Genomic DNA, 92,809 nt, shown 5'->3' on the forward strand with positions numbered 1-92,809 from the left:
CCCGACGATCAACCAGGTCTGGATGTGGGCAGCGGTCCTCGCCGGCTGGATCTCCGCGCTGCTGCAGGCGATCAGCGGCTACGACCAGCACGCCGGCCGCGCGCACGCCGCCCGGTTCCGACACGACCTACTCCTGGTCCCCGGCCGGCTCGTCCGCCACGCCGGCCAGCTGACCCTTCGCCTGCCACCCGGCCGCGGCGACCTGCTCACCGACGCCCTCGCCGTACTGCGCGCCCCGCGCCCCGTCACCAGCTGACGGTCACCCCAGCCCGACCCGCGCACCCGTCGCACCATCCCACCCGACCGCACCGCCACTCTCCCAGCACCCAAGGACCCGGAACCGCTACCCCGGAGCGCATCCGGACCTCCCGCATCCCCGAAACAAGGAAAACCGCCCCCCAACCCGATGCCGATCAATCAGGGAGCCCGTCGACGATCTCCAGCAGCGCTACTGGCGGATTTAGGTCAGATGGAGGTGCATCAGGCTGGGTTCCGGCTGGAGGCGTGTGGGGTTCGCGTCCACCCGCCGTACCCGATAGGTGAGGAGCGGGTCGAGGCCGGTGACGTCCGGCCGTTGCTCGTGGCTGCGGCGGCGCGGTTGGCGGCCGGGATCGATGCGGCCGTGGACCCGGTACCGGTCGCCCACGCTGCGATTTACACCCGATACGCGCTGCGGGCGCTCGGTGATGGCTGACCCGGCCGGAGGTTCTGGCCGGCTGACCTACGGCGCGTTGGTCGAGCAGGCCCGCCGGGCCGCGGCGTCCGCCGCCGGCACGCCACCCTCTCCGTCGCCGGGCCGGGAGTATGCCGCTGGCGAAGCGGCAGGGCTGGCCCTGCTGGCGGTGACTGCTGGTCGCCACGTCCGCTTCCTCGCCCGGCCCGTCAAGCCCACCCATCCGGCCCGGCTGCTGGCCGGCCACGCCCAGGTCGTCAGCCGGGCGCTGGTCGGCATGGGCCAACCCGACCGGCCCGCGGCGACCGCGAGTCGATGGCACGGGGTCGCGGAACGGCTCGCGATCGCGCATGACCTGCTGCTGGCCCGGATCGGCCCGGATCGGGAACCGCTCGGCCCGGACGCCCGGCTGCTCACCGACCCGGACGTCATCGCCGCGGCCGCCCGCCAGGTCGCGGACATCCTCTTGCTGGCTGCCAAGGCCGCCGACGACGTTGTTGCCCGCTCGTCGACCCCAGCTCCAGGCGGACGGATCCGGGCCGCGCTGCTCGCGCCGTCGACGCTGTGGCCGCTTCGGCTGGTGGCGGGCCTCGGCGACCCGGCCGCCGCCGTGGCCGACCTGCGCGGCGGGATGTCCCGGCCGTATGTGTTGGACGATGTCGGCCCGTTGCTGGGCGATGATCATGCCCCGGTGCTGGACCGGCGGCTCGCGCAGTTGCGGCTGGCGGTGCACGCTCTTGGCCAGCCCGACCGCGGACCTGGGCGTGATCTTTTGGTCGCGCTCGCGGACTTCGGACTGGCCACCTCGGTGCAGGCGGGCCAGGCGGTCGGCCGAGCCGCCGCGTACGCCCGTATCCAACGAGGTCACCCGTTCGCTGCCGCCCGCGGTCAGGCCTCCGCCTCAGCCGACGCCTGGCGAGCGGTCCTGGGCTCGATGCGCGACCTGCGATCCCTGGGCAGCGACGGCGCCCGGGTGATCGATCTGACGGTCAGCCTGCGGCGTCATCTCGGCGACCTGGTCGAGGCCCCCGACCAGCCCGGAGCACCCGCAGGACCGGCCGCCCTGACCGCTGTCCGCAGCGCCGTGCTGGTCCTCCCTGACCTCGCGGCCGGCAGCGCGATGATCGCCAGCCGGCTACGGGGCCACGACCTGCTTTCTCGGGCCGTTGGAACCGGGCACTACGCCCTGGCGCCGTCGGCCACCGTCGACGGCCTGCTGGCCGCCTACGCGGGCGCCGCCGAAGCATCCCGACGCCTGCTCGGCGCCTGCAACGCGCTACCCGGCGAGATACCGTCCCCGCGCTTGGCCTCCTATCTCGCGGCAAACGCGCCACGCGCCGTGGATCAAGCCCCGGCCGTTCGGCCCAGGCGGGAAGGCCCGTCCGAGCCAGGGCACAGCTGGGCTGAGATCCGTGACGAGGCGCGGGGGGTGATCCGCTGCCCGACCGATCATCTCGTCGCGGCGCTACGGCACAGCGACGACGCCCTGCGCGGCATGCTGCACGTGGCCGCGCCAGGTGTGACGCTCACCGGCGAGGAGCGCCGTCTCACGCTGGCGGCCCTGGTCGCCACCCACCTGCCCTTCGGCGGCTACGCCACGCTGCCCCCCGGCCAGCCGCCCGCCCTGCCCGAGCCGGGGCCGCCCTTGGACGCCGACGGTCCGGGGCTCTAGAACCGCGACCACCCCACTCGGGCGGGCCAGGGTTGGGCTGTTCTTCACTCGCGGGGGTCGTGGCGTGGACGAAGGTCAGCGCGCTGGTCGCGCCGGGGGCGGTCACAGTGCCAGATCGTCGGGCGGGTCTGTCGGGCCGGAAGGGCCGTCTGTGGACGGCGTGGCTGTGGTCGGTGGGACGTCTACTGCCTCGGGGGTGATGTCTGTTGGTGGTGGGGTGAGGTGGAGTTCGTCGGCGGCGTGGAGGGTGGCGAGGGCGGCGGTCACGAACAGGGGTTGGGTGGGGTGGGGTGGTGGGAGCCAGGGGCGGCGGGTGAGCATCGCGGCGAGCTGGTCAGGGCGGTGGCGTAGTGCCTGGTTGAACAGGTCTTCGTCGATGAGGAGCTGTCCGTGGACGGGGTCGTCGATGCGCAGGGTGCCCTGGCCGTCCTGGCGCAGGGTCGCGGCCTCGCGACCCGGCCCGGCGGTGGCGGGGTGTGTGGGGGCGGGGTTGGGGTGGATGTTCGCCGGGTCGAGTGCTGGGCTGGGTGGGTTCGTGCTGGGGAGGGTGGTGACGCCGGGGCCGGCGGGGGTGGCGGTGACGATCGCGGTTTCGCGCAGGGTGACGAGTAGTTCGCCGGGCTGCGGGGGCAGGCCCGCGGTGGCCCGGGCGGCCAGTAGGGCGGTGACGGTGGGCCAGGCGGTGCCGCGGACCGGGACGAGGTCGTCGGCGGGCAGGACGAGTCGTGGCAGCGGGGCGTGGGGTTGGACTTCGTAGCGGCGGCCGTGGTCGTCGTCGAAGGCGCGCAGGATGGTGCATTCGGTGAAGCGGGGGTCCTCGACGGCGGTGGCGACGGCGCCGGTCGCGAGGATGTCGGGCCCGTCGGGGGCGTGTCGGGTGAAGGTGGCCTGGACGTGCCAGGGGCCGGCGCGCAGGGTCCAGGTGGGGTGGCCACGCCAGGGATGACCGGGCAGCGATGCCGCGCGGGGGCGGATGAGGTAGCTCTGGCCGGCGGTGTCGTCGACGGCGGCGAGCACGGTGCCGGTGGCGCGGCGGGCGGGGTCCGCGGCGTGCAGGAGAACAGGGGTGCCGGGCGGGTAGGGCTCGTCGGGTGGTCCGGCGGCGACCGTGAGGATCAGGTCGTGGTGGCGGCGGAGGAAGTCGTGCTGGCGGCGGGTGATGTCGCCGGCACGGGCACGCTGCAGCGCGCTGACGAGTACGGCGAACAGCGCGGAGTCGGCGTCGGCGTCCTCCCAGCCGGGCACATCGTCACGGCTGCCGGAGAACACGACCACGGGCGGCTGCCCGGGGACGGTCTCGCTGATGCGGTAGCCGAGAGTGTCCCCGCCGGGGCCGGTGGCTGGGTGCAGGTCGATGCGCATGGTGTCCTGCTCGAAACGGCAGGCCGGTCGGTCGCGGTGCAGGAGCCGTCCGTAGCTGACCGGCGGCTGCTGCCCGGCGCGCACGATGCTGGTCCTGGTCGGCCGGCGGCCGCGGGCGGCGGTGGCGGACACCAGGTGGTCAGAGAGGTCGGTCCGGAGCGGGCGGTCGGGCTGCCGTGGGCGCAGAACCTGCTGGATCGGCTGCGGGATCACCCAGCCGAGAGCCTCCTCGAGCTCGGCCAGAGTGGGGCTGCCGGTTGCCCAGGCCTGTTCGCGGATGCCGCCGCCGTGTAGATCCACGACCAGTTCGGCGACAAACAGCGCCGGGCCGGCGCCGGCGCTGAGCCGGTGATGCAGCCGCCAACAACCGGCCTGCACCGTGATCTCGACGGGTGCCCGCTCGTCGCCACCTGCCCCGGCCGGGTGGTGGGGTGGGACCGGTCCACCGGCGCCAGGGCCGGGCTGCGATGGGATCACCTCTGCCTCCTGCGCTGGTGGCCGGACGTTCGATGCTGACCCACCGGGACACCCCGGCACGCACCGCCGCGGCCCTCGCCAGACGTCGGCCGTCGGCACGTGTCTGCCGTCGTCCTTGGCACCTCCGGGCCACGGCTGGGCCTGGGCTGGTTCCCTTGCGTGGACGGGCGGGTCATGGCCCGTCGAAGGCCGGTGGCTCCGGCGGCGCGGGCGGGTAGGCGTTCGGGGGGCGGTCGGGCTCGGCTCCTGGCGGCGACGCCGGCCTGGCAGCGGCGGACCGGCCGGCCGGGTGGTTCACCATGCCCGGCTCGCGCGGGGGCGCGCCGGCGGTGGCGTCGTGGTCTGTGCTCGGCGGGGTGTCCGGCGCTGTGGGGTGAGAGGGCGGGAGGTCGTCTCGGGCGTGCAGGACGGCGAGGGCGGCGGCGACGTCGACGGGCAGATCGGCGGCGGGTAGCCAGGGGCGGTAGGACAGGAGGTCGGCGAGCCTGTCGGGGCCGAGGCTGCGGGCGGCCTGGAAGTCGGATTCGCGCACGACGAGGCGGCCGCACAGCGGGTCGTCGATCTCGCGCAGCTCACCGACGCGGCGGCTGGAATGGACGCGCCGCGGCCGGGTGGGGCGGTCGTCGGTGAGGTCCAGCGGCTGCGCGCCGTCGGTCAGGTCGGATGGGGGGTTCGGCCCCGGCGCGTACTGGTCGACGGTGAGGCCGTGCGGGCCGGCGACGGCGAGGCCGAGTTCGGCGGCGGTCGGGAGAACCTCACCGGGCTGCACGTCGAGGCCGGCGAGGCGCCGGGCGTTGAGAAGGTCGTCGACGGTGCACCAGCCCGCGGGGCGCACGACCGTGACGGCGGAGTCGGGGAGGACGACTGGGCCGATGGGCGCGTCGTGGGGCTGGACCTCGTAGGACAGGCGGTGACCGCGGCCAGTCAAGGCACGCAGGACGGTACCGACCGTGAACCGCGGGTCGTCGAGGGCCCGGACCAGCGCGCCAGTGGCGGCGGGCGGTTCCCGGCCCGCCAAGCCGCGGGGTGGCGGCTCGGTTCCCAGGGTGGCGGACAGCTCGTCGGTGGCTGTTTGCAGGGTCCAGCCGGGGTAGATGGACCAGGGGTGGCCGGGCCGGTCGGCGAGGTCGGGTCGCCACAGGTAGGCCACCGGGCGGGTGTGGCCGTCGGGGCCGGGCACGACGCCGCGGACCGTCCCCTCCGGCTCGCCGGTGTGGGTGACGGCGCGGACCCGGGTACCGGCCCGGTAGGGATGCGCCGGTGGCTGTGCCGCGGCGGCGAGGGTCGCGGCGTGGCGGGTGATGAAGGTGCGCTGGCGGCTGGTCAGCGCCGGGGTGTGGCGCAGCACGTCGGGCAGCGCGAGCACGCCGCGCAGCGCGTCCTCGACCGTCGGGCGGGCGGTGAGCTGGCCGCGGGCGTCCTCGCCGGCGAAGACGACCGCCTCGCCGTCGAGGATCCGGTAGGCCGTCAGCCCGGGCGACGCCGCGCCGCTTCCCGGGCCGGTGAGCAGCTCGACCCGTAGGTCGCCGTGGGTCCAGGTACGGATGGGGTGCTCGTCGTGCACCAACCGGCCGTAGCTGACCGTGCCACCGCCGCCCAGGCCGACCCGACTCGCCCGCCACGGCCGGAAGGCGCTGCTCCCGGCGGTCCGGTCGATCAGGCCGGCGCCGCCTGGAAGGCCGGTGGAGGGGTCCAGGTCCGGTCCGGCGCCGGGAGGGTGCTCGACGGGCGGCGGGGGGAACGTCGTCAGGAGCCGTTGGACCCGCAGCGGCACCGCCCAGCCGAGCATCTCCTCCAACCGCCAGAAGGTCGGCTGCCTCGTCGACCAAACCACCGACCGATCCCCGCCCGCCCCACCCGCTGTGGTCAGCTCGGCGGCGAAGCGGCGGCCGAGGGCGTCGGCGACCTTGGACAGCCGCCACCAACCCACCGGCACCTCGACCCACACCGAACCGTCCAGCGGCGATCTCCCACCCGGCGGGGCGGGCGGGTCGGCGGCGCCGCGCCGAGGTGGGGTCAGCCAGGCCGGGCCGCGGCCGGCCCGTTCCGACCGGCCGGCATCGGGCGCGCCGCCCGGCGCCGGGTCGGCCGGTCGGCCGTCGTGGGCCAGGTGGGCCAGGTGCCGTGGCGGTTCTGTCGAGGACGCCATGCCCACCGACACTGGCCAGGCCGGTCATCGGACAGGGCACCGCGCGAGCCCTCGCCACAGCCACCGTGCGGGTTCGGGCTTCCTACGGCCAGGTGTCGACCGCCTGCACCCGGGCAGTCGGCGGATTGGCGTGGAAGACGCACGCGATGACGTCGGCGATGCCTGCGCGGGTGCGCTGACCTGCGGGGATGCCGTGCGCGATGTCCTTCGCGGTGACATTCGCGGTGACGGTGGCGATGTCGGATCTGGCACCGTCGGTGATGTCAGCGCGGCCGGCTCCCTGAGCGCCGGCCGGGTGGTCAGGTTGGTGTGCCGCGGCTCGGGTGGCTGGGCTTCGCGGGCCTGAGCCGGTGGCGGCGGTGGGCGGGTGGCTCACCGCCGGACGTGATCTAAAGTCCGAGGTCCCAGGGCGTGTCGCGGCCGGGTGGGTCAGGTGACGTGGCCGGCAGGTCGTGGGATGGCCCGGTGACCGCAGGACCCACCACGTCCGCGGGGGCCCGTCGAGGGTGGGAGCGACGTCGTCGCGGGCGTGGATGACGGCGAGGGCGGCGGCGACCTCGAGGGGTCGTTCGGCGGGTGAGAGCCAGGCGCGGCGGTTGAGGATCTCGGCGAGGCGGTCGGCTCCGAGGTGTAGCGCCTGGTGGTAGGTGGCGGTGTCGACGGCGAGGTGGCCTTGGGCCGGGTCGTGGACGTGGACGGTGTCGCCGACGACGTGCGCGGTGTGACCCTGTCTGAAGCGGACGGGTCGCAGCGGGCGGATCCTGTTCGTGGCGATCTCGACGGGCTGGTCGCCGAGGGTTGCGTCGTCGCGATAGTCGTACGGGAGGATCGGGCGGTCGGGTGGGTCGACGCGTGGGGCGGGTGAGGTGTCGAGGACGGTGGCGGTCCACTCCCAGGTGACCAGTCGTTCGCCCGGGCGTAGGGGCAGGCCGGCGCGGTGGCGGGCGTGGAGGAGGTCGTGGACGGTGCGCCAGGCGGTGGTGCGGACCGGGACGAGCTGATGGGCCGGCAGGACCAGGGGGCGCAGCGGGGCGTCATGGGGCTGGATCTCGTAGGACCAGGCGCCCCTCGACCGGGTGAACGCGCGTAGCACGGTGCCGACCTCGAACCGCGGGTCGTCGATGGTGCGCACCACGGCTCCGGTCGCCAGCCAGCCGGCGTCCGGCAGGACGGCGCGGCCGCCGGGCGGGGTCAGCGTGTCGGTGATCTGGTGCCAGGGCGCTCGCAGTGCCCAGTCCGGGTGGGCGTGCCAGGGGTGGCCGGGCAGGTCGGCGATGTCGGGGCGCCACAGATAGGTCAGTTCACCGCCCCTGCTGACCGTCGCGGCGCGCACGGTGCCGGTCGGGCCTTCCTCGTCGATCCACAGCAGGCAGACCCGGGTGCCGGGCGGGTAGGGCTGCTCGGGGCTCACCGCCGCGTCGAGTTGGGCGCCGTGGTCGTCGAGGAAGTCCACCTGCCGGTCGGTGAGCCCGGCATCGCCCCGTACCCGTGCGGCCGGCGAGCGCAGCGCGACGCGCAGCGCGGTCTCGATCTCGGCCCTGACCTCGACGTTGTCACGGACGCCGACGCCATCGCCGGGTGGCCGGTACAGGCCGGCGAACATCACCCGGTCGTGCTGGTAGATCCGGTAACGGTATGTGGCCACGTCCGGGTCGGTGTCGGGCTCGTCGAGCAGGACCTCGGCGCGCAGGTCGCCTGAGCGCCATTCCCGCAGCGGATGTTCGTCATGCAGGAGGCGTCCGTAGCTGACCGCCCCGGTGGTGCTGTGGCGTACCTGGCTTGCCCGCCACGGGCGGTAGATCGCTGTCTGGATGGCCTCGTCGGGTAGCCAGCCGGACACGGCCTGGCGGTTGCGCAGGGAGGGGCGGGGCGGCTCGGTGGTCAGGATGCGGCGCACCGCGGACGGCACTGCCCAGCCAAGGGTTTCCTCCAGCTGCCACAGGTTCGGCGCCTGCGTCGTCCACACGACCGCCTCGGGCTGGCTGGCGGTCGGGGTGGTGGAGAGTGTGGCGGCGAACTGGCGGCCCAGGCCGGTGGGGTCGGTCATGGGGAACAGCCGCCACCAGCCCGCCGGGGTCTCGATCCGTACTGGTGCCCAACCTCGGGCGGCGGCGAGGTCGGTCACGGGCGGCGACGGCCGGCCGGTGTCGGCCGGGCTGTGCGACTGCCTGCTGGGACGGTGCCGAGGGGCCATGGCCCGGCCCTGTGCCGCATTGTCATCGCCACCGACCGCCCGGCGGCCCTCGCCGAAGCCCTCGCCCGGAGCCGTCACCGGTCTGGTCGATGCCTGGCCGGGTGTGTGCCAGGCCCCTTCCGGTTTCGATCCCCATCCAGTTCCGGTGGTCCGGTCGGCTTCGGATGGCGCCGCCGTCTGATCCGGCGTCTCCGCGAGGCGGCGCCCTGCTCGCGTGATCGGGGGCGGGACTCCGGGGTTCATGGGCCTGGTTCGAGCGGCGGGGCGGTGGTGGGGGGTTCTGGTGGGGTGGTGGGTTCGGGGGTGGGGTGTGGCCGGTGGGATGCGTCGGGTGGGCGGACGAGGCGGAGAGGCGGGCCGTCGGCGGAGGGGGCGGATGGCTGGTGGTCGGTGGGTGGGGTGAGGTCGGTGGCGGCGTGTTGGGCGGCGAGGGCGGCTTTGACGAGCAGGGGTCGGTTGGTGGTTAGGAGCCAGGGGCGGCGGGTGAGGAGCGCGTCGAGGTCGGTGGGGTGGTGGCGTAGCGCGGTGTGGAAGAGGTCGGCGGGGACTTCGAGGTGGCCGTGGACGGGGTCGTCGAGGGCGATGGTGTCGCCGATCTGGCGCAGGGTCGGGGCCTGTCCGGTCTTGTGTCCTTGATGCGGGTGGCTGGCCGGGTGCAGGGGGGTGGTGTCGACGGCGATCGGTGTCTGGCCGGTGGGGTTGAGGGCGGGGCTGGCGGGGTGCGCGACCGGGAACGGTCGGCCAAGGCGCGGCCCGTCGGGGCTGTCGAGGATGCTTGCTGCCTCGCGGACGGCGGTGAGTAGTTCGCCGGGTTGGAGTGGCAGGCCGGCGGTGGCGCGGGCGTCGAGGAGGTGTTGCAGGGTCGGCCAGGCGGTGGAGCGCACGGGGACGACGTCGCCGACGTGCAGGAGGACCGGGGGTAGTGGTGCGTCGTGGGGTTGGATCTCGTAGTGGATGCCGGAGTTGGGCCTGTCGAAGGCGCGTAGGACGGTGCCGGTCGCGAAGCGCGGGTCGTCGATGGTGCGTACGACGGCGCCGGTGGTCAGGATCATGAGGCCCTGGGGTTTGGCGAGGATGGTGTCGGGGCTGGTCGGGGTGTGGGTGGCGTCGGCGCGGGGGGTGCGCAGGGTCCAGGTGGGGTGGTCGCGCCAGGGGTGGCCGGGCAGGGCGGCGGCGTCGGGTCGGAACAGGTAGCCGGGGCCGTCGGCGTCGTTGACGGCGGCCAGGACGGTGCCGGTGGCCCGGTGGTCGCGGTGGGCGGGGCGGACGGTGATGCGGGTGCCGGGTGGGTAGGGGTGGTCGGGCGAGGCGGCGGCGGTGGCGGCGAGCAGTTCGGCGTGTGCTGGTAGAGGAAGTGGTGTTGGCGGGCGGTGAGGGTGTCGGGGAGCAGGAGGGCGTGGCCGAGCACGTGTTTGAGTGCCTCGCGGACGGCGTCGTCGGAGTCGGCCAGCACCGTGGTGGGTGCGTCGGTCACGACGCCGGAGAACAGGACGGTCGGATCCGTTCCGGGAGCGGTCTCGTGGAGCCGGTAGACGATGGTGGGCCGGCGGTCGAGGGCGCCACGGAACAGGTCGAGGCGGACGGATTGGTGGGTCCAGCGACGGGTGAGCTCCTCGGCGCGCAGCAACCAGCCGTAGCTGACCGGTGCGGGGTCCCCGCCAGGCAGCCAGAGCACGCCGGTGAAGTCGCCGGCGACTTCGCTTGCCCGGGTGGGCCGGTGCGCAGTGCGGGCGTCGTCGTCGGGCAGCGGCATCGGGACCGGGTGTCGTTCGGCGGCCAGCCGCAGGGGCGGGGCGTGGGCGACGCGTAGGACGTCCTGTGCCGCATGGGTAATCGCCCAGCCGAGGCTGTTGGGCGGCACTCACGATGCCCAGGTCGCGGGCACGAGTCGAGCGTTGAGCATGCCGACGGTCGGGGGCCGCGTTCCTCGTTCGTCGGCGGCGGCACCTCGCCGATGAAACGTCTCCGTGCGGCGGGAGCTGTGGCTCGCCGGGAACGACGGCGCGACTGTGTCGGCGCGGTGTCGGGGTCGGTATCGAGCGTCGGCGGCTTGCCGGCACGGGTGATCGAGGGCCAGAGTGCAACACCGGCCGCCCCTTTCGGGCGGTGACAGCCAGGCCGGAGCCTGACGGGATGGACGATGATCGAGGTCTTCGACACGGCGGCGGCTCGTCGGGCGCTGGCGCGGCGGCGGCTGCGCTGTCCGGACTGCTCCGCGCCGCTGGCGCCGTGGGGCCGGGCCAGGACCCGTACGGTCCGCGACCGCGACGGCGTCCAGGTCACGGTCCGCCCGGACCGGGCGCGCTGCACCGGCTGCCACGCCACGCATGTCGTACTCGACGCCGGCCTGCTGGCGCACCGTGGCTACACCGTCGGCGTCGTCGGCCGGGCGCTGCTCGCCGCGGCCAGCGGGCTGGGCCACCGGCCCATCGCCGCACGGCTGGCAGTCCCCGAGGGCACCGTGCGCGGCTGGCTGCGCCGCGCCCGGGGCTCGGCCGGGCGGCTGCGCGAGATCGGCGTACAGACGACCGTCCTGCTCGACCCGGACATGCTGCCGGTCCGCAGGCGCACCGACCCGCTCACGCTCGCCCTGGACGCACTCGGCGCCGCCGCGCTGGCCCTCGGCCGCCGCTTCGCCCGCGAGGACACCGACCCGTGGGCACGGATCAACATCCTGACCCGAGGCCGCCTGCTCGCGCTGTTCCCGACCGGCTGATCCGGCGGCATCGTTCCCGGTCCCCGCCTGCCCGAAAACAGGCCCGGACACCCTGGCTCCGCCGACCATCGCGTCGCACGGAATCTCCGCGCCCTTCACCGCGACACCTTGCCGATGTAGCCGACAGCGTGCCGATGAGAGTGCCCGATTCGCCGGCCTACTCGTCGGCATCGTGAACGCCGCCTTCATCGGCATTCTGAACGCCGGGCAAACAGCCGAGGCCTCCTCGAGCAGGAAAAGCGCGGGCCGCACGGTCTTCCACACCGGCTGCGGCTGGCTGGCGCCGGCGAGGTGGGCGCTCAGGTAGGCGCCGTAGCCGGCCAGGTCGCCGTTGTCGTCGTACATCCGGTGCAGGTCCCAGCGGCCGGCCGGGGTGGTGATCGTGACGAGGGGCCGGCCGGGTCTCGGCCTGGTCTCGCCGCCCCGGCCGGGTGGGGGCGGGGTGGGTCCTGTGGTCGTTGGCATCGTGAGCGCCGGGTGGCGGTGCTGGCGGGCTACTGCTCGGCCGGCGCGGGAGTGGTGGGTGGGTCGGGTTCGGTGAGGGCGTTGAGGATGTCGGTGGTGTGGACGCGGTAGGTGCGGCCGTGGCGGTGGACGGGGACGGGGAAGCGGCCTTGGCGGGCCAAGGTGTAGGCGAGGGTGCGGCCGAGGTTGAACGCGCGGCCGGCGGTCACGAGGTCGACCGCGGCGGGGAGCTCGCGTACTTCGGCGAGGGTGAGCGGGGTGTGCATGGAAGGGGTCCTTGTCCGGTGGGCCCTTGTCCGGTGCCACGGGCGGGGCGAGGCGGGGCTGGGCGGTGGCGATGTTCTTCGTGGGTTCGTTCTGGCGTGCGGATCCTGGGTGTCTGTCGGCGGCGCTCGTCGTTTAGAGGCCGAGGCCGAGGTCGAGGGCGTCGGGTGGCGCCCTGTGGGCGAGGGGCGTGTTCGCCGGGTTGCCGTCGAGGCGCGTGTCGGCACCCGACGCCAGGGTGAGCGTGCCGTGCTGCCCGGCCGGTTTCTGGATCTGGAACTCGGTGGCGGGGTGCACTGTGGCGTCGGGGTGCGGGTGTTCAGGGGCGGTCCGGAGCTGGCCGGGGGTGAGGCGCAGGGCGGCGTGGGTGAGGCGGTCGGGGTAGCGGGCGAGAAGAGCGGTGGCGAGGGTCCGATGGGGCGTGACGGTGTGGCCGGCGAAACGGGCCAGGGCCTCATGGGAGGCCTCGGCGAGGAGCTGAGCTGTCTGCCGGGCTTGGAGACCGGCCTGGTCTGATGGCCTGGCGACGCCGGGGTGGGCCGGCTGTCGGTCCGCGAGGTGGGTGAGCTGGCCGTGGGCGAGGCGGGCACGGACCGCGTCGGCCGGTAGGCGGGCCATGCGCTGTTCGAGGCGGTGCAGTGCCGTCTGTTCGTGGGAGGTGCCCAGGAGCCAGCCCGCGCGGGTGCAGATGGCGCGCAGGGCACCCCGGGTGAGGTCGGTGGGGGTGGTCGCGGGGCGGGTGTGGTCGAGCAGGGCGCGGATGGTCTCGAGGTCGGTGCTGGCAAGGCTGTGGCTGGCGAGGGTTGGGTGGGTCAGGTGCAGGACGCCAAGGGCGAGCAGGGTGTCATCGACGCCGCGGGGCTTGGCGCGGGTAAGCCAGGCGCGGCCTGCGGTGGCGGCGTGGAGGGTGGCGTCGAGGGTGTCGAGGGCGCGGGCGGCGCCGTGCCAGTCGACGAGGTCGTCGCGCAACGCGCCGCCGGCGGCAGCGGCCGGGGTCGGCGGGTGGGGTGGGCCTGGGGTGGCTGGGATGGTCAGCAGGGTGTTCGCCGGGATGCCGTGGTGTAGGGCGGTGGTGAGCAGGAGCAGGCGGGGCAGGTCGGGGTCGGAGTGGCGGGTGGCGTGCGCGATGCGGGTGTGGGCGGCGTAGGCGTCAAGGGCGCGGGACAGGTCGTGGCCGGCGAGCGCGTCGAGTTCGGGCAGGCCGGGGCCGGTGGGTGCGGGCTGGCCGGAGTGGAGGATCAGCTCGCCGATGGTGTGGGCGGTGGTGGCGAGGATGGCCGGGTCGAGACGGTGGTGTGCGGCGACCGCGTCTAGGGCGTCGATCTGGGTTGTTGTGGGCTGGCCGTGGGCGGTGGTGGCGAGGTCGTGCAGGGCGGTGAGCAGGTTGTCTCGGGGTGCGGGCAGGGGTGGTGGCGGGCGGGTGGGTAGGGCGCGCAGGGCTGTGGCGGTGTCGGCGGCGCGGGCGCGGCGGGCGGTGGTTGAGGCGGTGGCGGGCAGGCCGTGGCTGGGCCAGGGATTGCGTGTACGGGACCAGGGGCCGTCGGCGCGGCCGACGGCGCGGCTCACCGGGTGGTCTCGCGCGAGATGTGGTCCGGCTGCGCGCGAGGGTCCCCCGGAGCCGCCGAGCCTTCCGGGTCCGCCGGGTCCGGGGGTGGCCTGGTAGGGCTGCCGACGCGCGGGTTTGCTTCGTCCGCCGCGGTGCTGAGGTACGGGGTGGCGCTTGGCGGGTTATCGAGCGTGGTGCTCGTCGGTGCTGTCGTCGTTCCCGCCTCGCCGGTCGAGGCGTCCGGGTTGGCGGTTGTCGCCCCGCGGCCCGCTACCGCGTCCGGCATCGCGGTCTCTGGGTCTGGGCCGGTACCGGGTGGGGTGTGGGTGGTGCGGCGGCGAAGCGCGGCGAGGTGGTGGGCGCGGGTGGCGGCGGCTTTGGCGAGGGTGCGGGCGGTGGCGCGGCGGCGGGTGGGCAGCAGGACCCAGCTGGTGACGGTTTCGCGACACAGGTAGGTGGTGCGTCCGACGCGGATGGCGACGACGCCGGCATGAGCGAGGCGGTGGATGAGGTCGGGGGCGACCGGGTCGCCGGCTGCCTGGGCGGCGAGGGCGGCGGTGGCGCGGGTGACGGTCTCCTCGGTCGTGCCGCCACCCCGACGAGGCACTTTGATGATCTTTGGTCGGCGCAGGGCGGTGAGGTCCCAGGCGGGTTCGGGCCCGCTGTCGGGCTGGCCAGGGTTGCGGCCGGCGCCGCCGGTCGGGTTGGTGTCGCAGATGCCAGGGGGTTCGGTGGGCGGGTTGGCCGGCGGCAGGGGGTGGGGCATGGCGGTCCTACCAGAGGTCTGGTTCGTCGAGGTCGAGGGCAGGCGGGTCGGGGTTCTCGGCGGGTGTGGACGGGTCGGGAGGCTGGGAGGCGTCCGAGCCGGGGGCGGGTGGTTCGGGTCGCAGGTAGTCCGACAGGTCGGGTAGGAAGGGGGCGCTCGCGGCCTTGGGTGGGCCGGTCGGGCCGGTGGGTGCCGGCGGCTTTTCGGGGACGACATCCCGCGGGTGGGGAGCCGCGGGGTGGGCGTCGGGCGGGGTGTCGCTGGTCGGGCCTGAAGGATCGGGTCGGGTGGAAGGGTCGGACGGCGTCGTCGGGTGGGGTGTGGTGGCGGGGTCGGTGCTGTGTCGGTGGGTGGCCGTGTGCGGGGTCGGGTTCGGGCGGTAGGGGTCGGGGCGGCCGGTGACGTCGGCGAGGCGGGTGGTGCTGGTCAGGGGGGCCGGGTCGGTGGTGGCCGTGGTGGGCAGGCAGATGTCGGGGAGCTGGTCGGGGGTGTGGCGGGCGGCGAGGGCGGCCAGGGTGGCGTGCGCGGTGGTGGGGTGCAGCTCGCCGTAGTGCGGGTGCAGCAGGGCGCGCAGCTGGTCGCCGGGGACGGCGAGGGCGTTGTGGAACCGGTCGGAGGCGGCGGTGAGCCAGCCATAGGTGGGGTCGCCGACGACGGTGTTCGGGCCGTCGTAGGTCACGGACACGGTGGCCGGGGGTGTGGCGGGGTAGATCGGGACACGGCCGGCCGGCTGGGCGTGGCCGGCCCGGGTGGGCTGGGTCGCCCCGGTGGGCTGGTGGAGTTTGCGGAGGTAGGCCTGTTGGGCGACGCCGTGAGCGGCGACGGGGTCGGGGAAGGGGCCGTGCAGGATCAGCGCGTCGGTCTCGATCGCGTGCAGGTAGCCCCACCAGGTCGCGTGGGCCACTGGCAGCCGTTTGGCGGGGTCGCGGCGGAGTAGGCCGCGGCGCGCGCCCGGCAGAGCGCGGGTCGGGGCGGTGTTGGTGTGCCATTCGGTGATGGCGATGACGTCGCCGAGGTCGGTGAGGCGAGGGATCTCGTAACCGCGCCCGACCTGGGTGGGACGCCAGTTCTGGTGGGTCCAGCCGGCCCGGGTGTTGGGGTCGGGCCAGGCGGTGGAGACGACGATCTGGCTGCCGTTCGCGCCGCTGACCGGGACGTCGAGCAGGACGCCGGTCGGGTGCAGCCGGCAGGAGACCAGCCGCGGCGGCAGGTTCCACCGGGCCGGCGCGTGCCGGGGCGCCGCGCCGGCCGGCGGTTCCGGCTCGCGTGCAGGGAACGTGGCATCGTCATCGGGCTGCGGTGCTGCGTGCGGGCTCGGCCGCGGAGGCGGAGGCGTGGTCACAGGCCCCCACAGCCAGGCGGCTCGATCCCATCCGCCGGTGATGCCTGTTCTGGCCCCCGGATCTGTGGTGTGTATCCCGCGGACGTGTCGGTGGGGGTGGCGCCGCCGGGCAGGGCGGTGAGTGTCCTGCCCGGGGTGTCCGGCGGTCCGGTCGCGGGGCTATCCGGGCCTGGTCCGGTCGGATGTGGCGGATGGGTCAGGGCGTCGAGGGCGGCGGGGGCGTGTTTGGCGGCGAGGTAGGCGGCGACCAGGGGCGGGTGGGGGCCGGCGGGTAGCCAGGGATGGCGCTCGAGGATGGCGGCGAGCTGGTCCGGGCGGGCGGCCAACGCCGCGGCGAGCGCGTGCTCATCGACAGTGATGAGGCCGTGGGTCGGGTGGGCGAGCCGGCAGACGCCGCCCGACGCGCTGATCGGGATGACGCCAGGCGTCGGGGCGGCGGGCTGGCCGGGTAGGGGTGGGACGTCGACGGGGTCGACGCGGCCGGTGGGGTCCAGGGCGGTGTCGACGGTGTCGAGCTCGCTGACGACGGCGAGGTGCGGGCCGTGGGGGCCCTCGGCGGCCAGGGCGTAGTCCCGCACCGCGATGATCAGCTCGAAGGGGCGCAGGTCGAGGTCGGCGACGGCGCGGGCGAGCAGCAGATCGGTGGTGGTACGCCAGGCGGTGCCGGCAAGCGGGGTGACGTCGGTGGCGCCCAGCAGGACGGGACGGGTCGGCGCGTCGTGAGGCTGGATTTCGTAGCGGGGGGTGGGGCCGTCGCCGGCGTAGGTGCGTAGCACGGTGCCGACGGCGAAGCGGGGGTCGTCGAGGGTGGCGACGACGGCGCCGGTGGCCATCACGGCGTCCTCGCCGTCGGGGGTGTCGGTGTTGGCATCGGCGGTGTCGAGGGTGGCGGTGACCTCGCGGACGCTCGCGCGCAGCGCGAGACGGGGGTGGTGGCGCCAGGGATGGCCGGGCAGGTCGGCGACATCGGGCCGCCACAGGTAGTCGAGCCGATCGCCGTCGCGGTCGGCGGCGGCCGTGGCCAGGACGGTGCCGGTGGTGTAGGCGCCGTCGGCGTCGACAACGGCGGCGATGCGGGTGCCTGGCGGGTAGGGATGACTCATTGGGCGGGCAGCGGCGGCAAGTGCCGGCCCATGGGCGGTGAGGAACTGTCTCTGCCGGTCGGACGGGCGGCCGCTCGGGTGGCCGGTGGTGACGGTGGTGACGGTGGTGACGACGGCGCGGATGACCTCGGTGGAGTAGGGCTGCCAGCCGGGAGCGAGGGGGGCGTCGTCGCCGGCGAACACGACCTCGCCGCGGTGGGACACCCGGTAGGACAGCAGATACCCGCCGCCGCCCACCGTGGTCGGTACCGGTCCGGCCCTGACGATCTCGACGCTGGTCGGGCCGTGGTCCCAGCGGCGGGTGGGACCCTCGCCGTGGCGTAGCCGGCCGTAGGTCGCGGGCGCATGGTGGGCACGCAGCACCAGGCTCGCCCGCCACGGCCGGCAGTCGGACCGGCTACCCGCCTCGGGCAGCGACACCGACGCCGCGGGCGGGAGCACGGTGGAGCTGGCGGCTGCGGGAGGGCGCGCACGCTGGCGGCCGGTCGTCGCCCACGGGGCTGCGGCCTGCAGGGTGACGTGGCCGGCCAGCGGAAGTGCCCAGCCCAGGGCTTCTTCCAGCCGCCACAGCGTCGGCTGGCGGGTCATGAACGCCGGCCGGCCGCCCCAGCGCGGGCCGACCGGGTCTGTGACCAGCTGCGCGACGTACTCCCGGGTCGCCTCCCCACCGCTGACGAGCGGGAAGATCCGCCACCAGCCGGCCGGGACCTGGATGCACAGCGGATAGGCGTTCGGGTCGACCCGCAGCTGGTCCCCGGCCAGTCCCGGCCCGGCCGATTCGGCCGGCGGGACGGGCTCGTCGGCGAACGCGCCGCCGGGCATGGCCGTCATCGCCTCCTCCGCGGGAATCGGCGCGCTGACCGCGACGGGCCTGCAGGCGTGTCCTGGCCGGGCGCGCCGCTACCGGCGCGAAGGCTGGCGCCGTTCGAGGCGCGTGGGGAGGCACGCCATGGCGCGCGCCCGGCGCGCGAGGGGTCAAGGGCCGGGTCGGCGCGCCAGGGCGCGTCGTCGTCCTGGCCGCGTCCCGCTGGCAGTCCCCAATCCGCGCCGGCGGCGCGGCCCGCACCGTCAACGCGCCCAGCCATCCCTGTCGCGGCGCGCGTCGCGGGGCTTCGCGCGCCGCCCGCGGCGCGGTTCCTGCCACCAGCCGCGCCACGGCGGGCGCTGCCGGTCGCGACGGGCGGCGCGTCGCGTGCAGGGCTGACGGCAGCGTCCGGGCGGCCGTGGGCCAGGCGGCGCAGGGCTGGGTCCTTGAACCAGTAACGGCCACGCAGGTGGATGGGCGGCAGGGTGCGGTGGATCAGCAGCGCCTCACCCGGGGCGACCTGGCGCAGCAACGCCGCCGGCAGCAGCTCCAGCCGGGTCGGGGCTTCGGACAGGCCGGTGCGCCCGCCGCCGGGGCTGGAGTCGGTGGAGACGGTGCGCGCGGCGATGTGTTCCTGGCCGAGCAGACTGGCGGCGTAGTCGAGGCTGGACCGGTCCGACAGCCCGGAGAAGAAGACCTTCGTGGGCGCGTTCGAGACGACGATGTCGGCCTTGGGACCGTAGGCCGCGTCGATCTGGGCCTTCGACTGGTAGAGCAGCATCAGCACGACGCCCATGCCGGCGCAGGTCGAGATCCGCGCGGGCAGGGAACGCATCGGCCAGTTCCCGGCCTCGTCGATCACCACCAGCAGCGGCGGGTCCAGGGGCCTGCCGGTGCGGCCGACGCGGGCGTAGACATCGCGCAGCAGCTCGTCGACCAGCCCACCCAGCACCGGTGCGAGCCGTTCGGCGTCGTCGAGGTCCGCGCAGACGTAGAGGGTGTTCGCCCGCCGCCCCGCCGCTGTAGACCCCGGCCGTGCAGGCAAGTCGGGCTCGGACCATCCCGTCCACCAAGGCTCGTCCTGGTCGGCGGGCCAGGAACCGGCGGACGAGCCGGCGGCTCGGGCGGAAGTGGCGGTGGGGGTGGTGCCGAGGAGCCAGTCGAGGTCGAGCGGGGCGCCGCCGGTGGGGACGGCGCTCTGCTGGACGGAGGTCTCCTGCCAGGGACGGACCATCTGCCGGGCGACCAGATACACCGACGAGCGCTGCCGCGCATCCGACGCCCAGACCGCGCCGAGAGCCGCGTTGACCTGCCGCCCCTCGCCCGCGACCTCGGGATCCAGGTGGTCGGCGAACGCACCCGCCAGGCTCAGCACCGTGGTCTTTTCCTGGGTGGTGACCCAGGTGACGACGCTGTCCATACCCAGCCCGGCCTGGGCCGCCAGCCAGAACAGCAGCCCGACGAGGTCCTCCCCCGCCGACGCCCAGAACGACATGTCCCCCGAGCCGCCCGCGTTCCAGTCCGTACTCGCGGCCACCGACCGCGCCGCGCGCCGCGCCCCCGACAGCCGGCGCGAGACCAACAACGGCGACCAGCCCGCGCCGACCCGGCCAGTTGCGCCGGCCGGGTCGAACACCCGAACCTCGCCCACCGCACGGCGGCGCGCCTCGGTCGCGCCCAGCAGGTCCGTCTTCACGCTCAACGCGAGCACCGGGCCGTCCCACTCGAGAATCGCCGGGACCGCCAGCGCCGCGGTCTTCCCACAGCGCGTCGGGCCCAACGCCAGCACCGCGCCGCGATCCGACCGGCGGCGTTCGGCGCCGCGGCGCAACCGGCGCGGCACAGCGACATCCAGCGGCCTGGCCGCGTCTTCGGTCGCGACCAGCCGGCTACGGCCGCCGGCACGCACCCGACCCAGCACCAGCCGGCCCGCCGCCGGCCCGGACACCAACAACGGTGCGAGGTCGGACAGCCGGGCGAAGCGGGCCTCCGGATCCAGCCCCATCCGCCGCCGCCGCGCCACCCCGACCCGACGGCTCGTCACCGCGAGCAACACCGCGACCAGCACCGCCGCGAGCATCAACAATGGGACGGTGACCGCCCAGTAGCCCGTCGGACCCGGCAGCTGCGCGGCCACCGGCGCCGGCCAGGCCCGCGCCGGCTGGCCGGGATGCGCGGCCAGGGTCGGGATCGCCCACGCGGTGTCGTGCAGGCCGACAGGCAGCGGGTGGTGCGCGCCGAACAGCAGCGCGGACAGCTGCGCGCCCGTCCACACCGCGACCGCGGACGCACCGAACGCCGCCGCACCGGCCACCAGCAGCGCCTCGGTCGACAGCGCCGCCCCGCCGGTCGCCGGGCCGGTCACGACGCCACCGCCCCGGCCGGCACGAGCTCGGCACGCAACGCCTCGACGGCCACGTCCCGGCGCGCCCGCACCGCACGCTCCGACACCCCGGCCCGCGCGGCGGTCTCCTGCTGTGACAGGCCAAGGACGCCGAGATCGGCCAACACTCGGAGCCGCTGCGCGGGGATCCCCGCCGCCCGCCCGTCCAGCAGCACGGCGAACAACTCCCCCGCCGCGGTCGGGCCTCCGGCCCCGCTGGCCGTGGCCGAGGTGTCTCCCGCGTCCGGAGCTGACGTGCCGGGGCGCGGGGTAAGACCCGCGGGGTCGGTCAGCCGGTCGACCAGCGGCACATAGCCCACGGCCAGGCCGACCGCGTCACCTACCAGGTTCGCCGCGACCTTGACCGGCCGCCGCTCGACCGGGTAGCAGCGGATCACGATCCACGCCGACCCGACCAGCTCAACCAGCAACTGGTCAAAGGAAACGCCACGGCGGTGACAGCGCCGGCGCGCCTGGCCGGTCAGCGCCGGCATCAGCCGCTCCAGCACCACCCGCGCCGCAGCCAGATCCCCCGCCCGCGCCCGGCGAACCAGCGCGGCCAACACCGCGTCCGCCTCACCCAACGGCACCGTGAGGTCCCGGCCGCAGGCGGCGAGCACCGCCACGACCGACGCGGTATGCGGCGCGAGCAGCGGGTCGCAAGACCAGCGAGCCAACCCCACTGCTGCCTCAGTCCCGCCGGCCCATCGTTCCCACTCCGCCTGCCAGCGCCGCAGGACCACCGACCGCGGCGTGAAGATCACAGGGCCGGCTGGCGGCCCGCTCCGATGCGACATGACACCGCACGGTCCGAACCGGTACCACCGCCACCACCACCGCGAACGACATCGTCCCTGTCACTCCGGCCAGGCCGTCGTCCCCACAGACATCGCCGCGGACATCGCCGCAGCTCGTCACCGGTATCGACATCCTCGCGGGAACGGCGTCACAGGCCTGGCTGTGCCGCCCCCGACCAACCCGTGCCCCGCCGCGAGGACTCGAGGCAGCGGCGATGTCCGACGTGAGGGCCGCCGGGATGGCCGGTGCGCGCAGCGTCGCAGGTCATGTCGTTCCGATGGATCGACGCAACGATGCTCAGTGGGGCCTCCAACTCTGGCAAACGACGTCTGAAGGACACACCCCGGATGGCACGCACCCCCGGGTTTTGCACAGGTGCCGGACGGAGTGTTCTTGGCGGTGTTGGGCGGGGTGTTGTGGATACCGAGGTTTGTCCACAGGCCATGGCGCGCGGCGACACGCGGCGGCGAGCGGTGGTGCACTGCGCCCGTCGGATCGTCTGGCTGAGGAGGAGCTTGGTGATGGTCAGGGATGGTCGGGAGGCCGGTTCGCCGGCGGGGCCGGAGCCGGCGGATCCGATGGACCCGCGGTACGGGGTGGACCCGGTGCGGTGGCGCGGAGTGGCGATGGCGTTGCTGGCGGCACCGCCGTCGCTGGAGGCTTCGGCGGGGCTGTTGGAGCACGCGGGCGCGGGGCTGCTCTTCCCGTCGCTCACCGACCGGCGTCGCGCGATGCGGGCACGCACGGACGTGTCGTCGGCGGCGGCCCAGCTGGAGTGGGCCGGCCTGGTGGACGGCCCGCCCCCGCCCCCGCCCGCGGTGTCCGCATCGTCGGGGCCGGTTGGTTGGGCCGAGGTCCGCGAGGTCCTGGACGCGGCGGTCACGATGCTGGGCCGCTGCGCGCAGACGGCGCCAGACCCGATGGCGACGGCCCGGGCGGTGCTGTACGCACGGGACGCGCTGAGCGCGATCGACGATGGCTGAGCCGCTCACCTACGGCGGCCTGGTCGAGGCGGCCTGCCGCGACCTCGCCACCGCGGTCGTCCAACAGCCGCCCGGGATCGCCGACGGTGCCGCCGAGGATGCCGCCGCGTTGGTCGACCTGCTCGCGCTCGCCGGCCGGCACGCCCAGTTCCTCGGCCAGGCGGCCGGGGCGCGCAACCCCGCCCTGACGCTGGCCCGCCATCTGTCCGAGGCCGTCACGGCCACCCGCCCGATCCTGCCCACAGCGTCCGCGGCGCGCGGGGACCGGTGGCGCCCCGCGGCCCTTCGGCTGGGCGTCGCCCACGATCTGCTCGCCGCGCAGATCGGCCCGGCCGGTGAGCGACGCGGCCCGGACGCGGCGATGCTGCGTGACCGTGCCATGATCGCCACGGCCGCGGGCCGGCTCGCCGGCCTGGTGGTACTCGCCGCCGACAGCGCGATGACAAGCGCCGACCATCTACGCCGCCACATCCTCGACGCCGCGACCCCAGCACACCCCACGTCGAGTAACGACCCTCCAGGACTGGACGGGCAGGGTGCCCACGCGGCGCTGACGGTCGCCCAGGCGCTCGACCGCGTCGGACAGGTCCGCGATGCCGCGGCCAGACTGGAGCACGCCCCCGCCCGAACCCCCGGGCCGACGGCGCTCGACGAGATCACCCCGCTGCTCGGCGACGAGACCGGCCACCCGTTCGAGCAGGCAGTCGAGAGGATGCGCTACGCCGCACACACCATGACCTGGCCGCAGCTGCGCATGCACGGCGCCGCGCTACGCACCGTCGCGGAACTCGCCGTGACGGTCACCTCCTGGACGACGAAACTGGCCGGCTGGGCCCAGCGGCACAGCCGCCAGCCCGCGCAGGACGCCTACGCACGCGCGACGACCCAAGCCAGACGCGCCACGCTGCAATGGCAGAACATCCAGGAGATCCTTGGCCCGCTGCGCACGCTCGGCCTCGACGGGCGCCATGTCGACGAGCAGGTCCGCAGGCTCGCCCGCCAGATCGATACCGGTCCGCGGGCCGCCGCGACCCCGGCTGCCCTGCTCGCCGCCCGACGGGCGGTCCTGCTCCTGCCCGAACTCGCCGCCGCGAGCAGCATCGCGACCCACCACCTCGCGGGCGACGGACTCCTCAGAGTCGCCACCGTCACCGGTATCTGGGTCGAGCCCCCAGCGCGGGTCGGGGAACTGACTGGCGCGTATCGCGCCGCGGCCAGCGCCTCACGCAACCTGGTCGACGCCTGCGCGGCGCTCCCCGGCCCGCAGCCAACACCGGGGCGGGCGCGCTACCAGCCTGACCTCGACACGCCCGTCCTCACCGGGCAACGACGAGCGCCACGACCACGACGTCCGGCGCCACCGCCCAGGGATCAGCTGATCTCGATCCAGGACCCCCACCACGGCCAGCTGACCTGCGACACCGACCTGTTCGAACGCGCACTGCGATTCCCCGACCCCAACCTGTGGGACATGCTGCGACCACACACCACCCGGCTGCAGCTCACCGGCACCGAATCCCGCACAACACTCGCAGCCCTCGCCGCCATCCACGCCCCGCAGTTCTTCGCCCCATCACCACGAGCCACAACCGAACCAGCCGCCACCGAAAATCAGCCCGACGGACCCAGCCAAGACCCCGGCGACACCCCACCGCCGCAGGCCGACAGCCTCGACCTCTGACGCACACCGCACATCGGCCAGAGGAACGATTCGCCGACAGCCTCGATCCGGCCGGGGTGATCGTGGTCTGCTGGCCGCGATCGCCGAACTGGAGGTCGCGCCACAGCCATGACTGCGATCACGCCGCGAGGCCGGATCAGCAGGACGGTGGTAACTCGACCACAGGGATCAGCACCAGATCCCTGGCCACAGGTTCAGAGGCCGGCGAGACGCGTGCGCGCACCACTGTGACGACCGGGGCCGTCGACAGCTACGCGGCGTCGTCAGAAGCCGGCGGCGTCGAGAATGCGCAGGAACGCGGGACGGCGCCGGTTGTCGGCGCGCAGCTCCTTCAGGTAGCTGGCGAAGCCGTCGGGGTCGCCGTGCTGTTCGTGGGCGGCGCGCAGGGGCGGCAGCAGCGCCTGGGCCTTCTGGTCACGGTGCCTGTCGTAGGAATCGGCGTGCAGGTGGGTCTCGATGAGACGCTCGTAATGGCCGATGACGTCGCCTGGATGGCCTTCGGCCTGCCAGATTTCCAGCAGCTCGGTCAGCAGGCTGGGCGTCAGCGTGTCGACGTGTGCGCTCCCGACCTGCCATGCCTCGCCGGGCCGCCCTTCAGCCAGCAGCACGCGGACGAGGTTGGCCGCCGCGGCCGGCTGGCGGATAGCCCTGGCCCGTAGCGTGTCGACGGCCCAGTCCGCGAGACCCGCCCGGCCCGCCCGGGCGCCGGTCTCGACCAGCGCACGGAAAACCTCCGGTGTCGGACCGCGCTCGAAATCGGCCTGCCGTTCCGCGACCGCTGCCTGCCCGTCGTCGAACCGCAGAAGCAGGTCGACGTAGGCGTCGCGCAGCGGCTCGGCGGCCGGCCGCGTCGCATGCTCAGCCAGACCGCTACGAGCCCAGCCCAGCGCCTCACCCGCCCGGCCTGTGTCCCGCAACACAATGACGATCTTCAAATACTGGTCCGGGCCGCTCAAGTCCTCGGCGAGCACATCGACGTACCAGCCGACATCACCGGACACCTGAGCGAGCTGTTCGCGCAGCAGCCGGGTCGCGACCCACGTCCACCAGTCCGCCTCCGGATCCGCCCCCGCACCGCGCTGCTCCACCAACCGGCCGATCTCGCCAAGCCCACGCTCGCCCAGAGCCGAGGCAAAATCCGCGAGGACGATGTCCGGCCAGCCAGGGCCGTCGTAGGCCAGCTTCACCAGCCAGCCCGCCAACGACCGCGCGGGCGGCGGCGCGGACGCACACGCCCGCGCGTACAACGCCATCACCGCACCCAGGTCGTCACCGATCACACCGGAGGAGTCGTCGAGGTACTGCAACCCGGCCGTCATCCGGCCCACCGCCCTGCGCAGGACCGGAACCGCCACCGCTGCCTGCCCCGAGTCAACCAGCCGCGCGCACCGATCCACCAGCTCCCGCGCGTCGCGCGAGTACTCTCGCCGGCCCGCATACGGCGACCTGCGCCGGTCCCGCCGCAGCCGGTCGACCACGACAGTCAGATCCTCCGACGACACCACCCACCCATCTTCAGCAGAAGTCCGCAACGAACTCTGTGGCCCATCGGTGTTCCACGGCTGCCCGGCGATGTAGCGACGCGAGCCTCGTCACCGACCCTCCGTCTGCCACCGCCGACCGCACCCTTCGAAAACGAGGCATCCGAGAGAACATCGCCAAGACCATCGCGGGGAGCAGCGCCGGGACGGGACTGGCGCCGCAGGCCGATCGCGTCGTCGCGGAGATGTCCGACGGGCCGCTGTGTCTGGACTCCCCCGGGCCGCGCCCGCCTCGTCGCTGCGCTGGGAGTGCCCCCGACGCTGGGCGCCTGCCGGCGACCTTGAGGAAGGCCTCGGTGGAGACAGGACGGGGCGACGTCCAGTGCGCGCAGCCCAGTTGTCGGCTGCGAGAGCACGAGGGCCGCGGCGATGTCAGGCGAGATGGCTGCCCGGAGGGCCGTGGCCCGGATCGTCACAGGTCATGTCGTCACCGAGGGATCGCCCTGACGGATACGCGCTGCGGGTCGCCGTGCCGACAGGCTGGTGGGAGCTGCAGCGGCTGCCCGGGGACTACATACCGAACAGTTTCGCCGCCACCCTGGTCATCGACCACGACGGCAACCCGACCCGGGTATGGACGACCAGCGCGGCGAGCGTCTCCAGCCTGGAGGAAACCCTCGGCTGGATCTGTCCAGCCGACACCCGGAATGTGCTGCTGGCCGCGCCGGCGACGCTGCCACCGCGCATCACGGAGAGCCTCGACGGCGACGTGCCGATGACAGCGTCGCACCGGCCGACACGGACGAGCATCGTCGAACCCACCGGGAAGCCGCCGACCACCTACGGCCGGCTCCTGAACACCGAGACACCGGACCGCGTCTACCGGGACGGCCCACTCCACATCCTGCTGCACACCGGGCGGTCCCACGACGGACCGGTGATCGCGTATCGGATCAGCGAGACCCTGCCCGACCAGTTGCCAACCCTGATGTTCTGCTCCGCCCGTCACCTCGCGCCGGGCGAGGAGGTCGACGCGGACGAGGAGATCCGCACCGTGGTCCGCCACGTACTCGAGGCGCCATCCACCGGCGAGGCCACCCCCCGACAGGTCGCCTTCCTCGCCCGGCACACCGCGCGGCTGGCCGGCCTGGCCGCCGGCCCACCCGAACACCCCTACCCACCGGGCACCCGCGTCGTCGTCCACCCCGACATCCCACCGCTGCGCGCCACCGGCACCATCCTGGCCACCCTCGACGACAACACCGGCTACCTGTGGCGCCCCGACGCCGCGGACCTACCCGGCCATCCCTGGGCAGCACACCCGACCTGGGCGCTGCCAGTACGCCGTGAGGCCACCCACGCAACCCTGGACCCGCCCGACACCGACCTGTCCGTCCCCCAACCCGGCGACGGCACCAACCCCTACCAGCCCGACATCCTCGCGACCGGCTCCCTCGTCACCACCATCGACGACCCGCGGTTCACCACCGCCACCGTCCTACGCGCCCTCGACGACGACACACACGGCCTGCGATACCAGGTCCAACCCCACGACGCCCCGCTCCCCCCGCAGCTACTGCCCGCCGACGACCTCATCCCGCTTCGCCCAGCCGCCTGGCCGACCGTCGAAGCCCTCGTCCGCGCCCGGCTCGCCGGCCAACTCCCACCCATGCTCGACGAAGCTCTCGTCACCCTCCAGGAAACCGGCCTCGTCGTCGACCGCGCCCCGGATGGCCCCGGGATCATCGTCGCCGCACCAACGCCGTGGGCCACCTGCCCGTTACTGGCGCCCGACGACCGCCTCACCGCCATCGCCGCGTCCGCCGACCTTGCACCGCCCCGACACCCCACACCCATGAACTCCCCCGGCACCGCGGCGACGATCCACCACGCCGGCGATACCGTCCACATCCGCGACCCGATCCACGGCCACCTCGCCGTCCCCACCGACCTCCACACCCGTGCGCTCCGCCAACCCGCCACAGTCCTCGCCGACCTGCTTGCCCGCCGACCCTGGATCCCCACCTACCCCGACCAGCCCCACGCCGTCGCCGCCGCCCTCATCGCCCAATACGCCCCCGCCGAACTCCCGACCACCGTCATCGCTCATAACGCGGCGCCCGTCGAACCTGACGCGGCAATCCCCGACCAGGCGACCCCGGCCACCACGACTCCCCCCGACGTCACCATCACACCCGAGACTCCCGGGCCCGACCTGTCCACCGGCCCCGAATGGTGACACCGCCGACAGACAAAGCGCCACCGGGCGGAGCTTCGCGAGCAGCTCGGTCTCCGCGACTGGTCGGTCGGTGACAGGGCCAAGTGGGCGACGTGGATAGCAGCCGAGGTCTGTTCGGTCGAGCTGTCCGAGAAGCGCGGTCAGTTCACTGGTCCTGGTCGTGACTCTGCCGGGATCTCCGCGCTGGCGCTGCACCTGCTGCAGGCCGCCGCCACCTGTCTCAAGACCGTCCTCATCCAACGCGTCCTCGCCAACCCGGCCTGGGCGGCGAGGCTCACCCAGCCGATCAGCCCGGCCTGTTGGCCCCGTTCTCGACTTATGTCAACCTCGACGGCCGGACGATCGCTCGAGGCTCGACAGGAGCCGAACTGGCCGCCCGGCGACAGCGATCCCCGCTGGGGCAGAGTTCACCAGTGGCCTCGGCGACGCAGCCGTTGTGCTCGCCTTCGGACCAGCGGGCGGTCACGCGTCGGACCTGGACGTACTTGCTACGGTAGTCGCCGGCTCGCTCCAGACGACCGGAACGGCTGGTACGAGCCGCGTGGCCGTGGGGCCGTGTGCGGCTCCGGCGGAGCATCTCGGCGGCGCTACTGGCTCCGCGACACCGCACACCGGCTGGCGTACCGCACCGTCGCGTCCGGTTGTAGCGTCTCGACCAGACGGCCTCCAGATCCAGGGCCCCGAAATGTTGGACTCGAGACGTCCGTGCATGATGTCTGGCATGGGGGAACGTCAAGATCGTCTTACCTGGGATTTCTTCATCTCGTACACGCAGGCGGACCGGGTTTGGGCAGAGTGGATTGCCTGGCAGCTCGAAGATGCCGGCTACCGGGTCCTGTTCCAGGGCTGGGACTTCGTCCCCGGGGCGCATTGGATGGCCCGGATGTCCGATGGCGTACGAGGCAGCGAACGGGTACTGGTGGTGCTGTCTCATGCCTACTTGACGTCTGTGTACGGGCGACACGAATGGGAGGCCGCTTTCCGGCAGGATCCGAGCGGTCTCGAACGCAAGGTGGTCCCGGTGCGGGTTGAGGACTGCACCCGTCCCCTCCCGCTGGACGGGGTAGTCTCGTTCGACCTGTTTGGCATCCCGGCCGAAGGTGCCCGACAGCGCCTGCTCGACAACATCCGTTCCGTCCGTGAGGGACGCGCAAAGCCAACGGCCGAGCCGTTGTTTCCCGGTGAGGTATTTCCACCCTACCCCGCTCTACGCAGTAGGGCTGAACTGGTTCTCGCATTCCCTGGTGGATCTGGAGCCGACGGGGGTCGCGCGGAGGGTCTAGCTCATATGACGATGCCTTCTGCCGCGGTCCCGGCGGGAGTATCCATTGAGTCCTTCTATCGATTTCAGGTCCAGGAGCCAAGCCCTGCGGCTTCGCAGCAGGGCGCACCGAGAGCGAGTTCGACCGGGGGCTATAAAAGAGCGTTGCGACACTGGCCCAAGGCGCTTGCAGTGGTCATGTCGGTCGCACTGGTCGTCGTGCTCGTAAAGTTCTGGCCGACGTCCGACGGCGGAATCGCCGACATCCCGCACACGCAGGTACCTGACACGCAGGTAACTGGTCCTGACCTGGCTGCGGTGTCACGCAGACTCGCCAACGCGGCGTTCGATAGCGCGGATCGACCAGATCGTGCCCGCAAGCTAGCCATCGCCGCTTATCGGACCTCACCCACTACTGAAGCCCGTGGCAGTGTGCTCACTTTCCTCGGTTCCCGGGCCACATTCACTGGGCCGGCCGGCGCGGTCAACGGGATTGCATTGAGTGGAGACGGTAAGTTGCTTGCTGCGAGCAGCGAGGACTCGACTGTCCGAGTGTGGGAGGTCGTGACTAGCGGTGGAGAGGTCGCACCGGTGGCTACGCTTGTCGGTCACACCGGCGCGGTCGCCGGTCCAGCGTTCAACGGCAACGAAAATCTCCTCGCTGCTGGCGGCGACGACGACACCGTGCTCGTGTGGAATACCGCCAACCGGGGCGACAACGTTAAAAGGATAACCGGCTTCGCCTCGGACGCGGTGAAGTTCGACCCCTCCACAATCTACAACCGGGACGGGCGCATGTTCATCGTGAGTCTGGGTACTCAAGATGATGGTTCCAGCACCTTTGGCGAAGTTGTCGCCGATACGTGGGATCTTGATCCCAATTCGCTCCACGCCGATCCCGTGTCCACGTTCCGCATTCCACAGATATCAGACGAATTCGGTACCAGGCGCAGGCTGGTATCAGCCATCAGTCCGAGTCCCGACGGAAGGCTAGTGGCCACTGGCACTTTTGATGAAGTACATCTATGGAACGCTACCATCCCCGGAGAAACCTCCCAACCCCTCGCGACTCTGACCTACGACCGCGCCTCAATAACAAAGAGTCTCTCCGCCCTGGACTTCAGCAAGGACGGGCGGCTATTGGCCGGCCGCTACACAAGCGGAGCCGTGCGCATATGGAAGACCACGACACCCGGCCAGCACGTCGAGCCGATGGCCACCTTGATCGGCCATAACGAAGAGATCACAGATGTGGCGTTCAGCGACGACAATCGGATGCTATTCACCAGCAGCGCCGACGACACCGCGCGAGCATGGAATATAGCGGTCCCTGGCGAGGATATCCAGCCGCTCGCGACCTTCAAGGGGGCGACCAGCGACCTCACCGGAGTAGCGTTCAGTGATGGCGAACGACTGTTGATCGCAAGCAGCCGCGATAACACCGTACGAGTGTGGAACGCCGAGGATCACGGCGAGAACGTTCAGCCACTGGCTACCCTGAGAGGTCACAGTGACGATGTCACCGCCGTGGCGCTCAGCAACGACGATCTGCTTTTCACCGCCGGCGACGACGGTTCGGTGCGGGCGTGGAGTCTCGATGCCAAACAGCTCGTCACCGCATCCTGTCAGGCCAATCGCCTCTCCGAGGGGGAGTGGAGGGAACTGGTACCTGAAACAGAGATGCCGAACGAACCACCTTGCTCCTGAACCGCCATCCGAGTCGCGTGCTTCAGGCTGGTGATAGATGCTCCTGCCCAGCGTGGATTCGACGACGACCTGCGGACGGAATACGCGACGCGGCGGCCATGCAGGGTGCCGTGACCAGCAGCCTACGCCCATTTTGGGGGCGCTCATTGCTGGCTGGTCATGGCGGTGTCGGTGTCGGCGAAGGTCCATTCGTCGGGGGCGATGGAGTGGTCGACGAGGGCGGTGTGGGGGCCGATTTGCCAGATGGCGGTGAAGGGTGGGAGGTGGTCGAGAAGGTTGCTTTGGGGGGTGGTGAGGCCCATGTGGGCGAGGAGGCGGGTGATGTGTTCGGGGTTCTGGTGGAGGTAGACACGGACGGAGGTGGTGTTGAGGAGGCCTTCGGCGGTGCCGGCACCGCCGCGCCCGGTGCCGGTGTTGGTGTTGAGGTCGGCGATGGCGTGGGTGATGAGGATGTTGACCTGGCCGAACTGGCGGCCGAGGCGCCATTGGTTGTGGAGGTGGCGGGCGATGGCGGGGTCGTCGAGGGCGATCCAGGCTTCGTCGACGATGGTGAGTTTGTGGGTTGCGGGTTGGCCGTGCATGACGGCGGCGAGCCAGCCGGTGGCGGCGGTCAGGACGAGTTTGAGGGCGCGCGGGCTGGTGAGCAGGGCGGAGAGATCGAGGATGAGACCGGGGGCGGTGCGCCAGTCAAGGCCGGGGGTGGTGGGGCCGTCGGCGATGCCGCGTAGGTCGTGGTCGAGGAGGGTGACGGTCGCGTCGAGGAGGGGGCGGCGGCGGTCGAGGAGTTCGTCGAGGGTGGTGTCGAGGTCGGCGGCGAGGGTGTGATCGGGGTGGGCGAGTAGCTGACGGACGTGGTGCAGGGTCGGCGCGTTCGGCCCAGCGGGGATGGCGCCTGTGTGGGTGGTGAGGCGGCGGGCGGTTTCGACGAGGAGGCGGTGCTGGCTGGGGTCGAGGGTGGGGCGGTCGAGGGCGACGGCGAGCAGCGCCTCCAGGACGGCGGCGCGCTGCGCGGCGAGACCGGCGACCAGGTCGTCGACGCCCTCGGGCTCGGGCCCTGTCGGGCTATCGGCCGCGTGCGCGCCGGTGACGTCGCGCGGGGCGCGGGCGCGCCGATGGCCGCCTGAGGGCGGGGCGGTGGCGGTGGTGTCGAGGGGGTTGACGCGTAGGGTGCCGCCGGGTTGGAGGCGTAGGACGGCGTAGCCGAGGTGGTGGCCGAGGGTGGTCCATTCGCCTTTGGGGTCGAGGACGGCGGTCCAGCGGCGACGGCCGGCCTGGGTGGTGAGGGCGGTGGTGCGGTGGAGGTAGGTCTTGGCGAGGGCGCTTTTGCCGTGGGCGCCGGCGCCGGAGATGACCATGTTGGGGCCTTGGATGAGTCCGTGTTCGTAGGCGGTGACGAGGTCGAAGTGGAAGGCGCCGCCGGCGAGGCGGTCGGTGCCGAGCAGAGGTCCCGGCTGGCCGAGGCCGGTTTCGATGGAGAACGGGTGTAGGGCGCAGAGGTGGGCAGTGGTGGCGATGTCCCAGGGCAGGGTGAGTGGCACCGTCGGGCCCGGCCGGCCGCGGCGGTAGCGGTGTGGTCGGCGGCGTGGGGTGGGCGCGGCGGGCATCAGGTGGCTCCGGGGTGGGGGCGGCGGGGGGTGAGGCCGAGCGGGAGGGTGGCGGCCAGGGCGTGGTGGTGGCGGCCGTGTAGGGGGCGTAGGTCGGTGATGCCGGCACGGGCGGCGAGGTCGACGAGTTCGGCGGTGGCGGTGTCGAGGGCGGGGCGGCTGGGGGCGGCGAGGTCGATCAGGGTGAGGTAGGCGAGTTCGGGGTGGCCGGCGGAGAGTTCGGCGTCGCGCCTGTCGATGTCGTCGCGGGCGCGGGTGAGGTGGACGGGGATGCGGACGGCGTGGCGGTCGCGGATCTGGATGGCCAGGTCGAGGGCGGCGGTGTCGTGGTTGAGGCGGCGGCGGGATGCGGCGGGCGGTATTGGGGTGAGGGCGGTGGTCAGGGTGCGGCCGGGTGGGGACTCGTGCAGGAGGGGGTCGAGCCAGCCGGGGTGTAGCGGGCCGGCGGGCCAGGTGGCGATGCGGAAGACCCGGTGCCAGGTCGCGCCGACGCGGACCGCGTCCCAGTAGGCCGCGAGTTCTGCCGCCGGCCGCGCTGGATCGTTGGCCGGCGGGTGGCCGCGGCGCGGTGGTGCGAGCGGGGACAGGCGGTGGCGGTCGCGCGTAGCGCGACGACGGCGCGGGTCTGATCCGGGTTCCGGGTTCGCGGGGTCATCCGACGTCTGCTCGGGCTGCGGCGAGGGAGCCATCGCGAGCCTGGCTTCCGCCGCGGCGCCGGTCGTCGAGCGCCGCGGGCGGGCGGTGGCGCCGGCGGTCGCCGGTCCGGAGGCCGGTGCGGGGGCGCTCGCCGGCGTGCGGGGGCGGGGTGGGACGGGGCGGGCGCCGGGTAGACCGGCGCGGGCCGCCAGCCCGACAGACGGTGCTGTCCCGGTCGCGGCAAGCGTCGGTAGCGGGGCCGCTGCTCGCGGTGCCTCGTTGTCGGTGACGACGGTGAGGTGGCGGCGCGCCGCGGCGGTGAGTGGTTCCGGATCGTCGCCGGGATCCGCGGTGGCGTCGGGGTTGGGGGTGTGGGGGTCGAGCTGGGTGAGGATGTCGGCGATGAGGCGGGCCTGGGACAGGGCGCCGTGGACGGTGAGGCCGGCGGCGCGGGCGCGCGCGGCGAGCGCCGCAGCGGCGGCGACGGCGACGAGTTCGGGGTACGCGCCGCGCCGGCGGGTTCGGTCGGCGCGGTGCGTGTCGTGGGTGTGGTGGGGGTCGATGGTCAGCCAGAGGCGTAGGTCGTGCTGCTGCAGCAGGGTGTCGGCGAGCAGGCGGCGGTAGGACGCCGCCGCCGCCGCCGCGCCCGCCTCGCCGGTACGGCCGCTGCTGGCGAGGTCCACCACGGCGGCCGTCCCCGTCCCGGTGGGGTGGTCGGCGCGGCGAGGCGCGGGGTGGGCGGGGGGGCCGGGGGGGGCGGGCGGGGGGGGGGGGGTGGGGGGGGGGGGGGGGGGGGGGGGGGGGGTGTGGACGGTGAAGCCGAGGGTGCGGACCGCGGGGTCGCGGGCGGTCTGGGCCAGGACGCCTGCCCAGGCAGCGAGGCGACGATGCTGGTCGGCTGGTTCGGCGAGGGTGAACGGGCCGCCGCGGATGTCGAGGACGACGGTGAACGCGCCCGACCGGCGGTGGCGCAGGACCACGGCCGGGGCGCCGTCGACGGTGGCCGCCGCAGTGGGGTCGACGGTGAGCAGGTCGAGGCCAGGTAGCCAGCCCGGCAGGCCAGCCCCGGCCGCCGCGGTCCGACGGGCGGCCACGCGGCGGCGGGGGCCGGCGAGGGCGAACCGGAGGAGCAGAGGTAGCAGGTCGTGCAGCGTTTCGCCGCCAAGGCGGACGGTGGCCAGCAGCACAGCGACGACCAGGGCGGCGGTGCCGGTGAGCACACCGGCCCGGCCGCCGACGAGGACCGTGGCCAGGATCAGGGACGTCACGCCGGTGGCGGTCAGGGTGAGCTGGGAGACGGTCAGGCCGTAGAGCGCGGTGCCGGCTCGGCGGGGTGGCAGCCGGTAGACCGGTGGGCTGCTCACCGGCCGGGGTCCGGGGTGGCCGCGCCGCCCGGATGAGCGGGCGGCGGCGGAGTCGGACGTGGCTGGGGACGGGCCGGCCGGCGCGGTGGCGTCGCCTCCGGCCTGGGCTGGCTGGCCGGCGGCCGTGGCTCGTCGGGGCGCGGGGTGGTCTGCGGCCGGCCAGTCGGACCCGGGCCGGACGTCGGGCCGGTGGCCGACCCGGTGGTGGCGTCGTTGGTCGGCGGGTCGGGAAGGCTGCGGGGCCTGATCGGGTCACGGCCGGCCGTCGACGTGGGTGCGTCTCCCCCGGGCAGGCCGGCGGCTGCGCCCCGGCCGCCTCCGGTGCCGCGGCCGCCGCCGAGGCGGGTGGCACCGCCCAGGGCGCGGCCCCAGTAGGCGAGCTGCGCGGTCTGCTGCGCCGCGTGGAACGGGGCGCGCGACAGGCCTTGGGCCAGGGCGTACGCCTCGACGATCGGGATGAGACGCCAGACCACCGCAGGCATGAACACGGCGACCACGACGGTGGTCAGGCCGAGCAGGTACTGCCCCCAGCTGGTTCCGCCGTCGCTGTTCGCGCCCTCGTTGAGCTGGTCGATCCCGATCCGCAACGCCAGGAAGATCGCCGGTTTGGCGAGCACCGCCGCGGCCACCATGCGGGCGAGCTGCCCGGCCGCGGCGCGGGCCGCGGGCAGCACGGAGGCGGCGAGGCTCAGCGGAGCGAGCGCGACCACGATCAACACCAGGGTGTCGCGCACGATGAGCTCCATGTAGAGCAGCACCCCGCCGACGAACACCACCAACGTCAACAGCAGCCCCGGGGCATCCTGCGACGGCGGCAACGCCATCCGGTCGGTCAACGTCGCCGCCGTGTCCGCAGGAAGGACCGCGCCGGCAAGCGCGTCCGCGATCGTCAGCAGCCGGTCGACCAGCCACGGAAGACCCGCGATCGCGAGCACCGCGACCGGCAGCTGCCGACCCATCCGTGCGAACGCCTGCCCCGGCTCCCCCGACAACAGCCCCTGGATCACGCCGACAAGCAGCGCGCCGACCAGTAACGCCCCGCTGAACGTCGCCACCGTGTGATACGGCCCGTTCCCGGCCAGGTAGCTCGACGCGGTCAGATGCGGCCGCGTCGACGCGGCGAACAACTCGCTCAACAGATCGCTGGTCCGGTCACGGAACGCCCCGACCAGGACCTCGATCAGAGCCTTCAGGACGTCCTGAATCCCCGATCCGACCAGGTTCCCGAACCAGCCCATCGTCAACCCACCCGGGTCGTCGGCGCCAGTGCCTGACGCGGCGGCGCCGACCCGGGCGAAGCACGGCGAAAACCGGAACACGCGGATGCCGAGGCGGTAAGCGGCCCGGCGGGGGGCGTCGCGCTGCTCCACAGGCCGTCGCCGCCCGTCGCCCCGCACTCATACACGGCGGCCGGCTGCGGAAGACAGACGCGCACCGGGGGCGGGTTCAGCAGCCGCCAGATCACGACCGCGCACAGCAGACTCGCCGCCAGCAGCGTCACGACCAGCATCGCCGCGACCAGCCGCTCCAGCCACCACCGCTCGACCCGCGGCGGCGTCCACACCTCCTCGACCGGCGGCCCGGCCAAGGCACCGCCGGTCAAGGTCGGCTGGTGACCCGGCGGGTCCAACGCGGCCCACCCCGCCGGCTCCTGCCCACCCGACTCGGCCGGCCCGGTCGTCGTGACGGGCTGCTGGGGCCAGCCCGTCCGGGTCGATGCACCGGACCACCATGAGTGCGCCCGTCCGCTTCCACGGTCGGCGGTATCGGCGTCCAGGCCGTCCGCCACGCCCGGATCCGCGGCGACGAGCTCGGCAGGCCAGGACGGTGCGTCGGGCTCGGGCACCCACCCGGCCTCCGCGAGCCGATCGGCAGGGACCTCGGGCGTCCAAGAGCTTCGGGGTGGCGTCCAACCGGTCGACTCGTCGCCGGGGCGGACGGGGCCGGGCTCGGCGCTCACCGGGAAAGCCATCCGATCAGCGCCGGCGCCAAAAGGATCAGCACCGCCCCGCCACCACCACCCAGCACCATCGTCAAACCCCGACCAGACGCCTGCCCGGCACCCGTGGCCCGGCCGATCCCCATCGCCGCCCCGCCGATGATCACCGAGCCGATGCAACACGCCAACCCGACCTGCGACGTCACCCCCAACAACGACTGGATCTTGTCCCGGCCGGGCATGTCCTCCCACCCCGGCTTCACATCAATCCCCGGCACCCCAGCACCCGGCGCAGTCGTCGCGGGCGCAGTTGTCGCCGCAGGCGCAGTCGTCGCCGCCATCGCCGGCGTCCCCGCCGACGACACCGCCAGCAATGCCACCGCACCGACCACTGTCGCCAGCCGCCGTACCCGGCGCCACCGCGCCGACGACACGCGTCGGCGCACAGAACGGGAAACCATCGCCACCTCCGGTCCACAAGAAACGGGCTCCTATAGAGGCAGTGCGAATGGGAACCCCAGAACCGGAAGCTGCTTACAAGCAAAATTTTCGTCGATCTTCGCGATTAACGCGTCGGTGCAGGTCGCGTCAGGTGACGGGCGATGGTGGCGAGGTTCTGGTCGATGCGACGCAGGACGCGCAGAACCTCGGCCAACGCCTCCGGCGACGCCGAGGCCGCCGATGGCACCCCTCCCGCCGGCGGGCCCGCGGAGTCCCCCGGGGTGTCGGCCGGTTCGGCGAGCAGGGCCATCAGGTGATCGTCGGGCCAGCCGAGCGCGCGAGACACCGCGGCCAGCGTGCTGTTGTACGCACGGCGGCTCCCCGTGCCACGCTGCAGGATCCGCAACGTCGCCACCGAGATTCCCGAACGCTCCGCGAGCTCACGCTGACTGACCCGGCAGACCGCCATCCGCACGTTCAACGCCGCCGCGACCGCCACCCAGTTCTCCGGGACCTCGCCGGACAGTGCCCTCCCGAACAGCGGTCGGACGTTGGTGTGCGGCCTCATGCCACCGCCACCCGAACGACCGGCCGCCCCCGCGCAGCCTCGCCGGCCACCCGCCTTGGAAGGGGCACCTCCCAGACCGTCAGCCGCGCCTGGTCGCCGTCAAGATCGGTAGTGACGCGGTGGCGGATCACCGGCCGGGTCCGGCGCATCGGCGGACGCACAGCGCACATCACCGGCGCAGGCCCGCCAGCCGGCCGGAAGGCCCGCAGAAGACAACCCACCGCCAACGCCACCGCGGTCAGCTGCGAGGGAACTCCCTCGGGCCAGACCGAGATCGGCCCGGCGGCGGGATGATGTTCGGCGAGGCTGAGCGCGACGGGCACCAGACTCCGCCTGTGCAACAACAGCCCGACCGGACCGTCCTCGCCCCTCGTCGACGCGCACCACGGCGCCCCGGACAGGACGAGACCATCGCCGTCCAGCGCCACCAATGTCGGCACCTCGGCGGAGACAGGCCCGACGTCGGGAAGGTCGATCGTGACCGTCGGCGTGACGTGTCGTTCCGGCGGGAACGCGGGCCGCCGGGCCGCCGGGCTGGCGGCTGCAGGGCTGGCGGCTGCAGGGCTGGCGACCGCGCGGGGCGTGTCGTGATCCGACGCCGACAAGCCGCCCGGATCGGTAGCCGTGTCGAAGACCAACGGGCCGACGAGATACCGCGTCAGACCCGCCCGACGGGCATGGGCACGCGCCGCGGCCGGCGACTCAAACGGCACGATCACCGCCGGCGTCGCCTGCTCATCGGAATCGGGAAGGCGAACCAGGCCATAGACTTGGACCTCCGGATCGGGTGGATCATCCTGCTTCGGGAGGACGGGCACGGGAGGCCTCCTGAGGGTCGCCGGCCAGTCCCGCGGCTCCCCGCGGGCCCGACCGGGTCGGGCACCTAGAGCTTCTGGAGTCGGTCGTGGACCCGGCGCAGGACCGCCGGATCCGGCCCCGCCACACCGCCCCGGCCTCGACCAGGCACCGCCAGCGGGTCGACGGAGCGAAGGGGCAGTCCCCCGGGCGTCGTCGGCGCGCACAGCCCGAGCCCACACGACCTTCCCGACGGCCGTATCAGCGCAGGTCAGAACCAGGTGACCCCACCGGTCGGCAAGCGCCTCGACGAGCAGAAGACCCCGGCCGTTCTCGTCGTCCGGCCCGGCGTCACGCGGCACTGGCGGGCTGGGGTCGGGATCGGTGACCTCAATCAGCAGCCGGTCGTCCGTCACGGTCAGGCGCAGCTCAACGCCAACACGCCAGCCCGACGTCCTGACCGACGACATGCTCGCGGAGACGGCGTTCGCGACGAGCTCCGCGCAGAGCAGTTCAGCGACGTCGAGGGCGTGGTCCAGCCGCCACCAGGTGAGCATCCAGCGCACGACGTGCCGGGCCAACGGACACGCGACTGGCTCGGCAGGGAGCTGGGTCATCGCGGCCTGGCTTAGGGCCGGCGTGGTTGTCGGTAGGGCAGGCGGCATGGCGGCGGGCCTTCCCGGGCGTCATGAGGCGGTCGCGCACCCCGGCCTTCCAACCTGGTTGAGGTTGTGCCAGAGTGACGTAGGCAATCATGCACATATCTACCTCGAAGATGCAAGGTTGGCATCTACTGGGCAGGCAGAGAACCGGAAGGACGTACGCCATGGCGCCACGCAGGACCGCGCCGACCATCCGACTGCGCCGCCTGGCCGCCGAGCTACGACGGCTACGCGCTGCGTCCGGCCTCAGCCGGGAGGACGTCGCGGCCCGGACCAACATCGACCCGGCCACGATCTACCGGATCGAGACCGCCCGCGCCCGCCGTCCGCAGAAACGCACGCTGCTGGCGATCCTCGCCCTCTACGGCGTCGACGAGCAGACCCAGTCCGAGCTGATCGCACTGTCCCGCGAGGCCGACCGTCCTGGCCTGCTGCAGCCCTACACCGACGAGCTGCCCGGGGAGTACGCCACCTACATCGGCTTCGAGGCCGAGGCTCGCGCGATCGTCAACTACGAGTCGCTGTTCATTCCCGGCCTACTGCAGACCGAGGACTACGCCCGCGCCGTCGTCGTCGGAACCCTGCCGACCGCCACGAGCGAGGAGGTCGAGCATCGGGTTCGCGCACGGATGGAACGCCAGGCCCTGCTCGACCAACCCGACCCGCCGCGGTTCTGGGCCATCGTCGACGAGGCCGCCCTGCACCGCCGCGTCGGCGGGTCCGACGTGATGCAGGCCCAGCTCGCCCGGCTGGCCGAGGCCGCGGTCAGACCGAACATCACCCTGCAGGTGATCGGGTTCGGGGCGGGCGCCCACCCCGGCATGCCGGGCTCGTACATCCTGCTGGACTTCCCCGACCCCGCAGATCCTGCCATCGTCTACATCGACTCCATGGCCGGCGACCTGTTCCTTGAAGCCGAGGCCGACATCCGCCGCTACCGCGCCATCACCGACAGCCTGCGCGCGGTCGCCCTCGGACCCACCGCGACGCTCCGGCTGATCAACGAGCTTGCTGCTAGCCTGTAGACACGGCAGGACAAGGAAGGAGGACCATGGACATGCTCCAGGCCGCGTGGCGCAAGAGCAGCCACAGCAGCGGCAACGGCGCATGTGTCGAAGTCCTCCGCCTCGCCGACGGCGGTCGCGCCGTCCGCGACTCCAAAGACCCCGACGGCGCCGTCCTCCGCTTCACTGCCGCCGAATGGGCCGCTTTCCTGGCTGGCGCCCGCGACGGCGAATTCGACCGCTAAGGATCACCTACCTGCCATCGGCTCCCCGGGCGGAGTCGGCTGGTTCGCCCTCGATGATCCGGGCGAGTGGTTCGTCAGCCGGTTCGACCCGTAAATGGCCCGCTTTCGCGACAAGCTCTTCGGCCGCGTGGGCATCCCAACCTTGGCGGGCTGGTTCTCCGGGGATCCCCGTCTATCGACGCCCTTCGTCGGCACAGTCCGGCTGTTTCCCAGCCTGACAGTAACGCGGCGTGATCGCCGAGGTCCCATGCCGGATGGTGCGGTCATAGGGACAAGCCCGGACCTCCCTCATCGCTGGCCGACAGTGCTGCGATCCAGGCCCTGACCACCGAAACGGGCGCCCACGACGAGGCGTTCGACGGGTTGTCTGCAATGGAGGGAAACTCGGGCAATGGACGAGATCTGCCTGACCGCGACCGATGGTGTTCGTCTGCGGCTCGCACTGCACGTGTCGTCGTCGGTGGAGCGCGGGACCGTGGTGCAGGCACATGGCATCACGGCCGACATGGACGAGGGCGGGATGTTCGTCCGGCTGGCCGAACAGCTCGCCGCCGAGGGTTTCAACGTCGTGCGGTTCGACTACCGCGGTCACGGCCGTAGCGGCGGCGCCTCCCGGGGGGTCACGGTGGCGGGCGAGATGATCGACCTGGACGCGATTGTCGAAGATTCGGTCACACGGTTTGGCGAGCCGCTGGCGGTGGTGGCAGCGAGTTTCGGCGCGGTCTCGACGCTGCTGTCGCTGAGCCGGCTGCCGGTGCGTGGGCTGGTGCTGTGGAACCCGGTGCTGGACCTGACCCGGACGTTCGTCGAGCCCGAACTTCCTTGGGGGATCGAGAACTTCGCGGACCCTCGCCAGCGTGGCCTCCTGCGGGAACGCGGCTACCTGCCGGTGGACGGCGGGTTCGAGCTGGGCTGGGTGGCATTCGAGGAGTTCCACCGCTACGGGGCGGCGCCGCTGGAGTCCTTCCTGGCCAGCTCGGTCCCGGCTCTGGTCGTGCACGGCGACCAAGACCAGGCCGTGTCGTACGACATCGCCCGTGACGCGGCCGAAGCACGGCCGTCCTGTGACTTTCACACTGTCGCCGGATCGGATCACGGGTTTGACTCGCGCGAGCGGGAGGACGAGGCGATCGCCGTGACCGTGCGCTGGCTCGGCCACCAGTTCGGCGGCGCCCGGTGACCGGTTCGCTTCCCCGGGCTTCCGTCGTTCTCGCGCCGACCGCTCTCGTCGGGGAGCAGTGCTGTCTTGGCTGCCTGAAGGAGGAGCGGCTGCGCGCGGACCGGCTGACGCCGTCAGCGCCGGAGATGGCTGCGCCGGTCGTCATCAGTGAGCGCTGCCTGATCTTCAACCAGGTCGTGCTCTATGAGGGCGTGCGGCTGGGCGAGGACTGTGTGGTTGAGGATCGGGTGCGGGTCGGCTACGACAGTTCGGTCGGCGCCCGGACGCGGCTGGCTTACGGGGCGTACATCTGCGACCGGGTGACGATCGGTGCCGATGCCCGGGTTGCTGGGTTTGTCTGCGACGGCGTGTCGATCGGGGACCGGTCGACGGTGATGGGCGAGCTGGTGCACGAGTACACGCAGCCGCATCGGGACTGGTGGGATGTCGACGAGGCGCCGCCGGTCGTCGCGGCGGACACGGTGGTCGCCTACGGCGCGCGGGTCGTCGGTGGCGTGCGCATCGGCCCGCGCGCCTACGTAGCCGCGGGTGCTGTGGTGACCAGGGATGTCCCTCCTGATCACGTGGTGGTCGGCGTGAACGTCCAGGTACCCGCGGACGAATGGCGCGGTGATCGGCTGCAGGGACTGCTGCGGCACTGGGTGCGGCTGCGGACCGCCGACGTGGCTACCAGGTGACGGACCTGGACAGTTCGGTGTCGCTTCCCGCTTCCTCCTTGGGGCGCTGATGGACCAGGGGTGGTTCAAGCGCCACTGCCCGCAGTCGCCTTGAGAACCGCGCGCGTACGTCGACCCGGGGATGGTCGAGATACATCGCCGGCAGGAATTCGTCGATTGGTATGACGGCCTGTTCCAGCCGGCTGTCGAGAAGGGCTGGGATCGCTCCTCGGGTCAGCAGGTAGGCAAAGGTGCAGTGGCTGTAGCCGGGCGAGACGATTCCAGGCAGGACGCGCCGGCTGGATTCAAGGGGAAACCTACCGAGGTAGAGCAGGTCGAAGCTGTGGGGGGCGGCGAGCAGCTCCAGCGCGGCGGCGAGCTCGTCGAGGAAGTCGGGTGGGAGCACCGCGTCGTCTTCCAGGACGAGGACGTAGGGTTCGGCCCCCGTGGCATGTGCGTGCCGCCAGCAGGCGAGGTGCGCGAGGGTGCAGCCGATCTCACCGGTTTTCAGTGGCCGGTTCCACCAGGGGTTGTCCGACGGGACTGGCCAGGGGAACAGTCCGACCCCAGCCTGTTCCAAGGCTTCGCGGGTGATCTGCTGGCCATCGAACAGGCCGTCCCAGTCCGACGTGAAGGTGACCGAGAGCCCGCGCGGCAGCCGCCCGCTGAACCACAGGCGCCGGTCGGGACGCCTCCGGAGGCTGACAACGTAGGTGCGCAGGACCGCGGCAGGCATCAGCTCACCATGCCCACCGCTGGAGGGCGGTTCTGGCGGTAACGCTTGGTGTTGTCGACGGTGGCTTCGAACGCGCCATCGGCCTGGCGCGCGAGCAGGAGGAGCGGCCCGACAGCGGCCACGTCGGCCACCTCGGTGATCCCGCCGACTCGGCGGGTCTCGGCGACAAGGACGAAGTCGGCGTCGCCGAGCAGGTCATCAACGTAGCGGGCGCTGCGCGCGCCCTGTCGCCCGTCCAGGAAACAGTGCGCGGCGCCGAGGACGCCAAGGGTGAGGCAGCCGCCCAGCAAAAAGACGGTGGTGCCCTGGGCGAGCGTCATCCGGGTGAACACGGCGATGTCCTCGATGAGCTCGTGCCGTGCCGTCCAGCGTGGTCCGAGGCTGGCCTCGCCCAGCTGCGGGACGACGAGCGGGTCGTCCTCGCCGAGCGGGCGGGGCTCGAAGGAGAAGGGCAGATGCGGGAGGAACTCGCGGTATTTCGCGTTCCACGGCGGGCCGCCCACCACGACGAGGACGTCGGCGTGGGTGTCGTAGTGCTCGGACGGGGAGAAGTCGCGCAGAGTCGCGGTGGGCGACAGCTGCGCTAGCCGGGTCCGCAGGTAGATCAGGCTGTCGAGATCGGCGAACTTCGCGTACCGCAGGTAGTTACGGTCGGCCGGGTCGGCGAAGTAGGGACGTTCGGACGGTGGGATCTCCGAGCAGACGATGTCCACGCGGCAGGGCTGTTCCAGCCGCCAGAAGGCTCGAAGGTCGCGGTCGCCCGGTACCTCCCTGCCCGGCCGGGCCTGGCTGGGGACGGGTACGGGTGCGCGGTCGCGGGGGGCGGCGAGCAGGTAGGCCAGGCTGTCCAGAGCCAGGTCGGCGTGGCGCCGGACGGTCTTCGCCGCGCACCTGAGCTGGTGCGCCAGCGACTCCTGGCGTTCAGTGAGGGTGGGGAACCGGTGCTCGTCGGCCAGGTTGAGGTCGACCCTGACGTAGATCCGTTCGGGGTCGCGGAGCTGGTCGATCGCCTCGGTCAACACGGCGGTCAGCGCGCTGGCCACGCGATACCTGTCGGCCTCCTGCCCGAGACCACCGAGAAGGTGCCCACGCACCTCGGCGCTGAGCTCGAGGACTGCCATCGGACGGCCCAGCGCCTGACCGCGACGCAACCCCACCAGGTCACGCCTGATCACCTCGAGGAGATGTGAGCCGACAGTCACTCCTCGCATCATATGTCCAGTAGATGTCCGATCGACATCACGGCTGGCCACCAACACGGGATGCAGAGGGGATGGCGCACGCGACGACGATCGCGCGATGCTCAGAGCCACAAGCTCATCAACAGCCGCGGGGTTCGGCCGGCCTAACGTCAGCGGTCACAAGCCCACAGGCATCAGCTGATGATCAGGCAACACGCAAGCCCCGAGTCATATCACGATGTCGCTTGCCGCCGGCATGTGACGTCATTTCTGCTCCAGCCCGGGGAATGACGTCACGCCTGTTGGCCGGCGACGGATCGTACGAGTTTCGCGTCCATCACCTTTCGAAAGGGGCGGCCGCCCGTGTCTCCAGCGCCGCCTGCCGGGTCCGTCGACACGCCGGTGTGGCGGCGGCCTTCCTCGGTAGATCCGAAGGTGGTTGACACCGTCGAGGTGGCCTGGCACCTGCCGGGCGTCGCCGTCGTGCTACGAGGCACGCTCAGCCAGACGACAGTCGTCTCCTCGGGGGCATGGGAGGACTTCGTGGCCGCGGTGAAAAGGGGCGAGTTCGACCGGCTTCCGCCGGCCGCGTGACCATGCTGGCGCGGATGCGGCGCAGGGACGTTCTTCGACGACCTCACGTTAGAAAAGGGGAATTCATTGAATGATATCCGGCTGGCCCAGGAAGAAAATATCTCTGGTGCGGACCGGGCCGCGCGGCTGCGGGCCGAGATGGTCGACGCCCTGGTCGCCGAGGAGACGGTCGTCTCAGCGTCGGTGGAGGCGGCGATGCGGACCGTGCCGCGCGAGCTGTTTCTGCCGGGGGTCGATCTGGAGGAGGCGTTCCAGCTCGACAACGGGGTGGTCACCAAACGGGACGCGGACGGCACGGCGGTCAGCTCAGTGTCGGCGCCTCGCCTGCAGGCGCACATGCTGGAGCAGGCCGAGATCGCCGAGGGCATGCGGACCCTCGAAGTCGGGTCTGGTGGATATCACGCGGCCTTGCTGGCGGAGCTGGTCGGGCCGTGGGGGCAGGTGACGACGGTCGACATCGACAGCGAGGTGACCGACCGGGCCGGCCAGCTGCTGGAGCCAACCGGCTATGCACAGGTGCGGGTGGTGTGTGCGGACGCCGAGTTCGGTGTGTCCGAACACGCCCCCTATGACCGAATCCTGATCACCGTTGGGTGTTGGGATGTAGCTCCGGCTCTCGTAGAGCAGCTGGCAGCCGGCGGCCGGCTGTTGGTCCCGCTACGGATCCGCGGCCTCTCACGCACGATCGCATTCGACCTGGTGGACGGGCACCTGGCGAGCCGATCGGCCAGGCTGTTCGGTTTTGTGCCGTTGCGCGGGGCGGGCGCGCACGAGGACACGTCGCTGGTGCTGCGTGACGGCGAGGTCGCGCTCCGCTTCGACGAGGAGATCCCCGCCGACCCGAGCCGTTTCAACGGCCTGTTCGACCGTCCACGGGTGGAGGTGTGGACCGGGGTGACGATCGGCCGGTACGAGCCGTGGGCGGACACGCAGATGTGGCTGGCGACGATGTTCCCTGGGTTCTGCCGGGTCGTGCTCGACCGGTCCTTGGACACTGGGCTGATCTCGCCGCCGGGTAAGCACTCGTTCGCGGTCGGCGCCGTGTCCGGCGGGACGCTGGCCTACATGACCGTCCGGGGTGCCGACAGCCCGGACGACATCGAGCTGGGCGTGCAGGCCTACGGTCCCGACGCCGCCGCGTTCGCCAAGGAGATGGCCGAGCAGCTGCGGGTCTGGGGACGTGACCACCGCGGCGGCCCCGGTCCCCAGTTCCGCCTCTACCCGGCCGGCACCCCCGACGACGCGCTGCCCGCCGGGCCGGTCGTGGACAAAAAGCACAGCCGGATCGTGATCTCCTGGCCGGCTTCGGCGCGCGCCGAGGCTGGCCAGGTTGCCAGGCAGGACCCCATCACACAGGGAAGGTGACGCACATGTCGCAGGTCCACGGGTCGGGAACGGGCATGGCGCTGGCTGAGCGGCCGGCTGCGGAGGAGGACGAGTTCGCGCTGGACGTGCGTGTCGTCGTGGCCTATGGGCGGCTGAAAGGCGACTGCCCGACCGATGACGGGTGCGGCAACACCTGCGCGGGCGCCGACAGCTCCTGCAACTCGGCGGCGGACAACCCCTTCTGACAGGCCTCGCGGCCCGTCGTCGGCGCGGCAAGCGCCGTGCCGACGGCGGGCCGGATGGCTGTAAAGCTTCTCGGGAGGCGGGTAGTGGCGAGCAGAACGCCGGTGCGGTACCGGTCGTGCGGGGCGGCGTTGCTGCGGGCCAGTACCTGGCCCGACGGCCTGGACTTCCCGGCCGGGCTGCGCCTGCCGCGCGACGCTGACGGCTGTGACGGAGTCGAGCCTGGGTGGGCGTGGCTGACGACGACGTGGCGGCGGGAAGACGTGCGGGCCGCGGTGGGCTATGCCAGTCCCGCACTCGCCGGGCGACTGGACGAGCTGGCAGCCGCCGGCGGCGGCGACGAGCGGACGGCGCGGCAGGCCGCGTTGTCGTTGGTGTCATACCTCCTGCGCTGGCAGCGGCGGGCCACACCGTTCGGCCTGTTCGCCGGCGTCGCCCCAGCCCGGCTCAGCCCACGGGGCACGGTGCGCTGGGGCGATGCGCACCGGGTCGCTGCCCGCGCGGACGCGGCGTGGCTGGCCGGTGTGCTGACACGCTTGCGTGCCTATCCGCGGCTGGTGGAGCGGCTGCCAGTCGTCCTGACCGACGTCGGCCAGGTGCGCGGGAACCGGTTCGCTGCCCTCGGGGTGTCACCGGACGGGGCGACGGACGAGCTGGCGCCGGTCGAGGTGTCGGTGCGGCTTTCCGGACCGGTCCGCACGGTGCTGCGGGCCGCCCGTAAGCCAGTGCCCTTCGCCGCGCTGCGCGACCAGGTGCATTCCGAGTTTCCCGCCGCGTCGGCCGCTCAAGTCGACGGGCTGCTCCTCGCGCTGCGTGACCAAGGGATCCTCATCGACAGCCTGTCGGCGCCGATGACCTGCCCGGACGCGTTGGGCCATGCCTGCGCGGCGCTGGCCGCCGTCGACGCGCGCGACCTCGACGAGGTCGCCGAGCTGGTGGACGAGCTGACCGACGTCCACGCCGAGCTGTCCGCCAGCGGCTCCGGCGGCGGCCCGGAGCCGGCGACGGTCAGCCGGATGCGGGCGTTGAGCACGGCCGAGGCAGGGCCGTTGCTCGTCGACGTAGCCCTGGATTGTGACGTCCAGATCCCGCGACAGGTCGTAGACGAGGCGGCCGAGGCCGTACGGGTCCTGCTTCGGCTGTCGCCCTATCCGTATGGACAGCTGGCTTGGCGTGACCTCCATGGCCGGTTCCGGGCCCGATATGGAACCGGCGCGCTGGTGCCGGTGCTGGAGCTGGTCGCTGACAGCGGGCTTGGACTGCCGGGTGACTATCTCGGGTCCGCCCGCGGCCGGCCCGTCCGCCAGCTGAGTGAACGCGACGAGAAGCTCCTGGAGCTCGTGCAGCGCGCGGCGGTTGACGGTGCCGGCGAGATCGTCCTGACCCGGCAGCTGGTCGACGAGCTTGCGGGCAGTGACCCGGCCGACGGCGACCTGCCCGACCGGCTCGAGGTCGCCGTCGAGATCCGCGCCGGCAGCGTCGAGGCGCTGACGCGTGGCCGGTTCGAGCTGGCGGTGACCGGGACACCCAGGCCCGGCAGCAGCATGGCCGGCCGCCATGCCCACCTGTTACCGACCGCCGACTGCGCCCTGCTCGCGGCTACCTTCACCGCCACCGAGCCGGGGACCGTCGCCACGCAGCTCTCATTCGCGCCGCGCAAACAGCGCAACGACAACCTCGCCCGAACCGTCCAGCTGCTCCCCGACACCATCGGGCTGGGTGAACACCGTACGTCGGGTAGTGGCCAGATCGGGGTGGCCGATCTCGCGGTGACTGCAGACGAGCGGCGGTTCTACCTGGTCGAGCGCTCGACCGGCCGGCGGGTCGAGCCGCGCGTCACCCACGCGCTGGAAGCCACGGTCCACACTCCGCCGCTGGCCCGGTTCCTCTCCGAGATCGCCACCGCCCGGACGCCGGTCTACCAGTCGTTCCACTTCGGCGCCGCGGCTCGGCTGCCTTACCTTCCCCGGGTCCGCTACCGACGCACCGTCCTGGCCCCGGCCCGCTGGCTGCTCGCCACCGGCGACCTGCCCAGCCGGGCGTCCTCGACAGACGACTGGGAGGCAGCGCTGGACGTCTGGCGGGCCCGGTGGCGGGTCCCGGCGCACGTGGCGATCGTCGAACTCGACCGGCGCCAGCCCGTGGACCTCGACCAGCCTGTACATCGGCTACTGCTGCGTACCCGGCTTGAGCGCGCCGGCCAGGTCGAGCTCCGCGAGACCTCCAGCCTTGACGACGTTGCCTGGCTCGGTCGCGCCCACGAGCTCCTCCTGCCCCTCGTCCTGGACAGCCCGCAGGCGGCGGGCCACGCCCGGCAAGCCACGGACCCGTCGACAGCCGTCGCCGGAGCGGTCGCCTACCTGCCGGGCAGCTCGGACATCCTGTGTGCCCAGTTGTATGGCCATCCGGCACGGACCGACGAGCTGCTGACCGAGCATCTGACCGGCCTGCTCAACCTGCTCGGCGATGACGTGTCCGGCTGGTGGTTTCGCCGCCACCGCCCGCTGCGTCACCCCGCCGCGGACCAGTACCTCGCCGTCTACCTGCGTCTGCCGGCACCGTCCGCCTACGGTGCCGCCGCTGAGCAGGTCGCCGCCTGGGTGGACGGGCTACGCAACGTCCGGCTGGTCTCGCACCACGAACTGGTCACCTACCAGGCCCAGCACGGCCGGTACGGCTTCGGCACGGCAATGGACCGCGCCCATGACGTCTTCGCCGCGGACTCGGCCGCCGTCCTCGCCCAGATCGGCCTGGCCTCCCGGGTCGGGCTGCCCGCCCAGGCCGTCACCGCCGCCAGCCTCGTCGACCTGATCGCCGGTTTCACCGGCACGGCGGGCGACGGCCTGGACTGGCTCGTCCATGCACACCGCCAGGAACACGGCCCGTTGTCGCCCGATCTGCGCGACCACACGTTCCGGCTCGCTGACCCGCACCGCACCGGGGAGGCGCTGCGCGCGCTGCCCGGCGGTGTACAGGTCCTGGCGGCCTGGCAGGCCCGCGCCGACACGCTGGCCGCCTACCGACATGCCCTCGCCGGGCAGCACGACCCGTTGACCGTCCTGCCCTGCCTGCTCCGCCAGCACCACAACCGCGCCCTCGGCGTCGACCCGGCCGCCGAACGTGTCACCGTCCGCCTCGCCCGCGCCGCCGCCCTACGCCACCTCACTACCACCCACCGACTCGGCTGACAGCCATGCCAACACCGACGACCACCGCCCCAGACCTGGCCAGCCACGCCGAGCAGCTCGCCGCGCAGCTGTCCATCCCCGAGCCGCCCCCAGCCGACGCGCCCTGGACACCGCAGTCACTCACCAACGGCGACGCCGGGATCGCTCTGCTCCATATCGAACGCGCCCACACCGGGCACGGCACCTGGCAACAGGCCCACCAATGGGTCAGCGCCGCGACCGCCGGCGCGGTCAGCGCAGCCGACACCGCCGGCCTCTACCTCGGCGCCCCGGCGATCGCCTTCCTGCTCGACGCCGCCGCGGCCGGCACCGGCCGCTACCGCGACGCCCTCGCCGACGTCGACCGGCCCGTCGCCGCGCTCGCCCACCGCCGCGTCGACGCCGCGACTGCCCGCCTGCGCGCCGGCCAGCTCCCCACGTTCCGTGAGTACGACGTGTTCTTCGGCCTGGCCGGCCTCGGCGCCCTCCTGCTGCGCCGCGACCCCGGCGGCAGCACGCTCGAACGCGTCCTGACCCACCTCGTCGCCCTGACCAGGCCCCTTCGGAACGGCGACCAGCGGCTTCCCGGTTGGTGGGTCGGCCACGACCCCCACCGCCGTCACTCCCCCACCTACCCGGGCGGGCACGCGAACCTCGGGCTCGCCCACGGCATCAGTCCGCTGGCCCTGCTCGCCCAGGCGATGCGCCGCGGCATTGTCGTCGACGGCCACCACGACGCGATCATCACCATCTGTCAATGGCTCGACACCTGGCAGCAGGACAGCGACACCGGCCCCTGGTGGCCCGAATGGATCAGCCGGGCCGACCTGCGCCAAGGCCGGCCCGGTCAACGCGGCCCGGCCCGGCCGAGCTGGTGTTACGGCACGGTCGGCATCGCCCGCGCCGGCCAGCTCGCCGCCCTCGCCATCGCCGACACCGCCCGCCAGCGGCTGTACGAAGATGCGCTGGCCCGCTGCCTCGACGACCCCGCCCAGCAGAACCAGATCGTCGACGCCGGGCTGTGTCACGGTGCCGCCGGCGTCTACCAGACCGTGTGGCGCGCTGCCCGCGACGCCAAGACCCCGGCATTAGCCGGGCATCTCCCACGGCTCGCGCACCGACTCACCACGCTCGCCTGCCGGCAGCCGGCCTCCAGGCCCGGACTCCTTACCGGCGCCGCCGGGACCGCGCTCGCCCTGCACACCGCCGCCCACGACACCCCGCCGATCTCCGGATGGGACACATGCCTACTGATCAACTAGCGGCTGGTCGCGCACAGGAACGAAGCGGCCCTACTGAGGCGGGCGCCCGCACGCGGATCGAACGTGCCATCGTGCGGGTGCTGGCCGGGACGCCGCCGCGCGACCTCGCCCAGGACGCGCTGCTCGACACGCAGGACCTCGCCGAGGCCGCCGCGATCTACCAGCAGGCCGGCCAGCACGCCCTCAACCAGCACACCGGTTCGGGCTGGTGGCAGGTCTACGTCCAATTCCCCGACTGGAACACCGCCGAACAGACCGCCATCGACCACCTCGCACCCCTGCTGGACCGGGCTGTACGCGACGGCACGGTCACCCGCTTCTGGTTCATGCGCAAACACCCCTACTGGCGGCTCCGCCTCCAGCCAGGACCAGCCGCACACGACACGCGCCGCGCCCTCAGCGCAGCGTTCGACCAGCTCACCGCCGCCGGCCAGCTCGCCGGCTGGCGGACCGGCATCTACGAAGCCGAAACCGCCGCCTTCGGCGGCGACACCGGCGTTGACATCGCCCACGACCTGTTCTGCCACGATAGCCACGCCATCCTGCGACTCCTGGCCGACGGGCCCCGCCTTGGCCGCCGCGAACTGTCACTGCTGCTGTGCGCCACGCTGCTGCGCGCCGCCGGCCTTGAACACTACGAACAGGGCGACGCCTGGCACCGCGTCGCGCGCGAACGCCCGCTACCTGCTGACGTTCCCGCCACGAAGCTGGCCGCCCTGGCCGACGACCTCCACCAGTTGCTCCTCGCCGACACCACACCCGGTGGACCGCTCCTCGTCGCGGACGGCCCGCTGGCGACCGTCCCAGGCTGGGCCTACGCCTTCCACCAGGCCGGTCAGAAACTGGGAGCCGCCAACCGCGCGGGAACACTGCACCGCGGCCTACGCGAGACCCTCAGCTACCTGGTGATCTTCCACTGGAACAGGCTCGGCCTGCCCACCCGCACCCAGAGCATCCTCGCCAGCGCCGCGCGCATCGCCATCCTGGGCGCGCCAGGGCCGACCACCGCCCGTCCCGACCAGCGCCCGGCCGTCCGCGCGACACCCCTCCGCCTGACCACCGGAGACGATCCCGCGACCAGCCAGGCGTTCGCCCGGTTCCCCCTGGTACTCCGCCGCGGCGTGCACTGCGCCGACCTGGAAACCCGCGTCCGCGACGTCCACGACTGCGCCCACACCGCCCACCAAGCCGCCAGCCCGACCGACCGCCTCAACCGCGCCTGCACCGCCTACAACCTCGCAGCCCTGATCGCCACCGACTGCGGCCTGCCCACTCTCGCCGCCGACCTCTGCCACCAACAGTTCCAGATCTTCCACGCCGCCCGACCCCTGACCGGCCCCGCCGCCCTCGCCGCCCTCCAACCGCTCGTGAACCTCACCCGGCTCGCCCGCCGATCCGGCGACCTCGCCGCCGCCTACCAGGCCCTCAATGACCTCCACCGCGCTCTCGAGACCGGCGGCGACGCCGAGATCGACGGCATGCGCATCCCGCTCGACGGGCTTATCGCCACCGACGACGACCGGATCGAGACCACCCGGTGGCTGCACACCGTGCTACGCGACGACGGAACCCGTGCCCTTGCTGCCGGCGGCCGATGGCAGGAGGCCGCGGACCACGCCGCGCGCTACGACGACGTGGGCCATCAACTACGCCAGGCCCGCCAGACCCGGATCATCGCCCACACGCTCGCCGGACGCCCCGACGTCGCGCTCGCGCTCCTCGACACCAGCGCCCTCCACCAGCCCTGGGAACACGCCGTCGCTTCCTGCCTGCGCGGCCATCTACTCCGCACCGCCAGCCCGCCCGGCGATGCCGACCTGGCCGCCGTCGAGCACGCCCTCGAAACCTCGGACCAAACAACGACGCTCTTCCACCTCCGGGTGGGCCTCACCGCGATCGACCTGTTCATGCAGACCTGCCCGGACGACGCCGACCGCCTGCTCACCAGGCTCGTCGACAAAACCAGCCAGGCGGCGGACGCCTACGCCGCCCGCGAGCTCCTCGACCACCCGGCATCCCAGCACCGACTCACCCCGAACCAGACCGCGACGCTCACGACGCTCGTCCACCGCGCGCACCTCAACGCGGGAGCCATCCCAGACCCACTCCGTGAGGACCTAACGGCCTCGCTGGCAACGACTAGATCCGCGCTGCGACAGGTCCTCGTCGTCACATAGCCGGGAGTGTCAAGCTGGAGGGATCCGCAGCTCGTAGAAGATCACGCAGCGTCCCCATATTCGGAAGGCAACAAAGGGCTTCGGGGGCCGTGCCAGGTGACGGCTAGGGTGTCGCGCGCTCGGGTAGCGGCTACGAAGAGCAGGGAACGGGACCTGCGAAGTTCCTGGATGTAGCGGTCGGGGTCGGCGGCGGCGTAATGGTGGATGGCGGCCCGGGGGATGATGCCGGCGGTCGCGGCGATGATGGCCAGGCTCTGGTATTCGAGGCCTTTGAAACGGTGCATGGTGCCGACGTGGATCTCGCCGTCGCCCCGGGGGCCGTCCTTGGTGAGTTCGGCACAGCTGAGGCCGGCCGCCGTCAGGTAGTCAATGGTGCGGGTGACGAGGTCGCGGTCGGCGACACAGACGGCGATCCGGCCGGTCGGGTCGACGGTGACGCGGCGGGCGGCCTGCTCGCTGGCCGTCCCCCCGGTTGTGGTTGGGCCAGCGTCTGGAGCGCCATCCCCGCTCGCGGCCAGGCGACCGGGCGAGGTGCCCTGCGCGTCGGTGGTCGGGCCGCTGGTCAACGGTGCGGGGACTTTGGCCGACGGGCGGCCGTTGCTCGGGTTCGCTATGGCGGCCCGCCAGGTCTTGAGGCGGTCGGCGAGGTGTTTGAGCTCTGTCTCGAAGGTCGGGTAGCCCTCGACGTCGGGATTGCGGCCGCGCAGGACGGAGCGGTAGCCGCTGAGGGTGTCGGCGCCGTCGTCGAGGTCGTCGTAGGTGGTGTGGGAGGTGTCGATGATGCCGAGGGCCCAGTCGAGGATTTGGTGGGTGGTGCGGTAGCTGAGGGTGAGGCGGGCGGAGCGGCCGCGGATGTTGATGCCAAGCGGGCCGAGCGTGACCTGATGGTCGTAGATGCGCTGGTGGGTGTCGCCGGCGATGAAGACGTCGTTGGGTGCGGTGGGGTCGACCATCGCGCGCAGCATTTTCCAGTGGGCGGCACGCAGGTCCTGGGCCTCGTCGACGACGACGTGCCGGTAGCGGTAGGTGAGGGTGTGCCGGCCGGAGCTGTCGTCGAGGCCGCCGGGGTCGGTGTCGCGGTTGGCGATGCGGCGGGCGCGGTCGGTCTCGTAGCGGGCGGCGCGTTCGGCGGCCTGGCCCCAGGTCTCCACGCCGAGCTTGTCAAGGCGGGCAGTGAGCTGCTCGATGAGTTTCCAGGCCCGACTGCGATCGGCGCGGGTGAGGGCCTTGCCCCGGCCGGCACGGCGGGCCCGGAAGTACTCGGCGCGGGTGGTGAGGGACTGGCCGAGGATGACCTGTTCCCATTCGTCGAACAGGAACTGGGCGTCCCAGTGGGTTTCGCCCTGCTCGGCGAGGAGCTGGCGAAGCTCGGTGCGCGCGGTCTGGTCGCTGGTGCGCTGCTTGCGGTGCTGGCCGGAGGTGTTCTCGCCGAGGACGCGGGCGGCGAGCTGGTCGATGTGAGTGACATCGACGCGGACGACGTCGGACGGCCGGTCCAGGAGCGAGGCCAGGCGCAGGCGCAGGTCGGTGGCCAGGTTCGTCGTGTAGGTGGTCAGCAGGATCGGCTTGTCGGTGCCTGGTGGTAGCTGCTCGACGAGGTGCTTGACCCGGTGGAGGGCGACGATGGTCTTGCCGGTGCCGGGGCCGCCGGAGACCCGGGCGGGGCCGCGGTAGTTGGCGTAGGCGATGCGTCTCTGCGTGGGGTGGAGGAAGACCTTCCAGGCGCGGAAGTCGCCTTCGTCGAGGGCGAGCTGGACGGCGTCGTCGACGGCGGTGGGCTTGGTACGTTCCGCCGCGGTGACAAGGTCGTCGAGGTCGGGCTGCTCGTCGAGTTGGACCGGGGCGGTGATCTCGGCGCGGACCTCGTCGAGGGTCATGCCGGCGGCCAGCGCGTAGAGGACGTCCTTGGACAGCAGAGGCGCGCCGGCGACCAGCGAGTCGAGCTCGGCGTCGGTGGTGACGGCGAGCGCGACCTGGATGAGTGGCTCGGCGACGCCGAGGTCGAGCAGTTGTGCCGCGTTGTAGGCGGCGAGCAGCGGTTCGGCCGTCACATTGGGTGAGGGCGGGCTGGGGTCGCGCGCCGGCGCGGGTGTGTGCGGAGTTGTGGCCTGTGCGGCCGGCTGGTTGGCGGGGCTGTCGGGCTCGTTGACCGGGGTGAGGGTGATGCCGGCGCGGCGCAGGGCGCTGTCGCCGACGATGGACAGGTCGACGAACTCGATCTCGCCGGTGATGCGGTTGACCGCGACCTGGAGCTGCTCGTAGACGTCCTTACGATCGCGGATGGCGATCAGGAGCCAACTCTGGGTGCCGTCCGGTGCGACACCGGTGGGGGTGAGCAGCGCGCGGAAGTCGGCGTTGACCTTGGCGCGGTAGATCCGCCGGTCGCCCTTGAGGGGTTTCAGGTCGAGGCCGGGCAGGCTGGGGTCGCGCCGGAAGTCGTGGCAGAAGTCGAGGAACCGGGCCTTGATCCTGCTGTCGAGCTTGTACAGCTCCTCTTCGGCCTTGCGGTAGAGGCTGAGCCGGGCCTTCATCGGGCGGCGCCTTCCGGGTCGGGGCTGAGGAGCGTTCGCAGCTCGTCGAGGTGCCTGAGCCAGTCCGCGGCGGTGCGGATGGTCCATCCGGCGGCGAGGTAGGCGGCGTCGCGTCGCTCGCCCTCGTCGTCGCCCGGCTCGTGGGGGGCGACGACGGCGACCCGGTTCAGGCCGTCCCAGCCGAAGTCGGCCTGCCAGCGGCTGGTGCCCAGTTCGAAGGGAAACTCCGGGACGGGCAGGTCGTCGCGGGCCAGGACGTGCGCGAGCTGAACGAGCGCCGGGTCATCGTCCTCGGTCAGCTGGTCCAGGATCTGCTCGGTCCAGGCCTCGCCCAGTGGTCCCTCCGCGGCGTCCCCTGAGGTGGCCTGCGCGGGGACCGCGGGGGTCGGGGGCGCGGGCGATGTGGGCGCGCCGGCCAGTGAGTCGAGCTCACCAGAGCCGCCGCAGACGGCTAGGACGTCGACCGGGTAGTCGGCGGCGCGGCTGGTGGCGAGCTGAACGGCATCGCCACCGCCCACGGGGAGGAACTGGGTGAGGTTGGTCCAGTACAGCCAGGCACGCCAGCGCCGCCGATGGCCGTCCTCGGCCAGGGCGGCCTCGCTGTCGTCGAGGACCACGAGCGCGGACCAGCGCGGCGCCTCCGGTTCCGAGGCGTCGAGCGTGACAATGATCGGCAGTGCGTTGTCGTCCCGGGCCCGGAAGACGAGCAGGTGCCCGGGCGGTCCGGGGCGCTCGACCGCCGGCGTCTCACCGGCGCCGGCGAGCCTGGCCAGCTCGCCGCGCAGCGCCGCCGCGACGGCACGGGGTCGGCCGGTGCTGATTACCTGCTCAGTGCCCGCGGCCGGGAGCAGGCCCGCGGCCAGGGCGCCGGCCAGGCGGTTCCACTGGGTCCGCTCCGGGTCCCGCAGGAAGGCGAACAGGCTGCTGACCGGGTTCGTGAACACAGCGGGCGCAAACTGGGCGCGCTGCCCGCCGAACTGCTCGAAGGTCGCCTTCGCGGTCTCCTGGGCGTTGCTGCCGTAGGGCGGCCAGACCGGCTCGCCGGGATGGCCGCCGAACAGGTTGAGGTCGTCCCAGGTGATCCCGAAGACGACGTCGCCGTGGGCTCGCAGTTGGGTGCGGGTCCTGGCGTCCCTGTCGATGTGGTCATGTTCGCGGGTGGCGTGGAAGCGGAAGCCGTCGAGATAGACGTGGACCCGCTGGCTGGGGCCGTCGACCCGGGTGAACGTGAAGTCGGGGCGGGTTCCCTTCAGCGGCTGCTGGGCGGTCAGGCGCCAGTGGACGAGGTCCGTGCTCGTGGTGAACCGCAGGTGGCCGCTGGCGTGGCCGTCCTCGTCGAGGGCGACGTCGTCGGTGCCGCGAGCCCAGGTCCGCAGGGTGGCGAGGAAGCGTGCTTCCAGGTCGGACTCGACCTGCCGGTCCAGGCCGATGGCGCCGGTGTGCGCGACGTCGTCGACCGTCCAGCCGTCCTGGCCGTCGTCGTCGAACAGCAGCGCCTCGAGCATGGCGATCGCCGTCTGGCGGGAGACGAGGTCCTGGTGGCGCTCGGGGGTGTAGCGCAGCAGGCAGCGGTGGCAGGCGCGGCGTTGTTCCTCGGCGCACGGGCAGTCCCGTAGCTCGTCGTAGGCGGCGTGCAGGGTGTCGCGCATCGCGTCGGGGCTGGTCAGCCGGTCGAGGTAGCCGGTGCCGCCGGGCAGGGAGTCGAACAGCACCAGGAACCAGCGCCGCTCGCCGGTGTCGGTGTCGGGCATCGAGGCGACGGTCGTCGCGAGGTGCTGCGGGTCGCCGCGGAAGTGCAGGTCGACCCCCATCCGCAGCGCGGCGCGCAGGGACTGGACCCGTTCGTCGACGTCCGCGGAGGCCGCGGGCAGCAGGATTCGCACCGCCTCGGTGCGCAGCTGGTGCGCGAGCAGGACCGGCTCCTGGGTGACCCCGCTGTCGCGCTTCCCGCGCCGCAGCGGGCACCAGGGACGGTGGTGCTTGAGTGCCGGGTTGCGCGCGGCGGACGAGGTGAGCGCGTCGACGTGGTGGTCGAACACCGGCTGGCCGTCGGCGGTGGCCGCGCCGCAGCCGGTGCACACGTGGAACGGCGCCATCCGGACCTGATGGCCGGCGAAGTGGTCACGGGGCGGGGTGTCGAACCGCTGCGGGCCGACGTTGATCCGCCGGATCAGCGCCGTACGGCAGTAGTCGACGCCGAAGGTGTGGCGGGTGTGTCGCCAGGAGCCGGGCTCGATCGCGTCCAGCGGGAAGTCGACGGCGTCGACCTCCGTGTAGAAGCGCCGGTCACGCTCGTCCCGGTCGTCGCTGATCCGGGCGTCCTCCCGCTTGTCGCGGGCGGTGACCGTGTCCGGCTCGACGACCTGGAACAGGCAGGACCCGTCGTCGGCGATGTGCACCGACTGGCAGCGCGGGCACGGCGAGCGGTCCTCGGCGGCGTCCTCGGTGCGCACGTAGCCGCATTCGGGGCAGAACCGCCAGCTGTACCAGTCGCGACGCCCGTCGGTCGTGATCTCCAGGCCGGTGACCTCATGCCGGTAGCCGTTGACGTAGAACGTGTTGCCCGGCGCCAGCTCCGACAGCGCCAGCCGGCGGGGCCGCTCGTAGGTCACCGTGTTCGAGGTGATCCGCGGTCCTCCGGTCCTCGGGTCGATGCCTTCCTGCCCGTACAGGGTGGCCGACAGGGTGGTCGCCGCGCCGCCGAGGGCGTAGTTCGGCAGCAGGCCCAGGTCGCACAGCGCGCTTTGCGCCGTCGTCTCGCCGAGCTCCATCAGCCGGCGGCCGACGCCGCGCCGCTCGGCGTCCAGCTCGGCCTTCTGCAGCGCCTGCTCCGGGTCGGAGTCATGCAGCTCGCCGTGGGCGTCGTCGATCGCCCGCAGCCGGGCACGCAGCCCCTCCTCGGTCTTGCGCCACTGCCGCTCGGCGCGTTCCACCGCGCCGGCGAGCCCGCCGGTCGCGTAGACGCGCAGCTCGTCCTGGACCTGGTCGCTGATCCCGGACGGGAACAGCGCGAGGAACCCGTCGGCCAGCTCGGCTCCCGAGGCGAGCGCGGTCTGAACCAGGTCGACGAGGTAGCCCGACGGGCCGAACAGCGCCGGCGCCCACCGCGGCAGCGCCCGCAGCCCCACCCCGTCGGGCCGTGCAAGCCGGCCGGCGGCGGCCAGGTCGAGCAGGTGCGCCAGGTACTGGCGGCGCAGGATCTCCACCGCCGACAGGTAGCAGCCGGGCGGCACGATCGGCCCGGCGATCAGATCCCGCGGCTGGTCCAGGAAGTACAGGTCGCGTCGCTGCCGGTCCAGGATGGTGAGCAGGAACGCGTTGCCGGTCAGCCGGCCCGCCCGGCCGACCTGCTGCGCGTAGTTCGCCGGCCGGCGCGGCAGCGCCGCCAGCACCACCGCCGACAGGTCCCCAATGTCGATGCCCAGCTCCAGCGTCGGGGTGCACGACAGCACGTTCGGGTCCTTGAACCCGGTGCCGTACTTGAACCCGTTCTCCACCTTCTCCCGCTGCTGCCGGGTGAGCATCCCGGTGTGCTCGGCGGTGATCACGTGGTAGGGGCCGGCGGTGCGGTAGAGCCGCCGGTAGTAGTCCTGGGTGTAGTCGCGGTCACGGTGATGGCGTCCGAGCCGGTCCGGCTCGTCGCCAGCCACCAGCTTCTCGTTGCCGCAGCGGTAGGACGGGCAGGGCTGGCCACGCCACTGATCAAGCAGTGACGGGTGCACCGTCTGCTCCCAGAAGCAGACCGGGCAGCGGACGAACGCGGTGCGGACCTCGTCGTCGGTCAGCAGCTCGGCCTCGACGATCCCCGGCGACAGGCCGTACACCCGCGCCGAGGTGTCATGCGGCGTGTGCACGGCCAGCAGCCCGGCACCGACCATCGCCGGCAGCAGCGCCTCCCACAGCTCCGGCGCCTGCTCCCGGGACAGCCCCAGGCAGCGACCGGCCCACCGCTCGTACCAGGACAGCCGGCCGCCGGCGACGTCGAACTCGGTGCCGGCCTTCGGCCTGGCCAGCAGGAACAGCGGTGCCGCGACCCCGCGCGGGAACGCCCGCATCCCCAGCGGCCGGCCGCCCCACACCTGGTAGCGGTTCGTGCCGGCCTCGTCGAGGTAGCCGGCCAGCCAGCGGTGCGCGAGCGCGCCCCGGGTCCGCAGCCGCTCCAGGAACACCCGGACGAACGCCAGATAGCGCGCGTCGTCCTTCTCGTCCACGGGCAGGGTGGGCCGGCCCACCTCCAGGTGGACCTTCCGCACCAGGGCGGCGGCCGCGGCCGGATCGGCGAGGTGGACGTGCGCCGCGGCCGTGCGGGTCAGCTCCAGGGTGCGCCCGTTGCGGGACCGGAAGCCGAACTCCATCAGCGTGTCGAAGGCGAGACGCTGGCCGATCAGCTCCCACGTGGCCCGGTCGCCGCGTTCACCCGACAGCAGCCGCTCGACGCCGCGCAGGCCATGCAGATCCGGCGGTACCACCGCCGAGAGCACCTTCGCCTCCGCCGGCGCCTCGTCCACCGCGACGATGACATCGGCGATCAGGTCGTTGAGCGCCGTCGGCCGCTCGGAGGACAGTTGGCTCGCCAGCAGCGCGCGCAGCGAGAACGTGAACGACCGGTTCGCGACGAACCCGGCCCGGTGCGCCGCGTCCTGCACCGAGTCGTTGAACATCAGCGTCTTGGCCTCGCCGGCGGCCTTGTCCAGCTCGCCGGCCGTGAACAGCTGCGTGATCGCCGCCGCGGCGAGCGCCGCCGGCCCGGTACCCAAAAACCGGATCGCGTTGTGCTCACCGCAGGCCGGGCACCAGTCCTCCCGGGCCGCCGTGTTCGCGGTCTGGCCCAGCCGGACCAGCACGAACGCCGAGTCGCGTACCGACAGCTGTGGCGACTGCGTCTGCGGGTCGAAGTCCTCGGCGAGGCTAGGCAGACGCAGCTTCTGGCGTACCGAGTCCAGCACCATCAGCACCCCGCCAGCCCCAGGTGTAGCGGCCGAACCGCGGCGCGGCGCCTGCGCAAGGGCCGCCGCCCACTCGCGGGCTTCCTCGTCGGTGGCCGCTATCAGGTTGCGTACGCGCAGCTTGTCCGGCCCCACCGCCGCCCGGCGGATCTTGAGACCGTCGAACTCGACCGCCTCGTCGTCGCTCTCCGGCGAGAACACCGCCCAGCCCGACCGGCCGCACACCCGGCAGTACACCGCCGGCAGGAACAGGTTCGCGGCCTGCCCCGCCGTCGTCGTCGCCGCCGGCGCCACCCGGCCGCCGTCGGCCGGCACCAGCTCCGTCGACCCGGCGACGTCCCACCGGAACTCCGCCCGCGGCGACGGCAGCACCCCGCGCAGCAGCCGGCTCACCGACCGGGCCCACTGATGCACCTCGACATGCACGAACGGCCGCGGCCGCTGCTGCCCGGCCGACGCCGGGTCACGGGCATAGGACAACAACGCCACGAACCGGGCCAGCGCCTCGGCGGCCTTCTCCGGCCGGCGCACGATCGCCTCCGACCAGCCCGACGCCCCCGCCCGCCACATCAGGTCCAGGACCTCCGGGCCGGTCTTCACCCGGCCGTCCAACGCCAGCATCACCGCCCGGGTGAACAGGTGAACCCGCAGCCGCTCCGCGAGCCGGAACGGGTCGGCGTCCCGCTCCCCCGTCACTGCCGCGATCAGGTCGAGCGGCGGCTCAGGGCTCAGCCCCGGGTCCGGCAGAGCGAGCAGCTCATCTGGCGTCGGCAGCGGCAGGAGCGCCTCGATCGAGTCCAGCGGGAGGAACTCGTCCACCGACAGGCGGCGCTCACGGATCACCGCATCCGCGGTGAACTCGGTGCCGAACACCGCACCGGCCACGTCCAGCAGGTCACGCAGGCGGGCCTCGGCCGCCTCGCCCGCCTCGTCCGCCTCGCCGGCCGACGACAGCGTCGCCGAGGTCGCCACCGGGCAGATCGCGCCCAGCGGCCGGCCCGGCTCGGACGCACCGACCACCGCCGCCAGCCGGCGCAGCAGCATCGCCACGTCGGTGCCCTGCGCGCCGTCGTAGGTGTGGAACTCGTCCACGACCACGTAGCGGATGTCCGCGCCCGCCCACAGACCGACATCGTCCGAACGCTGGAGCAGCAGGTCGAGCATCTTGTAGTTCGTGATCAGGATGTCCGGCGGCGAGAGCTGCATGTCCGACCGGCGGGTGCGCACCCGGTCGTAGGTCACTGCCGCCCGGTCCCCGATGTAGAGGCCGGCGCTGAGCTGGTGCAGCTCCAGGTCGCTGCCGATCAGCAGCTCGTTGAGCCGGTCCGCCTGGTCGGTCGCCAGCGCGTTCATCGGGTACAGGAAGACCGCCTTCACGCCGGTCTTGCCCACGGCGCGCTCCCGGCGGCAGTGGTCGAGCACCGGGTACAGGAACGACTCCGTCTTGCCCGACCCGGTACCCGTCGTCACCAGCGTCGGCTGCGGCACATGGCCGTTCGCCGACGACAGCCTCTCGAACGCCGCCGCCTGGTGCGCGTACGGCGTCCAGCCCTCCCGGCGCCACTCCAGGTGCCGCTCCCAGCCCCCGTCGGCCAGCGTGAACGGCGTACGGATCCGCAGGAACGGACCACGGAACATGCCCGACGTCTCATCACCCAGGAACCGGCGCAGCGCCTCCCGGGCACCCTCGTCGGCCAGTGCGTAGGTGGTCGACAGGTACTGCAGCAGGCTCTCCTTCAGCCCACGCGCCTCCAGCGTCGGCCTCACCGCCCCGGCACCTCCCGACGCACCGGATCCCACTCACCCCGCGCGACCGCGTCATCCAACCGCTTCTGGAAGACGGCGTGCGCCGCGCGCATCTCCGCCTCCCGGTCCGCCTTGTAGAACGGCGGCGTGTAGCCCACGGGCACGTCCTTAGGATCTTCCGCGATGCGGAACTTCTCGAGCTGCGCCCAGCTGTCCTTCGACTGTCGCTGCCCGTGCGTCCGAGCGATACCCGCGAGCTTCCACCCGTCGGCGTCGAACCACGTCACCGCCTCGTACTTCTGCAGCACCGGGAATCGGCCCTTGTAGGCGGCGATCAGGGCGTCCGCGCCCATACCCAGCCACACCGCGACCAGCGCGTCGATCTCGACCAGCGCCGAGCGGCGTGCCCGTTCCGTCCGCAACGGTGTCTCCGGTCTCCAGTCCGGCGTCACCTCCCGCAAGTCTGGCAGGCCGAACCACTCGCATGCCCATCCCTCGGCCGTGCTCCACGTTGGGTCGTACAGCTGTGCCCAAAGATCGGCATAGGCTGTCGTGAGGCAGTTCAGCCGTAGCGTTCGCAGCAACAACGCTGCTGCCAACGGATGCTCCCGGTCCGGCGCCGGCATCGCTTTGGCGCTAGCAACCCGAAGGTCACTTCGACCGGTGACACGCAGAAAGTAGTCTAGGGGGAGCGATGACCAGAAGCCAGCAACAAGCGAGGTTAGGAACTTACTGGGCATTGCCAGACTATGGACGGCATCGACATGCGTCACCGCTGGCGGGATGAGGGCCGCGTACAACGCGCGTTCCGTGTCGGGCGCGACTTGACGACGCCAGGCCAGCCGGTAGAAGTTGGTATACGGACGTCGCGCCGCTTCGACGAGCCTCGCCTCGACCGCCGAATCGAGCTCGGAATCTGGCACGTCGAGCGTCAGCGAAATCTCCTCCCGGATTCGGGCGACCAGCTCCTCTTCTGCTCGCAGTTGCTCCAGCACTTTGTGGTCGACCCACCGTTCCCTGTCGCGGGCAGCTTCGTACTCAGCCCAATTGGCCTCGACCGCCAGGTACGGGGTGTCAGGCACGAAATCGACAGGGAGGCTGACAAGATCTAGGCCGTTTGGGTCGTTGCTGTTCGCGTCGTGGCGCTTGAACACTGGGTTCGCGGTGCCCAACTGGATGCCCTTGAGAATCACATCATCCCAGGCAGCAGGCCGAGACGCAATGCCCGCCCTTGATGCGCGGCTGTAGTCAATCAACCCCGCGTCCTTCGCTCCGGACTCGTGGAATCCAGAAGCGATTGGTGGCGCGAAGGCACCGAGTCGGAGCGGGTAGGCACTCAGCGCGGCGATGGCTTCCGCCTCTGCGGTGCTCACCGGGAACATCAGCCGTGCCTGCTGAAGGGGCACCGGCCCCTCGTCTAGGAGGCGCCGCCAAACCCGCAGGGCATCCGGTGTTACTTGGACGACTCTGGACCGGTGCGGTCGCTCGTCGTACTCGGCGTTGCGATAGCGCACGCCGGGGACTTCGTCGGATCCGTCGTGGTCCTTCGACAGACGAAGCGCATCAGCCGAGACTAGCCAGGAGAGGTGATCAAATTTGATCTCTTGGCGTGGGCCGTAGATGTGGATCCCGAAGTGAGACGAGTGTCCGATCGGTGGTGGGAAGAAGCGTCCGGCGTTGACAAAGTCGCCGTGGATGCGTAGCCGATGATACACCTCCTCACGGAGCGACCCTTCAGCATCCCCCGTGAAGTGCGTGCTCGGGTGGAGCATCCCGATCATTCCGTCTGGTGCAGCGTGGGCCCAGACCTGGCACATGAAGGTGCGGTACAGATCGGGCTGGGTACCGGTCAGTAGGGGGTAGGCCTGGGATGAACTGAAGTAGGCGACTTGGGCGGCGATATTCGTGACCTCGTCGAGGAAGTTCCTCCGTGCCTTAGCCTGGCCGAGTAGTTCCTTGCGGCGCCTCGCCCGTTCGCTCTCGGAAGGCTTCTCCTGGATCTCGAACCACGGCTCGAACTCTGCGAGGACCCCGTTCTCATCCCAGTGCGGCCGGTACCACGGTGGGTTGCCGACCTGGAGGCCGAAGCCGCCGTCGCGCGCGAAGACGTAGGCGAAGTCCAGCTCCCAGTGCAGGAAACCTTCGCGGGTGGCGATGTCCTGGACGACGTGGAGCCAGGGGAAGCGGTCCTCGGGGTCGCCCTGGTCCATACCCATGAAGCCCGGCAGGAGGGCCTCGTACTGCTTGAGCTCGTCCAGGGTCTGGAACGCGTCGATGAGTGTGTGGTCCGGGATGTCGGCGGTGCCGAGCATGGCTTCGAGGAAGTCGAGCCAGTCGTCGAGGTCCTTCAGCGGCACCACGCGGCGGCGCGCAGGGCGTCTCGGCTTGCGGGAGCCGCCGGCTGTCGCCTTCACCGATGACTCGGCCGCCGTCGGCTTCTCGACGTACACCGAGACATCAGCGAATGTCCCGGCGTAGGTCGTCGCTGTGGGGTCTGCACCGGCGTCCTCAGCCACCAGCACCGTCGCCGCAGGGTCTCCGGCGAGCCGCCATTCCGGCTCGTCGGGCCCCGCGTCGTCAGCCTGGAAGGCAAACAGTGTCAGTTCCTCGTGCTGGGGCTGAAGCGGTGCGGGGACGGCCGCGGTGAGAATCCGGTCCAGGCTTTCGACGCCGACGTCCAGACGGTGGTAGTCGGGGGCGGCGCCGTCGAGGAGGTCGACCTGGTCGAGCGGCCAGAACCACAGGGCGCACCAGGCGTCCATCACCTTCTTCAGCCGCCAGTACGGGGTGTCGGCGGCGAGGAACAGGTCCTCGAGCACCTTCTCCTTGGGCACGGCGTGCTGGGGGACGCGCAGGAAGGCGTATTCGGGGTCGTCCGGGTTGGCGCCCCACAGGTCGATCCGGCGGGAGATCTCCCGTTCGGAGATCTCCATCCGCTTGACCACGAGAGCCCAGAGGAACTCGGCGCGGCGCGCGGCGTCACGCAGCCGGGTGAACTGGGACACCGTCTCCGGCTTGGGCTGACCGCCGGGGTTGCGCTTGGGTGTCCCGTCCTTGTTCAGGTGGGCCTCGCTGCGCTTGGGGCGCTGGAGGACTCCCTTCTTCCAGGCGGTGAGCCGTTCGACCTGGCCGCCGGCGAGCGGCCTGGCCTCCTTGGCTTCCTTCCCGCTGGTGATGGCGGCCCAGCCGGGGCTGGGCAGGAGGAACTGGTGCACGGCGTCGGCGGGGAACAGCTGTGGGTGGGCGCTGGGCTCGAAGGGCAGCGGTGTGGGGCCGAGGGCGCCCCTGGCCTTCAGCCAGGCCTTGGCCGGGGAGGTGACGTCGGCGGCGGAGTAGACGGCGCGGCGGGCGCCGATCAGGGAGTTGCCGCGGCGCAGGTGCAGGCCGAACCAGGGAGCCTGCATGCCGGGGTGCATGGTGTTCAGCCAGAGCGATACCTCGGCCAGCTCGATGCTGCCCTGTCTGAGGTCGACGCCGTAGGAGCTGTGCAGCGCGACGTAGGCCTTGGCCCGTTGCTTCTCGGTCAGCAGGTCGGCGGCGGGGATCGACTCGCCGGCCTCCTCCTGGCGGCGGCGCAGGTACTCCTCAGCGATCTGGTTGATCGCCTCGTTGAGGAAGGCGCCCGAGCCGAGCGCCGGCTCGCAGACCGTGAGTCTGAGCAGCTCGGAGGCTCGGGTGCGGATGGTGTTGCCGTCGGCGTCGCGTTCCTGGTCGAGGCGGTGCCTGAGCGCCAGCTCGACGGCGACCTTTGTCAGCGACTCGGGGGTGTAGTAGGAGGCGCTGGTCTCCCGGTCGCGGCCGGAAAGCCGGTAGGCGAACGTCCCGGGTTCGTGGACCACCGGCCCGCGCCTGCCGCGGCGGCGGTCGTATTCGCCGTATTCCACGAGGGCGGAGGCGGGGTACTTGTCCTGGCGGCGGGACGGGATCAGCCAGGTGCCCTGTTCGCCCTTGCCGCTCTTGCGGACCTCGTTGAGCTGCTCGCCGGCGATGGTGCCGGTGTAGGAGATCAGGCCCTCGTAGACGGCGCCGAGCTGGTTGATGCCGAGGTTGCGGTACGAGATGAACCCGCCCCGCTCCCGTCGTCGGCCGCCGCCGGCCCGGTCCTGCTGGTCCTGGCCGTCGCGGCGGGCGCCGGTGGACTCCTTCATGGTCAGCAGCCGGAGCACCTCGTGCAGGGCGGCGTTGCGGGGCCGCAGGTCGAGGCGCCGCCCTTCGTGCTCGTCGGGGTGCGGCACGTCGCCGCGGATGAGCCGGATGGCGGCCGGCTCGAACAGGTCGCTGCGCAGCGCCTCGAAACGCAGTCCCTGGTCCTTGCTCCGGCGGGCGGCCTTCTCCTCGCGGGTGAACTCGTCGTCGCCGGGCGCGTCGTCGTCAGGCTCGGTCCCGTAGACCCGGTGGCCCTGGTTGACCTTGTCGAACAGCAGCTCCAGGGACAGGTACAGATGAAAGCCGTTCGCTGCCTCGGGGTCGACGAGCTCCTGGTCGCGGGCCGCCAGCTCGCGCAGCCGCGCCATCGAGTAGCCGGCCTCGTAGCTCGGGTCGTCGGCACGCACGATGCCCAGCTCGGGGCGGGCTTCGGCGAAGAGCAGGAAGATTATCCGGTACAGGTAGCGCAGACACTCCCCGGTCAGCTCCTGCGCGAACGGCATGCGCGGGCTCGCCAGCTGGTCCGGGGTGACGTTGTTGTCGGGCTCGGCCATCCGGGCGAGCACCTCGCCCGCGAGGATCTCGACGGACTTCTTCAGCCCGTGCCGCAGTTCCTTGGAGACGCCGACGGCGTTCGTGCTCGACGCGGTCAGCAGGGCGTCGAGCAGCGGGGCGGTGTCGTTGTCGCCGGGCCGGAGCATCTCGTGGCTGAACAGCGCGGCCAGGGTGGCCAGCTCGCCGCGCTGGGCGCGGTCGTTGTGTTCCAGCGCCAGGTCGAGGTTGGCGGCCAGGTAGCGGCCCTCGTACCAGGTACGCCGGTCGGCGAGGATGACCACACCGCCGTGCAGGAGCAGCACGAACCGTGGGCTGCGCCCGCCGGCGCCGCCGAGCTCGCATTGGAACAGCCAGCCGGCCAGCGCCGCGCCGGTGTCGTACCGCTCGGTGCCGCTGACCCGCAGCGGGGCCAGCAACCGGGCTCCGACGTCATCCGGGTCGATGGCCGCGCCGGGGTCGGCGGTCCAGCCGCAGTCGACCGCCACGATGCCGTCACCGTGGAACGCGACGGGCAGGGTGTGGTCGCGGCCAGCGCGGTGCACGGCCAGCTCGGCGGGGGCCGAGGGGTAGCCGAGCGCACGCAGCACGTCCTGGTGCCATTCGACAAGGCGCTTGGCCCACATCGGGTCGTCGGCCAGCTGCCCGGCGTCGTCGGCATCCTCGGCAGCGCGCTGGGCCGCGGCGGCGAAGTACTCGCGACGCTCCTCGGTGAGGTAACCGGCCCGCAGGCCCCGCAGCAGCTCACGCGGCGTCTTGCGGGGGTCGTGCTCGTCGCCTTCGCGCCGCGCCCAGCCGTCGAGCACCCGCTTGCGTAGATCTTCCCCGAGCTGTTCGGAGACGTAGTACGCCGACAGGTACTCGCCACGGTTGACCAGGGCGTCGAAGATCGCGCTCACCGGCCGTTCCCGTCAGCGGCGACGCGCGGGTCGCGCGGTTCGAGAACGGCCAGGACCCGCAGCATCGGCTCGCCGGACGTCTCCAGCGAGTCCGTCAGCGTCCGGAGCCGCTCGGCGGTCCGGTCGATCTTCGCCTCGGTCTTCGTCCGGCCGGTGGGCACGGCGACGAAAAGGTCGAGCTGCCGGTTCCGCCACCGGTCGACCTGCGCCCGGTAGGGCTCCAGCGCTCTCGCGATCCTCCAGTCGTAGTGGGTCTTCGCCGCGCGCAGGTGCCGCTCGGCCTCGTCGACGGCCACAGGGACGAGGCGACACAGGCCGGGCAGGTCGAGCGGCACGGCACGGCCGGGCATCTGCGGGCCGAGGCCGTAGCCGTCGAGAAGCTCCTGGGTCAGCGGCAGCGTCCGGGGTACGTCCCGCAGCCCGGTGACCGCCATCCACTCGACGACGGTCGGCCGGCCGAGAGCGTTCGAGTAGATGCCCTGCACCAGGAACACCGGCTCGTCCACCCGCGCAGCGAGCACCGGCGCCTGGTTACGGCCGACCTGGACCAGCACCTTGTCGGTCACCCAGTCGAGCACCGGGTGGATGTCGGTCATGTAGGACACCTTCGGCCACTGGGACGCCGAGCTCTCCCGGGCCGCCCTCAGGCTGGTCTCGGCCAGCTCCCGCGAGAAGGTGACCCTGACCCGGCCAGGCTCCGGCCCGTCGGGCAGGATGTGCTGCTCGGACAGGTAGGACTGCGGCAGCGCCCTGAGCCGGTGGACGAGGTCCCGGGTCGGTTCGAACGCGATCGTGCCGTCCTCGTCGTGGCGAAGCGAAAGTTCGACCTCCGGGTTCGGCCGGCAGATCAGGCCCAGCGCCTCCTGGAAGTAGTGCTGGCTCGCGGTGAGGGGCTTCTCCTGGCCTTTGGGCTTCACCGCGGGGAACACGGTCAGCCGCTGGGCGCGGGGCACGTCCGGGTGCTTCGGCACCGCGCCGACCTGGCCGACCAGGTTCGCCAGGAAGGCAACGTTGCTGACCTTTGATTGGGCGAGCGACTGCTCCACGGTGCGCCCGGCGACCAGGTCCCGGATCAGCCGCTGCTCTTCGACGTCGGCCTTGAACAGGCCCGTCACCGCCTCCGCCGAGCCCTCGATCCGGTGTGCCTGCTCCTCCCGGCGTAGCAGCGCCTCACCGACCAGCCGGTCATCCAACGTCCGCAGGCGGCCCGGGTCGTGCGGGTCGGGACGCCAGGGACGGTCACTGACCAGCAGCAGTGCCGCGATCTGCGGCCGGTGGCGTTGGCCGTAGCGGTCGATCCGGCCGTTGCGCTGCTCGATCCGGATCAGCGACCACGGCAGGTCGTAGTGGATGAGCTGATGGCACTGCTGGTGCAGGTTCACGCCCTCGGACGCGATGTCGCCGGTGAACAGCAGCCTGACCGGGTCGTCGCGCAGGCCGAACCGCTCGACCAGGATGCGCTGCTCCTCGTCGGAGTTCGCGTCGTTGTGCCAGACCTCGACCGCGCCGCCGAACGCCTTCCAGGGCCGTTTCTTCTCCTCCTTGTCGTCGAGGCGGCCGGGGACGAAGCCGAGCATCGGTGGCACGGTCCGTGCCAGCCAGTTCAGCGTCGGGACGCTCTCGGAGAACACGACCACCCGCACGTCCGAGCCCGGTGCGACGCCCAGGTCCCGCAGCCGCTTCACCAGGCCGTCCAGCTTCGCGGAGTCCTCGTCCCGGATCTGCTCGGCGACCTTCCGCAGGTCGAGCAGGGCGTCCCGTTCGGCCTTGCGTGCCTCGTCAAGCTCCCCCGGCGCGGTCGTCGCCTGCGCGGTCTTCGCCTCCGGCGCGGCGACCGCCGCGGTACCGCGTCGTCTGGCGACCTGCGCGAAGCCGCCCTCGATCGTGGCCAGCCGGGCGCGGACCGTCGACAGGAGGGCGTGGTGCGAGGACAGGAAGGCCTTGAGCAGGGTGTACGGGAACAGCGGCATCGAGCTGGGCGACGACACGGACGGGTCGACGGGCAGCCACCGCGTCCGCAGCTCCGCCAGCACCGCCTCCTCGGCCGCGCTGGCCGGGAGCGTGAGGGTCACTGGCGGCAGCCGGTCCGCCCACTGGTCGCTGAGATCGTCGCGCACCTCCGGGGAGGTCTTCGTCCGCCGGATGTAGAGATGCTGCAGGTCTTCCACGTCGTACTCGGCGGGGTTCGCGATCGCCGCCTCATCCAGCAGCCTGATCAGCTCCGCGAACGAGCGCGCGTCGCCGTTGTGCGGCGTCGCCGACGCCAGCACCAGGGCGTCGGTCCGACCCGCCAGCAGCCTGGCCAGGTCGTTGTTCTGGGTACCTCGGTTGATCAGGTTGTGGGACTCGTCGATCACCACGGCGTCCCAGTCGGTGTTCTCCAGGTGCGGCGCATAGCCGGGGTCCTTCAGCGTGTCCACCGAGATGATCACACGCTTGAAGTAGCCGAACGGGTTCCGGCCGGCCGGAATCTCCTTCTCTACCCGCCGGACCCCGGTCGAGTCGAGCCGCACCAGCGGCAGGCCGAACCGGGTCCACAGCTCTCGCTGGAACTGCTCCAGCACGCTCTTCGGCGTCACCACCAGGATCCGTTCGCCCCGGCCGCGGCGGACCAGCTCGGCCAGCAGCACCCCGATCTCCAGGGTCTTGCCGAGCCCGACGGCGTCGGCGACCAGCAGGCGCGGCTGCGGGTTGCGCATCGACAGGGCTATCTCGGCCGGGCGCAGCTGGTAGGTCTGCCGGTTCATCAGGAACCCGTCGGCCAGGGCCAGGCCGTGCTCGGTCTGCGGCAGGAACGTCTTGCGGATCACCGCCTCCAAAAACAGCCGCGCCCGCCGGTGGTTCGCCGAGTCGTCGGCGACCAGCACCGTCTCGCGTGGGTCGAGCACCTGGATGTCGTCCAGCGACTCGTAGAACACCGCCTCCAGGCCACGAACGAACGACGAGACCCCGGTGACCTCCAGCCGCCAGCCGTCTCGCGGTGTGGCCGTCACCTTCCGCACCAGCCACAGCTCGTCACGGACCAGCACCTGGCTACCCGGCGGGAACCCGGCCGTCGCCTCGACGTCCGCCGGTTGCCCCGGCTCCGCCGCGGAACCGAACTCCAGGCCGTCCGCCACCGCCCAGACGTGACTAGCCGCCGCGCCGGCCGGCACGCTCATACCCACCCGGTCCCTCCCCGCCCCTGCGCCAACCCGCCGCCCACGTCCCCGCCGCCCGCCCGCGCTACCGGCTCGAACTCACCAGATGTGTGCTGACCGCGTACTGCGCACGCAGCCGCTCCGCCACCTGCCGAGGATGTCGCTGTCCGGCCGCCACCGGCCGACCACGCCGCTGGCTCGGCACCGGCGATCCGTCTGACCCGTCGCCAGCGCGCGCGACCGACGCCGCACGGTCCTCACCGGATCCGGCACCGTCGCCGGGCTCCCGCTCGTCCTCGCCGCCGCGTCCGGAGACGGCGGCGGGCGGCGCATCGAGTGGGCTCACCTCGTCCACCACGTCGTCCGCGTCGCCGCCGGCCGAGGCCGGAACCGCCGGCTCGTCGGGGACCGTCAGCGAAGCGCCACCCGCTGTGAGGGCGACCAGTGCCAGTCGGGCGTCCATCGGCGTCGTCCTCGCCGCGTCGAGCAGCGCCGCGCACGCGTCCGCGACCTCGTCCAGCGACGGACGCGCCGCCGGGTCGTGCGCGAGCATTCCCGTCAGCAGCGGCACCAGCACGGCTGGCAGATTGGAGAGGTCTGGCTCGACATCGGGGCTGACGACCTTGGTCGCGATCGACTGCCACCAGCTCCCGTCATAGGGATAGTGGCCAGCCGCCGCATAGAGCAGCACCGTCCCGAACGCGTACACGTCCGCCGCCGCCGTCACTCCCCCGCGGCCACGGGCCTGCTCCGGCGGCATACACCGCACCGTCCCGATCACGTCACCGCTCTGCGACAACGAGTCCGACGGCGCATCAACGATCGCACCCAACCCGAAGTCGATGATCATCGGGCCGTCTGCGCCCAGCATGACGTTCTGCGGCTTCAGGTCCCGATGCAGCAGGCCTTCCGCGTGCACCGCGGCGAGCCCCTCAGCCACCAGCAGGCCCAGGCTCGCCACCAGCGATACCGGCAGCACGCCATGCTCGGTCACATGGTCGTGCAGGGTGCGGCCCGGCACGTACTCCATCGCCAGCCACGGCCGGTCCGCGAACGGGTCCGCGTTCAGGAACCGCGCGACCCGGTTCGTCCCGATCACCGTCCGCGCGATCTGCGCCTCACGCTCGAACCGCTCCCGCGCATGCGGATCCAACCGGTCCGCCCGGACCACCTTCACCGCCACCGGCGACCCAGCCCGCGAGTAGGCCAGGAACACCTCGCCCATCCCCCCGGCTCCGAGCCGCCGCTCCACCCGGTACGGGCCAATCAGGTCAGGCAGCTCCACCACAGCACCGCCCCCTCCCCGCGCGCCACAGGTGCGACACAGCGTGCCCACCCCCTGGAGACACAGAGCGCAGAATACCCACCCGATCACACAATCCGGCCGCTCGGGCTCCCGAGGGCGTTCCAATGCCGATCGGGACCCTGCCGTCAGGCATTGGCGAGATCATCATTTCCGAACTGCGGGAGCACGAGGTGTACGTGGCTATCAGGAAGGCACCGTCTTCCATCCCGTAGTCGCGCACGACGAGAACACCGCCTGCGTAATCGATCATCGATCATCGATCATCGGCCGGCGGCAGCCCGTCCATGCCGTCCCCTCCGCGGGGATCGCCCACGCGTGCTGGCCAAGGCCGAGGCGCCACGACGAAAATGATCGTGTAAGCCGCCGGTTCGGCACGGTCAGGCGACGGCTGCGCATGCCATCGCCGGCTGGAGCACCCACGCCGACGCCACACGGTGCGTCACGCCAAGGGGTGTAACCGCTATCAACAGCCAGGTTCGGACCGACAAGGAGGCCGATAGTTGCTCTTCCCGTCGCATTCCATGGCAGAGCGAGACCGCAGCTGACCGACAGTCGCGCTGCCAGCTCCAGATCGGCGGTGGGCGGTATCGAGCCGACGGTCACCGCGACGACAACCGGGTCGGGCCAGCCGTTGGCGGCGGTGGCCGCGCGCAGGGCGGCGTACTGGGCCGCGAGCTGGTGCAGCGGCCCGCCGCCGGTCGCCTCGCCGGCGGGGTAGACCGAGAACAGCGAGGTGTACTTCGCCTCAAACACGACCACCGTCGACCCGGCGGTCACGACCACACCCGGCTCAACCCGCATCCCAGGCAGCTGAAGAACTGGATACGTCGGCCACAGCACGACCTCGGCGCCGTCGAGATCGGCTGGTTCTGACTCGTCCCCCAGTTCACGGCCACCTTCACCGGGCGTCGCCCCGGCGGGTAGCAGCGAATCCGTCAGCGCTGGCAGTTCATGCTCACTCGGGTTCGGTTCGAGGGCACCACTCGCTCGGGGTCTTGCCCCTGGCGCGTCCGCAGGAGCTCACCTCGGTCGGCTCGCCGACTCCGTCGATCTTCATGACCGCGACGAACTTGTCGACCGGCGCCTGACTGCCTCCGGCGCCGAAGTCGATCAGTCCGCTCTCTCCGTCAATGTGGAGATCTCCGTGTATGGTGCCCAGTCCGCGCCAGACCGCCGCCGGGCCGAGTGGGATCCGGTGGTCGGCGAGACTCTGGACGGCCTGGAGAACGATGAGGGCGGCGTCGTACGCGAGTGCCGCGTGCCCATCGAGTGAGGCGTCGGCGCTGCGGCGGCAGTCGGCTGGGAATAGCTCGCTCATGGTCTGGTAAAGAGAGCTGGATGGGTCGCACGGCTGGGACCGGGTCGCGAACGTCAGGTAGTAGAACTCCACCCCGGGATGGCCTGCCCGCAGGTCCGCGCTCGCGGCGTAACGCGACACGTCGTCGCCGGCGAGGAGGATCGGCGGCCGTGACTGGCAGTTCCGTGTGATGCCGTCCAGGAGCGTGGGGAAGTCCTCAGTCCTGCCTGCGAAGAAAACGACGCCGTCGAATCCACATGCCAGCCGCTGGCCGGCCTCGGTCACGGAGAGCGCCGTGTCGATCGAATCTCCGAGGGCTCCGTTCGGTCGGAACGGCTGCTCGACAGCCTTGATTCCGAGAGCGTCGAACGACGTCCTCGCGTCGTCCCGGAGGTTGCGGCTGTAGGTGTCGTCGCTGTCAGCGGAGTACAGGACGAGGGCATGGCGGGCCTGGGGCGGCCACTGGCCGCTCGGCAGAAGCACTCCGTCGGCGAACGCGGCCGCGACCGCCGCTTCCCTGCTGTTCGGTGGTGACACCTGGAAGTACATCTGCGACTCGCGGACCAGCTCGTCCGCGGAGAGGGTCGCGGCGACCATCGGGATGCCGAGCTGGGTGAGTGCCTTGATGGTGTCGACCGTGGGCTGTCGGCTCTGGTCGAGTCCCAGGACACCGACGACGGGAGCGCCATCTGGGCGGTAGTCGGGCAGCATGCGCGCGACGCGGGGGCCGTGGAGCATGTCCCTCCCGGCGTTAGCGATCAGGAGGCGGAAGATCGGGTCTGCGTCATTGCGTTTTTTGAGCTGCCGTTGTTGCGCGGCAGCGGCGCCGAGAAGCTGCTCGCGTTCGGAGGCAAGGGTGTCAGCCCTGTCTGTCGCGGACGTCATCACCTGCATGTAGACGAGCGTGACGAACGGCCGCCGTGGGTTTGCGGCGTGTGCCTCGTCGGCCTGCTGGTTCAGTTTGTGGATGGTACGTTGCGCCGCCGCGAGCGGTTCGGTCCCCGCCGAGAAGGTGTACGCGTGTTCGCTCAGGCCGATGCACTCGGTGCCCGCGGGGCCCGCGGTGACAAGCGTGGCGGCGTCCGGGTGCGACCGCTTCAGGCCGCAGTGCTCCGCCCGCCACGCACTCTCAGCCTGCTTCCACACCAGCAGGCCCATGCCGACGCCGACCAGGACTGAGAGACTAACGGTCGTCGCGATTGCCGCCACGGCCCAGCGCCGACACCAGCGGGGCGGCCGGTCGATCTCGATCCGTCGTACGCGTCCCAGCGCACGACGATGGGTCACGTAGAGCGCGTCTTGCGCGGGCTCGCCGCCCTGCGGGGAATCTGGGTGCGAAAGGGCCCTGGGTACGACGATGGCGAGGTACCAAGCGGCGGGTGACCGGCGGCGGCTGTCTTCCGGGAACCGTGCAATCCAGTCTCGGTAGGCGACGACACAGTCGTCCGCGCTGGCGGGCGCCGCCGGATGCATCGGTCCGCAGTCCCGGAGCCTTGGGGGTACGGTGACGCCCTTCGCTACTACGAGCAGCGGGTCGAAGGCACCGGTGTCGTTGCGGACGTCGTTGATCAGTTCGACGAACCGGGAGCCGACGTTGGTGTCGCTGACCCCGTCGAGGAGAGCGACAGCATAGGCCGTACGGCGCCAGGCGCGCAGCCGCCAAGGGCGTCGCCGGTAGGCATCGCGGAGGTCCTCGAGGAAGGTGTGCACCACGAATCTCAGCACCTCGTCGGCATCCTCGTTGTGCCGTCGCGGCCCGCAGAGCCGTTCGGCGAACCCGAGGACGGTGCCAGGATCACGGGAGGCGAGGTACTTCTCCTGCCTCCGCAGCCACCGAAACTCCGCGCCCACACGTCCTGGCAGGCGCCCGGCGATCTTCAGCCGAAACCAGAGCAGGGGGCTCAGGTGGAGAAGCAGCCGCCCGACCAGGTTCAGGGTGGGGCTGCCGAGGTCGGTTTGCTCACCGCTCGCCGCCAGCCACTTCTTGCGGGCCAAGGACCGCTCGCGTAGCCGACGCACGAGGAGATGGTCGGGCTCTGCCTCGTCATCATCGAGGTTCTGCGCGACCAGCCAGCGGACCAGCCCGTAGCGCCGGAACCGGATTCGTCCCGCGTCCCTGCTCAGCTCCGCGCCGAGCCCGGAACGGAGGCCGTCCAGGAGGCGGAGCAGCTGGTCGGTCTCGGAGACACCGGCGATGTGGTGTTCACCGGCCGCCGAGTCGGCCGGTATCGGGTACAGGCTATGTGGAACGCGGTAGGGATACGCCTCGTTGAGGCGGCGCGCGAGATGCGGAAGGAGGTCAAGCCTGTGACGGTCGACGATCGACACCACCGGGATGCCGAGACGGGCGTGGGTTTCGCCCCGTAGCACGCATGGAGCCTCACCGCGCGGAGGGCGGCGGACCAGGTCCTGCACGAGTATCACCAGATCGCCGGCACCGGCGAAGACCGGCATGTCGGCGGGGGGAACAGACGACACAGAAGAAGTCCCTTTCCTTCGACGTCGGTGTCAAAAGGGCAGGCGCCGTATGACAGCGGCGGGTAGCCACCAACGAGGATGAGACGCCGTCCGGCCGTCTGACCAGCCTCTTCGCGCCCCGGGATATCCAGGGATGCCCCGGGGGACGCGGGCCGTGGGGGTGCTGCAAGAATGGCACCGCTGATCAAGGAGAGGAGCCGTCAATACACCCGCCGCCGACGCAGTCGAGCACGCCGCCGCCCAGCAGGCAGGAGCTGCTGGACGTCCTCCAGCGGGCCAGAGATTATCTTGAATGGTCGCTCGAGGGCCTGGCCACGCATGCGGGGGCAAGTGACACCACCTGGGGGGAGAGGCTCAAAGGTCGGCGCGACCTTTCGGAGAGGGACGCGAGGAACGTCGCCCAGGTTCTCGTACATGCCCTCGACGAGAAGCTGGCCCAGCTGGACGGGGACGAGAGCGCCCGCCAGTATCCGTCGGAGTTGCGGGAGTCGCTGCTGTCGTTCGCCGCTTCATGGGCACGCGCGCGGGACAAGGTCGAATCCAAACAGGACGAGACCGAATCCAAGCGGGACGAGGGCGAGTCCACCGAGCGCCTCGGCCGAGGGCTGCCGCTCAGGCTCGTGCTGCCGACCGACGAGCTTCTCCATATCGCCGACGGCCTGGCGGCCGAGGTCGAGAAACAGTGGACCGAGGAGGCGGACAGGCGGCAGCTACGCCTTCCCCGACCGATTCCCGTGAGTTGGTGCTGGGCGGAGCGAGGTGTGGCCAGCGACGTGCGCATAGTCGTCAACGACCCGCCGATGCGCCGTCCCCTGTTTCCCCCGCTACCCGGCATCCGGCCGGCGACGGCCGACACCGTGCGAGCCGGCGGGGTCCCGGAGCTGTTCGCGCTCTATGCGGGCGTCGACTCCGGTCGTGTCGTGGTCATGGGCGACTATGGCCGGGGGAAATCCGGGAGCGCGATCCTCGTCCTCCGCGACGCGCTCGATCACCGTCGAGGGCTCGATGCCGCACAGCGCGCGGGTGTTCCTGTGCCGGTGTTGCTGACCGCGCACGGCTGGGACCCACGACACGACCGTCTGGAAACGTGGCTGGCTCGCAGGCTGGCCAAGGACTACCAGACCCTGCGGTCGGATCGCGACAGTGAGGCCACGGCCAGGCGTCTGGTCCGCGGCGGAGGCGTGGCGCTGTTCCTGGACGGCTTCGACGAGATGGACCCGACGCTGCACCGGGAGGCGTTGGACGACATCGGCAAGCAGACCACGTTTCGGCTGGTGGTCCTCACCCGCAGCGAGGAGTTCGCCGCGGCCGTCAGCGCGAGCACGCATGTCCGCGCCGCCGCGGTGACCGAGCTTCTTCCGGTAGCAGCCACCGACGCCGCCGAGTACCTGGCGGACTGCCAGACCGCCCCAATATCACCGCCGTGGGGTCGGCTCGTCAAGCAACTGAAAGACGAACCGACCAGCTCCCTCGCGGACGCGCTGAACTCACCGCTGAACCTGACACTGCTGCGAGACGCCTTCCCCGAGACGTCTGACATCGACGGAATACTCGTCCCGAATCGTTTCGAGACCCCTCACGAGGTCGAAAGCTACCTGCTGGACCGGATCGTGGACATCGCCTTCCCGCCGGACCCAGATCGGGCGGGCCCGAGCCGCGAGAAGATGACACTCGGCCGCATCGCCTTTCATATGAACGCCCAGAAGACGCGTGACCTTGCCTGGTGGCAGATGCACCGCTGGACCTCGCCCGTCCCCCGAGTTCTCGCAACGTCTATCCTCGGCGTGGTCATCGGCGCCCTGGTGGGCGCGGCGACGTTCAGCAAAATTGGCAAGTACGCCGTCGGCGATAGAACCGGCACAATGTTCGGAACCGCGTATCTGGCCACCCTGGGCCTCGCCTTCGGTTTCCTGGCAGGACTAGTATCGGAGTTCCGAGATCCGCGCCCTACGCGCCCATCCCGCTGGAATATCGTGCATTCGAGAACGTTTAACCTCTCGGTCGCCCTGGTCGGCGGGCTCGCCGTGCTGGTCGCGGTCGGCAATCAAGCCGGCTTTGCTCTCGGAATACCGACTGGCATAGCCGCAGGCATTGCCGTCGGATGGACCGCGGCACGCAAACGACCTGGATCAACACGAACGCGGAGAACTTATCATGCCGCCGTCTTGGCACGGCTCGACCTACCCACTGGAACCGTCATCGCGCTTCCGGTCGGCCTCGCATACGGCCTGACCGAAGGACCCGTGCCGGGGTTGGTCACGGTGCTCGTGACCATGACAATGTTCGGACTCATCGCCGGTTTCTCACGTCCATCCACCGGGACGGAGATCGGCACGGATCCGCAGGCGTTGTGGGAGAGAGAACGTCGAAGCTGCCTCTCCTTCGGCCTCTCGGCCGGCCTCGCGTTCGCAGTCGTCTCTTTCGTACAGAACGGAGTCCGAAACGGACCAGTAGCAGGCCTCGTCGCCGGGACTGGTTTCGGCCTGATTGTAGGTCTTGGCTGTACTATTGGCGCATCGGACGCTTGGCGGACCGCACTGGTGTTCATCCAGCTCCGTCGCAGTGGTATTCCCGTCGACGGGATGTGTTTCCTTGAGAAGGCGCACGACCGCCGCATACTGCGAACCGTCGGCCCGCTGTACCAGTTTCGACACCCAAACCTGCAGGATCACCTCGCCCAGTGGTACATCGATGCCTCTGGACGGCAACACGATGACTGCGAGTCAACCCACGAACCGGCGGCCATCGCACCGTAAGACCAGCGACAGCCCGCCATTGAGCGCAGGACAAGCGCGACGGCCCGGTCATCCGGCCAGGCGCGGTCGTCCGCGTTCGTCGACGGCGTCTACGCGGCCATCGCCGGGCAGGTCCGCGCGACACCAGGCCCGCTCGCGCTGCGACTCGACATCGGGCTACCGCGCACCACACCGTTGTACGCCCTCAACGACCTCGACAACTACCTGTTCCCCCTCGTCCCGAGGCTGACGGAACGCACGGGCCGGAACTTCGCCACCGTCTGGGCGACCAAACACCACGCGGCCGAAGCGTGCTCGCCTTCGACGAACTCGCCTACGCCAAGTGGCCCGGGGAAACCGCCGCGGTCCGCGACGCCCTCGGGACGGACCACGGTGCCCTGCGTTCTCTGCCCGGCCGAGCCACCCCCGTCTACCTGCGGTGGAACAGATAGACGAAATCAGCCGGCGGCGACGGCCTCGGCCAGCAGAGCCTCCCGGTTGGCGAGGATGAACTCCTTCAACGCCGCCGGCTTCAAGTCGATCGACACAAGGCCATCCCCATGAAGATCGACCCGGTCCAGCTCGTAGCCGCCCCGCGAGGAATCAGCGAACTCCTCCCCGGTGCGGGCCGACTCGTCGAGACCGTCCAGCCGGGCCACGAAGAAGTGCTGCACAGCGACGCCCGTATCGGACAGCGAACTGAACAGGAACACCTGCGAGGCCCCCTTGACCTGCGCGCCCAGCTCCTCGGACAGCTCCCGGTGCAAAGCGGCCTCAATCGACGCGTCGGCCGCCTCGACACCGCCACCCGGCGCCGTCCAGTACGGCGCCTGCCCCGGCTTCGCCCGCTTGATCAACACAAGCCGGCCGCGATCATCGATCAGAATCGCCCGCGCCGCGCGCCGCCCAACCGCCACCGTCACCTGATCCGCCACACCACCAAGCTTACGGACACCGGCCACCTTTGTTACGTTGCGTCGCAGCAGAAGCCGGCAGGCACAGGTCCTGGAGACGCCGGCGCGGCACGACGAGGGTCGTCCCCGCACGCGCGGGGATCTTCCAAACTAGAGCGGACCCGAGGATCTCCCCGGGGCCCGGGGAGATCCTTTGATACCTGGGCGCTCGGCCACGACGCAGTGGCAAGACCGTCGTGCCGAGCGCGGTTGGAGCACCGTGGTTTCCGTCGATGTTCAGGTTTGGCGTCGTCTGCGGCTACGCTGGCCGGGTGCCCAATCGTCGTTGGGGCCGGCGCGCTGCCACTGTGCCTCGAACTCCTCGGGGTCGATCTCCCAGGCGATCGCGCGCGGATCGTAGAGGTCGACGACGGGGGTGTTGAACGGCCAGTCGTCCGGGGTGTTTCGCGCGCCGGGTCCGTCGCCGTGGACCTCGACCTCGCGTAGGCGGCGGCCGTCTTCACCGACTTCCCAGTAGTAGAAGACGGACTCCTCATCGTCGGATGCGCACCGCAGGTGCACCAGCGCCCGTCCGGCGAGCGCCCCGAATCCCGGCTGCCCTCGCTGCTCGTCGCGTTGCTGTCGTAGATCGTCCAGCCCGGGTGGCAGGTCTGGTGCATCCAGGTCGACCTCGGGCAGGTTCCATGCTGCGGCTCGTTCCCATGAGTCGGCGTCCGTGACGACCTCGACCTCGGCGATCCGTTTGACGATCTCTCGTTCCGAGGTGGCCTGTACCCACCACCACAGCCCGCCCATGCCGTAGTCGTGTACAACGAGAAACCGCTGCCTGCGCGGACCCGGATTGATCACCATGTCGGCCGCCGGTGCCGGCGAGGGCGAGGTGATGCGCTGGCCAGAAGTCTGCGTCCCATGCCACACGGATCCTTCGAACTAGACCTCGCAGTCGGGACGGCCGTCGTGGTCGGGGAGCCAGTTCCACGGCCTCCCGCGAAGCCCACCCTGCCTGGGACGGCGCGACGAAGCGGAGCGGGATCCTGGCGGGCGGCGATTCCCATGGTTGTCACTGGGCCCGGCCGTGCCGGGTCGCAGACGCACCCCGGAGTGATGCAGCGCCTCGTGTGAGGGTGCGGTGGAGGTGGGCGAGGTCGGGGCTGGTGTCGCCGTTCCAGTCGGGGTCGGATTGTTCGGCGCGGAGGTAGGCGTGGTAGTCGGCGGTGACGGCGGGCAGGTCGCCGCCTGCTGCGTGGGCTCGTAGGCGTAGGGCGAACAGGCCTGGGTGGGCGGGCATGATCGCGAGGCCTTGGGTGGTGGCGTCCAGAGCGGCGTCCGGGTTGTCGGTGTCGAGGTGGAGCTCGGCGAGGAGGAGGGCGGCGCGTATGGCGGTGGTGGTGAGTTGGGAGCCGAGTTCGGCGTCGATCCAGGGGGCGGTGTTGGGGGTTCCGGTGATCAGGTTGAGGGCGTCGGTGAGGACGGGGATGGCCGCGGCGGGGTGAGTGCGGTGGGTGCGGGCGTAGTCGAGGCGGTGCTGGAGGAGGTCGAGGTCGGTGGTGACGGCGGGGTCGAGGCGTAGGACGGTCTGGCCGGCGGGGATCCAGGCGCGGGCGTGTTCGCCGGCGAGGTGGACGAGGAGGCGGCGGACGCGGCCGAGCTGGTTGTTGACGGTGCGGGTTTCGGGTTCGGCGTTGGGCCAGATGGCGGTGATGAGGTTGGTGCGGGTGCGGCCGCGGTGGGTGGCGAGCCAGGCGAGGATTTCGAGGGTGCGTTCGCGGGCGTGTTCGCCGGTGGGGTGCTGGCCGGTGCGGTTGACGGCGTCGAGGGGGCCCAGGAGGGTGACGCGGACCTGCCAGTCGGGCTCGATGTAGGGCGGGGCGATGGTCGGCGCCTGGCCGTTGACCGGTGCCGTCGCCGGGGCCGCGGCGGGCGACGCCGACGTGGGGATTGGGTCAGCCGCGGCGGTGGGTGCGGGTGCCGTCGCGGTTACCGATGGGCTGATGGATGGTGCGGCTCGGGCTGGGGACGCCGGGGCCGCGGTGGTCGACGCTGTGAGCGCTCCGGACGGCAGCAACGAGGGTGTGAATCGCGAGCCGGGCGGCGGTGACGGTTCCGGGCTGTCCGGAGGCGGGGTCTGCGACGGCTTCGGGGGTGTGTCGTCCGCGGGGCGCGGGGCCGGGACGGGTGGTTGTGCGGCGTCGGCGAGCAGGAGGCAGAGGGCGTCGAGCGTCGTCTGGGCGAGCGTCGTCGGGGTGAGGACCAGGTTGAGGGGATCGAGCCGCCAGCGGGCGATGCCGACGGGGCCGGACGTGTCGTCGGCGTCGTCGAGACGGCCGGTGGCGTGGATGTCGTCGGCGACGTCCAGGTCGGAGGGGTCGTCCTGGTCCGGGGTGTCGTCGATGTCGATGCCGGTGTCCTCGGCGGCTGTGGGCCGGGCTGGCAAGTCGCCGTCGGTTCGTGTCTGGCTGTGGGTCGGGTGTGCGGTGGTGGTGAGCAGGGTGAGGCGCCAGGTGGAGGTGTGGCTGGGGGTGGCGGGTTGGATGAGGGCGAGGCCGGTGCCTTCTTGGGTGGCGAGGGTGGCGAGGTCGGTGAGGTCGTCGGCGTCGTGGTCGGTGGTGGGGGGTGTGGCGACCAGGGCGATGGCGGGGTCCCAGTTGTCGGTGGGGACGGTGGCGCGGGCGGTGAAGGTGGTGGTGGCGCCGACGGTGGTGAGGGCGTCGCGGAGGTGGTTGACCTCGCCGAGGACGGTGGCGGCCAGGTGGGTGAGGGTGGCCGCGGGGTAGATGCGGTCCTTGTCGGTGAGGCCGGCGGCGTCGAGGCCGTAGGTATGGACGGTGGGGGTGGCGGCCAGCGGTGTGAGGGCGAGGGTGGTGGCCAGGGCGCGGGCGAGGCCGGTGGTGGCGTCGGTGCCGTGGCCGTTGGGGTGGAGGGTGAGGGTGCCGAGGGCTTCGAGGTCGGCGTAGACGGCGGCGCCGTCGTCGGGCAGGGTGCCGAGCTGGACGAGGGCTGGGCAGGGTGGTGGGAGGCCGGGGTCGGTCGGGTGCAGGGGTGCGTCGGGGGGCAGGGTCCAGACCTGGCCGTGGGCGTCGGCCTGCCAGGGCGGTGCGGCGGTGGGGATCGGGTCGCGCAGGTAGACGTCGAGGGTGCCGTCGGGGCGGGCTAGCAGGACCTGCGGGAGCGGCCCGTCGCCGATGGCGAGGATGTCGGTATGGAGGGAGGCGAGGTCGCGCAACGCCTCGTCAAGGCGGATGGTTGGCCCTGGTGGGGTGGTGGCGAGCAGGGCGGTGTGGATGGCGGCGGCGTCCGGGTCGGGTGGCGGGGTGGTGGTGTCGACGGTGACCTGTCGGTCGCGGCGTGCCCGGCGGTGGGCGACGGCGGTGAGGACCGCGGCGGCGAGCAGGGTGCCGCCGAGGCCGAGGGCGATCAGCCAGCGCGAGGCGTCGTGCCGGTCGGGCTCGTCCGTGCTGGGCGCGGTCGTGGCGGGTGGCGCGTGGTCGCTGGGTCCGGCCGTGGCGGGGGTCGTCGGCGCCGGCCTGGTCGGGGTGGGGAGAGCCGACTGCGGGCCGGGGATGGTGGTCGTCGTGCCGGTCGACGGCGCGGCTGTGGTCGGTGGGGGTGGGGTGACCGGGGAAGGCGTGCCGGGTGCCGGCGAGGTGCGAGGTGGTGGATTCGCGGGTGGTGGTGGTGTGGGGCTGGGGTGGCCGGTGGGGTCGAGGGTGGGCAGGGCGAGGGCCATCCCGGGGTTGATCAGGTTGGGGTTGGTGAGGTGGTGTCCGGTGGGGTCGGTGGTGTCGCGGTTGGTGGTGAAGACGGTGTCGACGGCGGTGGGGAGCGCGGTGTCGTCGGCGGTGGGGTAGGCGTCGGCGGCGACGTCCCAGAGGGTGTCGCCGGGGGCGACGGTGTGGCGGCTGCTGGTCGGGATGAGGAGCTCGGACCCGCCGGCGGGTGTGTTCGCGGCCTGGGGCGCGGCTGCGGGGTAGAGCGGGGTACTGCCGGTCGTCGAGGGCCGCGGGCTGCTGTCCTCGACGGCCGGTAGCCAGCCGTGCGGGGTGTGCGCCGCCCCGCTGCCTGTCGCGTTCGCCGCCGCGTTGTTGCCGGCGGTGAGTCCTGGGTCGGTGGCCGGGTCGCCGGTCCACGGTGCGCCGGTCGGGGCGAGCGTGGAGGAGCCGGGATGGGCGGGGGCGGTGGCGGCTGTGGTCGGTGCGCCGGTGTGGGGTGGGGTGGTGGCGGGGGTTGCTGCCAGGGCGGCGCGGCTGGACAGCAGGGTGAATACGATGCCGGCGGTGGCGACCCAGCGGGCGGCACCGCGGCGCACGGCACGGGGTGCGGGTGCGCCGCGCCGTCCGCCGTGGGTGGCGGGGCGGGTGGTGCCGCCGGGTCGGCCGGCCGCCGGCGTCGTCGCGGCGGGACGGCCGGCCGCGCTGGTCGCCGCCCGTGCCTCGGGTCGGCGTGGGTGGCGGCGCGTCCCGGAGCGGCGTTGCGTGCTGCTTCTGGCGCGCGTCTCGGGCTCGGCTGGGAGGCGACGCGCGGCGCGGCGGGCCCGGTGACGCTGGCTGCGCAGGGCGCTGGTGGTCTGGGTGGTGATTTCCCAGGCGAGGCAGAGGGTGATCCAGGCCCAGAGCAGCCAGCCGAGGGCGGCGAGGGCGTTGGGGGCGACGTCGGGGTGGATGTAGCCAGCCTGGAGCAGGGTCCACCAGCGGCCCGGCTGCCAGGTGGTGGGCAGCGGGTAGCCGCGCCACGCCCACAGCGTCAGCGGTATCCCACCGACGAAGCCGACCAGGCTTGCCAGCGCGAGCAGGCTGCGCACGATCTCGCCTGCCCGAGGCCGGGCCGGCCGGGCGGGACGCACCGGCCGGCCCGGCCGGGCGGCTGGCGGGGCGGGCGGAAACAGCGCGGGCCCGGCCGGCGGCGGGGCCGCAGGCTTGGGACCGCGGGTGGGGCTGGGGGTGGCCCGGCGGGACATGGGCATGTCTCCCTGCGCAGGAGTTGATCAGAAAAGGTGACCCGTCGCGGGCGGTGACCGGTGCTGGCCGCGGCCAGCGAGGGCGGTCAGGGGTTGGTGGTGGCGGCGGCGGAGCGGGTCTGGGTGACGGTGGCGTGGGTGTGGCCGGTGAGCGCGAGGAACTGGTAGTTGACGGTTTCGGTGACCGTGACCGTGACGGTCAGGCCGTCGACGGTGACGGCGACGAGCTCGGCTTCGGGGTGGTGGGTGAGGTAGGCGCGGGCGTTGGTCTCGGCCTGGGTCGGGTTGAGTGTGGGGGTGCCGGTGCGCAGGCTGGTCTCGTCGAGGGCCTGGGCGCCGGCGCGGGCCGCGGCGGCGGCAAGGTCGGAGGCGTGGGCGTTGGCGTCGAGGGCGCGGCCGGCGTCGTAGATGAGCCCGGCGAGGAGCAGTGCGCCGGCGAACAGGACGGTGAGCATCAGGCTGACGGCGCCGTCGTCGCGCCCGGTCGCCATGGGCCACCGCCTGGGTGCGGCCGTCGCGACGGCCGCACCCGGCCCTGGGCTACGTGATGGCGTGTCCGGGATGTGTCGGGGCGGGGTGTTCATGGGGCTGCCAGGGTGGGGCCGCCGCGGTATTCGTCGAGGACGGCGTCGCCGCTGGCCTGGACCTGCCGGTTGCCGGGGACGCCGGCGAGCTGGCAGCTGACCATCACGGTCACCAGGCCGAGACCGCCACCGCCCTGGCCGGGTGTGGTGGTGAGGGTGGACAGGTCGGTGTGGACCTGGATGCTGCCGGCGGCGCAGAGGTGGCCGGGCAGGTTGTGTCGGGCCGTGGTGTCCGCGACGGTGGCGGCCTGGTCGGGGCTGGTCGTCAGGGAGGCGGCGCGGGCGGCCTCGCGGGCGGCGCGGGCGACGTCGGCGCGGGCGGTGGCGTAGACGGCGGCGACGGCGAGCACGAGCAGGGCAAGGATGAGCGCCGGCGCGGCGACGGCGAACTCGACCGCGAACGAACCCGCCTCCCCCCGGCGCGCCGGGGAGAGCCAACGGAGCTGACCGGCATGCGGCGGCGGGGTTGTCTCCTGCTGGTCGCTGGTCATGGGACCTGGCCCTGAGGGATGAAGCGGGCGGCGGGGCCGGTGGCGCTGCGGGTGACCGAGCCGCCGAGCAGGGCCGTGACGGTGACATCGACGGTGACCGTGGCGGTGTCTCGGTGGACGGTGGTGGCGACGTCGGTGATGGCCTGGCTGGAGCGGGCGATGCCGGCGGCGACCTGTGCGGCGGTGGTGTCGGTGCCGTCGATCGACTGGGCGGTCTCGAGTGCCCGCTGCGCGGCGGCGTCGGCGGCCTGGGCGGCCAGCCACCGCATCCCGAACACCAGCAGCAGGGCGAACAATGCGAGCACCCCGCCCATCACCGCGGCCAGCTCGACCGCGCTCCCCCGGTCGTCCCCGCCCCGACGCCGGCGACGGTGTCGGCGCTGGTGTAGGGGGACCGGTGAAGATGTCCTCTCGCGCGCGGGGAAGTTGTCATCTCGACGGCGACCTGCCTTCCCGCGAGCCGGTGCAGATGTCAGTTCCTCGCCCGGCGCCCACGGCGCTGGCCAACCGTCCGCCCGGCTGGCCTCGGTTTGGTCGTCTCCTGTAGGGGGGCCGGGACAGATGTCCTCCGCTGTGCGGGTGGAGTTGTCCATCGGCGTGCTGCGGCGCCTTCCCGTGTGCCGGGGTAGTTGTCATCTTCTCGCTCGTCTGCCGGATTTTGGATCATGGCTGGGTCTCGAGGTGGTCGAGGATCTGCTGGTGGAGCGCGCGGCCGAGGGCGGTGGGGCCGGTGAGCCGGCGGGGGTGGGCGCGGTGCATGAGGGCGCCTCCGCAGGCGTGCTCGAGGCTGGTGAGTTGGGTGCTGAGGGTGGAGGCGGTGACGCCGAGTTCCATGGCGGCTTCGGCGAGGGTGCGGTTCCGTGCGATAACGGGGAAGCGCCGCAGCCTGGCCTGGGATTTCTGGCCGATGAGCGCGGAGCGGAGGGGTTCGGGGAGGGTTGCAGGGTCGCCGGAGTAGTCGAGATATTTATTGCCGCCGCGGTCGCGGATAGGGAGTTTCTGGGCCTCGGCGAATCGTAGTAGGTTTCCTTTGCTGCAGCCGATTTCCTTGGCGATATCACGGAAGGTGCGTCGCGAGGTGACGTATTGGGTGTGGAGCCAGCCGAGGTCGATGTAATGGACGCCGGCGTGGTGGTAGTGAGGGCCTGGGTGCGGGGTTTGCAGAGGGAGGATCGCGCCGGTGCGGGGTGGCAGGGGTTGGCCGGCGGGCAGAGGATGCAGGCGCATGAGTTGGCGTAGGTGTTCGATGGAGATGTTGTGGGTGGCGGCGACGAGCCCGATCGGGGCGCGGGCGGTGAGCTGGGCGTGGATGGGGGCTGGATCGGTGTGGGTCGGGTCGGCACCGGGCCAGTCCTGGGTGTTGATCCAGCTGGTGGGCGGTTCCCAGTGGAGCGGTTCGTTGGTGATTCCGGCGTTGTGGAGCAGGGTGGTTGCGTGGTCGGCGAGGGCGTCGGACAGAGGTGCAGGCATGCCGAGGACGAATTTGAGGTAGGCGAAGCGCCGTTCGCCTTCGGGTAGCCGGTAGGGCTGTGGCGCGATCGCCAGGTTGCCGCCGGTGAGGAGTTCGTAAAGGTAGTGGCGGGCGAAACCGAGGCGCCGTCGGGTGTTGTGGAGGGGCTGGCCGGCGACGAGGGCTTTCCAGGTTTCTGGGTCAAGCACGTCGGTGGTGGTTAGAAGACGGCGTCGGCGGGCGTAGTCGATGGGGATGGGGTGGGTGTCGATGGCGAGGGCGAGTTCGGTGAGGATGCGCAGTGGCTGTGTGCCACCGCGGGTCGCGCGGCTGAGTTTGCCCATCTGGAACGCGACGGGTTGCGGTGTGATGGCGTCGTTGATGAGCGGGGCGATCGCGCGGAGTTCGAGGGTGCTGCCGGGCAGGAGTAGCGCGACGGCGGCGGCGGCGCGGAAGCTGTAGGGCTCGAAGGCGTCATCGTCGATGAGGCGAACGGTCCAGCTGGGCCAGAGCTGGTCAGGAATGCGGGCGGCGCGGCGGACTGCTGGATCGACCAGGCCGGTGGTGACGGGCCGTGCGACGGGCAGGGTCGTTAGGTGACGGAGTCGTTCGAGCGGACGCAGGGCGCTGTCACGGAGGCGGGCGACGCGCAGGCTCAGCTGCGAGCTGCCGGTCTTCCATGTGGGTGCGACCGCGCGCGGCCGTGGTCCGGTGCCCGCTGCGGTCGCGAGCGCGGTGAGCGGGTCGTCGCCGTGGTAGGCGCGGTGGTCGGTGAGCAGGGTGACGGCGACGGTGAGAGTGTCGACGCGGAGGTCCTCGACGCGTGGCCGTTGTTGGGGCGCGCGGGGTGCGTGGCGACGGGCCTCGTGGTGGGCGATGACGAGCAGGTCGGTGAGGGTGTCACGGGCGTGTTGGCCGGTCTGGGGCGCGGTGAGCTGGGCGAGTGCCAGGTCGATGGTGTCTTGGGCGCGGTGGCTGGCGGACGGGTCCGGGCAGGCTGGATGCGCGGCGCTGGCAAGGTCGGCGCCGCACCAGGCGTGCCCCCGGCGCGTGCGAACGATCCCGTCGGGTCGGGGCGAGGGACAGGCACCTGGTGGCAGCCCGCTGCGGGGAGCACGGTAAGTGGGGGGCGTTGCGCAACGCGGGCAGGTCTCGGCGAGCGGCTGGTTGTGCTCCTGGCAGAAGACCGTCCAACGCAGCTGCCAGGCGAGCTGGAACCGTCCGGGATGGTCGGCCAGGCAGGTCGGGCAGAACCGGGTGGTGTTCCCGGGCGTGCAGGCGCTCATGAACGCCGCGGGCGTGTGCGCGGGAAGCGCCGCTGCGTAGGCGGGGTGAAACAGTCCGCGCAGCGTGGTTAAGGGCAGGGCGGTGGCGACGGCGAGCTGGTCGAGACGGTCGGTCCACCGGCCTGGTCCGGTGGGCAGCGGCGTCGGGGGCATGCCGGTGGCGACCGCGAGGTCGGGGACGCTGACGCCGAGCCGGCGGGCATAGGCGTGAAACCAGCTCGCGAACGACTCGCCCGGCAGCGGGGTCAGGATGAACGGGAGCCGGCTGGTCATGCCGCGCCTTCCTGGCCGCAGGGCGCGCTGGCGGCGGGTCGGCTGCGCAGCCGACCGGCGCCGAGCGCGGCGTGCAGTTCACGGCGGGCTTTCTCCGCGGCCTCGTCGATCCGGACAGCGTCGAGAAGGCTGGCGGTGAGGGTTTCCGCGCCGGTCTTGACCGCCCGGTAGCAGCCTCGGGCGATCAGGGACATCAGCGAGGCGAAATGTCCGGAGCTGCGGGCGAACAGGTAGTCCGACAGGTCCTGCGCGACTGCTCCACGGCCGATCTCGGCGAGGACGAGGTCGCGTTCGATACCGAGGAGCAGGTTGCGCCAGGTGCGCCGCCCGCTCTCGGTGTGGATCTCGAACGGGGTCAGGGAGAGCACGTTCCAGCGCCGCGCGGTCTGGGAGAACGCGGCGTCGGCCCCGGTCAGGCCCTCGTCGAGCAGGCCGCGGGCGCGTAGCCCCACCCCGACGAAGAAGAACGTGACAGGGAAGGTGTTCGCGAGCCACTTGAAGTGGTTGGCGACCTCCCGGCCATCGCGGCGGTTGACGTCGAGGAAGTGCACGTCGTCGACTTTACCGACCGCTGCCGTCCTGATTAGCCTCTTGACCTGCGCTGATGCGTAGCTTACATGTCCGTGACGGTCGTTTGGCAAATATCTGGCGGCATCAATTCCATGTGTTGAGCGGCGCGGTCTGGCCACCGGATTCGGCGGCCAGACCGCGGGCTTGGATCAGCGGTGGAATTCCGGTCAGGGTGAGGGTTTCGGTTCGAGTAGGCGGGTTTCGAGGTCGGCCATCCGGCGGTCCTGGAAGCGCAGGTTCGAGCGGGCGGCCTTCAGTCGCTCGTCGAGGGCGCGGTTGTCGGTGGTGAGCTGACGGACGCGCTGTTTGAGGGTGGTGTTCTCGGTGGTGATGCGCTGGATGGCCTCCTGGGTCCATTCGGCTTCGAGGTCGCGGATCTGGCCGAGGAGCTCGCCGATGCGGGTGCGCTGGGTGAGGATCTCGGCGTGGGCCGCGGTGAGCGCGTCTTCGGCGTTCAGTGCCCGTTCGCGCCAGGGTGCTTGGCGGGCGTCGTCTTCGTCGGCGATCCGCTGGCCGCGGCGCTGGTTGGCCTCGGTCATGGCGGCGGTGACCGCGGCTCTGGCCTCGGGGTTGTCGTAGAGGAAGGTGCGGGATACCGTCGCGCGCCGGGCCACGGCGGCGACGCTGACCGGTGTCTTCTCCCGTCGGAGGCGGGCGACGGCGTCGTGGACACGCCCCAGCGCGGCCTCGGATGAGCGGCGTCGGGCCGAGGCTGCGGCGGCCGTGCGCGGGTCGGGTTCGGGAACGGCGGCGCTCACCGACGCACCTTTTCGCTGTCGCCGAGGCCGTCGTGCTCGTCGTGTGCGGCGTGCGCGAGGTCGGCGGCGCGGAAGGCGGTGGACCAGACGCGGTGGAAGTAGTCCTGGGGTTTGCGCAGGTCCAGGGCGAGGGCGTCGTCGAGGAGACCGAGGCCGGCGAGTGCCTTCTCCAGGCCGTCGATCGCATGGGCGGTGGGCTCGAAGTATTGGTGGAGGTAGTCGGCGGTGGCGTCGTCGGGGGCGCCTTCGGCGAGTAGCCGCCATTGCTCGCGTTTGCGGCGCCAGTAGAGCAGGTCGGCGCCGGACAGGACGAACTTGTCGCAGCTGTGGCAGTTGAGGTTCCAGGGGCAGGCGCCGCCGTCGACGACGGGTTGGAAGGTGCAGAACCCGCCTTCGGCCGGAGTGCTGCGCCGGGACAGGTCGACCGCGAGGGCCTGCGCCTGGCCACGGCTCAGCGGCGTGGCGTCCCCGGCGAGCAGTTCGCCGGGGCGGGCGGCGCCGGGGCCGGCGACCCAGACGTGCTGCAGGACGTTCTCCAGGTCGGACTGGGTGAGGTGGACGTAGTGCTCGGCCATCCGGTCGGAGACATGGCCGAGGTAGCGGCGGATGTGGCTGAGGCTGGCGCCGTGCCGGAGCAGGTTCGTCGCCAGCGTGTGCCGGGCCTGATGTGGCACGACGTGACCGAGGTCGAGCGCGTCGACCCAGGGTCGGAACCGGCTGTGGAACCACTGGTGGGTCAGCGCGACGGTGCCGTCCGGGTTGCGGTGGGTCGTGGGGAACAGGGCCAGTCTGGCGCGTTCGGTTCCAGCCGGCCGGCGGCCGTGCTCGGCGGTGAACCGGTCGAGGGTCGTGACCTGCCGGGCGGCGAGGACCTCATAGAGCCGTTCGGGGATCCGGATCGCCACGTCGTAGTTCCCGACCTTGGTCTGGTCGTGCCAGAACATCGCCAGCCCGCCGTAGCGGCCGAGGCAGTCCCATCGCACCGACAGCACCTCGCCGATGCGCCGGCCGGTGATCACGACGGTCTCCCAGATGTCGCGCATTCCCCAGTCCTGGGGGTCGTAGTCGGCGGCGAGCCGGGTCAGGTTCGTCTCGTCGGCCAGCGCGCGGGCGACCTCGTCGGGGAACGGGCGGCGGGCGCGCATCGGGACTCCACCGGCGGCGGGAGCCGCGATGATGAACTCCCGGCTCAGGTCGAGGCGGTCGGCCGTCCCGCTGTCCATCGCGTCGCGCAGCAGCTTGCGGACCGCGTTGAACACCACCGTCCGGGTGCCGGTCGTGACGACGCCGGCGGATCCGCTCGTCCGTTTGATCGCCAGGGACGGCAGACCGTCGCGTTCGCGGTGGCGCTGGTCAGCGACGAACCGCCGCATGTGCTCGGCCCCCAACAGTGCCGGGTCGTGACCGCCGCCGGGGGCGTCGAGTTCCAGGAAGACGCCCAGCTCGATGGCGGCCCGGCGGACGGAGTCCAGCACGGCGGCGGTGCGCGGGCGGCGCGCCGAGCTCAGCAGATCGGCCAGGTAGTCGAAGGCAAGGTCCCGCAGCCAGCGCTGCGGGATGCCGGTCAGGTCGACGTGGCTCGTGCGGTGCGCGAACCGGACCCCGAAGTGGTCGGTTTCCAGGAAGCCGGCATCCTTCGCCTGCTCGGGAGTGAAGTAGACCAGCCGCAGCTCGTGGAGGATCTCTTTGGCGATCGCGCCGGAGAACGCGGTCGCGCCGTCGAGGTCGAGGTCGACGAGCGAGTTCGTCTCAGCGTGGCGGCAGGTGTTCACCAGGGTGCGGACCCAGCCGACGTCCCAGCGGGTCGGCCGGGACCGGCGGGTGTGGATGAACAGCCCCCACTGAATCTCCGCGCGTAGCAGGGGCCGCAGCCCGCGCAGGTTGAGCTGCCCCGGCCAGGGCATCGCGGTCGACGCCTGGCACCAGAGGCGGAATTGGTGCTCGTCGGTGTAGCCGACGGGGACCGGCTGGCTGGCGTGCTCGAAGCGCTGCCACCAGCTGGGCGGCAACGCTGCCCCGCCCGGCTGGTCGTCGCCTCGGTAGCGGGCCGTATGCCCAGAACACAGGCCCAGCGGGGAGGCCGCCAGGGCCGGGCAGACCGAGACCTGACAGTCCCCGTAGCCGGGATAGGGCACCTGCTCGCCGAGCCAGCCAGCGAAGTCCGCGCCGTCGCCCACGTCGAGTGCGTGCAGCGACCACCGTCCGCGGTGCCGCTGGCAGAGCCGCAGGTCGGTGTGGTCAGCGGGCCGGTCAGGGCAGACCCGGCAGGGAAGATACTCGAGGTGTTCCGAGGGCGGCAGCGGCTGGGCGCCGGCCACGAACGCCGCCTTGCCGACACCCCGCGCCTTCGCCCGAGCCCACTGCTCCCGGTGGATCGAACACAGGTCGCCGCTGCCGCGGACCCGCTCACAGCCGCCGATCACACAATCCCACTGGTAGATCGGATGCCCACGCGGGATCCGGACAATGTCGCCGCGGAACATCGGGTCGAACGACGGGCCGCCGATCAGCGCGGTCAGGATCTCCAGCCGGTCCCGTACCGTCCGGTCAGGCCGCTCCGCGTAGAGCGGGCGCAGGTGATCCGCCCGTTTCACCGCGTTCCCCAGACGGTGCGCAGCGCCGCGTCGAACGCCGGGTCATGGACATCGACATGGCCATAGATCTCATCGACCACAGCGGTGGAAGCCCAACCGCCGGCGTCCCGGGCGATCAGCAGGTTGCCATCAGAGGCGTCCAGCACAGCGCTGGTGAAGGAGTGCCGGAACGCATGCGGACGGACGACGCCCAGGCCGGCGCGCTGCCCGGCCCGGCCCAGCATCCGCCGAGCCGCCACCGGCGCCCACGGCTGACCATGCCCAGCGCCGTGGAGCTGAACGAGCAGCATCCCGTGTCCCGCCTGACCACGCGGATACTCGCCGGTGAGGTAGTCGAAGTAGGTGTGCACCATCGCGGGGCTGACCCGTTTGAGCAGCCCACCGACGACGGTCCCGTCGTCGATCCGCCACGGGTGCTTGGTCTTTGCCTCCGCCCGGTTCGGGTTGCCGGGGCGGTGGCAGACGTGGACGTGCGGAGATCGGCATTCGCCGCAGGCCGCGTTCTCCCGCAGGTGCAGGTCGACCAGGTGCAGCCCACACAGCTCACCGATCCGCAGACCCCCGTCCGCCAGCCAGGTCACCACCAGCCGGTCACGGGCCGAGTTGACCTCGGTCAGCAGCTTCTCCCGCGCCCCGTCGGGCAGCATCTTCGGATGCCGCCGGTGCGGGCCGGTCGGGGCCAGCGGGTTCGCCGGCATCGTCGACGTCACGTGCCCGAGGAACGCGCGGCGACGGTCCGCCCGGGACGGCAACCGGGCGCGGTCCAACACGTTGCCGAGCTCGCCGTTGACCCCGTAGGACGCTTGGTGCAGGTAGAACCCCTTCAGGCAGGCAGCCGTCGTCGTCAGCGCCGCGCGACCGTAGGGGCGCTTACCGAGGCGCCACGGCTGCCCCAGCGGCATCGCCACCTCGGCACCAAGGATCCCCATATAGCGTTCGAGGTCGCGCAGCCCGACCACGGCGACGGTGAGGCACTCCCGCTCGAGCCAGCGCAGGTGGTCGACCAGCAGGTAGGCATACGTCCGCTGCGTCCCCGAGCCATCGTGCCGGCGCAGGTACCGGTCCGCCTCCGGGTGCACCGTCCCCTCCGGCCAGACGATCGTCCACGACCGCCGCCCGTCCCCCTGCCGGATCTCCTGCACCCGCAGGTCTCCGATCACAACCGTGCGAACCACGTGCCCTCCGCCTACCGACGCCGCCAACAGGACGGACGTCCCGGACCCGGTCGGTAAACGAGCACGGCACGTCCCAGCCACAGGCCGGGACGGACATTACGGGCAGCTCTACCCGCGGTCGGTAAAGTCGACGACGA

At 72.0% G+C, this 92,809-nt stretch carries 59 protein-coding genes and 1 pseudogene; 19 read left to right on the forward strand and 41 right to left on the reverse strand.

Translation table 11 applies throughout. The features are described 5' to 3' along the window. The 3 genes from QOZ89_RS33290 to QOZ89_RS33300 form a co-directional block, all read left to right on the forward strand. Positions 1-256 (forward strand): hypothetical protein (locus QOZ89_RS33290; protein ID WP_397428891.1); only part of this gene is annotated, 256 nt, incomplete at its 5' end. Positions 257-469: 213 nt separating this feature from the next. Further along, a complete protein-coding gene (locus tag QOZ89_RS33295; protein WP_312627691.1) occupies positions 470-694 on the forward strand; it encodes a hypothetical protein in 225 nt (74 codons plus the stop codon). Continuing rightward, positions 687-2,345 (forward strand): hypothetical protein, encoded by a 1,659-nt coding sequence (locus tag QOZ89_RS33300; RefSeq protein ID WP_312627693.1) that lies wholly within the window; start codon positions 687-689, stop codon positions 2,343-2,345. Before QOZ89_RS33295 ends, QOZ89_RS33300 begins: the two co-directional genes overlap by 8 nt. 102 nt (positions 2,346-2,447) lie before the next feature. On the opposite strand, the gene QOZ89_RS33305 is transcribed toward QOZ89_RS33300, so the two are convergent. The 5 genes from QOZ89_RS33305 to QOZ89_RS33325 form a co-directional block, all read right to left on the reverse strand. Further along, positions 2,448-4,184: a hypothetical protein gene (locus tag QOZ89_RS33305; protein WP_312627695.1), complete on the reverse strand. Its 1,737-nt coding sequence runs from the start codon at positions 4,182-4,184 to the stop codon at positions 2,448-2,450. Between the two features lie 172 nt (positions 4,185-4,356). Beyond that, entirely contained in the window at positions 4,357-6,333 is a 1,977-nt protein-coding gene (locus QOZ89_RS33310) for a hypothetical protein (RefSeq protein WP_312627697.1), read from the reverse strand. A gap of 82 nt (positions 6,334-6,415) precedes the next feature. Further along, positions 6,416-8,605 carry a hypothetical protein gene (locus QOZ89_RS33315; protein ID WP_312627699.1) on the reverse strand — a complete coding sequence of 730 codons (2,190 nt, stop codon included), beginning with the start codon at positions 8,603-8,605 and terminating at the stop codon, positions 6,416-6,418. A gap of 161 nt (positions 8,606-8,766) precedes the next feature. Continuing rightward, positions 8,767-9,579 carry a hypothetical protein gene (locus QOZ89_RS33320; protein ID WP_312627702.1) on the reverse strand — a complete coding sequence of 271 codons (813 nt, stop codon included), beginning with the start codon at positions 9,577-9,579 and terminating at the stop codon, positions 8,767-8,769. Beyond that, a complete protein-coding gene (locus QOZ89_RS33325; RefSeq protein WP_312627704.1) occupies positions 9,576-10,388 on the reverse strand; it encodes a hypothetical protein in 813 nt (270 codons plus the stop codon). Before QOZ89_RS33325 ends, QOZ89_RS33320 begins: the two co-directional genes overlap by 4 nt. Positions 10,389-10,667: 279 nt before the next feature. Between QOZ89_RS33325 and QOZ89_RS33330 the strand changes: the two genes are divergently transcribed. Beyond that, the gene (locus QOZ89_RS33330; RefSeq protein WP_312627706.1) at positions 10,668-11,243 is read left to right on the forward strand and encodes a DUF6431 domain-containing protein; all 576 of its coding nucleotides are present in this window, start codon (positions 10,668-10,670) and stop codon (positions 11,241-11,243) included. A gap of 494 nt (positions 11,244-11,737) precedes the next feature. On the opposite strand, the gene QOZ89_RS33335 is transcribed toward QOZ89_RS33330, so the two are convergent. From QOZ89_RS33335 to QOZ89_RS33365, 7 genes are all read right to left on the reverse strand, one after another. Then, positions 11,738-11,974: a hypothetical protein gene (locus tag QOZ89_RS33335; RefSeq protein WP_071049042.1), complete on the reverse strand. Its 237-nt coding sequence runs from the start codon at positions 11,972-11,974 to the stop codon at positions 11,738-11,740. Between the two features lie 133 nt (positions 11,975-12,107). Then, entirely contained in the window at positions 12,108-13,538 is a 1,431-nt protein-coding gene (locus QOZ89_RS33340; RefSeq protein ID WP_071049043.1) for a hypothetical protein, read from the reverse strand. Continuing rightward, entirely contained in the window at positions 13,535-14,284 is a 750-nt protein-coding gene (locus tag QOZ89_RS33345) for a hypothetical protein (protein WP_071049044.1), read from the reverse strand. Before QOZ89_RS33345 ends, QOZ89_RS33340 begins: the two co-directional genes overlap by 4 nt. 7 nt (positions 14,285-14,291) lie before the next feature. Beyond that, positions 14,292-15,626, reverse strand: coding sequence for a hypothetical protein (locus QOZ89_RS33350; RefSeq protein ID WP_071049045.1), 1,335 nt, complete (start codon positions 15,624-15,626; stop codon positions 14,292-14,294). Then, a complete protein-coding gene (locus tag QOZ89_RS33355; protein WP_312627710.1) occupies positions 15,623-17,560 on the reverse strand; it encodes a hypothetical protein in 1,938 nt (645 codons plus the stop codon). The genes QOZ89_RS33350 and QOZ89_RS33355 overlap by 4 nt, the downstream gene beginning before the upstream one ends. Continuing rightward, the gene (locus tag QOZ89_RS33360) at positions 17,557-19,899 is read right to left on the reverse strand and encodes a type IV secretory system conjugative DNA transfer family protein (RefSeq protein ID WP_312627712.1); all 2,343 of its coding nucleotides are present in this window, start codon (positions 19,897-19,899) and stop codon (positions 17,557-17,559) included. Before QOZ89_RS33360 ends, QOZ89_RS33355 begins: the two co-directional genes overlap by 4 nt. Next, the gene (locus QOZ89_RS33365) at positions 19,896-20,600 is read right to left on the reverse strand and encodes an RNA polymerase sigma factor (protein ID WP_241841746.1); all 705 of its coding nucleotides are present in this window, start codon (positions 20,598-20,600) and stop codon (positions 19,896-19,898) included. The genes QOZ89_RS33360 and QOZ89_RS33365 overlap by 4 nt, the downstream gene beginning before the upstream one ends. A gap of 636 nt (positions 20,601-21,236) precedes the next feature. Between QOZ89_RS33365 and QOZ89_RS33370 the strand changes: the two genes are divergently transcribed. Together QOZ89_RS33370 and QOZ89_RS33375 are read left to right on the forward strand one after the other, a co-directional pair. Next, complete coding sequence (locus QOZ89_RS33370) at positions 21,237-21,698, forward strand: hypothetical protein (RefSeq protein ID WP_071049049.1); 462 nt, start codon at positions 21,237-21,239, stop codon at positions 21,696-21,698. Beyond that, entirely contained in the window at positions 21,691-23,379 is a 1,689-nt protein-coding gene (locus QOZ89_RS33375; protein WP_312627714.1) for a hypothetical protein, read from the forward strand. The genes QOZ89_RS33370 and QOZ89_RS33375 overlap by 8 nt, the downstream gene beginning before the upstream one ends. Before the next feature lie 263 nt (positions 23,380-23,642). On the opposite strand, the gene QOZ89_RS33380 is transcribed toward QOZ89_RS33375, so the two are convergent. After that, positions 23,643-24,884, reverse strand: a complete 1,242-nt coding sequence (locus QOZ89_RS33380; protein WP_312627716.1) for a hypothetical protein — start codon at positions 24,882-24,884, stop codon at positions 23,643-23,645. Positions 24,885-25,341: 457 nt separating this feature from the next. Between QOZ89_RS33380 and QOZ89_RS33385 the strand changes: the two genes are divergently transcribed. Continuing rightward, positions 25,342-27,099: a hypothetical protein gene (locus QOZ89_RS33385; protein WP_312627718.1), complete on the forward strand. Its 1,758-nt coding sequence runs from the start codon at positions 25,342-25,344 to the stop codon at positions 27,097-27,099. A gap of 709 nt (positions 27,100-27,808) precedes the next feature. Next, positions 27,809-30,067 (forward strand): toll/interleukin-1 receptor domain-containing protein, encoded by a 2,259-nt coding sequence (locus QOZ89_RS33390; RefSeq protein ID WP_312627720.1) that lies wholly within the window; start codon positions 27,809-27,811, stop codon positions 30,065-30,067. 143 nt (positions 30,068-30,210) lie between these two features. Here the strand turns inward: QOZ89_RS33390 and QOZ89_RS33395 are convergent, their stop codons facing one another. From QOZ89_RS33395 to QOZ89_RS47735, 8 genes and pseudogenes are all read right to left on the reverse strand, one after another. Beyond that, complete coding sequence (locus tag QOZ89_RS33395; protein WP_312627722.1) at positions 30,211-31,671, reverse strand: putative type IV secretion/conjugal transfer ATPase; 1,461 nt, start codon at positions 31,669-31,671, stop codon at positions 30,211-30,213. Further along, positions 31,671-33,671, reverse strand: a complete 2,001-nt coding sequence (locus QOZ89_RS33400) for an SCO6880 family protein (protein ID WP_312627724.1) — start codon at positions 33,669-33,671, stop codon at positions 31,671-31,673. The genes QOZ89_RS33395 and QOZ89_RS33400 overlap by 1 nt, the downstream gene beginning before the upstream one ends. Continuing rightward, on the reverse strand, positions 33,668-34,909 hold the full coding sequence (locus QOZ89_RS33405) for a TrbL/VirB6 family protein (RefSeq protein WP_312627726.1): 1,242 nt from the start codon (positions 34,907-34,909) through the stop codon (positions 33,668-33,670). The genes QOZ89_RS33400 and QOZ89_RS33405 overlap by 4 nt, the downstream gene beginning before the upstream one ends. A 2-nt stretch (positions 34,910-34,911) precedes the next feature. After that, positions 34,912-35,517: a hypothetical protein gene (locus tag QOZ89_RS33410; RefSeq protein WP_312627728.1), complete on the reverse strand. Its 606-nt coding sequence runs from the start codon at positions 35,515-35,517 to the stop codon at positions 34,912-34,914. A gap of 110 nt (positions 35,518-35,627) precedes the next feature. Further along, complete coding sequence (locus QOZ89_RS33415; RefSeq protein WP_312627730.1) at positions 35,628-35,990, reverse strand: hypothetical protein; 363 nt, start codon at positions 35,988-35,990, stop codon at positions 35,628-35,630. A gap of 185 nt (positions 35,991-36,175) precedes the next feature. Beyond that, on the reverse strand, positions 36,176-36,619 hold the full coding sequence (locus tag QOZ89_RS33420) for a helix-turn-helix domain-containing protein (RefSeq protein ID WP_312627732.1): 444 nt from the start codon (positions 36,617-36,619) through the stop codon (positions 36,176-36,178). Then, positions 36,616-37,338 (reverse strand): hypothetical protein, encoded by a 723-nt coding sequence (locus QOZ89_RS33425; RefSeq protein ID WP_312627734.1) that lies wholly within the window; start codon positions 37,336-37,338, stop codon positions 36,616-36,618. The genes QOZ89_RS33420 and QOZ89_RS33425 overlap by 4 nt, the downstream gene beginning before the upstream one ends. A gap of 423 nt (positions 37,339-37,761) precedes the next feature. Continuing rightward, positions 37,762-38,079: pseudogene (locus QOZ89_RS47735) on the reverse strand (ATP-binding protein); the annotation flags it as partial. 161 nt (positions 38,080-38,240) lie between these two features. Between QOZ89_RS47735 and QOZ89_RS33435 the strand changes: the two are divergent. From QOZ89_RS33435 to QOZ89_RS33450, 4 genes are all read left to right on the forward strand, one after another. Then, positions 38,241-39,101 carry a helix-turn-helix domain-containing protein gene (locus QOZ89_RS33435; protein WP_312627738.1) on the forward strand — a complete coding sequence of 287 codons (861 nt, stop codon included), beginning with the start codon at positions 38,241-38,243 and terminating at the stop codon, positions 39,099-39,101. 26 nt (positions 39,102-39,127) lie between these two features. Beyond that, complete coding sequence (locus tag QOZ89_RS33440) at positions 39,128-39,325, forward strand: DUF397 domain-containing protein (RefSeq protein WP_312627740.1); 198 nt, start codon at positions 39,128-39,130, stop codon at positions 39,323-39,325. 391 nt (positions 39,326-39,716) lie between these two features. Further along, positions 39,717-40,505 (forward strand): alpha/beta hydrolase, encoded by a 789-nt coding sequence (locus tag QOZ89_RS33445; RefSeq protein ID WP_312627742.1) that lies wholly within the window; start codon positions 39,717-39,719, stop codon positions 40,503-40,505. Next, positions 40,502-41,182 carry an acyltransferase gene (locus QOZ89_RS33450; RefSeq protein ID WP_312627744.1) on the forward strand — a complete coding sequence of 227 codons (681 nt, stop codon included), beginning with the start codon at positions 40,502-40,504 and terminating at the stop codon, positions 41,180-41,182. The genes QOZ89_RS33445 and QOZ89_RS33450 overlap by 4 nt, the downstream gene beginning before the upstream one ends. Here QOZ89_RS33450 and QOZ89_RS33455 read toward each other — a convergent pair. Together QOZ89_RS33455 and QOZ89_RS33460 are read right to left on the reverse strand one after the other, a co-directional pair. Continuing rightward, positions 41,172-41,897: a glycosyltransferase family 25 protein gene (locus QOZ89_RS33455; protein ID WP_312627746.1), complete on the reverse strand. Its 726-nt coding sequence runs from the start codon at positions 41,895-41,897 to the stop codon at positions 41,172-41,174. The two genes, QOZ89_RS33450 and QOZ89_RS33455, sit on opposite strands and share 11 nt — an antisense overlap. Then, positions 41,897-43,099: a hypothetical protein gene (locus QOZ89_RS33460; RefSeq protein WP_312627748.1), complete on the reverse strand. Its 1,203-nt coding sequence runs from the start codon at positions 43,097-43,099 to the stop codon at positions 41,897-41,899. The genes QOZ89_RS33455 and QOZ89_RS33460 overlap by 1 nt, the downstream gene beginning before the upstream one ends. Positions 43,100-43,513: 414 nt before the next feature. On the opposite strand from QOZ89_RS33460, the gene QOZ89_RS33465 reads away from it, so the two are divergent. From QOZ89_RS33465 to QOZ89_RS33490, 6 genes are all read left to right on the forward strand, one after another. Beyond that, positions 43,514-43,672: a DUF397 domain-containing protein gene (locus QOZ89_RS33465; RefSeq protein ID WP_312627750.1), complete on the forward strand. Its 159-nt coding sequence runs from the start codon at positions 43,514-43,516 to the stop codon at positions 43,670-43,672. A gap of 66 nt (positions 43,673-43,738) precedes the next feature. After that, positions 43,739-45,037: a methyltransferase, FxLD system gene (gene fxlM / locus QOZ89_RS33470; protein WP_312627752.1), complete on the forward strand. Its 1,299-nt coding sequence runs from the start codon at positions 43,739-43,741 to the stop codon at positions 45,035-45,037. Positions 45,038-45,042: 5 nt separating this feature from the next. Then, positions 45,043-45,243 (forward strand): FxLD family lanthipeptide, encoded by a 201-nt coding sequence (locus QOZ89_RS33475; protein WP_312627754.1) that lies wholly within the window; start codon positions 45,043-45,045, stop codon positions 45,241-45,243. A gap of 84 nt (positions 45,244-45,327) precedes the next feature. Continuing rightward, the gene (locus QOZ89_RS33480) at positions 45,328-48,429 is read left to right on the forward strand and encodes a lantibiotic dehydratase (RefSeq protein WP_312627756.1); all 3,102 of its coding nucleotides are present in this window, start codon (positions 45,328-45,330) and stop codon (positions 48,427-48,429) included. Positions 48,430-48,434: 5 nt separating this feature from the next. Further along, on the forward strand, positions 48,435-49,670 hold the full coding sequence (locus QOZ89_RS33485) for a lanthionine synthetase C family protein (RefSeq protein ID WP_312627758.1): 1,236 nt from the start codon (positions 48,435-48,437) through the stop codon (positions 49,668-49,670). 71 nt (positions 49,671-49,741) lie between these two features. Next, a complete protein-coding gene (locus tag QOZ89_RS33490; protein ID WP_312627760.1) occupies positions 49,742-51,847 on the forward strand; it encodes a thiopeptide-type bacteriocin biosynthesis protein in 2,106 nt (701 codons plus the stop codon). Positions 51,848-51,888: 41 nt separating this feature from the next. Here QOZ89_RS33490 and QOZ89_RS33495 read toward each other — a convergent pair whose 3' ends face one another. The 7 genes from QOZ89_RS33495 to QOZ89_RS33525 all read right to left on the reverse strand — a co-directional run bounded on the left by QOZ89_RS33495 (position 51,889) and on the right by QOZ89_RS33525 (position 74,888). Then, the gene (locus QOZ89_RS33495) at positions 51,889-54,378 is read right to left on the reverse strand and encodes a UvrD-helicase domain-containing protein (RefSeq protein ID WP_312627762.1); all 2,490 of its coding nucleotides are present in this window, start codon (positions 54,376-54,378) and stop codon (positions 51,889-51,891) included. Then, complete coding sequence (locus tag QOZ89_RS33500; RefSeq protein ID WP_312627764.1) at positions 54,375-61,091, reverse strand: DEAD/DEAH box helicase; 6,717 nt, start codon at positions 61,089-61,091, stop codon at positions 54,375-54,377. The genes QOZ89_RS33495 and QOZ89_RS33500 overlap by 4 nt, the downstream gene beginning before the upstream one ends. Then, entirely contained in the window at positions 61,088-66,667 is a 5,580-nt protein-coding gene (locus QOZ89_RS33505; RefSeq protein ID WP_312627766.1) for a hypothetical protein, read from the reverse strand. The genes QOZ89_RS33500 and QOZ89_RS33505 overlap by 4 nt, the downstream gene beginning before the upstream one ends. Further along, positions 66,664-69,828, reverse strand: coding sequence for an SNF2-related protein (locus tag QOZ89_RS33510; protein WP_312627768.1), 3,165 nt, complete (start codon positions 69,826-69,828; stop codon positions 66,664-66,666). The genes QOZ89_RS33505 and QOZ89_RS33510 overlap by 4 nt, the downstream gene beginning before the upstream one ends. A 64-nt stretch (positions 69,829-69,892) precedes the next feature. Continuing rightward, entirely contained in the window at positions 69,893-71,092 is a 1,200-nt protein-coding gene (locus QOZ89_RS33515) for a serine/threonine-protein kinase (RefSeq protein WP_312627770.1), read from the reverse strand. A gap of 267 nt (positions 71,093-71,359) precedes the next feature. Then, positions 71,360-71,914, reverse strand: a complete 555-nt coding sequence (locus QOZ89_RS33520; RefSeq protein WP_312627772.1) for a hypothetical protein — start codon at positions 71,912-71,914, stop codon at positions 71,360-71,362. 154 nt (positions 71,915-72,068) lie between these two features. Beyond that, entirely contained in the window at positions 72,069-74,888 is a 2,820-nt protein-coding gene (locus tag QOZ89_RS33525) for a hypothetical protein (protein WP_312627774.1), read from the reverse strand. A gap of 479 nt (positions 74,889-75,367) precedes the next feature. On the opposite strand from QOZ89_RS33525, the gene QOZ89_RS33530 reads away from it, so the two are divergent. Then, a complete protein-coding gene (locus QOZ89_RS33530) occupies positions 75,368-77,644 on the forward strand; it encodes an NACHT domain-containing protein (protein ID WP_312627775.1) in 2,277 nt (758 codons plus the stop codon). A 437-nt stretch (positions 77,645-78,081) separates the two neighbouring features. On the opposite strand, the gene QOZ89_RS33535 is transcribed toward QOZ89_RS33530, so the two are convergent. From QOZ89_RS33535 to QOZ89_RS33585, 11 genes are all read right to left on the reverse strand, one after another. Beyond that, the gene (locus QOZ89_RS33535) at positions 78,082-78,558 is read right to left on the reverse strand and encodes an NUDIX hydrolase (RefSeq protein WP_312627777.1); all 477 of its coding nucleotides are present in this window, start codon (positions 78,556-78,558) and stop codon (positions 78,082-78,084) included. Positions 78,559-78,813: 255 nt separating this feature from the next. Next, the gene (locus QOZ89_RS33540) at positions 78,814-79,389 is read right to left on the reverse strand and encodes a hypothetical protein (RefSeq protein ID WP_312627779.1); all 576 of its coding nucleotides are present in this window, start codon (positions 79,387-79,389) and stop codon (positions 78,814-78,816) included. A 208-nt stretch (positions 79,390-79,597) separates the two neighbouring features. Beyond that, complete coding sequence (locus QOZ89_RS33545; RefSeq protein WP_312627781.1) at positions 79,598-83,491, reverse strand: LysM peptidoglycan-binding domain-containing protein; 3,894 nt, start codon at positions 83,489-83,491, stop codon at positions 79,598-79,600. An 86-nt stretch (positions 83,492-83,577) separates the two neighbouring features. Then, positions 83,578-83,982 (reverse strand): hypothetical protein, encoded by a 405-nt coding sequence (locus QOZ89_RS33550; protein WP_312627782.1) that lies wholly within the window; start codon positions 83,980-83,982, stop codon positions 83,578-83,580. Positions 83,983-84,071: 89 nt separating this feature from the next. Further along, a complete protein-coding gene (locus tag QOZ89_RS33555; protein WP_312627784.1) occupies positions 84,072-84,566 on the reverse strand; it encodes a TadE/TadG family type IV pilus assembly protein in 495 nt (164 codons plus the stop codon). Further along, positions 84,563-84,880, reverse strand: coding sequence for a hypothetical protein (locus tag QOZ89_RS33560; protein ID WP_312627786.1), 318 nt, complete (start codon positions 84,878-84,880; stop codon positions 84,563-84,565). Before QOZ89_RS33560 ends, QOZ89_RS33555 begins: the two co-directional genes overlap by 4 nt. A gap of 349 nt (positions 84,881-85,229) precedes the next feature. Next, positions 85,230-87,575 (reverse strand): TniQ family protein, encoded by a 2,346-nt coding sequence (locus tag QOZ89_RS33565; protein ID WP_312627788.1) that lies wholly within the window; start codon positions 87,573-87,575, stop codon positions 85,230-85,232. Further along, a complete protein-coding gene (locus tag QOZ89_RS33570; protein ID WP_312627790.1) occupies positions 87,572-88,126 on the reverse strand; it encodes a hypothetical protein in 555 nt (184 codons plus the stop codon). Before QOZ89_RS33570 ends, QOZ89_RS33565 begins: the two co-directional genes overlap by 4 nt. 186 nt (positions 88,127-88,312) lie before the next feature. Beyond that, on the reverse strand, positions 88,313-88,903 hold the full coding sequence (locus tag QOZ89_RS33575) for a DUF6262 family protein (RefSeq protein WP_312627185.1): 591 nt from the start codon (positions 88,901-88,903) through the stop codon (positions 88,313-88,315). Continuing rightward, on the reverse strand, positions 88,900-91,497 hold the full coding sequence (locus tag QOZ89_RS33580) for a tyrosine-type recombinase/integrase (protein WP_312627183.1): 2,598 nt from the start codon (positions 91,495-91,497) through the stop codon (positions 88,900-88,902). The genes QOZ89_RS33575 and QOZ89_RS33580 overlap by 4 nt, the downstream gene beginning before the upstream one ends. Continuing rightward, a complete protein-coding gene (locus tag QOZ89_RS33585; protein WP_312627181.1) occupies positions 91,494-92,672 on the reverse strand; it encodes a tyrosine-type recombinase/integrase in 1,179 nt (392 codons plus the stop codon). The genes QOZ89_RS33580 and QOZ89_RS33585 overlap by 4 nt, the downstream gene beginning before the upstream one ends. Between the last annotated feature and the right edge of the window lie 137 nt (positions 92,673-92,809).

The sequence above is a fragment of the Pseudofrankia coriaricola genome, assembly GCF_032027725.1.
Taxonomy (GTDB): domain Bacteria; phylum Actinomycetota; class Actinomycetes; order Frankiales; family Frankiaceae; genus Pseudofrankia.

Bases quoted from the DNA above. Each gene is read 5' to 3' on its own strand.
- QOZ89_RS33475 (WP_312627754.1), top strand. From the start codon at position 45,043: ATGTCGCAGGTCCACGGGTCGGGAACGGGCATGGCGCTGGCTGAGCGG.
- QOZ89_RS33335 (WP_071049042.1), bottom strand. From the start codon at position 11,974: ATGCACACCCCGCTCACCCTCGCCGAAGTACGCGAGCTCCCCGCCGCG.
- QOZ89_RS33395 (WP_312627722.1), bottom strand. From the start codon at position 31,671: ATGCCCGCCGCGCCCACCCCACGCCGCCGACCACACCGCTACCGCCGC.
- QOZ89_RS33495 (WP_312627762.1), bottom strand. From the start codon at position 54,378: ATGAAGGCCCGGCTCAGCCTCTACCGCAAGGCCGAAGAGGAGCTGTAC.
- QOZ89_RS33375 (WP_312627714.1), top strand. From the start codon at position 21,691: ATGGCTGAGCCGCTCACCTACGGCGGCCTGGTCGAGGCGGCCTGCCGC.
- QOZ89_RS33545 (WP_312627781.1), bottom strand. From the start codon at position 83,491: ATGTCCCGCCGGGCCACCCCCAGCCCCACCCGCGGTCCCAAGCCTGCG.
- QOZ89_RS33385 (WP_312627718.1), top strand. From the start codon at position 25,342: ATGTCGTCACCGAGGGATCGCCCTGACGGATACGCGCTGCGGGTCGCC.
- QOZ89_RS33510 (WP_312627768.1), bottom strand. From the start codon at position 69,828: ATGAGCGTGCCGGCCGGCGCGGCGGCTAGTCACGTCTGGGCGGTGGCG.
- QOZ89_RS33295 (WP_312627691.1), top strand. From the start codon at position 470: ATGGAGGTGCATCAGGCTGGGTTCCGGCTGGAGGCGTGTGGGGTTCGC.
- QOZ89_RS33405 (WP_312627726.1), bottom strand. From the start codon at position 34,909: ATGGGCTGGTTCGGGAACCTGGTCGGATCGGGGATTCAGGACGTCCTG.
- QOZ89_RS33420 (WP_312627732.1), bottom strand. From the start codon at position 36,619: ATGAGGCCGCACACCAACGTCCGACCGCTGTTCGGGAGGGCACTGTCC.
- QOZ89_RS33550 (WP_312627782.1), bottom strand. From the start codon at position 83,982: ATGGCGACCGGGCGCGACGACGGCGCCGTCAGCCTGATGCTCACCGTC.
- QOZ89_RS33445 (WP_312627742.1), top strand. From the start codon at position 39,717: ATGGACGAGATCTGCCTGACCGCGACCGATGGTGTTCGTCTGCGGCTC.
- QOZ89_RS33300 (WP_312627693.1), top strand. From the start codon at position 687: ATGGCTGACCCGGCCGGAGGTTCTGGCCGGCTGACCTACGGCGCGTTG.
- QOZ89_RS33540 (WP_312627779.1), bottom strand. From the start codon at position 79,389: ATGGTGATCAATCCGGGTCCGCGCAGGCAGCGGTTTCTCGTTGTACAC.
- QOZ89_RS33370 (WP_071049049.1), top strand. From the start codon at position 21,237: ATGGTCAGGGATGGTCGGGAGGCCGGTTCGCCGGCGGGGCCGGAGCCG.
- QOZ89_RS33560 (WP_312627786.1), bottom strand. From the start codon at position 84,880: ATGGGCGGGGTGCTCGCATTGTTCGCCCTGCTGCTGGTGTTCGGGATG.
- QOZ89_RS33520 (WP_312627772.1), bottom strand. From the start codon at position 71,914: ATGCGGGTTGAGCCGGGTGTGGTCGTGACCGCCGGGTCGACGGTGGTC.
- QOZ89_RS33320 (WP_312627702.1), bottom strand. From the start codon at position 9,579: ATGATCCTGACCACCGGCGCCGTCGTACGCACCATCGACGACCCGCGC.
- QOZ89_RS33555 (WP_312627784.1), bottom strand. From the start codon at position 84,566: ATGACCAGCGACCAGCAGGAGACAACCCCGCCGCCGCATGCCGGTCAG.
- QOZ89_RS33485 (WP_312627758.1), top strand. From the start codon at position 48,435: ATGCCAACACCGACGACCACCGCCCCAGACCTGGCCAGCCACGCCGAG.
- QOZ89_RS33345 (WP_071049044.1), bottom strand. From the start codon at position 14,284: ATGCCCCACCCCCTGCCGCCGGCCAACCCGCCCACCGAACCCCCTGGC.
- QOZ89_RS33355 (WP_312627710.1), bottom strand. From the start codon at position 17,560: ATGACGGCCATGCCCGGCGGCGCGTTCGCCGACGAGCCCGTCCCGCCG.
- QOZ89_RS33330 (WP_312627706.1), top strand. From the start codon at position 10,668: ATGATCGAGGTCTTCGACACGGCGGCGGCTCGTCGGGCGCTGGCGCGG.
- QOZ89_RS33435 (WP_312627738.1), top strand. From the start codon at position 38,241: ATGGCGCCACGCAGGACCGCGCCGACCATCCGACTGCGCCGCCTGGCC.
- QOZ89_RS33455 (WP_312627746.1), bottom strand. From the start codon at position 41,897: ATGCCTGCCGCGGTCCTGCGCACCTACGTTGTCAGCCTCCGGAGGCGT.
- QOZ89_RS33390 (WP_312627720.1), top strand. From the start codon at position 27,809: ATGATGTCTGGCATGGGGGAACGTCAAGATCGTCTTACCTGGGATTTC.
- QOZ89_RS33440 (WP_312627740.1), top strand. From the start codon at position 39,128: ATGGACATGCTCCAGGCCGCGTGGCGCAAGAGCAGCCACAGCAGCGGC.
- QOZ89_RS33565 (WP_312627788.1), bottom strand. From the start codon at position 87,575: ATGACCAGCCGGCTCCCGTTCATCCTGACCCCGCTGCCGGGCGAGTCG.
- QOZ89_RS33310 (WP_312627697.1), bottom strand. From the start codon at position 6,333: ATGGCGTCCTCGACAGAACCGCCACGGCACCTGGCCCACCTGGCCCAC.